The organism is Vagococcus intermedius, assembly GCF_029144185.1.
Taxonomy (GTDB): Bacteria; Bacillota; Bacilli; order Lactobacillales; family Vagococcaceae; genus Vagococcus_D; species Vagococcus_D intermedius.
Window position 1 is genome coordinate 461,373 of sequence record NZ_CP110232.1, and the last position, 115,343, is coordinate 576,715.

The window sequence follows — 115,343 nt, forward strand, 5'->3', positions numbered from 1 at the left end:
GTCCCGTCACCTCCCACAACGACTAGTAAGGGAAAAGGAGTTGTTTTATCACTGGATTCATTCTTCCAAGGAAGTAAGGTGTCAGTTAAGAGTTTTTTGGTAATAGCCATCGCATGACCTTGATAGTCAGTTGTATAAGTGTGATATATGATATTTAATTGTTTTAATCGTGTGGTAATTTTTTTCGAAATTTTTAGACCGTTCCCACTTCCGGCTTTTTTATTTAAAATAAGGTGCAAGTGTAAGTCAATCATAGCGACTCCTTTCATCTTATAAAGTATATCAAAAAAGACTTTAGAAAGGGAGTCTGATAAGTATTAAGACGTAATCTTATTGCAACTATAGGTATTTTGGACTATAATCCAAGAGGGTCATATACGTCAGAGCCTGTAAATTCAGTTAGCTAATGGTATGCTCCACACGCGGTTCATCTACCATCCCGCGTCATCAAAACTAGGAGGAGGAAAATAAGATGGCGACAAGTAAAAAAACAAAGGTATTAGTTTTGAACGGTATTATCGCAGCAATGTATGTTGCGCTGTCACTAGTATCACCCTTTTCACAAGGGATTATTCAGTTTAGGATATCAGAAAGTTTAAACCATTTAGTTGTATTTAATAAGAAACTAATGTGGGGAGTTGTAGGAGGGGTAGTCCTTTACAATTTATTATTCTCAGAATTAGTGTGGTTAGATGTTTTATTTGGTGGTGGGCAAACTTTTCTTGCATTAGGTCTAACAGCACTATTAACACGTTACGTACCCAATGTTAAAATCCGTTTAGCTATGAACACCCTATTCTTTACTATTAGCATGGTATTGATTGCTTGGATGATTGTGATTACAACAGAAGTCCCTATTCCATTTTGGGCAACCTATGGTAGTCTAGCTTTAAGTGAGTTGATTATTATGACCCTATCAGCACCAATAATGTATTACGTTAATAAAAAAATTGATTTTTCTAAATAAAAAAAAGCAACCTCTAATATAACAGAGGTTGCTTTTTTATTACATCTCTTCAGGTGCTTCTAAACCTAATAGACGTAAATCTTCTTTTAAAACAATTTTTACGGCATGAACTAAAGCCAAACGTGAAGATAGGTCACTATCTTCATTTAAGATTTTAACATGTGCATAATATTTATTGAAAGCTTGAGCTAGTTGGATGGCATGTTTAGCGATAATTGATGGTTCGTATTTATCGCCTGCACGAGCAACTGTTGCAGGGAAAGCCTGTAATAACTTAATAACTTCCCAACTTTCAGGATCATTTAGTGAATAGTTAGCGCCGGCTTCCATTTCAAAGTTAGCTTTGCGTAAAATTGAGGCACAACGTGTGTGTGTGTATTGAACGTAAGGTCCTGTTTCACCCTCAAAACGAACAACTTCTTCTAAAGAGAAATCAAAGTTATTTAGACGATCGTTCTTAAGATCGTGGAAGATAACTGCCCCAACACCTACTTGGTGAGCGACTTCTTCTTTGTTGGCTAAATCAGGATTTTTCGCTTCGATTTGAGCTTTAGCTAAGCCGATTGCCTCATTTAAAACTTCTTCTAATAAGACGATTTTACCTTTACGTGTTGACAATTTTTTCCCATCTTTTGTGATTAGACCAAATGGAATGTGGTGAATATCGTTTGCCCATTCAAAACCTAATTCATTAAGAACGGCTTTCAATTGTTTGAAATGACCAGATTGTTCATTTCCTACAACATATAAAGCTTGAGCAAAGTTGTAGTTTTCTTTACGGTATAAAGCTGCTGCCAAATCACGTGTGATATAAAGAGTAGCACCATCAGATTTACGGATTAGGGCAGGGTTCAAGTCATATTTTTCAAGATCTACAATATCTGCACCTTGGCTAGATATAAGTAAGTTTTTCTCTTGTAATAAGTCAATAACAGGTTGCATTTTATCATTATAGAATGCTTCACCGTTATAAGAATCAAAACTAATTTTTAATAAATCATAAACATGTTGGAATTCTTTAAGTGATTCGTCACGGAACCATTCCCATAAAGCAGTGGCTTCTTCATCGCCATCTTCTAGTTTTTTGAACCATGCACGACCTTCAACTTCTAATGTTGCATCAGTTTCAGCATCTTCATGGAATTTAACGTATAAACGTAATAATTCTTGAATCGGTGCTTTTTTAACGGCTTCTTCAGAACCCCATTTTTTATAAGCGACCATTAATTTACCAAATTGTGTTCCCCAATCCCCTAAGTGATTGATGCGAATTGATTGGTAGCCATTTTTGTTCATGATCTCTGCTAAAGAGTTTCCAATAACAGTTGAACGTAAATGACCCATTGACATTGGTTTCGCAATGTTAGGTGATGACATATCGATTGGGACTTGTTGGTTTTGTCCAGTATTATTTTTACCGAAATCAGACCCTTTTTCAGCGATTTCAGTTAATGTCGCATGGCTAACTTGACCTTTGTCTAAGAAGAAGTTGATGTAAGGTCCAACTACCTCAACTTTTTCAAAAGCCTCATCTGGAATATCCGCTACCAAATCAGCGGCGATTGCTTGTGGTGCTTTGCGTAGGACTTTAGCTAGAGAGAAAACCGGAAAAGCAACATCACCATGTTGCGTCGTTTTTGGGTTTTCTAATAGGTTCAAAATTTCTTCAAGTGTTAGATAGTCAGATAAGGCTTGACTAAGAGCTTGTGCAACAACAGTTCTTTCATTCATAATTAGGCCTCCAAATAGTTTGTCTTAATAAGTGAGAGAGTGACTCAATCACTTAATCTTACTTTCAATAAATTATTAAAAGTATAAATGATGATATACTTGAATAATTATACCAAAAAATGAGATGAAATACTATCTAATTAGCTAGGAAGTCTTCTGGTGTGGTGCAACAAATTAGTGGAAAGTAGTAAAAAAAGTAAGTGCTATCAAAGAAAATTTGGTATACTTAGTGAGATAAGAATAGGAGAGGTGAGCTATGAAAAAAAGCAATCGACAAGCAATCATTAAAAGAATTATTCAAGAAAATGAAATTGAAACCCAAGATGATTTGATTCAATGTTTAAAAGCCGAAGGTGTTCAAGCTACCCAAGCAACTATTTCACGTGATGTTAGAGAATTAGGAATTGTTAAAGGTCATACCGAATCAGGGACTGTCAAATATGTTTTAATTGATCAAGGTCAAAATAATACTCGGGAGAGACTTCAAGAAGTAATCGAGGAGTCTGTGGAGAAAGTTAGTCAAGTCCAGTTTATGGTGGTTATTCAGACGTATTTAGGTGCAGCTAATATTTTAGCAGCAATTATTGATGATTTAGAGATGCCAGAAGTCGCTGGGACATTGGCTGGAGCTAACACGTTATCGATTATCACACATTCTAATGAGGAAGCTAAAATAATCAATGATTTTATTTTAGCTTACTTAAAATAAAAAAAACGACCTTATGGTCGTTTTTTTTTATTTACCATAAGCCTGGTTCGGCTTGAACTGTAATCAGCTCTTTAGTAAAGGGATGCTCAAGCTGTAAAGTTTTGGCATGGAGCATCAAGCGCGAGGCTTGCTGTGGTCGAGGGTTATAAAGTGGATCTCCTAAGATAGGATGACCAATACTCTCTAAGTGAACTCTAATTTGATGTGTACGACCTGTCTCTAAGACGCATAGGACGTAAGCTTCATTATTTTCTGATTTTTCAACAGTCACATGAGTGATGGCTTCTTGACCATGAGTAGTTGAAACGATCCGTTTACGTTTGTCGTGGCGATCAGTTGTGATTTTTTTATTGATTGTAAAGCGACCTTCATCCAAATTGCCACTGACAAGAGCTTGGTAGATTCGGGTGATATCTTTAGCTTCTAACATCCGACCTAAAATAGGTAAGATAAAAGGATTTTTAGCAAAGACAATGGCGCCACTGGTATCTTTATCTAAACGATGTACCACATAAGGTAGCTGATCAACTGGTTCAAGATAAGCTGCTACGTGATTGAGTAAGGTATGATTTTCCTCAGGTGTGTTAGGGTGTGTTTTCATACCATAAGGTTTATTAACAATTATAAGATGATCATCTTCGAATAAAACTGTCACGTTTTGGCTAGAACCTAAGGCAATCTCAGGTTGTTTATAGTCGCTATCTTCAAAGGTTAATGTAATAATATCTCCAGCGTTTACCTGTTCATGGAATGGAAGTACTTGGTGATTAACAAGGACATTGCGGCGTGTTCTCAAAAAGTGACGAACTTTTCGGGGGACTAACCAAACATTTTCTAATAAGCTGGCTAGATCCATTGATTCAAAATTTTCTGGTAGTGTTAAGGTATATTCCATTAAGTAAGTTGCTCCTCTAGTATTCTTTAAATTAGTGTAAAAAATGTTAAAAATCAGTAATTCTTATGCATTGTATCACATTTTTTGAATAACTTCATGGTATGATGAAGCACAGAGCTCAAAAGAACATCAGACTTAGGGCCCAGTTTATTAAGTGAAATATATGATAAAATAACTATAGTAATAATCATTTTATGAGTAAATGAAGGATTGTTTGAGGGGTGAGAAGATGGATGAAAAAAAACTAACAGAGCGTATTAAAGCGTCTCTACACAAATTTTGGATGTGGTTAAAGCCTTATCTTATCCAGTTTCACCATTGGCGTAAGCGAGTTTGGAAGAAGTATCAGATTAATAAAATCATTGTATTAGTGACGTTAACAGTGATGTTAGTCACGAGTATTTATTTGTTTTATCTAGCTAAAAGTGCCAATGTAGAAACGTTAAAAGCAGGGCTGTCACAAGTAACAACTGTCTATGATCAAGAGGATCAAGAGGCTGGAACCTTATATGGGCAAAAAGGGACCTTTGTTGAGTTAGATAAAATATCACCTAATTTGGTTGATGCTTTAGTCTCAACTGAAGATCGACGCTTTTATGAACATAAGGGCTTTGATGTTAGAGGAATAGCCAGAGCGGTTGTTGGCGTTTTAACGAGAGGTCATATTACTGGGGGAGGTAGTACGATTACACAACAATTAGCTAAAAATGCCTATTTGACACTAGACCAAACCTTAAATAGAAAAGCGAAAGAATTATTTTTAGCGATTGAAATTGAGAAAAAGTATTCAAAAGATGAAATCATGGAGATGTATCTCAACAATGCTTACTTTGCAAATGGTGTTTGGGGAGTGGAAGATGCCTCGCATAAATATTTTGGTAAAAATGCAGCTAATCTCACGGTAGATGAAGCAGCAGTCATTATTGGGATGTTAAAAGGCCCGACCATTTTTAACCCAATTGACAATTTTGAGGCAGCCAAAGATCGTCGTAATACCGTTTTAGAGGTGATGGCAGAAAATGGTAAGATTGAGCAGGCGTCTTCTGAACAGATGCAAAAAGATGAGTTGTATTTATCAGATGACTATGAAGATAAAAAAGGGTATCAGTATTTAGATTATTTTGACGCTGTTATCAACGAAGCTGAATCTCGTTATAAAATTAAAGATGAGGATTTATTAAATAAAGGGTATAAAATTTATACAGCCTTAGATCAGCAGTATCAGCAAGACATGGATACGACCTTTAAAAACGATGATCTTTTTCCAGAAGATGCAGAAGATGGTGAAAAAGTTCAAGGTGCTTCGATTGCCTTAAACCCAAAAACAGGAGGGGTTCAAGCCGTAGTAGGAGGTCGGGGCGAACATGTGACGCGTGGTCTAAACCGAGCTACTCAGTCTTCTTTATCACCTGGTTCGACGATGAAGCCTTTGGCTGTTTATACACCAGCCTTGGAGTCCGGTTACAAACCAGATGATATGTTAAAAGATGAGAAATTAAGTTTTTATGATGTTGAAAACTACGATAATGTCTATCGGGGTGAAGTGCCGATGTATCAAGCTATTGCAGATAGTTTAAATCCATCTGCAGTATGGTTGTTTAATAAAATTGGCATTGAGGTTGGTGCGAAAAAAGTTGAAAAATTTGGGATTAAACTCGATGAAAAAGATCATTATCCAGGGTTGGCTCTAGGTGGGATGACTAAGGGAACGACTCCTTTAAGAATGGCAAGTGCCTATACAGTATTTGCCAATGAAGGTAAAAAAAGAGACCCTCATTTTATTCGTAAAATAGTTGATGCCACAGGAGCAGTCGTGGTTGACAATGAAGAAGCCAAAGTAAAAAGTGTGACGACCCCAGAGGTTGCTGATAAAATGACAGGTATGTTACAAGGTGTTTTTAGTTCTGGAACAGGGGTAAATGCTAAACCAGATGGGTATCAAATCGCCGGTAAAACAGGGACAACTGAAAGTGTCAATGTTGACTCACAATCAAAAGATCAGTGGATTATTGGGTATACACCTGATGTTGTGATTGCTACATGGATTGGCTTTGATGAAAGCAGTGAGATTCATTATTTGACCGGGACAAGTAGTCAAGGAATCTCTTTGATTTTCAAAGACCAAGCTCAACGGATTTTGAGCCATTCCCCACAGACGCCATTTGAAGTGGCAGATGTGAGTCAATCTCTGAAAGAAGAAGAGGCAAACAACAAAGAAGAGACAGAAAAAATGAAAGCTGAATTCCAAGAAAACTTAGCCAAGTTAGGTGATAAAGTCAAAGAAGGAACTGACTATGTTGGTGAACGTCTGAAAGAAGGTGCGGGTGATTTGGGTGGTCAATTGAAAGAAGGCGCACGTGAATTCCGTGATCAACTAGGTAGTTTATGGAATAAGGTAAACCAATAAAAAGTCTCTCATTTATTTGTTTAAAATCGTTAATTTAAGCTGAAAGGCTAGGAAAAAAGCAGGAAAAATGTTATTCTAGTAAAGATTAGAAATAGAGAGAAAAGGGGTATTTACTATGACAGTTAATATTTATGATAGTGCTAACCAAATTGAGAAAGAAATCCGCGAATTACCAGAATTTGTTGCGTTAAAAGACGCTTTTGCAGCCGTTAAAGCTGATGAGGCATCGTTTGAATTATTTAAAGAATTCCAAACATTGCAAATGGAATTGCAACAAAAACAAATGCAAGGTGGCGAATTCTCAGATGAAGATGCTACTAAAGCTCAAGAACTAGCTGAAAAAGTTCAAGCATCTGATTTAATTAGTGAATTAATGACAAAAGAACAAGGCTTCAGCATGATTGTAAATGATTTGAATCGTATCATTATGAAACCAATTCAAGAATTATATTCAGAAGCTTAAGCGACTAATTTATTTAATAAGAGTCCATCACATTTAGTGATAGACTCTTATTTTCTTATGAGATAAACTTATTTATGTCAGCTGATAGAGTGGATACACTATTAGCGTCAAAAAACTAGGTAGCTAGTTTTAATGAAAGGATGAAGGGATAATGAAAAAATTAAGAGAATTAGCAATTGATGAAGCTTTTGAGATGTTTGTATTAGTTAAGCAAGCTGATGTACGTATGGCTAAAAATGGTAAAAAATTTATAGCCTTTACCTTTCAAGATACATCAGGAAGCATTGATGGAAAATTTTGGGATGCTTCAGAAGAAGAAATTAAGCGTTTTGTAGCGGGCTCTGTTGTTATGTTGGGAGGAAAACGTGAAGTGTATCAAAGTAACCCTCAAATTAAAATTTTACACTTACGACTGGCAACTGAAGAAGAACCAAACTCACCAAGTCTCTATATGGAGAAAGCACCAATCCAGCGTGAGGAGATGATGGAAGAAATTAATCAAACCATTTTTGATATTACGAATGCTAATTGGAATCGGATTGTCCGTCATTTATTGACTCAATATCAAACAGAATTCTTTGAGTTTCCAGCAGCCAAAAGAAATCATCATGCTTTTGCTGGCGGGCTAGCTTATCATACTGTTTCGATGTTACGTATTGCTAAATCAATTTGTAAAGAATACCCTGAGTTAAATCCAGCCCTACTTTATTCAGGTGTTATTTTACATGATTTAGGAAAAGTTATTGAATTATCTGGTCCTATTTCAACCGAGTATACCTTGGCTGGCAATTTAGTTGGACATATTGTTTTAGTGAATGAAGAAATCACGAAAGCCTGTCAAACATTAAAAATTGACGATCATTCAGAAGATGTTTTAGTATTAAAACATGTTATTTTAGCTCACCATGGTTTATTAGAATACGGCTCACCTGTTCGCCCTAAAATTTTAGAAGCAGAGGTTCTTCATCAGATTGATAATTTGGATGCCTCAATTCAGATGATGTTAGGTTCTTTAAAACAAATCGAACCAGGTGACTATACGGAACGTATCTTTGGAATGGACAATCGTAATTTTTATTTACCACGTATGTAAAAAAAGAGTTAACCTAATTACTAGGTTAACTCTTTTTTCTTATAAAATATAATCTTTGGCAATAAAGGCTGTCCCAACGGTTATAGATTCAGGTAATTCTAAAATACCTTTTGCTTTTGGAGCATTTGGAACAGCTAATTCACTAGCTGAACAAATCATCCCAAGACTTTCAACACCACGTAGAGCACCAGGCCAAATCATTAGCCCATCAGGCATCATAGCGCCAGGTTTAGCGACAACAACTTTTAGGCCTTCACGAATGTTTGAGGCACCGCAAACGATTTGTAATACCTCACCATTGTCAACCTCAGTTTGAGTGACAGAGAGGTGATCTGAATCTGGGTGTGGCACACATTCTTTAACAAAACCGACAACAATTTTTGGGCGACCATCGTCTGTTATGGCTTCCGTAAATCCTTGTGTAGTTAGCTCATCGTTTAGAGAAGCTAGTTGTTGGCTAGTTAAGAAAATTTGACCGTTACCAGTTATATCTGGCAATAAGATTGAGGCATCAAAAATATTCCATGCAACCGTCTCATTTGAGTCTTTTAAAAAGACACGTGTAATAGTGCCGCGGCGTTCCATTTCTACTGCTTGTCCATTTGCATTTGCAACGGTTACTAAAAGAGTATCACCGACTGCTTTTTTATTATAACTAAAAATCATTATATTCTCCTTTAAATAAATCTACTATTATTTCTCATCAAGGGTAGGTCTAACTACTAAAACATCACAAGGGGCGTTACGAATGACATAGTCACTGACGCTACCCATCATTAATTTTTCGACGGCACTTAAACCAGATTGCCCGACCATAATCAAATCAGCTTGATATTTTTGAGGTAATTCTTCAGCCATTAATACTTTTGGCGAACCAAAAGCTAAAACTGTCTCAACTTGAGGACATCCTTTTTTTATAGCATGTTGCTTGTACTCTTCTAAGACTTCTTTAGAACGATCAGTTTCCTGTTGTAATAAATCAGCATTTGTTAATGAGTATCCCATATTACCGTATAAACGATTTTCAATAATATGCACGACCACAACTTTAGCTTTGTTACGTTGTGCTACAAATAAAGCTTTGTCAAAGGCATTACGAGCTTGTTCACTACCATCAATTCCAACGAGGATAGTTTGATATTCTTGTGTTTCTACCATAATGTTCACCTTCCTATCGAGGTTTAGTTTAAAGTGTCTGTTACTTCAGTTAGAAAAGTAACGACATCTTCTTTGGTTTTTCGTTCTTTATTCACAAGGCGACCTTGTTCTTTGCCATTAACAGTTACGATAAAACTAGGGATACCAAACACTGCCCAGTCACTGCAGAGATCAATGTAGGCATCACGATCTACTTGGATAAATTTAAAATTGGGAAAAGCAGCCTCAATCTCAGGCATAACTGGTTTAATATAAACACAGTCACCACACCAATCTGCTGTGAAGAAAAAGACACACGAATCATTTTCAACATAACCAGCGAGTTCTTCTAAAGAGCTGGGGATAATCATAAGTGACCTACTTTCCGTAAATGATTTCGTTAACTTTATCGGCATCTAAAGCTAGTAATGATTGAATGACCATCTCTTTAGCTGCATTGTAGTCTTCAATATTAAACATTGTTTGGTGGGTATGGATATAACGACCTGCTACCCCAATCACTGCACTAGGGACACCATTATTCATTAAATGAGCTGCACCGGCATCTGTGCCACCTTTAGAAACAAAATATTGATGCTTAATTTTATTTTCTTCAGCAACATCTAATAAGAAATTACGCATACGTCCAAGCGTAATCATACCTGGATCGAAAATACGAACTAAGAAGCCTTCACCTAAATGGCCAAAAGTATCTTTTTTACCATTTAAATCATTGGCTGGAGAACAGTCAACCGCAAAGAATAGATCTGGTTGGAATTTGTGTGTTGAAGGGCGTGCTCCACGTAACCCAACTTCTTCTTGGACATTAGCTCCAGCAATTAAAGTAAATGGCAGGTCCATATCTTTTAGTTCTTCCAATACTTCAATTACAAGGGTACAACCATAACGGTTATCCCAAGCTTTACTAATGATATTTTTACCATTAGCTGTTTTAATTGTCTCTGAAACAGGGACGATGCTATCGCCTGGACGAACACCGTAGCTTTCAGCTTCTTCTTTTGAATCAAAACCAGCATCAAATAAAATATCTGATACTTCAAATTTTGCTTGTCCATCAGTGCCACGTAATAAATGCGGCGGTACTGATGAAGAGATAACTGGATAGTTTCCTTTACGAGTCTTTAAAGTGAAACGTTGAGCTGAGACAACATATGGGTTCCAGCCACCTAGTGGGACAACACGGAACATCCCATTGTCTTGAATTTGTGAGAGCATAAAACCTACTTCATCCATATGGGCTGCTAACATAATTTTAGGCGCATTTTCAACTTTACTCTTACGAATACCAAAAACACCGCCTAAGCCATCATAGTCAATTTTATCGACAAAAGGTGCGATTTCTTTAGTCATTACCTCGCGTACATCGTCTTCAAAACCACTTGTACCTTGAATTTCTGTCATTTTTTTAATTAATTGAAAAGTTTTATCTTCCATAATTGTCACCTCTGCAAGTTGCAGAGCTCACCTCACTTTCGTGTAATATCTATATTATAACGCATAGAGGCTAATATTTCATTGCTTTATCTGTTTAAATTAAAGGCTATGTTATAATAATCAAAGAAGATATAGTTGTGTTTTGAGGAGGAGAGGTAGTGCCTGATTATTTAGACAGTATAAAACATTTTAGACCAACAACTCAACAAGAAAAAGTAGACCAACACCAAATTTTGATCTATGAATCGCTCTTTTCAAATTTATTGGAACGTCAAAATACTATAGCGCATTATACTAGTTCATTATTTATTGTTAATAAAGAGCGGACTAAAGTCTTATTTATTTATCATAAATTATATGACGCGTGGTGTTGGGTAGGAGGGCACGCTGATGGTGAGAAAAATTTAGCTAAAGTTGCTTTGAAAGAAGCTCAAGAAGAAACCGGGCTAGTTGATGTTAGCTTAATCTCTAAAGAAATTGTTAGTTTAGATATTTTACCGGTGGCCGGGCATTTTAAAAAAGGGAAGTGGGTTAGTGCCCATCAACATTTATCAGTAGCTTTTTTGGGTGAGGCAGATGACACTCTACCATTGAAAGTCAATCAAGAAGAGACAAAAGCGGTCTCTTGGTTGCCTATTGAGCAGCTTGAAGTGAAGTCAGGTGAGGCTCACATGTTACCAATCTATCAAAAAATAGTGGCTAAAATTTGATAGATAACTCATTAAATTGTCATAAAACCCATAATTGTTATTAATAAAAGCTAGCTTTCATGCAAAATGTGATAAAATAAACAATAATAATGATTCGATTAAGAAAAAGGGGCTTTGATATGAGTAAAAAAATGACGGAGTATTTAGGTATAGGGCTAGGAATTGGTGTAGTAGTAGGTGTAGCCGCTTCCATTTGGTATAGAAAAAAAGCGACAGTCGATGCTAATTTAGTATTAGAAAAAGTAAAAAAATCATTTCTTGAAGAGGGGCCAATTGAAGGTGCATGGATTCAATATCATCAAGAACCCTTACAAAAATTTGCTTTAAAGACCAAAGTCTATCTAGGTGGGATTACCCGACTAGAAGATGATGAGATGATTCAATATGAGTTTGTGGCAGATGCCTATACGGGAAGTGTTTTAGACATCTACCGCTTAGAAAATTAAAAAAAGACCTCCTAATTAGGAGGTCTTTTTTTGTTATTTAGGAAAGTAAGCTTCTACTCGGTAGATACGTTGACCACGGCTTGAGAATTTTTCTTCATATTCAGTCATAATATTACCTTCATAAGAGCTTGTATGTAAGTCTAGCCAAACTTGTTTGATAATCATGCCGTACTGTGAAAAGCTACCTAGTGAGTATTCAAAAAGACCTTGATTATCAGTTTTAAAGTGAATCTCTCCATTATCTGGCAAGATTTTTTCAAATGTCGCTAGAAACGTTTTATAAGTCAAACGACGTTTAGCATGTTTTGTTTTAGGCCAAGGATCAGAAAAGTTGAGATATAACAGGCTGATTTCCCCTTTTTCAAAGTAATCAGTTAGATCACGACCGTCTGCATGGAGTAATTGAAGGTTTGGCAACTCTTCAGCGATTAATTTATCTAGAGCAACAACTAGGACGCTCATTTCAATTTCAATCCCAATATAGTTAATATCAGGATTAGCTTTGGCCATTTCAGTGATAAATTGCCCTTTTCCTGTTCCAACTTCGATATGGATAGGTTGTTCTTGTTTAAACCGTTGTTGCCAACGACCTTTCCAATTTTCTGGATCAGATACAACATATTGTGGGTATTCTAAGATACGATCTTTAGCCCATGGTTTATTTCTTACGCGCATAATAATTCTCCTCTTTTTTTACAATTAAAAACTCTCTGATATTATATCAGAGAGAGTGGTAGTTAATAAACATAAAGTTCTTTTAAAAGTGTCATTTCCTGATTTAATTGCTTTGTATCTTGACGGATATGACAATTTTTAATTCTTATAAGAAAATCAATTCCTGCGTACCAGAAGATACGATCGATATTTTCTTGTGTATCAGGTAAACCATAGCGTTCTAACCAGGTACCCCATTCGCGATAAGGAAGATAACGACCTAAGATAGTTCCTAGGTCTGTCGCAGGATCAGCTAACATGCTTGACTCCCAATCAACTAAATATAGTTTTCCAGTCTCAGATAATAACCAATTTTTATGGATTGGATCACCATGGCAAGCAGAGAAACCACTTTCTTTAGGAATATTATCTTCAAGATAATGTAAAACCTCTCCTAAGTAGTCGTCTTTCTTCAGCTCAAAAGGTAACTCTTCAGCATAGTAACTGATAAAATCAAGTGGTGTTCGTTTATTTCCACCAACGCGACCCAACATATTTTTTAAAGACTCAGATTCGTGTAAATGTTTTAGAACAGTCACGACATCGTCGTTATGTCCTAATTCTTGAGGTCTTAATAAATTACCATCTAACCATTCTTGTGCTGTTAAAACAGCACCGTCACTGGTTCGTTTAGTCCAGACTAGTTTTGGTGCGATTTCTTCACGTGAAAGGGCCGCTAAAAAAGGAGAAGCGTTGCGCTTTATAAATACTTTTTCAGAGTCAGACATCCCCATATATGCTTGACCAGTATCTCCTTTTATCGGTTGGAGCAACCATTTTTTATCAAATTGAAAATCAGTAGTCATTTTTGCTCCACCTTTAACATTGTTTACTCTATTCGTACCCTCCATTGTAAGATTATGTTTGTTCTTCGTCAAGAGTGTTTTTAGTTTATTTTAGCTGATAAGAAAATAATTTAAAAACTATTTTTTAAAATCGATCCATTTTTTTGAGACGACTCGGAATATAAAAGAAAGTTAATAGGACAATTTCACTTACCAAGGCACTAATCAAGCCAAGGCTTTCTTTGAGAGTCTGTAAGTTAAAGACACTAACAATTGTAAAAATCAAGCCACTTACCAAGATAACTTGGCTGATAAGATTCGTAATGGCCTGCTTTTGTTGTGAGTGACTAACTGGATAGAGTTGGGTCATCAGCATATAGTCAAATTGTTTATAGAGAGGAATTAACTGGAATCCGATTAAATAAATGAAAACCATGGCAACCAAGATAATTAAAATAAAATCATCTAAAAAAGCTAGAATGATTGAACCAATTAGCACTAAGCGTAGAGCTAATCCACTAAATGTTGTGCTACGTAAGAAGCTATGTAAAAATAAATAGTAATAAGTGTTAGCTTGTACAGGTTTTATCAAGGTGAAAAGTGGGTCTAGCCATTTACGACGTTTAGTTTTAGTTGTGATACCTGGAACGTCAGTGAACAAGTTAATAAATTGATAAATTACTTTTAAGCGTTGTTGCTCTGTTTCAATCAAATACTCCCAAGCAATTGTCCGACTGGCAATAATTTTTTTCGCTTGGCTTAAAAAATAAAGAGTCATGATGGTAGCGAGTAAGAGAGCAATGATTGGAAAATCAAAAGCAATCAAGCTTGAGGTAATAAATGCTGTTATTAGCCAAAAGCTGAAAAGTTTTTTGATTTGTTTATCAGTATCTACAAAATGTTTACTTAACAAAATAGCTAGATGACTTGCTTTAAGCCCCCATAAGCTAGCAATGATTATGATAAATGAGACTAGGTCAGTGCGATTAAGTGCAATCATTAGAGGCATTAACATACCAGTTATCAGTGCAATAGCAATAAAAGGCAAAGAAAGAGAATGCCTGTAGGCCTGCTTTAAATAAAGAGTCATTTCTTTTTCTTTAGGTAAAAGAAAAAGAAAATCCGCCTCCTTAGCCAGAGTGGCTAGTTTGCCAATAAATAAACTGCTAAATAAAATTAGAAGACTGATTAATTGACCTGGAAGCCAACCTTTAGAAAGTGTCTTGACAAAATCAGCATAATAAAAGCCAAATCCTCCTAATAAGAAGGTTGAGACTAACACAATATGATCATTAAAAACATATTTTAAATAACGCATCAGTTTATTTTGATGTTGGTTCAGTCGCTTTTTATAAAAAGTGTCCATCAGCTTGTAACTCCTTCTTCTTTTGTTAGAGTGAGGTAAATATCATCTAATGAAGAATGAGGTAAATCGAATTCCTCTCTTAACTCATTTAAGGTACCAACGGCTCTAACTTGCCCTTCATGTAACACGATAAAGCGATCACAGTATTTTTCTGCCGTGGCCAGGATGTGAGTAGACATAAGAATCGCCGCGCCTTGATCACGCATCGCTAGCATCAATTCTAATAAAGAATGGATCGCTAAAGGATCAAGACCTAAGAAAGGTTCGTCGATAATATATAGACTAGGTTCTACTAAAAAAGCACATAGTACCATGACTTTTTGTTTCATTCCTTTGGAAAAATTAGCAGGAAACCAGTCTAGTTTATTTTCTAGGCGAAAAGTTTGTAAAAGAACATTTGCTCGTTGCCAGACAACTTCTTGTGGGATATCATACGCCATGGCAGTAATCTCGATATGTTCTTTTAAAGTTAATTCATCGTATAAGATAGGTGTTTCGGGAATGTAACCAATTTTTTTACGATAATTATTAGGATCAGCTTGGAGCGTCTGATTGTCAATCATGATTTTTCCTTTGTGAGGAGTGAGGAGACCAATAATATTTTTAATAGTCGTACTTTTTCCTGCTCCATTTAACCCGATTAACCCTACTAGTTCCCCTTTTTTTATTTCAAAATTAATATCTTTTAAGACTGGTACGGGACCATACCCACCAGTTAAGTGCTCGATTATTAAACTCATGTTAATTCCTCCGATAAATTGTGTGTGCTTAATTATATCATAATCATTTTTACAAGTAGAGAATAGCTTTGACTTTTAGGTTAACTATCACGTATCATGAAGCATATAAGAAATTAAAAGGAGTTAGTGATTATGGAAAATTGTATCTTTTGTAAAATAGTTAAAGGAGATATTCCCAGCTATAAAGTCTATGAAGATGAAGCGGTCTATGCTTTTCTTGATATTACGCAAGTAACAGAAGGTCATACATTAGTTATTCCTAAGAAACATGTTAAAGATATTTTTGAATATGATGAAGACTTGGCAAGTAATCTATTTGCTCGTGTTCCTAAGATTGCTCGAGCTTTAGAAAAAACCTTCCCAGAGATGGCAGGTCTAAATTTAGTTAATAATAATAAAGAATTAGCGTATCAATCCGTTTTTCACTCCCATCTTCATTTAATTCCACGTTATAGTAAGCAAGATCAATTCAGCCTCACTTTTGGTGAGACTACTAAAAAGTATACAACTGAGGAGATGGCAGAGATGGCACAAGCAATTAATGAACAGGTGATGGCCAATGATTAAACGATTTGCCAAAGGGATCTTAGTTGGGAGTGTGTTAGGTGGTGTTTTAGGGACGTTACTTGCTCCTCGTAGTGGTAAAGAAACTAAACAAAAACTAGCGGCTGATATGGATGAAGCAACGGCTGTGACGACTGAGTTAAATGATAGTTTAGCCAAATTTAAAGTCTCGCTAACTGAACTAAAAAAAACAGCAGATGATTTGATTCCTAAAACAAAAGCTGAAACAGAAGAACGAATTCAACATTTTAAATATCAGGCTGAACCACGTTTAAATGAAATAAATAAACAAGTCGATAAAATAAAATCACGTTTGGATCAAGAAAATAAGTCATAAAGTTAGAAGAGTTTATGCCTAAGTTGAAGTAAACAGTTAAAAAATCACTTTTTTTGTGAATTTTATTAGATTTTGCTTTAAAAATTACAAAGACTTATCTTGTTTCTAAGAGTCAGTATGGTATAGTTATTTAGTAAATATTTTGTTACACCAACTTTAAATAAAAATTGAAATGAAATGGAAGTGTAAGTAATTGAAGAAGAAAAAATTAGCCTTAGCAGTGGTCAGCCTATTTAGCGTGATGACACTAGCAGCCTGTTCAAGTAATTCAAGTAAAGACCTTGTGACAATGAAGGGCGACACGATTACGATGGAAGAATTTTTTGATGAAATTAAGACAGATCAACAAGTCCAAGGTAAATTGCAAAATTCAATCATTTTTAAAGTAGCTGAAAATGGTTATGGCGATAAAGTTGAGAAAAAAGAAATTGATAAAATGTTCAATGAACAAAAAGAACAATTTGGGGATCAATTTGAGTCACAACTAGCCGCAGCTGGTATGACAGAAGCTAAGTATAAAGAAACAATCAAACAAAGCCTTGCTTTCAAAAAAATGCAAGAATCACATGTCAAAATTACAGACAAAGACCTAAAAGCTGTTTGGGAAAGTTTCCATCCAGAAGTTGAGGTAGACCTAATTGGCATGACTGATGAAAAAGAAGCTAAAAAAGTGTTAGATAAAGTAAAAGATGGCGAAGATTTTGCTAAATTAGCGAAAAAATATTCAGAAGACCCATCAAAAGATGAAAAAGGTCGTGTGATGTTTGATTCAACTTCAACTGCTGTTCCAGGAGAAGTTCAAGCCGCTGCTTACAAATTAAAAGATGGTAAAACATCAGATTTAATAGAAGTAACTCAAACGGGACAAGATGGTTCAGAAAGTAAAGGTTACTATATTGTTAAAATGGTTAAAAATCAAGAAAAAGGTAACGATATGAAACCTTTCAAGAAAAAATTAACTAAATTAGCTACGGATCAAAAAATGGCAGATTCTGAATTTATTCAAAGCGTTATTTCTAAAGAATTGAAAAAAGCGAATGTTAAAATCAAAGATAATAGCTTAAAAGGTGTGTTAGCAGGGTTTGTTGAAGAAGAACCAGCTAAAAAAGAAGACAAGAAAGCTGATGACAAATCAGAGTCTAAAAAAGATAAAAAGTCTGACGATAAAAGCTCAGAAGGAAAATCTGAAACTACTGTAGACAAAAAATAAAGTTTAATTTAACAATTAAGTGTGAATCAAGTGGTGCCACTGCATCACTTGATTCTTTTTGTTAATCAGGATTTAATTAAAAGATATTATTTGTGATTTAGTCATTTTTCTTGTAGAATATATAGTAAGCTCATAAATGAAAAGTGAAAGAGACGAGGTGGGGACAAATGGCATTTGATGAAACAACTCAATTTAAGTTTGACGATTTTTCAGAACAAGAAGTCAGTGAAACTTTAGTAATGATTTATCAAGCATTAGAAGAAAAAGGTTATAACCCAATCAATCAAATTGTTGGTTATTTATTATCTGGAGACCCTGCGTACATTCCACGTTATAAAGATGCTAGAAATATTATTCGCCGTCATGAACGTGACGAGATTATGGAAGAACTAGTTAGAAGCTATTTAACTGGTCATGGTACTGAGATTAAATGAGAACAATGGGATTAGATGTGGGCTCAAAAACAGTTGGTGTTGCTATTAGTGACCCACTTGGTTGGACAGCTCAAGGGATTGAAATTATTCGTATTAATGAAAATGAAGGAAATTTTGGTTACGATCGTGTGAAAGAACTTGTTGATGAGTATAAAGTAACACAGTTAGTTATCGGCCTACCGAAAAATATGAATAATAGTATTGGCCCCCGTGCTGAGGCTTCTATGGCATACGGTACAGAGATTGGAACTATTTGCCAACTACCAGTAGCTTATCAAGATGAGCGTTTGACAACTGTTGAGGCGGAAAGAATGTTAGTCGAACAAGGAAATGTCTCACGGGGTAAGCGTAAAAAAGTGATTGATAAATTAGCAGCAGTTATGATTTTACAAAACTATTTAGATAAACATGCTAAGTCATTATTTTAGTTTGTGAATAGAAGATAATTTTAATATTAAGAAAAGAGGAATGTATTATGTCACATGATCACAATCATGATCACGATCACGAACACGATTTTATTACATTAGTAGATGATGAAGGAAATGAAGGGTTATTTGAAATTCTATTAACCATTGATGGTGAAGATGAATTTGCCAACAAACAATATGTCTTATTATTTCCAGCAGGTGTTGAGGAAGATGATAGCCAAACAGATGTTGAGTTATTAGCTTATCAATATATTGAGGCTGAAGATGGTCAAGAAGGCGAATTACGTAATATTGAAACAGATACTGAATGGGATATGATTGAAGAAGTCTTCAACGCTTTTGTTGAAGAAGAAGAAGCATAAACCAATTTAAATCAAAAAGAGAGTGGAAACGTCTGTTTCTACTCTCTTTTTTTTATTTTTATTAGAAAACTAAATACTAAATATGTCTTTATTATGTTTTTAAAAAAAATTAATAACAAGTTTAAAACTAAACAAGCAAAAAATTTCTTTGTGAATATTTATTATTAAAGAGCAATAAAAAAACAATGATATAACATATTTTTATTGTTATATAAGTATTATATTGTTATTTAAATCAAAAAGTAAATTTCACTAATGTATGCGCTTGCATAAATGAATAAGTTGTTTATAAATAAAACGACACTTTTTAAGTTATTAGGTGTCATTTTATGTTTTTTTATATAACGTTATATGTGTTTCATTTTGCTAATACTTATATATGTCTAATAAGTAACTTTCCATTTTAACCTAACGCCTATCTAATTAAATGTTAATTAACTTAAGATTAAAATTTACTGTAAATTAATATAAAAAAATTTAATCTATGATAATTTAGAGACAAGGAAATGTTGAAAGCGTTTTCTTTTGCGGAGTCAAAATTTAATAGATAGTTAAGAGGAGGAAGTTTTTATGTTATTTGAAGAAATGATTAGTAAAGATTATGAGCAAGTGGTTTTTTGTCACGATAAGAGTTCAGGGTTAAAAGCAATTATTGCCATTCATGATACAACGCTAGGACCTGCCCTAGGTGGTTGTCGTATGTGGCCATATGAGACTGAAGAAGAAGCATTGACAGATGTACTAAGACTTTCAAGAGGAATGACATATAAAAACGCTGCAGCTGGTTTAAATATCGGCGGTGCTAAAACTGTTATTATTGGAGACCCTAAAAAAGATAAAAGTGAAGCGATGTTCCGAGCTTTAGGTCGTTATATTGAAGGCTTAAATGGTCGTTATATTATCGCAGAAGACGTGAATACAACTGTACAAGATATGAACTATATGTATGAAGAAACAAACTATGTAACAGGTAGTACCAGCTCAGCTAATGGCTCTGGTAATCCAAGTCCTAAAACAGCTTTAGGTGTCTATTATGCGATGAAACGTACAGCCAAAGAAGTATTTGGCTCAGATTCGTTAAAAGGTAAGACTATTTCTGTTCAAGGTGTTGGAAATGTGTCATACAGTTTATGTGAAATGTTACATGAAGAAGGTGCTAATTTAATCGTGACAGATATCTTCCAAGAGTCAATTGATCGTGCGGTTAATAACCTAGGCGCAACTGCTGTTGGACCAGATGAAATTTATGGCGTTGATGCAGATATTTTTGCACCATGTGCCTTAGGTGGCATTTTAAATGATGAGACTATTCCACAATTAAAAGTTAAAGCAGTTTGTGGTAGCTCAAATAATCAATTATTAGACATCGATAAACATGGCAAAATGATTGAGGAAGCGGGCATCGTTTATGCTCCAGATTACATTGCTAATTCAGGTGGCGTAATCAACGTAGCAGAAGAACTTACAGGCTATAACGAAGCTAAAGCGGATGAAAAAATTAAAGAAGTCTATACACAAATCGGTAAAGTGTTTGAAATTGCTAAACGTGAGAAGATAACTACAGCAGCAGCTGCTGATCATTTAGCAGAAGAAAGAATCAATGACATGATGAATGTTCGTAGTAGTTTTTTACAAACAGAAAAATCATTGATTACGAAACGTTAAATTAGTAATCAAAATTAAGAGTAAGAGAGTTGGCTTGTTTAAAACTTTTGACAAATGAAAAGAACTATCTTCATCAAGTCTCCCAATACTTTTGGGGATAGTTCTTTTATATATAAGAAATAAAATGTGTTAGTGAGGTGTTAAGTATGACTGAATTAGCAACCGTAGCAGTGGCAGGGGCAACTCAAAGTATGATTGAGCATGTCATAGTACCTGCAGTGAAAGCAAAAATGTGTCGTTTTATTTTGTTTAGTTCTGACGCTTTATCCTGTGAGAGTCAAGAAGTTGAATGTCGTCAAAGTAGCAATCCAGAAAGTGTTGTAAGTGACACGGTTCAGGCAATTGTTAATAAGGAAGCGTCTGTTTTAATGAAAGGATCTATTCATACCTCAGCTATTTTAAGAGAAGTATTGAAAAAAGAAAATGGGTTACGAAAAGAAAAAGTGTTATCACAAGTATCTGTTATCACTTTGGATGATTCTGGACGTCAATTTATTATGACCGATCCGGCTCTTAACATTCAGCCAGATGTTAGTCAAAAAATTGCGATTACTAAAAACGCGATTGAGGTTGCGCATAAACTTGGGATTACCCAACCAAAGGCAGCGATTCTCAGTTCAGTAGAAGAAGTTAATCCTAAGATGCCATCCTCAGTTGAAGCAGCGGAAGTTGCTAAGTATTTTGAGAAAAATCCCTTAGAGGCAACTGTAGAAGGGCCAATTTCAATGGATATTGCCACAGATAAGTCAGCAGCGATGATTAAAAATTATCAAGGGGCAATTAAAGGGGATGCTGATATTTTAGTAGTGCCAGGAATTGATGCAGGCAACTTGTTATATAAAGCCTTTACTCATTTTATTCCATCAACTGTTAGTGGGGCGATTGTTGGTGCAGCAGTGCCGGTCGCATTATCTTCACGGAGTGATAATGCCGCAACCAAATTAGCGTCATTAAAGTTAGCAATTCAAAGTAGGTAGTAGTGAAAAGAACGGAGGACCATAATGGCTTTTGAAACATTAGTAATTAATCCAGGCTCAACTTCTACAAAAGTAGCAGTCTATGGTGGCCAAGATCAACTTTTTCAAGATGAAATTAGTCATTCAGTTTCAGAATTAAAGCAATACGATACCATTATTGATCAGTTTAATTATCGTTTAGAGGCAATTTTATCATGCTTAGAAACACACCATTATCCGCTAGAGAACCTAGCTGCCGTAGTTGGCCGAGGAGGGTTACTACGTCCAATAGAAAGTGGCACATATCTTGTCACAGAAGCGTTAAAAAATGATTTAAGAGTAGGTGTATCAGGTCAACATGCCTCAAATTTAGGCGGTTTAATCGCAGATGATATTGCCAAAAGGCAAGGTCTGTCTGCATATATTGTGGACCCGGTAGTAGTCGATGAATTACAGGATACGGCACGTTACTCTGGATCTAAAGACTTTGAAAGAAAAAGCATATTTCATGCTTTAAATCATAAAGCGGTGGGAAGGATTGCCGCAAAAGGCTTACGTAAAGAGTATCAGGATGCCAATTTTGTGATTGCCCATTTAGGTGGGGGAGTCTCTGTTGGGGCCCATGCTCTAGGTAAAGTAATTGATGTTAACAATGCCTTAGATGGTGAGGGACCATTTAGCCCAGAACGGTCGGGCAATCTCCCTCTTTGGGAATTTACACGTAAAATGCAAGAAGTCCCAGCCTCTGAGGTCTATAGTCAGATTGTTGGGAAAGGTGGCCTTGTTTCTTATTTAGGAACGAATGATTTAAGAGAAGTCCAAAGAATGATGGATGAGGGAAATGAAGTAGCCAGTCAAGTGTTTGAAGCCATGGCTTACCAAATCGCTAAGGAAATCGGGGCTTATGCAACTGTGCTAAAAGGTCAAGTTGACGGTATTGTTTTAACAGGTGGACTGGCAAGAAGTCCTTTATTTATCGAAAAAATTCAACAATATATTGATTGGATTGCACCAATTATCGTAGTACCAGGAGAAGATGAGATGGGCGCTTTAAACGAAGGAGCTCAGCGTGTATTAGATGGTACTGAGGAAGCAAAACATTATTAAATAGGAGGGAACTAGTGTGGCTCAAGAATATGATGTAGTAGTTCTAGGAGGCGGAACTGGTGGCTATGTAGCAGCTATCCAAGCTGCTAAAAAAGGTAAAACAGTTGCGGTAGTCGAAAAATCAAAAATAGGTGGGACCTGTCTACATAGAGGATGTATCCCAAGTAAAGCCTTACTTCGTTCGGCTGAAGTGTATCAAACAGTCAAAAAAGCAGCCGAGTTTGGTGTGGAAGTTGAAGGCAAGGCCGGCATTAATTTCTTGAAAGCACAAGAGCGCAAACAAGAAATTATTAATCAATTAGAAACAGGGATTCACCAACTTTTCAAAAAAGGCAAGATTGATTTGTATGAGGGAACAGGGACCATCTTAGGTCCGTCTATCTTTTCGCCAACAGCCGGAACAGTTTCCGTAACATTTAATGATGGTTCTGAGAATGAAATGTTGATTCCAAAAAGTTTAATTATTTCAACTGGTTCACGTCCACGCCCCTTACCAAATTTACCTTTTGATGAGGAGACGGTCTATTCGTCGGATGGCGCTTTAGCCATGGAAAAATTACCTAAATCAATTGTGATTGTTGGTGGTGGTGTGATTGGGATGGAATGGGCATCACTTTTAAGTGATTTTGGTGTAGAGGTAACCGTTTTGGAGTTTGCTGATCGAATTATTGCCATGGAAGACAAAGAGATTTCAAAAGAATTAACGCGTCTTTATAAGAACAAAGTTAATATTGTGACAAGTGCTGAAGTCTTGCCTGATAGTTATAAAAAAGAGAAACAAGGTATGACGATTGAGGCAATGGTCAAAGGCGAGAAGCAAAGTTTTGCCGCTGAAAAAATGTTAGTTTCAGTTGGGCGTCAAGCCAATATTGAAAATATAGGGTTGGAAAACACTGATATTAAAACTGAAAAAGGGTTTATTAAAGTAAATGACAACTTCCAAACAAAAGAAAGTCATATTTTTGCTATAGGAGACTGTATTCCAACCTTACAATTAGCTCATGTTGCCATGCATGAAGCAACTCTAGCAGTGAACGTTATTGCAGGTGAAACTATCGAGCCACTTAATTATACTTTAGTTCCTCGCTGTATCTACACAGCGCCAGAAATCGCTTGTGTTGGTATGACAGAGGATCAGGCAAAAGAAGCAGGTCATAAAGTGAAAAAAGGCAAATTTGTGTTTAAAGGAATCGGTAAGGCATTAGTCTTTGGTGAGTCAGAAGGATTTGTCAAAGTGATTGCAGATAAAGAAACAGATGATTTATTAGGGGTTGCCATGATTGGCCCTCATGTTACAGATATGATTAGTGAAGCTGCGTTGGCACAAGTTTTAGATGCAACGCCATGGGAGATTGGAGAAACAATTCATCCCCATCCAACACTATCAGAAGCCTTAGCAGAGGCGTCATTAGCAGTAGACAATAATCAGATTCACGGCTAATTAGTCGGAATCACAAATTCAGGAGGGAAAGAGATGTCTTTAAAAGCGACAGGATTATCAAAAGAAGAGTTACAAACTATTTATAAAACGGCTCTACTAACAAGAAGATTAGATGAGCGTATCTGGTTGTTAAACCGTTCAGGTAAAATTCCATTTCATATCTCAGGACAAGGCCAAGAAATTGCCCAAGTTGGAGCAGCGTATGCGTTTAACTTAGATAAAGATTATTGTTTACCGTATTATCGTGATTTAGCAGTAGTCTTATCATTTGGTATGACGGCTAAAGATATTATGTTATCTGTTTTTGCTAAAGCCGAAGATCCCAATTCAGGTGGACGTCAAATGCCGTCGCACTACGGTCAAAAGAAAAATAGAATCGTGACACAAAGTTCACCTGTTACAACACAATTTCCACATGCAGCAGGAATTGGTTTAGCGATTAAGATGGATAAAGATGATGCCGTTGCTTATGCTTCAGTTGGTGAAGGCTCATCAAACCAAGGTGACTTCCATGAAGGAATTAACTTTGCAAGTGTCCATAAATTACCAGTTGTTTATGTGATTCACAATAATGGATACGCTATCAGTGTTCCGGCTGATAAACAATTTGCCGCTAAAAAATTGTCAGATCGTGCGATTGGTTATGGTATGCCTGGCGTTCAAGTTGATGGTCATAACTTTGCTGAAGTTTACCTGGCATTTAAAGAAGCAACTGAGCGTGCTAAAAAAGGTGAAGGTCCAACTTTAATTGAAACAATTTCTTACCGTTTCACACCACACTCATCAGATGATGACGATCGTGCCTACCGTTCACGTGACGAAGTCACTGAAGCAAAAGAAAAAGATCCAATCGAACTTTTCAAAACAGAATTAATTAAAGAAAAATTCATGACAGAAGCTGATGTTAAGAAGATGGAAGATGATATTCTTAAAGAAATCAATGAAGCAACTGAGTATGCTGAAAATGCACCATACGCTGAACCTGAATCAGCTTTAAAATATGTTTACGAAAATAGTGGGGAGGAATAATTTCATGGCAATCATTTCATATATTGACGCGATTAAGATGGCTCTACGAGAAGAGATGGAAAGAGATGACAAAGTTTTTGTATTAGGTGAAGACGTAGGTAAAAAAGGTGGCGTATTTAAAGCCACAGAAGGCCTATATGATCAATTTGGAGAAGATCGCGTATTAGATACTCCTTTAGCAGAATCAGCAATCGCTGGTGTGGGGATTGGAGCAGCTATGTATGGCTACCGTCCAATTGCAGAAATGCAATTTGCTGATTTTATCATGCCAGCTGTTAATCAAATTATTTCAGAGGCTTCACGTATTCGTTACCGTTCTAATAATGATTGGACCTGTCCAATGGTTATTCGTGCTCCTTTTGGTGGGGGTGTTCATGGTGGATTGTATCACTCACAATCAGTTGAAAAAGTTTTCTTTGGCCAACCAGGGTTAAAAATTGTAGTACCGTCAAATCCATATGATGCTAAAGGCTTATTAAAAGCAGCTATTCGTGATAATGATCCAGTGATGTTCTTTGAACATAAACGCGCTTATCGTTTATTGAAAGAAGAAGTACCAGAGACTGATTATATCGTTCCAATTGGCGAAGCAAATGTCGTTCGTGAAGGGTCTGATATTACGGTGATTACTTATGGACTAGCTGTTCAATTTGCTAAAGAAGCAGCAGAAAATTTAGCTAAAGAGGGGATTGAGGCTCATATCTTAGATTTGAGAACTATTTATCCTTTAGATAAAGAAAGTATCATTGAAGCCGCTAAGAAGACAGGTAAAGTCTTACTTGTGACCGAAGATAATTTAGAAGGTAGTATCATTGGTGAGGTGAGTGCGATTATTTCTGAAAACTGTCTGTTTGATTTAGATGCCCCAATTGCAAGACTAGCAGGACCGGATATACCAGCAATGGCCTTTGCACCGACCATGGAAAAATATTTCATGATTGATTCGGATAAAGTTGAAGAGTCAATGCGTGAATTAGCTGAGTATTAATGAGTCGTTAAATTAAAAAATAAGAGCTAGCTTATTTTGTTCGATGCTGATATGAGATAGGGCTGATTGAGCTAGCTGATTAGTTTGAGAATCTTAATGAAGGAGTGAATGGTAGTGACACTTGAAAATATAACAATGCCAAAACTAGGTGAGAGTGTAACAGAAGGTAGTATTAGCTCTTGGTTAGTTAAACCTGGTCAAAAAGTTGAAAAATATGAGGCTATTGCTGAAGTATTGACAGATAAGGTTGTCGCAGAAATCCCCTCATCATTTACAGGGGTCATCAAAGAAATCATTGCAGAAGAAGATGAGGCAATCGAAGTAGGTGGTTTAATCTGTACAATTGAAACAGAAGGAGGCGGCGGTTCAACTGAAACTAAAGAAGAACCGAAAACAGAAAGTGCCCCACCAAAACCTGAAAAACCAGCTAAAGCGCCAGTTGCCAAACAGGCAACAGGAGCGCCACGCTATTCACCAGCTGTATTACGAATGGCAGGAGAACATGGTCTTGACTTGGAGCAAATCACTGGAACTGGTTCAGGTGGTCGGATTACCCGTAAAGATGTTTTAGCTTATATTGAAGAAGGCGCACCTGTCACAAAAGCCGAAACAGCGCCAGTTGTTGAAGCAACACATAACGTTCAAGCAAGCGCATCACCAGCAGAACAACCTAAAGCTTCAGTGCCGGCGGCTGGCAGCAATGATGTTGAAATTCCAGTAAGCGGCGTGCGTAAAGCCATTGCCAAACATATGGTAGAAAGTAAGCACGAAATTCCACATGCTTGGATGATGAACGAAGTGGATGCGACTAACTTAGTGAACTATCGTGACAGTATTAAAGAAAACTTTAAAAAAGAAGAAGGCTTCAACCTTACTTATTTCGCGTTCTTTGTTAAAGCTGTTGCACAAGCCCTGAAGAAATACCCATTATTAAATAGCACATGGGCAGATGATAAGATTATCCAACATAAAGATATTAATATTTCGATTGCGATTGCTGCCAATGATGTTTTATTTGTCCCAGTTATTAAAAATGCTGATGAAAAATCAATCAAAGGGATTGCCAGAGAAATTAGTGAATTAGCTGGCAAAGCAAAAGCTGGAAAATTATCACCAGCAGATATGGCTGGCGGTACATTTACAGTCAACAGCACAGGCTCATTTGGTTCTGTTCAATCAATGGGAATTATCAACCACCCACAAGCGGGTATTTTGCAAGTTGAAGCGATTGTCAAACGACCAGTTGTATTAGATAGCATGATTGCTGTCCGTGATATGGTAAATCTATGTTTATCAATTGATCATCGTGTACTAGATGGTTACATGGCAGGCTCATTCTTAAAAGAAGTTAAAGCTAATGTTGAAAAAATAACAAAAGATAACACGTCAATTTATTAATTTGAAATATTAGATAGAGAAAGAGGGAAATTTCCTCTTTCTTTTTTTTCTAAAATAACGTAAACTGCTAATATCTATTTTGTAATAGACACGAAATGATTGTTTAGTCAATCTTAGGGGGAATTTTATATGTCAAATGTATCGAAAAAAATACCAACTTCTTATGTGTTTGTATTAGGTCTCATGTTGTTCGCCATGTATTTCGGAGCAGGTAATTTGATTTTTCCAGCCATTATCGGACAAAAAGCAGGAACAAATGTTGTCACGTCAATGCTTGGTTTCTTTTTAACGGGGGTGGGGTTACCGTTACTTAGTTTTCTAACCTTGGTACATACAGGAAAAGATAACATTCAAGATTTGGCTAGTCGTGTAACACCATGGTTTGGTGTCACGTTTGCTGTTATCTTATACTTAGCAATTGGCCCTTTTTTTGCAATTCCACGTGCCGGAACTGTTGCGTTTGAAATTGGAATCAAACCTTTTAGTGGGGCGTTAGGTGAATCTAGTACGTTATTCATTTTTTCGGTTATCTTCTTTGGGATTGCTTGCTTGATGTCGGTTTTTCCAGGTAAAGTCGTCGATATCGTCGGTAAATATTTGACACCATTAAAAATTGGTTTGATTGCGGTTTTAATCATAGCAGCTGTTTCAGCTCCTATGGGACCCATCCAAGGGCCAAGTAAGGAATTTATTGAAACACCATTTATCAATGGGTTTAAAGAAGGTTATTTAACCCTTGATGCCATGGCATCATTTGCTTTTGGGATTATTATTATTGATGCTGTTAGAGTAAAAGGGGCAACAGCTAAAAAAGATATTATGTCAGCTTCATTAAAGGCGATTTTAATTGCAGCCACGTTGTTAGTAGTGATGTATTCAGCTTTAGCCTATATGAGTGCAACAAGTGTGACTAAAATTGGAATGCAGACAAATGGTGGGGAAGTCCTAGCTAAAGTATCTAACTATTACTTTGGAACATATGGTAATATTTTATTAGGCTTCATGATTTCAGTTGCGTGTATGACAACCTGTGTAGGCTTATTGTCCTCATGTTCATCATACTTTAACCGCTTATATCCAAAAATTAGTTATCAAAAATATGTAATCCTATTTTCTGTATTTAGTTTGCTTGTTTCAAACCTAGGGTTAACAGGTCTTATCAAATTTTCAGAACCCATCTTAAATACAATTTATCCATTAGCAATTTGTTTAGTATTCTTATTATTAATGGACAAATTCTTTAAAGGGCATCGCCGTGTTTATCAAATGGTCATTTTGTTTGCTTTTGTGATTAGTCTATTTGATGGGTTGAAAACAGCTAACATTGAAGTTCCAGGAATCTCAGCAGCGTTAGAAAATTATCTACCTTTGTATACAACTGGTCTAGGTTGGGTGATTCCCGCTATTATTGGTTGTCTCGTTGGGTTGGTTTGGGCAAAATTTGAACCTGATCCAGTATCAGCTAAACGTGTATCTGAGGAGCATCCTACAACACAAACAAACTAAAAAAATCCCCAGACATTTTCGTCTGGGGTATTTTTATAATTTTTTTTGAGCTTTTTGGGTATTAGCAAAGTGTAGTTTGGCATACTCACCTAAGAGAGGTAGTCCACCGCGTTTTAAGATTTTAGCAGCGACCAAATCAGACTTACTGCCGGCTCCTGAAGGGATAGTCATCCCTAATTCTTTAGTGGCCTCATCCAGGGCATCTAAAAAACTAGCACGACAGATAATTGAAGAGGCGGCTACCGCTAAATGATGATGCTCTCCTTTGGTTGCAAAATATAAATTATCAGTGACTTGATTTTTTTCTTGTGCCAGATATTTACGATAGTTACTTTCTGGCGTAAACTGATCGATTAAAATACCTTCTGGTTTTATGGGACTAAGATCTGCTAACAAAAGAGCAATCGCTTGGTTGTGTAGGGCAACTTTCATCCGATTAACATTGTAATCTGGTTGGATTTGATTATATTTTTTAGGTGTGACAACTAATTCTTTATAGGGAATGACCAATTTAATATCTTTAGCTATTGCCCTAATCTGTGTATCGTTGAGTTCTTTTGAGTCTCGAACTCCTAGCTCTTTTAATAAGGCATGTTGGGACTTTTCAACGTAAGAGGCACAGACCACGACGGGTCCAAAGTAACTCCCATTTCCAACCTCATCACTGCCGACTGCTGACCACTGTGCAAAGTTTTTTGGTAATTGATTAGCAGCGGGTTCTTTTTTCTTAGAAGTAGTACTTGGACTAGCATCTTTTTGCCATTTTTGGGCTTCTGAAACCGCTTGGGCTCCTTGGAACATTATTTTACCTGAGTTGTAAGCCGTAATGGTTGTCCCGTTTATTTTTGCTGAAAATTTAGCATAGGGAGGCGTTTTGCCTAAAAGGTTTGCTTGGTAATGCTCTTTAATCTGACTCATGATGGTGTCTGTTACTTTTATAACGCAAGAATTTGCCATAGAAAAGACCTCCAGTATATTTTTAATTAAGAATAGTTTAACATAGAACTAACTCCATTAGAGAATATTGATTAACATTTGTAAATTGAAATAAACTACTTTATAATAGAAATGATTTAGTCAAGTGGATATAGGGGTTTTGTACGATAAGTTATGAGTGGTTAAAAGTGCTAAATAGTAAGGAGTAAAGACATGACAGAAAATAAAAATCGTTATAAAGTGAAAATTGGCGATAAAACATATACTATTATCGGTAAAGAGAGCAAATATCACATGGATATTGTGACAGAAGTTGCCAACGAACAATTAACACAAATTATGTCACTATCACCTAATATTGATTTAGAGCAAGCTTCCGTTTTATTAGCAATCAATGCGGTGTCAGATCAATTAAACAAAGAAGAAAAAGCGATCATTATGGAAAAAGAGCTAAAAGAATTACGTGAAAAAGTTAAGCGTGTGGCAGAATTAGAGTCGCGCTTGAAACGATATGATGAGATGGAGCGAGATGCCAAAAAGACCTTGGTCTCAAGCGGTAAGATTACCGAAGCGATGTCACCTAGTGAAGTGCAACGTTTGAAGAATCAACAAGTTATTGAAAAAATACAAAAAAATGCAGATAAAGCAGACAAATTGGATAAAGAAGAGTCTAAAGAAACTGAAGAGACTGGTAAAAAAGTAAAAAAAGTGACTAAGAAATCTAAAACAAAGTCATAGAAAGAATAGGTTGAAAGAGTATGTTAACAATAGTCTTAATGTTTATTTTAGCTATCGCTTTTTATACAGGAGCCCGTCGTGGTTTGGTACTTCAAGTCGTATTAACAGTCGGGTATTTAATCACGCTTGTAGAGGCTAAAAAATATTACTTAGTATTAGCTAAAAAAATCGAGTTATTAATTCCTTACCCCTCGCCTACAGTTGAGAGTCGGTTAGTTTTTTTTAAGGGAGAAACATTATTTAAACTAGATGAAGCCTTTTATGCCGGTGTCGCTTTTCTGATGATTTTATTTGTTGGTTGGTTAGTGACTCGTTTTATTGGGATATTATGCCACAAGTTGACCTTTTTCCCGTTGATTAAAGAGTTGAACCTTATAGGTGGAGGTATATTAGGATTTTCTGTTGTTTATGTGGGAATCTTTTTTATCTTAATTGTTTTAACAATGGTTCCACTGGACTTGATTCAAAACCTATTTAGGGAAAGTGGTTTTGCTCGATTTATTGTAGAGAAAACACCTTATTTTTCAACTAAAGCAGTTGAATGGTTAGTAGCAGCAGTTTCTAACTCATAATAGTCAAAAAGCTGGGCGGTTGACGTTCAGCTTTTTATTAAATAATTAAGCTGGTAAGCCAGCAATTTGCCCAATTAGGGGAAATTTAAGCAAATGGAAGTGACAAAATGAATCAAAAAATATTACAAACCTTAGAGTTTGCCAAGATAAAACAGTTATTACAAGAACAAGTTGTTACCAGTATGGGACAAGAAGAAATTACAAAATTAACACCAATTAGTGAGGCAGAAGTCTTAAACAATTGGTTGGCTGAAACAGAAGATGGTTTAAAAGTTTTACGTTTACGAGGTGGGATTCCCATGCCAAAATTGGAAAATATCCGCCCGCATATGAAAAGGATAGAGATCGATGCTAATCTAAATGGTTTGGAACTTGCTCAGGTAGGGCGTGTCTTACAGACAACCTCTGAATTAACCCGTTTCTTTGATGATTTAAAAGATGCCGAAATCGAATTATCGCGTCTTTATTGGTGGGCAGATCAACTTGTTACCATTCCTAGTTTGTCACAACGTATTCGTGAATCGGTTGAAGAAGATGGTCGTATCACAGATGAGGCATCACCAGAATTAAAAACAATTCGTTCGCAAATTCGTCGTAGTGAGCAAACAATTCGTGAACAATTAGATGGTTTAATCCGTGGGAAAAATGCAAAATATTTAAGTGATGCTTTAGTAACGATGCGTAACGACCGTTATGTTATTCCCGTAAAGCATGAATATCGAAGTGTTTTTGGTGGGGTTGTTCATGACCAAAGTTCATCAGGTCAGACATTATTTATTGAACCTAAACAAGTCGTCGAGTTAAATAATAAATTACGTCAACAACAAATTGCTGAACGTCAAGAAATTGAACGTATATTGGCTGAGTTATCTGCTGAGTTAGCGCCTTATCGCTTAGATATCTTGCAAAATGCTTATTTATTAGGGAAACTAGATTTTATTGCGGCTAAAGCTTCTTTTGGTAAGCAGCTAAAAGGAGTTGTACCAAGTATTAGTGAAGAAAATCATGTTGTATTAAAAGGAGCAAGACACCCACTCATTGATGCGGACAAAGTAGTTGCTAATGATATCCGTTTAGGGGAAGACTACCAAGCTATATTGATTACCGGCCCCAATACGGGTGGGAAAACAATCACTCTTAAAACTTTAGGGTTGTTACAATTAATGGGTCAATCTGGTTTACCTGTTATGGCAGAAGAAGGTAGTCAGATTGGGTTATTTACAGAATTATTCGCGGATATTGGAGATGAACAATCAATTGAGCAGAGCTTGAGTACCTTCTCCTCTCATATGACAAATATTGTAGATATTATGTCAAAAGTGGATGAGCAAAGTTTAGTTCTTTTTGATGAATTGGGTGCAGGGACTGATCCTCAAGAAGGAGCAGCCCTAGCAATTTCCATTTTAGATCATGTTGGTGCTAAGGGTGCCTACGTGATGGCGACAACACATTATCCTGAGTTAAAGGTTTATGGTTATAATCGTTCTGGTACCATCAATGCTAGTATGGAGTTTGATGTTGATACCTTAAGCCCAACTTATAAATTGTTAATTGGTGTACCTGGTCGAAGCAATGCCTTTGAAATATCCAAACGTCTAGGCTTAGATGAGACAGTTATTGAGGAAGCTAAACAAATTATTGATGGTGAAAGTCAAGATTTAAATGATATGATTGCAGACTTAGAAAATCGTCGTAAGATGGCAGAAACCGAATATCATGAGGTCAGACATCATGTAGATGAAGCTGAAAGATTACATCGAGAGTTAGAAAATGCCTATGGTTACTTCTTTGAAGAGCAAGAAAAAGAATTGGCAAAAGCTAAACAAGAAGCCAATGCTTTGGTAAAAGAGGCAGAGGAAGAGGCTGAAAAAATCATTGCAGATATCCGGAAAAAGCAATTATTAAGTGGCCAACAAGGTGGCGTTAAAGAACATGAATTGATTGATGCCAAGAGTAAGATGACTCGTTTGTATCACGAAGAAACGCAATTGAAAAAAAATAAAGTCTTGCAAAAAGCTAAAGAACAAAAACAATTCAAATCTGGTGACGATGTCAAAGTCGAGTCTTTTGGGCAACGTGGAACTTTACTTAAAAAAATGGGTGAGGGTCAATGGCAAGTTCAAATGGGAATTTTGAAAATGGTCATAGACGAAGATGATTTAACTTTATTAAAACCCGAAAAAGTTGAACCCAAACGAATGATCTCTACTGTTAAAAGTAGTGGCGCAAGTCGAGTTACTAATCAATTAGATTTACGAGGCAAACGTTATGAAGATGCTCTAGCTGAGGTTGATCGTTATTTAGATGCAGCTATTTTAGCGGGACATAGTCAAGTGACCATTGTTCATGGTAAAGGAACAGGGGTTTTACGAAAAGCTATTGCTAATTATTTGAAAAATCATCGTAATGTTCAAAGTTATGAACTAGCTCCAGCTAATCAAGGTGGAAGTGGCGCTACGATTGTTCAATTTAAGTAAGACTTAGTAAGAGATACTTGTGATGGAAACTAATTATTAGTGAAATAATTTTACCTCTGTTATAATACTAATTGTAAAGAACATAGACGTATTATTAGGAGGAAATATAATGGTTAAACATGTAACTGACAGTAATTTCGTAGAAGAAACAAATGAAGGCGTAACATTAGTTGATTTTTGGGCACCGTGGTGTGGTCCTTGTCGTATACAAGGTCCAATTATAGATGAGATGGCAGAAGAAATGACAGATGTCACATTTGCAAAAATGGATGTTGATGAGAATCCGGCAACAGCTACACAATTCGGGATTCAAAGTATTCCAACCTTATTAATTAAAAAAGATGGTGAAGTTGTCGAAACATTGATGGGTGTTCATCGTAAAGAGCAATTGGCAACTGTTTTAAATAAGTACCTTTAATATCAAAAAAACAAGCCTTAGTGAGCGTAGATCTTACTAAGGCTTGTTTTTTTATTTGCAATAATTATGTTTTATTTGACTATTAGCCTACTTTGATGGTAAGGTTAAACCTAAAGTTAGGCGTACCTAAAAAGATTATTAAGAGGTGTTAGAAATGGAAAGAGTTGTTTATATGAGTGATGTACATGCTACATCTAGAGATAAAAGTAAGGCAATCGCAGTAGAAGATTTAACGGTTAGTTATCAAGGGAAAACAGCATTATCTGATATTAACTTGATGATTCAACCGGGGGCTATCACTGGTATTATTGGACCAAATGGAGCAGGTAAGTCGACCTTATTAAAAGGAATGATGGGTTTAATTAAAACTGATTCGGGAAAAGTCTCGATTGGCAATCAAGAGCTACAAAAACGCCAACGAGATATTGCTTACGTGGAACAACGGAGTGAGATTGACTTGAATTTTCCAATTACTGTTGAAGAAGTGGTTTTATTAGGGAGTTATCCTAAGTTAGGGCTCTTTAAGAGACCTAAAGAAAAAGAGAAGGAGCTTGTGACAGAATGTTTGAAACTTGTTAAAATGGTAGAATTTCGTACACGTCAAATAGGTGAACTTTCAGGTGGGCAACTTCAGCGGGTTTTCATCGCGCGTGCGTTAGCACAAGAAGCGGACATTATTTTTTTAGATGAGCCGTTTGTCGGAATTGATATGAGTAGTGAACAAGTAATTATTGATATTTTGAAACAGTTAAAAGCGCAAGGAAAAACAATTTTGATTGTTCATCACGATTTGCATAAGGTAACTGATTATTTTGACGATGTCATTATTCTGAAAAAACAATTGATCGCTTATGGACCTGTTGAGCATATCTTTACAAGTGAAACGTTAGAAAAGGCTTATGGCCAAACTTTAGGAGCTATTCAAATTAAAGGAGTTGATGGAGAATGATTAGCAATTTTATTGATGGATTAATTCAATATGAATTTTTACAAAATGCCTTAATTACCTGTTTGATTGTCGGATTGGTTTCAGGGATCATAGGATGCTTTATTGTATTGAGAGGAATGTCGTTAATGGGTGACGCTATTTCTCATGCAGTGTTACCAGGCGTGGCGATGTCTTATATGCTAGGTGTTAATTATATTATCGGTGCGTCACTTTTCGGAATCGCCTCAGCTGGTTTGATTGGACTTGTTACTCAGAAAAGTAAGTTGAAAAATGATACAGCAATAGGCATTGTGTTTAGCTCGTTCTTTGCCTTAGGAGTTATTATGATAAGCTTCGCTCAAAGTTCTACTGATTTATATCATATTCTTTTTGGAAATGTTTTAGCAGTAAGACAGAGCGATATTATTATGACAGGTGTTGTAGCAATTGTTGTTTTATTAGGAATCTTGTTATTTTATAAGGAATTATTAGTGAGCTCTTTTGATCCAACAATGGCTAAAGCTTACGGTTTAAATACGCAATTAATTCATTATGCTTTAATGTTTGGTTTGACGCTTGTTGCAGTAACAGCTTTACAAACAATTGGGACTATTTTGGTAGTAGCGTTATTAGTAACCCCCGCTGCAACTGCTTTTTTATTAACAAATAAATTGAAGCATATGATTTTTCTATCTGCGTTTATCAGTATAGTCAGTTCAGTTATTGGGTTATTCTTTAGTTATAGTTACAATTTAGCTTCAGGAGCAGCAATTGTATTAACAGCAGTAGTCTTTTTTATAGCTGCCTTTTTATTTTCACCGAAGCAAGGAATTATAATCAAGCGTAGAGAGGAAGTTTTAATAAAATGAAACACTTTAAATTAGTACTTATTAGTTTACTAGCAGTGGGTATTTTGGGAGGCTGTGCTCAGTCTAACCAAAAGGATCAAGCTAAGGAGGATCAGGAATTAAAAATTGTTGCAACCAATTCAATTCTCGCTGATATGGTTGAAACCGTGGGACAGGAACATGTCAAGGTTCATAGTATCGTTCCTGTAGGAACTGATCCTCACGAATATGAACCATTGCCAGAAGATATAGCCAAGGCTACTGAATCTGATATTATTTTTTACAACGGCTTAAATCTTGAAACTGGTGGCAATGGCTGGTTTTTAAAATTAATGGAAACAAGTCATAAAGAACCTGAAAAAGATTATTTTGCAACGAGTAAAGGGGTTGATCCTATCTATTTGACAAGTAAAGGACAGGAAAGTGATCAAGATCCCCATGCTTGGTTATCTCTTGAAAATGGACAACATTATGTAAAAAATATTACCAAAACTTTGATTGAAAAAGATCCGAAACATGAAGCAAGTTACAAAAAAAATAGTGAAAACTATTTAAAAAAGTTAGAAGAATTAGATATTAAAGGTAAAAAAGAGATGGCAAAAATTCCAAAAGAGCAAGCATTATTAGTAACAAGTGAAGGTGCCTTTAAATATTTTTCAAAAGCTTATGGTTTAGAAGCAGCCTATATTTGGGAAATCAACACTGATGATCAGGGAACACCGGATCAAATGTCCATAATTATTGATAAGATACGTGAATCCCATGTTCCCTCAGTCTTTGTAGAAACCAGTGTGGATCCACGTAGCATGGAAAGTGTCTCAAGAGAAACCAACGTTCCTATTTATGAGAAAATTTTTACAGATTCTTTAGCTAAAAAAGGAGAAGTTGGCGATACTTATTATGATATGATGGTATATAATTTAGACACAATTTCTAAAGGATTAACTAAAAAATAAATTATTATAGTTATTTAATTAGAATAATTCTAATCTAGGTAGTTATTAATTGCATATTTTGATAAAAAGATTTACCATAGTGTTATAGAGAAAAAGGGAGGAATTTATTTATGAGTTATGAAAAAACACAAGGCATTTTAAACCAATTAGTTGCAGATTTGAGTCAGTTTTCAACAGTCATCCATCAAGCACACTGGTATATGCGTGGTGCAGAATTCCTAAACCTACATCCAAAAATGGATGAATACATGGATGGTATTAATGAACAGTTGGATGAAGTAGCAGAACGTTTAATCACGATTGGTGGTGCGCCATATTCAACATTAAAAGAATTTGCTGACAATACTAAAATTGAAGATAAACCCGCTAGTTATGATACACCAATGACAGAGCGTTTAGAAACATTAGTCGCAGGTTATCGCTATTTAGTGTCTGTCTATGCTGCAGGGATTGACGTAGCTGGTGAAGAAGGCGACAATGTAACCGAAGATCTATTTATTGACTTTAAAGGCCAAACAGAAAAAATTATCTGGATGTTGACAGCAACATTAGGACAAAAACCAGGTATTTAATAAAAAAAAAACTAGGAGATTTTCTCCTAGTTTTTTTTTGTCTAAAAGGCAGGTACTAAAGTATCGCTATGTTCTTTTTCTAAGAAATTTTTAACAGCAGGGCTAGTCATCGCTTTTTTGAGAGCAACAATTTTTTTACTTTTTTTATTATCTTCTCTGGCGACTAAGGAAATAGCAAAGCGCTCATCTATATTTTTTTCACTGATAAGAGCATCCTTGGGACTTAAACCAATTTTGGCAATGTAGGTAGGATAATCATAAACCATAGCCACATCTTTTTCGTAATAAGCTTCAGCTAAATTAAGAAGATCAATCGATAACCATTCTAATTTTTTAGGATTGTCAATGATATCTTTAAGCGTGCCATCAAAACCGACACCGTCTTTTAATTTGATCAATCCGGCATCTGCTAAGATAGCTAAAGCTCGCCCTTCATTAGAAACATCACTTGGTAAGGCAACTTTTGCACCTTCTGGAATATCTTCGATAGTCTTGGCATCTTTAGCATAAAAGCCAACTTTAGCATTATATATTTTTTGTATGGCAACAAGGTTACCTTTCTTTTCACTATTATATTTCATCATAAAAGGTTCATGCTGAGCAAAGTTTGCATCAATTTCTTTGTTATTTAGCAATTCATTGTATTGAATATTATCATTGACTTGGACTAATTCTAACTCATAGCCCTCTTTTTTTAGTTCTTTCCCAGCGATTTCCACCACATCAGTCATTGGGGTCATGTGTGAGGCAACTTTAATAATCTCCGGTTTTTTAGGGGTCTCTTTTGTTTCTGAAACATTTTTTCCACAGGCTACAGTTAAGGTAGTTAAACCAACTAAAATCGCTGCTAATAGTAATTTTTTCTTCATTTTTCACACTCCTAATTTTTTCGTTTATCTATTTTTTTTGCTAAGGTTGTTCCTACAAATTGGCAAAACATTACAAAAAGAATCATAATAATAATTGTTGTATACATAATATCGTACTCATACCGTTGATAGCCGTAGCGAATCGCAAAATCACCAATACCGCCCCCACCAATCATTCCCATGACAGTTGAATAAGATACCATACTGATCATAACGGAGGTAAAACTCAAAACTAGTCCAGATCGTGCTTCAACTAATAAAAAATAACGGACAAATTGCCAAGTGCTACTTCCTAAACTTTCAGCTAATTCGTAAACAGTTAAAGGAACATCTAACAAGACCTGTTCAACTAGACGGCTATATAAGGCAATAGCTACTAGACTTAACGGAAACGAGGCAGGATAAGTACCAAAAGCTGAACCTAGTAGCAATCTTGTTAAAGGAATCAGGGCGATCACAAATAATAAAAAAGGAAAGGAGCGCACGATATTGATGTAACTATTAATCAAGGTGACGCGCCGTTTATTTTGATAGGTCCCAGGTAATTGTGCTAAGTATAAAATGACACCTAACGGTAGCCCAATTAACAAAGCAGCTAACATTGCAATTGTCAGCATAATGCTTGTTTGTGTAATAGCTGTAGTAATTTCTGGAGCGTAATAGTTTAGACGTTCAACGTAGTGGCTCATGATTGCAACCTCGCTAAAGCTTGTTGATAATAGGTTCTATCTCCAATAGTTTTATCAAGTGAGGGCTTTATTTTAATAGTATCTAATAACTTGCCGTGATCCAAAATAGCAACTCGTTGACAGAGTGATTTCACTACATCTAATTCATGACTGACAAAAATAATAGTGGTACCAAAACTTTGGTGGATATTTTTTAGTAATTGGATAATTTCTTGACTATGCGTTTCATCTAAAGCTGATGTCGGTTCATCGCATAATAAAACAGCTGGCTCTAAAATAAGTGATCGGGCAATGGCCACTCGCTGTTTTTCCCCACCACTCAATTCATTAGGATAGTGATTGGCTTTATCCTTTAAATTGACGAAAGTTAATAAATTATCAACTTTTTCCTCTGATTTGTTATGTTGCAAGGTTAAAGGTAGGGAAATATTTTGACGGACAGTTTGATTTTCTAAAAGATTGAAATGTTGAAAAATCATGCCAATTTCTTGACGATGTTTCCTTAATGCCGTTCGATTTAACTTATTAAGATCTCGGTCATTAACGATGATAGTGCCAGTGTCAGGAAATTCTAAGCCATTGATTAGGCGCAATAAAGTTGATTTACCTGAACCACTTTGACCAACAATGCCAACTATTTCTTCTTTATGAATGGATAAGGATAGATTTTTTAAAGCATGTGACTGGCTGCCTTGACTGACAAATGATTTTGAAATATCAGTTAATGTAATCATTGTTGTATAGTGATAACCTCCTTGTAAATAAAATAATGACTAAAGTAAGTCTAGCTGTTTGCTATCAAACAACCTCATTGTCATTGATAGAAGGAATAAGAGCAACTTAAGTTGCTTAACCAGTGAGAGATAGAAAATATTGGACGTTTTATGTAGTGGAAAATAAGAGAGTCTTTTAGCAGTCTCTCAGAGGGAAGAACTTGTAAAATTAGCTTAGTTAACAGGCTTATTTTAAAATTGTTGAGATATTACGTTGACCAAAAAAGAAAATGAACATAAAGACATTTTTGTTTTTATGTAATTAGACTAATTTAGTATTGCTCAATCATAATCCTTTTGAGGAGCTGACTATGTAGTAAAAAAAGGAAGGGTTACTTAGCTGATAATTATGAGAGTATGCTGTATCGACTAGTAGTTTGAAGTAGTATCTGTTTAATTCTTGTAGTTTTTTTTAAAGAAACTAAAAAATAATCATCAGTTAGACGTTAATTATTTTTGATGGTTAAGCTGTTTTAAGTATAAAAATAAACACCATAGAGGAAGGGGTGTTTATAAACGGTAAGGCATATTATTAGTGAGTGGTAACTATTTTTATAAATGAGGTAGTGTATGAGTCCTTGTTAGAAAATCAGTCAGTTTTTGACAGATCTTTTAATTCTTGTGTAAGAAGAAAGAGGAGGTGATGTTGGTTACGTCTTCTTCTTCTTTTAACTGATACCTTAAGTTAAAAAGGCAACCAATTAGTTTGGCTGCCTTTTTAATAACAAATTTAATAGCTGGATTTCATTTTTTAATTACTTAATTCTTGATCGCGTTTAATGGTAGCATCTAAGCCTTTGATGACAGTAGACATAAACCCTTCATCTTCTAAAGTCACCAAACCGGCCACGGTTGTACCACCAGGTGAGCAGACCTTATCAATCAAATCCCATGGTGTTTCAACTGATTGTAACAGTAGTTCGGCACTACCTAAGACGGCCTCAGCTGCTACTTTAGTTGCCAATTCTTTTGGCAGACCATTTTTTACCCCAGCTCGTGACATGGCATCAATATAAAGATAAGTATAGGCAGGGGAACAGCCGGCTAGCGAAGTGAAATTTCTAAAATCTTTTTCTTCGATAATATAAGCAGAGCCAACCGCTCTAAATAAATCAGCAACCGTTTCTACTTCAGCTGCAGAGACAGATTCGCTTGAACAGATTGCTGAAACACTTCGCCCAATCGTCACATTCATATTTGGCATGACACGCACTAATTTTGCCTTAAGATCACTTTTTATATTTTCTTGAAGTTGTCCTAGAGTTAGGCCAGCGGCAATTGAAATAATAAGTGGCTTTTTTTTAGCAAGTAAACTATCTAGTTCTTTTAGGATAGTCGGGATGTGATGCGGTTTGACAGCTAACACTACAATGTCAACTAAAGCAAGTAATTCTGCATTTGATTTGACACCAATCACACCTAATTCCTTAGCTTTGGCTAGGCTACGCTGGCTAGTTGAGGCAGTGATAAGAATATCTTTTGCTAGTACTTTTTCATTTTTTAACAACCCTTTAATAATCCCTGTTGCCATATTTCCAGAACCAATAAATCCAATTTTCATGAGACAACCCTCTTTCCTCTTTTATTATGTGACTAATGATACTCTTTCTTTAAATCAAGCGCAATGATTTGACTGAGAATAGTGGAAATATCAGATAGAATAGGCTAACATAGAAAACGTATATATAACTGATGACTAACGATTGATCCGGGGCTATTATTTAAAAAACTAGCCTGAATTTTCAAAATGTAAAAAAGTTTAAGTGTAGAAAGAGTGGTTGTGTGAAAGAGACAATAAAACATCTTGGAGGCTGGCTTAAAAAATATAGTAGTTTATTAAAAATTCTATTTTTATTTTCAGTGCTCTTATTTGTGATTAATCAAATGACAGGTATTTTACAAGGAATGACCTGGCACGAGTTAAAAGAAATATTATTGGCACAGCGTAAACGGACCTTATTGCTTATGACCTTAGTTGGACTGGTTGGTGTTCTGCCTATGATGATGTACGATTGGGTGACCGTTGAAATTTTAGAAGAACAAGGAAAGCCCCATTTGCCAAGAAAGTATTTATTACTATCAGCTTGGACAACGAATACTATCAATAATTTAGCTGGTTTTGGGGGGGTTATTGGGGCAACCTTACGAGCTAGATTTTATGGCGCAGGTATCGAGACTAAAAAGGTAGTAGGGACTGTTTCGAAGGTTGCTATCTTTATGTTGTCTGGTTTATCCTTATTATGTTTGATTAGTTTAGTAGATATTTTTTTAATTCGTGGGACAAATCCCTACCGTAGTTATTGGATTTGGTTACTGGGAGGGAGTTTATTTGCACCAAGTTTGGCTATTTTTATTAAGTTAAATCATGACCGTTTGTTTAAAGAATTTCCAGTCAAGCGTGTCCTTAAACTATATCTTGGCTCGCTTGGACAGTGGACAGGGGCGTTAGTGACGTTCCTAACTGTAGGGCAGTTACTAGGCGTATCTGTCTCATCTTACGAGGTTTATCCATTGTTTGTTGTTGCCACCTTTATCGGAATGATTTCAATGGTACCAGGAGGGATGGGGACTTTTGATGTTTTGATGATTATGGGGCTTGGAGAGGTAGGAATTGCAAAAGAACTAGCGGTTGCATGGTTGCTATACTATCGTATTTTTTATTATATAGTCCCTTTTTTAACGGGTCTCTATGCTTTTATTCACCAAACTGGGGCAAAAGTTAATGAGTTTTTTGATGATCTTCCAAAATTAGTGGCACAAAAAGTAGCTCATTTTATTTTAGTTGGAATGGTCTATTTTGCAGGTATCATGATGATTTTGTTATCGATGGTTCCTAATTTATCCAATATAAGTTGGCTTGTTCAAAAATTATTGCCATTTTCTTTTAATTTTTTGGATCAAACCCTAAATATGTTAATTGGTTTTTTATTATTAGGTTTAGCCAGAGGCGTTGCTAATCGTGTTAAAAAAGCTTACTTACCGACGGTATTTGTCTTAATATTTTGTATTATGAATACCATTTCACGAACTTTTTCATGGAAGTTATTAATTTTTTATGCCTTATTAATAGGTTGTTTATATCTAGCACGCCATGAATTTTATCGAAGTCAATTGGTTTTTAGCTGGGAGTCGATCTTGTGTGATGGCATCTTGTACGGCAGCTTATTTATCTTGTATTCTGTTGTGGGGTATTATTCAATTGATCGGATCAATCATGGACCAACACCGGCAAAATTTTTATTATTTCCTTCAGAAGATGTTTGGCTTCAAGGTTTTTTAGGGATTTTACTCGCAGCAGCAACCTTAGTTTTATTATATGACTACTTAAGTAATACCGAGCGTCCGGGAATTTATTTTGATGAGCAACGGGTCAGAAAGATGTTGGCTAATTATCCTGGTACAGATTATAGTCAATTAATCTTTTTAAAAGATAAGCGTAATAATTTTTATCAAGTAAATGAGCAAGATAAAGTGATGTTTACTTTTGAAATAAAGGGAAGTAAAGTTTTTGTCTTGGGAGATCCAGTTGGCGATGTTAGTTATTTTGAAGAAGCGACCTTAGCTTTTATTACAAAAGTTGATCGCAGCGGTTATCAAGTAATTTTTTATGGTGTTACCGATACCTATGCGTTAGTGTTACATGATATTGGTTTTGATTTTATCAAATTAGGTGAGACGGGAAGTCTGTTACTAAGTGAGGTAGAGTTAGAAGAAATTGACTTACTACTACCGGTCGAGGAATCGCTCTGTGCATCAGAAAGAGAGTTAAGTTTTTCTTGGTTGCAGCCCCCATATTCTTTGGAGATTTTAGAAAAACTGGAGGAGGTTTCAAATGATTGGTTGAATAATCATCCAGAACAATATTTTTCTCAGAGTCGTTTTGCTAGAACTTACCTAAATCAAGCACCTTTAGGAGTGGCTTATGATCAAGAGGGTGAGATGCTAGGCTTTATTTCAACTCGTTACATAGCCAATCATCAAACCTTATCCTATGATATGATTCGTTATGTTGAGCAAGCACCAGATTATATTGGCTTATATTTGGTAGACAGTCTGATTAACTCTTGTCAAACTCATAATATTGAGCGTTTGGATATTGGTTTGGCTCCCTTGTCTAATGTGGGAGAAGCGCCAAGCGCCTTTTTGAAAGAACGTTTATTCAATATCGTGTATAAATATAGTAAGCCTGCTCATGGGTTTAAAGCAATTCGTTTATTCAAAGAAAATATCGCAACAAATTGGGAGCCTAGATATTTGTCGTATCAAAAAGAAACAAACAGCTTCTTTTTATTAATTCAGCTTTATTTATTAGTCGTTAGAGGGCACCGTTTATCTCCAATGGATATGGTCTTTTTTGACAAAGAGACAACTAAAGAACACAAGCATATCTAGTCCTGATAACAAGAAAAAGAAGGAGCTTATTCATAAGCTCCTTCTTTTTTGTTTAAACTTTCTTTGATACCAATAAAATAAACTTGAGCAGAGGAATAATAAAGCTAGACCCAGTTTGAAACCAGCTGGTAAAAATTTGAAGGTAAGGACATGCCTCCCTTTAGGAACCTTGACAGTAATTAAGGCTTTTTGATAAGCCTTAATAGGGATTTTTTGCCCATCAAGATAGGCATGCCACCCTTTATCGTAAGGAATTGTGGTAAATAGTAACTGATCCTCTTTAGCATGGATGTCTGCTGTAGCGCTACGTCCTTTTACTTGAAAAGGGACTTGTTTTTTAGCGAGAGCGGTAAACGCTTTTTGGTAGGTGTCAGTGTCCAATAAAACAACGGGTGGTTGGATCACCGTAATCTGATCTGCTCCGCTAAAACTCACTGAAAATGTAAGGGGTGTTTGTTTAGGATAAAAGCCTAAATCCAAATACTGACCGGTAGTTTTTAAGGGCGTTTGTCGTGTGTTCCCATTTATTGTTAGTTCTACGCTAGCATTCTTTAACTGATATAAATCGGTTGGAAACAAGCTGAAGTAAACCTGTTTATGGGCAGGAACTGTGAGAGTCCATGTAATTACTTGAGGTTTATCAACTGATTTGGCTTTAAAAGTTGTTTTTCCACTATCTGTTGTGACAAGGCTATTGGTAGTTGCAGATAGTGTTGGTAAAGTAAACTCATAAAAATGATCATCTCGTTGGCTTAATTGGTTGGTAAGATTTTGTTGAGCTGTGAGATTGTCATTTTTGGGCAAGTCTGTTTGAAATAGATTAGAATCAGTCAAGATCCCCAGAGACAAAGCATATCTGTTATGCCACATTTGGTAGGAGTTATTTTGACTACTTTTTTCAAAGCCAAATTTAGTGATCGGTTGCTGACTATGGTTATAGGTGATACCAAACAAACTATCCATCAATAGCGTATTATTTTGATAACGGATATTCAAATTAGTTCCTCGGGAACGAAATCCCAAGGTATTCAATAAGCTTGAACTTGGACGGTTACGAATAGATGAAAATTGACTGATGCCACTATAGCCATAATTAATTGAGTCGTTAGCAGAAATAGGATCAAGCGTTTCAATCCGATAAAATTCGTTCGACTTAGTAGTATAAGTTTGTTCAATTATTTTTTGATAATCAGGATGCGTATCACTATAAAGGCTCCTTGAAGCATAATGCCAATCATCTTTGATTCCATTTAAAGTCCCGTGAGTATTCACCGTAGCTTCTGCTATTATAGTGAGCAACAACATGATGGCTAATGACTTGGGAATACTAATCCATTTTTTTTGTTCAGGTTTTGTTGGGAAAATCTGAAAAAAAATAAGGCTAAAAAGATAAAGACCTAAAAATAAGAGGGTCATTACTAAATGTTGACTTGTTAAGTAAGTATAGTGATCAAAAGGATGAATTGTATAAGCTAAAATAAAGGCTAAATTTAATATTAAGCCGCTTAAAAGGAGTTTTGGTGTTTCTTCTTTGGTAAAAATTACTAAGCTTTTACCTGCTAGCATAATAATAGTGAAAGAGAAAGTAAAACTATAGCGGAATAAAAACATGTTTGGTGAGTGGAAACCATGCCAAAATAAGTTAAGTGGTTCAAAGTAAAAGCTAAGTGAAATGACCCCAAATAAGATCAAGAAAGCGAGTTTTTGTTTTTTATCAACTTTAGTACTTAAAAAGAAAAAGAGACAAAATAACAATGGCAGAAGACCAATGTAAATAAAAGGAATAGAATCATATTTGGTTGTATCATATACTCCAACCATATTTTTAATAACAATGTCCCAAAAGCCTGTGGCAGCAGTTTTTAAATTTGTCAGTTCGTTTAACTCTTCACCATTACTTCGCAAATCTAAAATGGTGGGTAAAATCATCACCATTGATGCGCCACCAGCTAGTAAGGACGTTATCATGTAATGACTAATCGTTTTTTTTGTCTCCTGCCAAGTGCTAATCACCTGAATAGCATAATAGAGAAAAGAATAGACCCCGATGATAAAGCCAAAATAAAAATTTGAAACAAAAAGTAAAAAATAACTGACAAAAAGTAACACAGGGGACTGCTTAGCTAATAGTCGATCTATACCTAAAATAATTAAAGGGAGATAAATAAATGCATCTAACCACATAATAAGTTCTGAGTGTGCCGTAATAAAAGACATTAGGCTATAACTAATCGCTAAACCAACTTGTAAGAGCGGTTGAATGTTAAAACGCTTGAGAGCGTAGTACCAAAATGCTAAACTGGCACTTCCAATTTTTAGAAGTGTTAATAAGTAGAGGGCATCAGGGATATTAGTATTGTCAAAAAAGAAGACCAAGGGCGTAAAAATACCACCCAAATAATAAGAAATTAAAGCATAGTAGTTTAAACCTAAAGAAGAATTCCAAGTATAGAATAGACTTTGTTTGCCATGAAGCATGTTATTAAAGCTAGCGTGAAAATTAGAAAATTGTGCATAAGAATCACTAGCCAAGATACTACGCTCACTTCCCCAATAGATTCCAAGACTAGCATAAGTTATCATCATAATGCTGATAGGAAGAAGGAAGGCCATCAAACCATACATGAAAGTTGGAGTAACGGCTTGTTTTAGTCGGGTTATCATAAAAAATCGCTCCTTAGTAATTGAGAATCGTTATTTTAGTCGCTTAAAAGACTCGAGCTAATTTTAACATATGTTATCTAAAAAAACTGGTTGTCTCATTAAGATAAAAATGAAATATATCAGACAAATAAAAAATTTTAGTCGGTTTTATATTATTCGAAAAAATCGCTGAAATAGCCAGTAGGATATAAATAAAACAAAATGTGAATAAAATAGTTTGAAATGGTTAGTAATGAAAAAAAACACAAAAAAACTTAAGTTTTTTTTGTGTTTTTAAGGACTAAATATAACTTTTAAATGCTTATATATCAATGTTTCTTCTCGTTTTTGTTTGAAATGAAAAAGAGAATGAAAAAATATAAAAAAAATAATGAAAAATTGGATTGACTTTCGATTTTAAAGGAATATAATAAGCTACATCGGTCAAACGATTCGTAAGAAAAATCATAGGGGAGTAGCTGACATAGATAGACTTTATGGCGTATTTTGTCTTAAAGTTTTCTGTGTTTTTAGATCAACTATTTAGTACAAATCGTACTGGTCTAAAATGAAATAGCAAGACCTGTGTATTGGAGAGCCTATTCCAATATGCAGGTCCCTTTTTATGGCGCAAAATTTTGGAGGCACAGGAGGAAAGTAGAGATGAAAAAAGAGCAACAACACCACCAAATTGACAAATTTAAAATAGGTGGTGCCTTAGTCGCAATGGGAGTTGTGTACGGGGATATCGGAACAAGCCCATTGTATGTAATGAAGGCTATTATTGAGGGGAATGGTGGGTTAGCCCATATTTCTGAAGATTTCATTATCGGGGCTGTCTCGTTAATTGTTTGGACATTAACTCTTTTAACAACAGTTAAATATGTCATGATTGCTTTAAAAGCAGACAACCATGGTGAGGGAGGGATTTTTTCGCTCTATACCTTGGTGAGAAAAGCCAGTCCTTACTTAATTATTCCGGCAATGATCGGAGGAGCGGCTTTATTAGCAGATGGTGTATTAACACCAGCCGTAACCATTACTACTGCTATTGAAGGGTTACGGGGTATCCCAACTTTCTATGATGCTTTTGGGAATGATCAAGGTGTCATTATGATTATTACTATAGCAATTATCTGTGTTTTATTTATGATTCAACGTTTTGGAACGGAAAAAGTAGGGAAGGCATTTGGACCAGTTATGCTGGCCTGGTTTACTTTTTTAGGGGCAGTTGGTATTTATAATTTTATGGGAAACCCTGAAGTCATTCGTGCCTTAAACCCTTACTATGCAGTCCGTTTATTAGTGAGTCCTGAAAATAAAGCAGGATTGTTTATTTTAGGAAGTGTCTTTTTGGCCACAACAGGAGCAGAAGCTTTGTATTCTGATATGGGACATGTTGGGCGTAAAAATATTTTAGGTAGTTGGCCATATATTAAAATTTGTTTATTATGTAACTATTTTGGTCAAGCCGCTTGGATTATTGCGATTAAAGATAGTCCGTATTATCAAAAAGTAGAGTTATTAAATCCATTTTTCCGGATGATGCCAGAAAATATCTCTGTTTTAGGGGTTGTTTTCGCAACAGTTGCGGCGGTAATTGCCTCACAAGCTTTAATTTCAGGTTCTTATACCTTAGTATCAGAGGCAGTAAAATTAAAATTATTACCACGATTTAAAATTATTTATCCAACAAATAAAAAAGGTCAATTATATATACCAGTTGTTAATACCATTTTATTGGTGACATGTATTGCGATTGTATTGTTCTTTAAAACCTCAGCTAAGATGGAAGCAGCTTATGGTTTAGCTATTACTGTTACTATGTTAATGACAACTGTCTTATTACTATTTTATTTATTAGAAAGAAAAATACCAAAAGTGATTTCATTTGGCGTTTTTATTTTCTTCGCAGCTATTGAGTCAATTTTCTTTATCTCAAGTGCGACTAAATTTTTCCATGGTGGTTTTGTAGCGGTATTTATTGCCTTAGCGATTCTTTTAGTCATGATTATTTGGGAAAAAGGTTCTCATATTCAGGAAAGTCAAAATCAACGCGTGTCATTATATGATTATCGTCAACAACTGAGTGATTTAAGTCATGATGAAAGCATTGCCTTGTATCAAACCAACGTTGTCTTTTTAACAAATAATCTAAAAGGGCATAAAATTGGGCGTGAAATCATGTATTCTATTTTGGATAAAAAACCAAAACGTGCCAAAGTTTATTGGTTTGTTAATGTCTTTGTAACAGATGAACCCTTTACTAAAGAATATCATGTTGACATGATGGACACGGATCATATTGTCAATATTCAACTACGCTTAGGTTTCCGTGTTAATCAAGATGTTAACTTATATTTACGCCGGATTGTACATGATTTAATGGAAGAGGGGAAATTACCAAAACAACCTCAAAAATACACAATCTATCCTGGTCGAGAAGTAGGGGATTTCTGTTTTGTTTTAATCAAAGAAGAGCTGTCAAGAAAGTCAGATTTAACTAACTTTGAACGCTTGATTATGCAAGCTAAATTAAGTATTAAATCGATCACTACGTCACCAGCTCGGTGGTTTGGTTTACAGTTTAGTGATGTTATTACAGAGAGTGTTCCTTTGAATATTCCCGGCTACAATCAACATTTAAAATGTGATCAATTGAAACAAGTTCAGGTTGATGATTTTTCTTCTGAAGAAGATGAAGAAGAGGATGACGAGTATAATTTAACTCGTGTTTAAACATACTAAAAAAGCTATTCCTTTTGGAATAGCTTTTTTTGTTCGAACTAGGCTTGTTCACCAGGTTCAGAAGCAATCAATTGCATGTCACCTTCTAAACGCCAAGACTTAATTTGATTGGGTAAGATAAAGTGTGAGCCTTTAGCTAAGTCGTAAGAGTATTCCTCTTTACCATCTGTTAAGACAAGGTGTCCAGCACCTTCTAAGACGCTAACAAGAGTATAATTTGCTTGTTGTTTGAAAGTAGTTACGCCTGAAATTAACCACTCATATACATTAAAGAAGGGAGTGCGCACATATTCAGTAATACTTGAGTTTCCAAGATTGGTTTGTTTGATGGCAAGTTTTGGATCATGGTGAGGGACAGTTGTCACATCAACTGATTGTTTGATATGTAACTCACGAGTTTGTCCGTCATCACCTTTTCGATCATAATCATAAACACGGTAGGTGGTATCACTACTTTGTTGTGTTTCTAAAATCATAATACCGGCACCAATGGCATGAATTGTTCCACTAGGTACATGGAAAAAATCACCTTTTTTAACTTTGATACGGCGTAATAAATCATCCCAACGACCTTCTTCAATCATTTGAGAAAGCTCTTCACGTGAAGTAGCATGATGACCATAAATAATTTCAGCACCCTCTTCAGCATCTATAACATACCAACATTCTGTTTTGCCAAGTTCCCCTTCGTGTTTTAAACCATAGCTATCATCAGGATGAACTTGGACAGATAAATCGTCATTAGCATCTAAAATTTTTGTTAAGAGTGGGAAAACATCCCCTTCGGCATTGCCGAAAAGTTCGCGGTTATTTGCCCATAATTCATCTAATTTTTTGCCTTTGTAAGGTCCATTTTCAACATGACATGTGCCATTTTTATGGGCACTGATTGCCCAGCATTCACCAATTTTACCCTCTGGTAGGTCATATCCAAAGACGGTATTTAGTTTGTCTCCACCCCAGATCTTTTCTTGAAAGACAGGTGCTAAAAATAAAGGTTGTTCCATTTTTTTAAATCCTCCTTATGTGTGATTAATCACGTGTTATATTATAGCAGATTTTTAAGGATGTTTCTCATTTAGATAAACGTTTAATAAGTGATCCCTTTTTTGTACATACTCCTCACGATGATCAATTGGATGAACTCTGTTTGATAAAAAGACAAAACATTCATTTTGCTCCGGATCTATGACTAAAAAAGTTCCTGTGTAGCCGGTATGAAAAAGGAGTGGGCTCTCGGAGTCTGCACGGTATTTTAAGTCCCAACCAAGAGAGCGTCCTAAATCACCTTGGGGGGTCCAGTCACGATAAAGCTGTTGGACTGTCTGGGGCTTTAAAAAACGTGTGCCATTTGGGGCGGTGCCACCATTTAAAAGCATTTGGCAGTAGATTAAACAATCGTCTAGAGTTGAGAAAAGACCAGCACTGCCACACTGTTCACCTAGAACAAAGGCTTTCGGATCGTGGACAGTTCCCCGGATAAGTCCTCGTTTTTGATGGTATTCAGTGGCTGCAATAGAGGAGTGCATATTGGATACGTTAAAGGCACTATTGGTCATGCTAAGAGGCTCTAAGACGTCTGTTGCGATGACGTCTTGTACGGGACGTTGGTAAAAATAATCAATTAAAAAACCTAGTAAGAGTGTACCAGTATCGGTATAGGCAACTTTTTTTCCACGCTGCTCTCCACTTTTGAGGTTTAAAAGCGCCTGTTTTAGTTCTCTTTCATTTAGTTGGTCACGATTTTCAATAAAAGGATTGATATCAGATGTATGAGTTAAGAGATCACGTGAAGTGACCACCCCATCTTGAAAGTCAGGTAAATAATTTTGAACAGGGGCATCTAAATCTAATTGCCCCTCTTCCCATAATTTTAAAATTAAAGAGTTAGTTCCAATCATTTTTGTCAAAGAAGCGATATCAAATAACGTTTCTCTTGTCATTTTTTGAGGGTGGGGTAGTAAGGTGGCACAGCCATAGGAATAGGCTTCAACCTGTCCATTTTTATAGAAGGCAAAATTAACACCAGGAAAGACCCCTTCTGCCAAATAAGATTTAATCAATGCGTGCGTGGTTGGATACATCCAAATCATCTCTACTTTCTATAGTTAGTAAGACTAGTATAGCAAAAAGTAAGGTTAAAATCAGTTGAGATAGGAGGAATAAATTAGGAAGGAAAGAAAAGAGATATCAGTCTTAAGGGCGATGCCTTTTTAGGAAGGAGGATTTAAAATAGAAGGGAGGCTAAAATAAAAATTGTTCTGAGAGGTAGAAAAAATGAGGTATATCTATTTAGTTCATACGGCAACTGATTCTTTATTAGGTCGTGCCATTGGCACCTATACTAAAAATCCTTACAACCATGTTTCTCTTGCTTTAGATGAGGAGCTGACTTTGGTTTATAGTTTTGGGCGCAAACAACCTCATAATCCATTCTTAGGTGGTTTTGTACGAGAAAATTTGACGAGTGGTTTATTTGAAAAAGCTAGTTGCTGTATTTACCGCTTGCCAATAGCTGATAAAGATTATGAAAGATTACGACAGATTATTATGACATTCGATGCGACGAAGGCAGCTTTACACTATAATTTATTGGGCTTAATTTTCCTCGCGTGTCGCCTTAATATTACAAGAGAAAACCATTTTTTTTGTTCGCAATTTGTGGCTCAAGTGTTACACGAAAGTGTCATAATTGAATTAGATAAAGCCTATCATTTAACAACACCTCAAGATTTAACTAAGATTAAAGGGTTAGAGCGGGTATTTCAAGGTGATTTATCACAATATTTTTTTAAAATAACAGGTGGCAGTTGCTTGGTCTGAAGTGGTGTGATAAGATAAAAAAATCAGGATATTTCAAAATTGAGATGACTGAAAAATAAATAGTAAAACTGATTAAAGTACGAATGTGTTTAATAGTCAACGTTTATTAAACAATTTTTCGTGCTTTAAGTTTATCTAAAAACAAAAAATGATGATTTTTTGCATCAGCGAAAGGAGTTAATGTATTAGATGAAAACAAAAGAAACAAAGAGAATGTTATTGATTGTCATTTCCAACTTATTTATGGTCTTTTTAGGGATTGGTTTAGTTATCCCAGTGATGCCAACTTTTATGCATCAAATGTCTCTATCAGGGCAAACTATGGGTTATTTAGTTGCGGCTTATGCCATGGCACAATTAGTATTCTCACCAATAGCAGGTCGTTTATCAGATTTATTTGGTCGTAAACGAATGATTGTCATAGGGATGGTTATTTTTGCCCTTTCCGAATTTATTTTCGGGATTGGTCATGTCGTCTCTCTGTTATATTTATCACGTATCTTAGGTGGTCTAAGTGCGGCGTTAATCTTCCCATCAGTCATGGCATTTGTGGCTGATATTACGACTCTAGAAGAACGTCCCAAGGCAATGGGGTGGGTCTCAGGAGCCGTAAGTGGTGGTTTTATTATTGGACCAGGAATTGGTGGCTTTTTGGGAGATATCTCAACGCGCCTTCCTTTCTATGTAGCAGCTATTTTAGGATTAGTAGGGTTTATTTTTGCGTTTATTTTCTTAAAAGAACCGGAGCATGAGGAAGCCAGTGAAGAAGTTGCTAAGACTAGTCTTAAGGAAGTCATCTTGACGCCAGCCTTAACTTTTCCATTTTTGATTATTTTAATTAATGCGTTTGGCTTAGCTGCCTTTGAATCAATCTATAGCATTTATGTGGATTTGAACTTTGGCTTTTCAGTTAAGGATATTGCAGTAGTTATTACTGCCAGTGGTGTTTTTGCACTTATTGCTCAATTAATCTTTTTTGATCCAATTGTAAGAAAAATTGGTGAAGTTGGTTTGATTAGACTATGTTTGTTAGCAAGTTCTGTTTTTGTTTTGGCAATGATTTTTGCTCAAGGCTACTGGAGCGTATTGATTTGTACGTTTGTTATTTTCTTAGCTTTTGATTTAATTCGACCGGCAATTACAACTTTTCTTTCGAAACATGCTGGTAGTAATCAAGGATCAGTTAGTGGTATCAATTCGGCACTGACAAGCGTCGGAAATATCGTTGGTCCAATTTTATCAGGAACCTTATTAGATATGAATACTCATTATCCTTATTATGTGGTGGTGGTTATTCTAGCTATAAGTTTTGTATTAACTTTAATGTGGAAAGTGGCACCAACTAAAACTTATTAGACAAAAAGTGTTATTTACTAAGGTAGATAACACTTTTTTATTTTTAATTAAAATATAACAGGTTAGTTTGTTATTTTAAGCTTTAATTGCCAGATTTTATAACAGTTTCCTTGGAATAAGAAACAGACTATTTCACATTTTAAGGAAAACATGGTTTAATGGAATAGTCTAAGAGAATTGTGTTTAAACACGCTGATTAGTTTGTGAAAATGTATGCACTTTTTTGAAAATGGTTTAGGAGGAATTGAAAAATGAGCAAGAAAAAAATGGTAGTATTAGGTGCTGGATATGCTGGATTACGTACAATTAAAGGGTTACAAAAAAAGAATATGGATTTGGATATTACATTAATTAATAAAAATTCATATCATTATGAAGCAACACAATTACACGAAGTTGCAGCAGGAACTAACCCAGGAGAAAAGATTTCGTTTGAAGTTAAAGACGTTATTGATGCCAACAAGGTTAACTTTATCCAAGATGAAGTAACAAAAATTAATCATGAAGCGAATGAAGTGTCACTAAAAAGTGGTAAAACGGTTTCTTATGATTACTTAGTCGTAGCGTTAGGCTTTGAGTCAGAGTCATTTGGTATTAAGGGTGTAGATGAGTTTGGTTGGCCACTAGTTGACATTAAAACAGCAGAGGCTGCCAAAGAGCAGTTAGATAAAAACTTGAAAAATTATCAACTTTCAAAAGATCCAAAAGATTTAAGTGTTGTAGTATGTGGCGCTGGTTTTACAAGTATTGAATATTTAGGTGAAATCACTAACCGGTTACCAAAATTAGCAGATAAGTTTAATTTCCCAGCTAATGAAGTTAAAATTACATGTATTGAGGCGATGCCAAAATTATTGCCAATGTTCTCAGAAAACTTGGCTGATTATGGGGTAGATGTTCTGAAAAAACGTGGAGTAGACTTTATTGTTGGAACACCGATTAAAGAAATCAAAGAATCATCTGTTGTCTATGAACAAGAGGGTGAATTAAAAGAAATCGAAGCAAGTACGATTGTTTGGACAACAGGGGTTCGCGGAAGTAGCGTAATTGGCGAATCAGGTTTTGAAGAGCGTCGTGGACGTGTGATGGTAGAATCAGACTTAACAGTTCCTGGTCAACCGAACGTCTTCATGATCGGGGATGTTAGCGCGGTCATGGATGAAGAATCAGGTCGTCCTTATCCAACAACTGCTCAAATTGCCATGGCTCAAGCAGACCATGTGGTTGATACAATGGAACGTAAATTGGCTGGACAAGAGCCAACAGCATTTAAATATAATTCATTAGGAACGGTTGCTTCTTTAGGTAATAATGACGCAATTGGCCATACAATGAACAAAGATTTTAAAGGCTATATTGCTTCAGTGATGAAAAAAGGGATTGCGGATAAATCATTGTTACAAGTTGGGACACCTTCTGTATTACTTAAAAAAGGTCGTTTTGATTTTTACCATTAAGCAATTAAAAACACCTAAGGACTTATTTAGTCCTTAGGTGTTTTTTTATAGGGTAAAAGATTGTAAATTTGGTCATTGGCTTCATCATAAAAATGAGTAACACCATCTAAGTGATAGTAAAAAGTTAAGTGATAGCCATACAGATCCTGTAAGATTAGTTTGTCTTGGGAAAGAGCTATTATTGTGACTTGAAAGGGTGTATTGTTGACCTTTAGATTTAAGTTGTCTGTTATTTCAATAATGTATTCTAGCTCATTGTTAGGATCGGAAAATTGCCATTTTCCTAAGTAAAGTTTCTTTAAGTTTTGTTTGTTAGGAGTGATTTTTTTTTCTTTAGTCGTTATTTTTTTTAATAGGCGCTTGCTAACTAGACCTAAGGCTAGCGAACAGCCAACTAAAAAACGTAGTCGCGTTCGAGACATATCTTACCAGTCCTTTTTAATATTGTTTATTATCAATCTATAATGAACAATGTTAGGTTATTTGTGTTGGAAACGCAAGGGATAACTGTAGCAAACATAGTCTTTAATGTAGGCTATTGGTAGAAAAGACAGCAGGACATGTAGAGAAGTTAGCTTAAAAAAACAGTGTTATGACACTAAATAGTGTATAATAAATACAGTTTTAAAATATGAAAGATAAAGGAGGCGCATCCTTATTGGCTAGCTATTCAGATGTGGTAGTAGCTAAGTTTGTTGAGCGGGACAATCGCTTTATCGCACGCTGTCTTTTACCAAAAAATAATGAAGAAGTCATCGTCCACGTTAAAAATACAGGACGCTGCCGGGAATTGTTAATACCAGGCGTCTCTGTTGCCATTAATTATCAACCAGCTAAAAGTCGTAAGACAGATTATGATCTGATTGCGGTCAAAAAAGATGATCGTTGGATTAATATAGACAGTCAAGTTCCAAATAGTTTAGCCGAGGATGCTTTAGCAAGTAGTCAAATTCACTTGCCGTATTTATCTGGTGAAATTATTAAAATTGAGCGGGAAGTAACTTTTGGCAATTCTCGTTTTGATCTCTATTTAGAGACAGCAACAGGTCAAAGAGTAATAGTTGAAGTTAAAGGAATGACGTTAGCCAATCAAAGTCTGGCAGCTTTTCCAGATGCACCTAGTGAAAGAGCTTTAAAGCATGTCAAGGAGCTAACAATCTTGCAAGCAGAAGGGTATCAGACCTATGTTTTATTTATTGTTCAACTAGCAGGTATTAAGCAAACAACGCTTTATGAAAAGCGCCAACCAGCTTTAGTTAAAGCCTTTAAACAGGCTATGGCGCAAGGACTAAAAGTGATTGCTTATCAATGTCAAGTGACAAAGGATACGATTGATATTATGGGGGAAGTCCCCTTTCAAATAGAGACTAACTTTAATGAGGAAGAAGGAAATTAACATGATAAAACTTGGAGTAATTGGAACCAACTGGATTTCAACACAATTTGTAGAAGCGGCTCTAGCATCAGGGAATTATGAACTGACAGCTGTTTATTCTAGAAAATTAGCTACAGCAGAAGCTTTTGCGATCGGGCATGAAAAAGTTGCTTTATTTGATGAGTTAGAAGCTTTTTTTGCTTCAAAAGAATTTGAGGTGATTTATATAGCCTCACCCAACAGCTTACATTATGAGCAAGCAAAAGCTGCCATGTTACATGGTAAGCATGTCATTATTGAAAAACCGGCTGTTTCTAAAGCACTAGAATTTAAAGAGTTAGTCGCCGTAGCTGAAAAACAAAATTGTTTAATGTTTGAAGCAGCTCGAAATATTCATGAAGAGAGTTTTAAAGAAGTAACAAAATTATTACCGTCCCACGACGACATTATTGGAGCAAATTTAAGTTTTATGAAATACTCATCTCGTTTTGATAATGTTTTAGCTGGAGAAGAACCTAATATATTTTCTCCAGAATTTTCTGGAGGGGCTTTGATGGATTTAGGTGTGTACTTACTCTATGCCGCCGTGTCTTGGTTTGGTCGCCCTGAGAGTGTTCATTATTTTGCTAGACGTGTGCCAACAGGAGTCGATGGCATTGGAACAATCATATTACGTTATGAGACATTTGATGTTAACTTATTAACAGGGAAAATTGCTGATAGCTTTTTACCTTCTGAAATTTATAGTTTGGAGAAAACGATTAGTTTGAATGCTGTCAATAGTATTGAAGCGATTACGATCCATGATCGTAAGGCTAAGGTAGTTAAGGATCATCCGTGTCATAAAGAGGCCAATCCAATGATTGAAGAAGCTCGAGCGTTTGCAAAAGTGATAAAAGCACCTCTGGCCGAAGATAATCAAGTTGATTATCGTCAGTGGTTAGCCATTGGGTTAGTTGTTCATGAGATCATGGAAGAGTTACGTTTATCTGAAGGAATTACCTTTGCAGCAGACAACAAATAGACGTAGTGAAATAGTGAGTAGACCTTGAAGAGCGAACGCAATTAATAGTATGATAAAAGGTGCGTATGACCTGTTGCTACTATATAAATAAAGATAGTGGCAGAAACTGTGCAAAATAAGAGGATATAGGAGCAACAAATATGGATTTTAAAACAAAATTACCAGAAAAATGGCAAACACATTGGGATGAATTAGGCTATACAGAAGCCTCATTGATTCAAAAAGAAACGTATGAGCCATTATTAAATAAAGAAAGTCTAGTAGGCGTATCACCAACTGGAACAGGTAAAACTTTAGCGTACTTGTTCCCCCTACTTCAGGCTATTAAACCAGGTGAAGGCAATCAATTGTTGATCTTACTACCATCGCAAGAGTTGGCCGTACAAGTTGCCAATGTGGCGAGAGAATGGGCAACACTTTTAGAATTAAACGTTCAATCGTTGATTGGAGGGGCTAATGTCAAACGCCAAATTGATAAGTTGAAAAGTAAGCCCGAAGTCTTAGTTGGGACGCCTGGTCGAGTGGTTGAGTTATGTAAAAATAAAAAGGTCAAAGCTCACTTGTTACAAACGGTTGTCTTGGATGAAGCTGATCAATTAGTAGAGACAAATGAGTTGAATGCTACCATGACGATTCTTAAAATGCTAGATAAGCAAGCTCAATTAGTTTGTGTTTCTGCTACAGCGATTGATGTTCAAGCTCAATTAGGTGATCATGGTCAACGTGAAATGACAACGATTGATGTTAGCCAGAAGGATCAATCAAAAGGAATTGTCACACATGGCTATATTAAAACACCGCCTAGAAAACGTGCAGAACTACTAAAAAAATTGGCTTATGTCAAAGATTTTAAAGCAATTGTCTTTTTTAATGAAGTACAAGAAATGGGGCTTGTAGCGGATAAGTTATCTTATCAAGGTGTACCAAATGCCACGCTTGCTTCAGATCAAAATAAGTTAGAACGACGTTTGGCTCTATCAGCTTTTGCTGATGATAAGGTTTCACTATTATTAACCACAGATATTGCAGCGCGTGGCTTAGACTTTGTTGATTTGCCGTTTGTTATTCATTATGATGTGCCTTATGTAGTTGAAAATTACGTGCATCGTTCAGGTAGAACAGGCCGTATGGGTAAAGATGGTACGGTAATGTCACTGGTGGGTGATTATGAATTGAAAGATTTGAAAAAAATGGCAAGACAACACCCTGCTATGGGAGACTTAGTCGAGTGGTATGTGCACAGCAGTCAAATTTTACCCATTTCAGAACGTGTCAACAGCCAAGAAGATCAAAGTGAGGTGCCTCACGACAAACATGATTTGGCTAAAGGCGTCAAGACACGCTCTTCAGAACTAAGTCAAGGTGGTTTTTCTGGCGAATTAAAAGCTAAAAAGAAGAAGGTAAGTAAAAAGAAAGTCAAAGCTAAAACTAAAAATAAAAAAGCAAAAATAAAGAAAAAGCAGGACTAGTTAGCTAGTCCTGATTAAATACGGAGGTTGAAATAGTCGATGTCTAATAGAAAAGAGCAAATTATTAAACTGTTAGAAAAACACCCAAAGGGTTTGGCAGCTGCTGAAGTAGCGGAAGAGATGTCTTTGGATCGAACTAATGTTAGCCGGTATTTGAATGACTTGGCCAAGGAAGAACGTGTTTTACGTTCTTCTGGAAGACCAGTCATTTTTACCTTAACAGGGGAAATGACAGATAAAGAAGGGCTACTTAAAGAAGGAAATAGGAGTGAGTCTTTTGAGGTCAGTTTTGATAACTTAGTGGGAGCAAAAGACTCATTAAAAATGGTAATCCAACAAGCAAAAGCCGCTATTTTATACCCGCCTCGCGGCTTACATACGATTATTTTTGGCCAAACAGGGACAGGTAAGTCGTTGTTTGCTGAATGTATGTATCGTTTTGCGATTACTTCTGAATCTTTAGAAAAAGGCGCCCCCTTTGTCTCTTTTAACTGTGCTGATTACGCTCAAAACCCCCAACTTTTATTCGCTCATATTTTTGGTGTGAAAAAAGGCGCTTATACTGGAGCAAATGAAGACCGAGAGGGGCTAATGGCAAAGGCTAATGGCGGGATTTTATTTTTAGATGAGATTCATCGTCTGCCTCCAGAAGGCCAGGAAATGTTATTTACCTTTATTGATAAAGGCGTTTATCGTCCCTTAGGCGAAAGTACTAAAACTTATGAAGCCTCTGTCCAAATTATTGGAGCGACAACTGAGTCTTCTGCAACCTTTTTAAGTACCTTTACTCGTCGTATACCTATGTCTGTGACGTTACCTAGTTTAAAAGATCGGACGATTGATGAGCGTTATGAGATCGTGACACGCTTTATTAAAGAGGAAGCGAATCGCTTAAAGCAACGCATTATTGTGGAGCGAGATGTCGTGCTGGCTTATATGTTATATAATGCAGAAGGCAATATTGGGCAAGTTAAACGTGATTTGAAGCTTGTCTGTGCCAAAGCTTTTTTGCATTATCGTACCCATGAAGAAGAACATTTAACCATTAGACAACAAGAATTACCTTTAAATGTTCAAAAAGGTTTGTTGAAAATTAAAGAGTTACCAGAGAGAATTGATCGTTTCATTGACAAAAATAGTCACTACTTAACCTTTGATCCAGGCGCTAAAGATGTGGTTTGGTCACTTGATCCAGCACGGGATATGGCTGTTTACAATGCTATTGAAGAGCGTGTCTCTAATTTATCTCAAAGTTCTGATTTGGATAATACCGATCTAGCAGAGTTGATTGAATTGGATGTGGACAAATATTTTGAAACCTATGTCGATGAATTGGCACGCAACGATGTTCATCGTGAGCTGATTTCAGATGAGTTATGGGATCTGACTGATCGCTTATATGATATTGCGGAAGAACGTCTTGAACGTAGTTATAATCAAAAAGCTAGGTTTACCTTTGCTCTGCACCTACAAGGCACGTTAGAACGAATTAGAAAAGAGCGTAGTATCATTCATCCTAACCTTAATGAAATCAGAATTAATTACAAAAAAGAATTTCAAATAGCCCTAGATCTATCATCTTTAATAGAAGAAGAGTTTGCTATTGAGATTCCTTTTGATGAAATTGGCTTTATTACAATGTTCTTGTCTTTAGATATTAGTGAGCGTCAGTCTGCTCCTGAAAGCCAAGTTTCGGTTGTTGTTTTGATGCATGGCAAGTCAACTGCTTCCAGTATGTTAGAAGCAGTGCAAGAGTTGTTAGGAACAGAAACAGGTCACGCTTTTAATATGCCACTTACGATGGAAGTTCAAGACATGTATGACGAATTGAAAAATTATGTACTGGCTCATCGTGATGAGATGACTAGTGGCATGTTATTACTAACGGATATGGGTTCTTTAAATACTTTTGGAAATATGATTTTTGAAGAAACGGGTGTCAGAACAAAAGCAATTTCCATGGTTAGTACTATGATTGTACTTGAAGCTGTAAGGATGGCGAGTATTGGACGAAGCTTGGAAGATATTTATCAAAATATTCAGATGTCTTTAGAAAATATTGTGAGAAATGAATTTAGACCCCCTAGAGATTTACAAAAAGCGATTATTGTGACGTGCTTTACAGGAGAAGGTGTGGCTAAAAAGTTGTATGAACGAATAGTGCCGGTCGTAAATACTCAGGTAGTTGAAATTATTCAATTACAATTTTTAGAGCGAGAATCCTTTAAACAGCATATTGATGAGTTAATCAAAGAATATGAAATTATGGCAATTGTTGGGACTGTGGAGATTGAATATCAAAATATTCCTTTCTTTACAGCTTTTGATATTTTTGATAATGATAAGTTAAATATCTTAAAACGCATTGTAGCAGAAGAAGTCCCTATGGAGCAGATGGTCTCATCTTTAGAAGGAACAATTAGGAGTGTCCCATCAGTTGAAGAATTACTAACGGTGCTCCAAAAAATGGTGAGCCAAATCCAAACGGATTTAAAAATTGTAGTTGAACCAGGAGTGGACGCAGGAATGCTGATTCACTTGGCTTTTTTAGTTGAAGCATTAAAAACGAAGCAAGAACCGCGTAAGTTTCCAGATATTGAAGAGTTTAAAGCGAGTCATCGAATTGAAATGACCACTGTCCGTTCTAATTTAATGGCACTAGAGAAACAATATGATTTACTTTTACCGGAAAGCGAGATAGCTTATCTTACTCAGATGATGATTGAAAATCGGATTGACAAAGAGTTTATAAATACACACTAAAGGTAGTGTGTAAGGTTATAATCTTTAGTGTAAAGGTTATATTGTATGTTTATATAAGGAACGTAAAGCTTGATGCGACGCTATTATATTTTAAAAAAACCGTGCCATAAAAGTTGGCACGGTTTTTGCATTATATATAAGTGTAAAAACAAATCGAAGGAGTGACGATAAAATGTCAAAAAAAACAATTATGTTAGTATGTTCAGCAGGAATGAGTACAAGTTTATTGGTAACTAAGATGCAAAAAGCAGCAGAAGAGCAAGGGTTAGAAACAGATATCTTTGCAGTGTCAGCCTCAGATGCCGATCCAAGCTTAGCAAATAAAGACGTTGATGTTTTATTATTAGGACCTCAAGTTCGTTTTATGAAAGCACAATTCGAGAAAAAATTAGAACCAATGGGTATTCCATGTGCAGTAATTGAAATGAAAGATTACGGTATGATGAACGGGGAAAACGTTCTTAAAGCAGCTTTAGAATTAATGAACTAAAAATAAGGATGACAAACATTTTCAAATGTTGTAGGAGGAATTTTCATGGATGAAGCAAATTTAGAATCAATTATGGGTTTAATTATGAACGCAGGAAATGCTAAAAGTGACGCAATGGAAGCGATTCAAGCAGCTAAAGAAGGCAAGTTTGAAGAAGCTGCTGAAAAAATCAAGAGTGCAGAAGCATCGTTAGTAGAAGCGCATCATTCACAAACAGGACTTTTAACTAAAGAAGCTCAAGGGGATCATATGACAGTCACATTATTAACAGTTCATAGCCAAGACCACTTGATGACAGCCATTGCTTTCACTGATCTAGCAAAAGAAATTATTGAATTACACCAAAAAATGTCAGAAAACTAGATAATTCTGAACGGCCAAGTAGTCTAAACTATTTGGTCGTAACCTATTGATAGGGGTTTCAAACTTCTAATAGAAGTTTTTAATTAAATTTTATTTTACAGGAGGTAGGAAATAATGAACGCATTAACAGCGTGGTTAGAGAAGTATATTTTACCAATCGCAACAAAAATGGGCTCACAAAAACACTTAGTTGCCCTAAGAGATGCCTTTATCGGAACAATGCCAGCTACAATGGCAGGTTCGATTGCCGTAATGATTAACGCCATTATTCGTGATTTACCAGCACAATTTATTGAAGGATATGACGGTGCATCGATTCCAGTCATTAGAGAAATCATTGCCGTTAACGGCTTTGTATGGAATGGTACAATTGCCATTGCCGGTCTAGTTTTCGCCTTTTCATGGGGGTATAACTTAGCAAAAGCTTATAATGTTAACAACTTAGCAGGGGGGATTGTCTCACTTGCTGCTTTGATCCAAGGTATTAGTTTTGGACCAAGCGAAACAGCAGACTTAGGTATGAAAGTACCTGCTAACATTGCCACAGCCATTACTGATTCAGGAATTGGCGCAACAGTGACACCAGGAGGCGAGTTAAGTGTTGGATTATGGGGTTGGTTAAACCTTAATCACTTAAACGGAAATGCCTTCTTTACAGCTATGATTATTGGTGCTGTATCTGTTATTATCTTTGCGAAATTAATGCAAAAAAATATTACAATTAAATTACCAGAATCAGTTCCACCGGCAGTATCAAATGCCTTTGCAGCAATTATTCCAGCAACAGCAGCGTTGTATATCATCGCTATTTTTAACTTCGCCTTTGGTGAAATGACAGGTATGTTATTTATTGATTGGGTACAAGAAACAATTGCTAAACCATTGATGGGATTCTCTCAAGGTTTAGGTGCCGTTTTAGTTATTCAATTAGCTATTCAAATTTTCTGGTTCTTCGGAATCCATGGAACAAATGTTATGGCGCCAGTTTTAGAAGGTATCTTCGGACAAGCGCAATTAATTAATATTGATGTTTTCCAAAAAGGATACGATGGTTTAACAGGTACGAAAGCTGTTCTTGCAGCGATTGAAGACGGAAAAGCTTATATGTGGGTACGTGGATCATTTGACGCTTACTCAATGTTTGGTGGGTCAGGTGGTACGATTACCTTAATTCTTGCCATCTTAATTTTCTCTAAACGTGCTGATTACTTAACAATGGGTAAATTAGCCTTAGGACCTGGTATTTTCAATATCAACGAGCCGATCATGTTTGGTCTACCAATCGTTTTAAATGCGATTATGTTTATTCCATTCATCGTGGCACCAGTCGTTGCCACAGCGATTGGTTACTTAGCAACTTCATGGGGCTTAGTAGCACCAGTATCACAAGCAGTAACATGGGTAGTCCCACCAGTCTTATTATCATTCTTGGCAACAGGAGCTGACTGGAGAGCACCACTTGTTACAATCGTATGTATGCTTGTAACATTTGCAATTTGGGCACCATTCGTTATTGCAGCGAACAAGATGGACCCTTCATTAGAAGAAAACAACTAAAAAATAATTAACATTGATTGCCAGAAAAGAGTTACTGACGCTTCCAAAGAGGTGGAAGTAACTCTTTTCCCGTAGTTGATGCAAAGGAGAGTATTAAGATGATTGAAGTAATGGCACCAGTACAACAAGATAAAATTATTGAATTAATTGATGGTTTAGATAAAGAGGGCGTGACTTTTTCTTACGTCGAGAAAAAAGGCATGAAGATGTATTTTGACACAAATGCAGAAGATGTTGCAGCGGCAGCTAAAACACTAAAAGCAGAAGTTAAAGCGCAACCTTGGGGTTCTGTGTTATACTTCCAAGTAGCAGCGGTTTAAGAATAAGTAAAGAGATTGGACGGGGTAATCATGAATAAAGGCGGCTTATTTTTATGTAGTATCGGCTTATTAATTATTATGTTTAGTGCAAATCAAAATACAGGAACGTATAACATACTGAACTTAATTACAGGTTCGACACTCTTAATTGTAGGTGTGATCTTATATGTTCGTGCTAATAAAAGTCAAAAAAAGAATAAGAAATCAAAGAAAAAAGAGGTGAGGTAGAATGCAAATCGTAAAAAAATTAAATGTGCCAGCACCATTTTTATATGATAAAATCATTGATTCTGTGTTATTTGATATTCGCAAGCAAACGGGAAAATCAGTGACACGTAAACAACTAAATAACTATGAATATGTCAAAGAATTTTCAAAGACTAGTCGTGCTAAAATTAAGATTGAAAAACATATTGAAAATGAGGCATATCATTTTAGAACTTCTACTACTCGCAATGATTTCTTGGTAAAATATGACATTCGTCCACTTGATGATAAGAGTTGTGAAGTCGTGTATGAAGAAGAGATGAAATCTTTTGGTGTGATGCAGAAAATGAATGATGTAGTGGTTGGACTATTAGTTGGTTTTTTGAAGAAACGTCAGTTTAAAAAAATGCTTGAAATGATTGAAACTTCTTACTAAAAAAGTCTCCTATTAGGAGACTTTTTTATGTCTCAATGACTAGACAAAAGGAGTTAAGCATGCGAAAATAAAAGTAGGAATCACTTTAGTTTCTGTAGCTCAGTAGGATAGAGCGATCGCCTCCTAAGCGATAGGTCGCTGGTTCGATCCCAGTCAGAAACGTTTTTAAGAGAAGGTCTTTGTTGAAGTAACTAAGATAGTCGTAGGCACACTTTTAAAAGCGATAAGAAAAAAAGAAGTCCCTCCAAAGAGGAACTTCTTTTTTTGTAGTTAAGCCCAGTCACCATTTCGGAATAAAGGAACTCTTGAGCCGTCATGACGAATACCGTCAATAGCCATTTTATCTGAACCAATCATAAAATCAACATGAGTGGTACTTTGATTTAATCCAGCGGCGAGTAAGTCCTCTTGAGACATCTCAGTCCCACCTTTAATATTAAAGGCATAAGCAGAACCTAGAGCCACATGGTTTGAGGCATTTTCGTCAAATAAGGTATTGAAGAAAGTGATGCCTGATTGTGAAATTGGTGAAGGGTCTGGCACTAAAGCGACTTCACCAAGACGACTAGCCCCTTCATCCGTTGCGATTAATTTTTTCAAGACATCTTCGCCTTTTTCTGCAGAACAGTCAACGACTTTCCCATCTTTAAAAGTAAAGGTCATCCCCGTAATAGTAGTGCCAGCATAACTTAAAGGTTTGGTACTGGTTACCACACCGTCTACGCGTTGACAATCCGGTGCAGTGAACACTTCTTCCGTCGGCATGTTTGCCATAAATTTTTCACCACGAGCATTGGTACTGCCAGCACCTTCCCAATGATGGTTTTTAGGTAAGCCGATTATCAAGTCAGTCCCGGGTGCAGTATAGTGTAAGGCATCAAACTGTTCAGCATTCAATTCATTGGCCTTAGCCCATAATTTTTCATCATGTTCGGCCCAAGCCTTAGTTGGATCTGCTTGGTCGATACGAGTTGTTTTAAAGATTTGTTCCCAAAGTGCGGCAACTTGTTCCTCAGTTTTTTTCAAATGAGGAAAAACTTTAGCCGCCCAAGCGCTACCAGCAGCAGCAACAACCGTCCAACTAATTTTATTGGCTTGTGAGGCCTCTCTTAGAGGAGCCATGGCTTTTCCAGTAGCAGTTTGGTAAGAGGCAACACGATCTGGATTAGTTCCAGCTAAAGCATCAGGGTCTCTTGAAACAACACTAATGCGGCTAGCCCCTTGGTCGACCCAGGCTTGCATTTCTTCAACTTTGTAAGCCGGTACCGTATTGATAATTTCATCTGCAGCGTGTAAAAAAAATTCTTTTTGGATATGATCATCTTGCCATTGAACAATGACTTGTTTAGCACCTAGTGCATAAGCTTCCTTTACAATAAGACGAGCAAGTTCTGCTTGTTCGACATCAATGGCTAAAACAACAGTCTGTCCTTCTTGAACATTGACGCCTGTTTCTACAATTAATTTAGCGTATTTTTTCATATTTTCTTTGATACTTAGTTGTGTCATTTTATTTCCCCCTAAATAACAATTAAAGACAGGCTAACGTCTATCTCTTTGGAGCATATCATAGCATAAAGTTAACACTGTCTCAATTAATAGAGTATAGAGTAAGGAATAGTGATATAAATAAACAGCAAAAGGTTATAGCCTTGGTCATTCCCAGAAATAGTGATAGCGTGTAAAATAATTACAAAATAACTACCTTTTTTAATGGATAAAACCATGCTACAATGTTACCAGAATGATAAACAGATGTTATTCATTGGACGATTTACCGTATCTGTTTTTTTAGCAATAGATCTGACGATTACAAAAATCACCACCTGTTGAAAGAGGGGAGCTATGTATGGCTAGAAAAAAAACAATTACAAAAGAACAAATTTTAGATGCTACGTATGATATCATTATGACTGAGGGGTTTGCTGGTTTTACAGCAAGAAATATCGCCACTAAAATGAAATGTTCGACGCAACCAATATACCTAGAATTTAAGAACATGAATGATTTGAAAATAGAGCTATTTAAAAAAATTGAAGAGTATTTATACGAAAAAGTTTTTGATAAAGTGGTGACAGGACATCCTTTTATCGATACTAACCTTAATTATATTCATTTTGCTTGCGAGCAAAGTACACTATATCGTGCCCTTTATTTAGAGGGGCATTCAGGCAATGATATTTTAAATCAATTTAGTAGGAAAGTTTTTATGGAGGGGATGGAAAAAGAACCCTCACTTCAGAATTTATCTGAGGGGCAAAAAGAAGCGGTTTTTTCTGGTACATGGATTGTGGCTACTGGGATTGCTACTTTATCAGTGGGATCCCTCATCCAACCAACGGATGAAGAGATTATGAAACTATTAAATGATGTCATTAAAAGTGTAGTGGCGAATGATTTCAATCAAATTTTGACTTATGTTATCTAAAAAAAGATGAGACCTGATGGTCTCATCTTTTTTTAATTTGAACTTGCGATTTCTTTAGCAAAGGCCTCTAACTTGATAATATCTTCTTCTTCAGCGGCTAAGTCTATTTTCACAGAGTTAGCCCCTTTAGTTGCGCCTGCTTTAACAAAAGCTTCTTCAAAATCATCAACTGATTTGCAGTAAAATTCGTAGAAAGTATCACCTGATCCTACTACACCGAATTTTTTACCAGCTAAGTTGACTTCTTGCAATTCTTCGTAAAAATCAACGATTTCATCAGGTAAATCGCCCTCACCATAAGTATAGGTTGCTACGATACAAATATCAGCCTCAGCAAAGTCTTCAGCCTCTACTTGGGTACATTCTTCTTGTTCCACTTCGATATCTAAGTTTTCTAAGGCTTCAGCCACGATGTCTGCGATTTCTTCAGTGTTACCAGTTAAACTTGCATAAACAATTTTTGCTAATGTCATGATGTTTTTCCTCCCAAACAGTATTGGTTAAATTATAACAGAAAAAATCAGTTTTGAAACTAGCTCTAAGGTGATTTTCTTCCGATATTTGGCGTAACTCTCTCTATATGATAAAATATAATGTGCTAAAACTAATTATTCTTAATTAGTTAGTGACAAAGAATAAAGGTTAGAGAAGCGAAAGGGAGAGTAAAAAGAATGATAACAATCAAATCAGCACGAGAAATTGAAAAAATGGCAGAGTCAGGAGCATTACTTGCTGACGTACACCACCAATTAAGAACGTTTATTAAACCAGGTGTGACGAGCTGGGATATTGAAAAATTTGTCCATGAGTACATTGTGAAAAATGGCGGAATTCCTGCTCAAATCGGCTTTGAAGGATACGAATATGCCACGTGTTGCAGTATTAATGATGAAATCTGTCATGGGTTTCCAAGAAAAGAAAAATTAAAATCAGGTGATTTGATTAAGGTTGATATGTGTATTGATTTAAACGGTGCGATGTCAGATTCATGTTGGTCATACGTTGTTGGTGAGTCAACACCAGAGATTGACAAGCTAATGGAAGTGACTAAAAAGGCAATGTATTTAGGGATTGAACAAGCACAAGTCGGTAACCGAATTGGTGATATTGGTCACGCTATTGAGACTTATGTTGAAGGTGAAAACTTAGGCGTTGTTCGCGATTTTATTGGCCATGGTATTGGTCCAACGATTCATGAAGAACCAATGGTTCCTCATTATGGCGAAGCCGGTAAAGGATTACGTTTAAAAGAAGGCATGGTTATCACGATTGAACCGATGGTTAATACCGGTACTTGGAAAATGAAGATGGATGATAATGGTTGGACTGCTCGTACAAAAGATGGTGGCTTGAGCTGTCAATATGAGCACACTATTGCAATTACAAAAGAAGGCCCTCAAATTTTAACGTCTCAAGGAGATCAATAATTTACAAACTGTAAATTACTGTGAGGTTGTTGAGTTGTAGGTGTTATAAGGAGCATTATGAGTTTATTAAATAAGGTTGTTAAAAATGAACGACAGCGTTTGTTCATTCAAACAAGTATGAATCGATTTAAAAGTGCTGAAATTGGACCATCAGCAGCGGCAATAGCTTATTATTTGTTATTGTCATTGTTTCCGTTGTTGATTGCAATTGGCAATATGTTGCCATATTTAAATATGGATCCTGATAAAATTTTGCCTTATATCGAATCAATGGTGCCACCTAATATCTTTAGTATGTTAAAAGGGACAATTCGTAGTTTATTAAGTAGTTCAAGTGGTGGTTTGTTGTCGGTATCAGCTATTGCAACTTTATGGGCGAGTAGTCGTAGTATTAACGCCTTGCAAAATTCGTTAAATAAGGTTTTTGGTGTGGAACGCCGGGCAAATATGTTTTTAACACGAATTTTTTCTTTTGGAGTTATTTCATTATTTATGTTGACCGTGATGATTTTAGCGGTTGTTTTCAGTTTTGGACAGGCTGTGTTAGACTACATTTTACCACTTTTAAATGTATCAAATAGTGTGGTATTAGATATTACTGATTTATTTGGAACGTTGAAATGGCCTGTAACAGTAGCAATGTTATTTTTAACAATGTGTTTGATTTACAGTGCCTTACCAAATGCTCGTGTTAGTTGGCGCTCAGTTGTGCCAGGCGCTATTTTAACCACAATCGGTTGGATGGTACTCACACAATTTTTTGGTTTATATACAAAGTACTTTTCAAGTAGTTTGGTGAGTTACGGTATTATTGGTGGGTTTGTGGTGTTTATGCTATGGCTTGATTTTGCCGCAACCCTGATTTTATTAGGTGGTGTGATTAATGCAATTTGTGAGGAGTTTATTCACGGAACAATTGAGACACGCCAAAGTAAGTTTCAAAAAGTTATGCTAAAGTGGCGTAGAAAAACAAATAAAAAGCAGAAAGATTAATCTTTCTGCTTTTTATTTGTTTTTTTTTCATGGTATTCATGAATCGTTTTATCACGAAAGGCTTTATTTCCAATAAATTTTAGAATATTCATAAGTGGTTGGCGCTCACTACCAGTTAATCCGATTAACTCAACAAAGAGTTGCAAGCCAAAGATGACGGCAATCGTCATGATGATATTAGCAAGTGTGCTAGAAAAGATGTAGAGAATAGCGATAAAAGAAAAAATTAAGGCTAGGCAATAAATCATCAAAACAGCACCACGGTGGGTAAACCCAATTGAAAGCAAACGGTGATGTAAGTGCATATGATCAGCACTAGAGATCGGTTGTTTGTTGAGCCAACGTCGAATAATCGCAAAAATAGTATCGGTAATAGGGACTCCAAGAATAACTAAAGGAATAATCAAGGAAACCAAAGTGGCATTTTTGAGACCTTGTAAGGATAAGGTTGAAATCATAAAACCTAAAAATAAGGCTCCGGTATCACCAAGATAAATCTTTGCAGGGTGAAAATTGTAAGGTAAAAAGCCACCAATACAAGCCACAAGTAGAAAAATCATAATTGGCACTTGTATTAAAACAGCTGCAGGTGATAAGTAACCAACAAGTCCGATCGCAGTCAATGCGATAATGGACACACCGGAAGCCAGACCGTCTAAGCCGTCAATCAAGTTAATCGCATTTGTTAATGCGACAATCCAAATAATAGTGAAAGGTAAGCTTAGAAAACCTAAGTTGATATGGGCAAAAGAAAAGATATTGACTGTGTCCATACGAATATCAGCGATAAAATAGGCTGCTAAGGCTGCTAAGACAATCCCGAATAATTTTTGTTTAGGTGATAGTTCATAAATGTCATCTAAGAGACCAGTTATAACGACAATGCCACTAACTAAGATCATTTTTAAGGCAAACTTAAAAGGGATCACATCAGGGAAGATAAGCAGAGACGCTAGACAAAAAATTAGATAAATCCCTAATCCACCAGCGGAGGGCATAGAGACTTTGTTTAAGCGTCGCTCATTTGGCACGTCTACTGCGTTTAATTTACAAGATAATCTTTTTATTAAGGGAGTCACTGAATAACTAATAATAGCCGTTACGATCAAACGTAAAATTAAGCTATAAATGAAACTCATATGTTCTACCTACTTTCATAATCCTTTTTCATTATACAGCAGAAAGGAACGACTGCCAACTCTAATTCTTTAAACTTTAGAAGTTATGGAAATCTTAAATTATTAAAAGCTAGTTTGAGAAACAAGTCACTTATGCTATAATAAATTGATTAATTACAGTATATAAAGGAAGCACATAAATGACAAAAGAAAATAAAAATGAAAAAAGTGTCAGAGGTACTCGTCTTACAGCAATGAAGCGCGAAGCAAAAGGCCGTTATGTGAAGTGGGGCAAGCTTGTCATTATTTTAGCCTTAGCTGCTATTTTAGGTGTATTACTGTATGGCGTGAAATTATTAAATGATACGGACAATTTTTTAAATGAGGCCTATCAACCAGTAAAAAGAGAAACGTCGATAAATGACAACATAGATCCAATAAAGGACCCCATTGCTATTTTGATTTTGGGGATTGATAATAATGATGAACGTAATTTAGAATCAACGCGAACAGATGCGATGTTATTAGCTACTGTCAGTCCTGTAACCAAAGAAATTAATTTGGTAAGTATTCCACGAGATACCTATACTAAAATTAAGTCACCAGAATTTTTAGGGATGGATAAGATCAATGCGGCTTATGCTTATGGTGAGATTGAATCAACCATGGATGCCGTTGAAAACTTGATGAACGTGCCAATTAATTACTATATTACCGTTGATTTTAAAGCTTTTGAAGATATTGTCGATGCTTTTGATGGTGTGGAAGTTGATGTTCCATTTAATTTTGTTGAGCAAAATGCTAAATCAGAATTTACTGTTAAGTTGAAAAAAGGCAAGCATACCTTAGATGGGGAGCAAGCCTTGGCGTTCGCAAGAACCCGTAAGATTGACAATGATGTTATGCGAGGAAGTCGTCAACAAGAAATTATGCAAGCTGTTTTGAAAAAAGCGATGAGTGCCGGTTCAATTACTAAATTTGAAGAGGTTATGCGTGCCTTATCTGGCCATTTTTGGACAGATATGGATATGGGGACAATGTTAAAAATTGTCCAATCAGGTTTGGCAACTGATTATGATTTTGAGTCTTATATTTTCTCATGGATGAGTTTTGATTACTATGGTGTCAGCATGGTCGGTTTACATGATGATAGTCTCGAGTACATTAGCCATAAGATGCGTGTGTCACTTGGTTTAGATAAACCAGATAAACGTGACAAAAAAGGCTATAAGTTAAAAACTGATGGTGAGGTTTCACCAAGGACTTTCCCAAATGATGGTATGGCAGTTATTAATTAAACTTGCAAGAAAGGGCAATTGTATAACAGCAATTGTCCTTTTTACTATTATATTTTGAAGGAAAGTAAGGAAAAGATTAAGTAACTATCATAATTTTGAAAAAGATAGAGGAATAGTGTAAAATTCTAATGAGTCTTAACAAAATCATGATACAAAAATAAGTAAGGTGGCGTAAGCAAGTGACAACAGATAAAAATGTAAAAGTTCGGATGCAGATGATTACTAAAGAGTATGATTTGTATAAAAAGAAGTCAGATAAAGTCAAAGCTCTTTTTAAATTTTCAGACGCAGATATCCCACATTTTTGGGCGTTAAAAGGGGTCGACATGGAAGTTTATGCTGGTGAATCAATTGGTTTGATTGGGATTAATGGTTCTGGAAAATCGACATTATCTAATATTTTAGCAGGTATTATTCCACAAACAACGGGTCAGTTAGAAATAAATGGTGAAACCTCTATCATCGCTATTGGAGCAGGCTTAAAAGGACAGTTGACTGGCTTAGAAAATATTCGTTTGAAGTGTTTGATGTCTGGCTTAACGAATGCCGAAGTGGATGATATTCAAGAAGATATTATCGCCTTTGCTGATTTGGGTGCGTTTATTGACCAGCCTGTTAAAAATTATTCGAGTGGGATGAAATCACGTTTAGGCTTTGCCGTAGCAGTCCATAATAATCCTGATATCCTAATCATAGATGAGGCATTGTCCGTTGGAGATGATACCTTTTACCAAAAATGTGTGGAGCGAATCGAGCAATTTAAAGCAGAAGGGAAAACAATCTTCTTCGTGAGCCATTCTTTAGGGCAAATTGAAAAGCTTTGTAATCGAGTGTTGTGGATGCATTATGGTGAAGTAAAAATGTTTGATGAAACAGCTAAAGTCGTGTCAGAATATAAAGAGTTCACTGCTTGGTTTAGAAAACAATCAGCAGAAGATAAAAAAAGCTATCAACAAGGCTTTAAAGACCAACAAACCGCTTTTAATGAAGAAGAGTTGGCGAAAAAGGTTGACGAAAAAAATCAAGACCCAGAGGTAATCAAAGGACCTCCAATCGGTAAGATGTCACTGCTGACAAAATGGAGCTTGGTGCTGATGTTAGTAGCCATTGTCTTTTTATCTGCAGTTAATTTAAATGGTCGTGCTCTAACAGAAATCATCAAACAGCCAGGTTTGTTATTTGAAAAACCTAAGCCAATTAAACCTGCCGTCCCAATCAAAGCAAACAAAACGAAAGCAGCGGAACTTTCACAACATATTATATATGAGTTGATTTAATGATAAATTGAGAGGCTATTATAATGAAAGTTAAAGAGTACATCGTACAAGAATTAAAAAAAGGTTATATGGGGTTTGTGAGACTTGCTTCAAGTAAAGCAGTCGCACAAGGAACGAGTGATGAAATTGCTTATTTGATGAGTTTTCCTGGCAATGATCAAGGTTTCTTAAAAACATTGAACAAGGCTTTTCCAGAGCGAAAGGTAGTTATTTATTATACGGAGGCTTGTCGCTTAGAAGCTGAAGGACTGTCTGATGTTGGTTTTGTCATTGAATCACTTGCAGCATCAGTTGATTTTTTCAAAAAAGTGATCCCTCGTCTGGCTAGTTCAGCCTTGATTCTGTGTGATAATTATTTTGCTTTTTTAGGTGAGTTGACCTTACCTAAGACGACCCAAGTTATTCAACTTTGGCATGCCAATGGGGCTGTCAAACGTTTTGGTTGGGGGGATCCTAAGACAAGTCAGCGAACTTTAGAAGACCAACAACGTTTTCAGAAGGTTTACAACCGTTTTGACCGAATTGTGGTCAGTTCAGATCGGATGGCTCAAATCTTCAAAGCTAGCTTTCACTTAGCTGAAAAGCGCATGTTAAAAATAGGCTCGCCTAGAATCGACAATTATTTTAAGGAAGATTACCGTGAGAAAGCTATTGCAAAGTTTCAACAGCAATTTCCAGAAGCACGTGATAAAAAAGTCATACTATATGCCCCAACTTATCGTGATGCTCCACTTGAGGAGCCGGTCTGGTGGAAATGGTTACGACGTTTAGATGAAGAGACAGTATTAATTTATAAACGTCACCCCCATTTGGAGGCTCAAATTGCGACAAGTGAGTTGACGGACAATCCCCGTGTGATGACAGATATGCGCGGCTTGAATTTACAAGAACTATTAATTTCCGTTGATTGTTTGATAGGAGATTATACCTCAATTCCCTTTGAGTATTCTCTGGCTAATCCAGAAGGACAGTTAGTTTTTTATTGTCCAGATATTGCTAATTATCACAAAAGTGTTGGGTTACAAGAAGACTTTGTCAAGTGGTCCAACGAGGCTTGTGCGACTAACTTGGAAGAATTATTAGAATTAATTAATCGTCAAGAAAGTGTCTCTTTAGACACTATCAATGAGGTTTGGAATCAGTATAATGATGGTCAAGCAACCGAACGTTTGCTGAGTTATTTAAAAGAAGAAGCTTTAGGTTAAAGGAGGCTTGTGATGAAAACAGAATATATTTTAGGAATTCCTGTTGATGTCATCACCCTATCAGACATAATGGCAGAACTTCCAAAACGTTTAGCTGGACAAGAGAAGACGCTTTATCTGAGTATTAACCCTCAAATTGCGCTACATGCCTCAAACTACCCCGAGGTAATGTCATTAATCGAAACAGCCAGTCATAGAATCCCAGACGGTATTGGTATGGTCAAAGCCTCGCAACAACAATGTGGGGCAATCAAAGAGCGGGTGACAGGGATTGAGCTGATGTATCAATTACTTGAATATGCTGATGAAAAGAGTGACAGTCTCTTTCTATATGGAGCCAAACCAGAAGTTATTGCTGATACGGTCAAGGTTATTGGAAATGACTATCCTAATATCAAGATAGCCGGTTGGATTGATGGGTATACTGACTTGAGCGAAGAGGAAATTGTAGAGAGTATCAATCAAGTCAAGCCGACCTTCGTATTTGTTGCTTTAGGTTTTCCTAGACAAGAACAATGGCTAGCACGTCACTATCAGGCGATAGAGGCGCGGGTTTTTCAAGATGTGGGAGGAAGTTTTGATGTCATTAGTGGTCATGTCAAACGCTCGCCGAATATTTTTATTAAATTACATCTTGAGTGGTTATATCGCTCATTAAGTAATCCGAAAAGAATGTATCGTTTACTAGAAGTGCCACTATTTATGTACCGCTCTAAAAAATGGTATCAAAAAAATAAAAAACATTAGTTTAGTATAAATAGTTAGCCACTCGTGTGATGAGCGACTACAGGCTAGTATGCTGAGTGTCGTTATAAAGGAGTAAGAAAAGATGAATGATGTAAAGTTAGTGTTACAAGAGCAACTGAATAATCTAGGGATTATTCGTCGTATTTCAAAATATGAAGAAAAAGCAACGTATCAAAGTCATTATTTAGGACTAGTTTGGCAGTTTTTAAATCCAGCTATTCAAATTGGCATTTATTATTTAGTATTTGGTTTAGGTGTCAATCAAGGGAAGCAAGTAGATGGTGTCCCTTTTATTATCTGGATGTTGATTGGGATTATTGCATGGTTCTTTATTAGTAGTTCGATATTAGGCTGTTCAAACAGTATTTATCGACAAGTCGGCATGGTCTCCAAAATGAAATTTCCAGTAAGTATCCTGCCCTCAGTTAATATTACGAGTAATTTTGTTAGTTATCGTGCCATGATGGCACTGTTAATTGTGGCGATGTTCTTCGGTGGTGTCACACCAAGTCTTTATTGGTTACAGTATTTTTATTATTTTCTGTGTATGATCGCCTTCCTTTTTGCTTTTGGGATTTTGAATGCAACGATTACCGTTTTGGTTCGTGATTATCACATTATGTTACAATCAATTTTACGTCTCTTATTTTACGTTTCTGGGCCCATCTGGAATATGAAAACAATGGCACAGTTTCAAGGGAAAGATACTATTGTGCGTATCTTAGAACTCAATCCAATTTATTATATTATTGATGGTTTTAGAGATTCCTTTTTATCAAAGGCATGGTTTTGGGAAAAAGGCTCACAAACCTTGTTGTTTTGGTTGATTGTCGGCTTTTTATTGATCGTCGGCTCCCACTTACATATGAAATTTAGAGCCCGTTTTGTTGATTTTATTTAAATAGAAAACGTCTGAGTGCTTTCTCAGATGTTTTTTAGTTTATTATTATTAGATAGAAGTTAAATTCGATTAAAAACAAGGAAGATAAGTTGAAATGTGGCGCCTGTTGCCTTACTATAAAGGAATGAAGATTTACACTCTGTAAATAAAAAATAAAATTGTTTCTAATTAGGAACGAAGTGAGGTAGAAAAATGAGAAAAGTAATAACTTATGGGACCTTTGACTTGCTACATAAAGGTCATGTCAACATTTTGAGACGTGCTAAAGAACAGGGCGATCATCTAACAGTTGTTTTATCATCTGATGAGTTCAATGCGCTAAAAGGTAAGAAAGCTTATACGTCTTATGAAGATCGCAAATTTATTTTAGAAGCGATTCGCTATGTGGACCAAGTGATCCCTGAGACGACGTGGGAACAAAAAATTTCTGACGTGGTGGATAATGAGATTGATATTTTCGTCATGGGTCATGATTGGGAAGGGAAGTTTGACTTCTTAAAAGAATATTGTGAAGTATTGTATCTACCAAGAACAGAAGGCATCTCAACGACGAAAATCAAAGAAGATTTAAAAGAAGAGTTGAAGTTGGAGAGTAAGTAAATTAAACTATTAATATATCATGGAAAATAGCCTCTTACTTAAGAGGCTATTTTTGGAATAAAAAGTATAGGGTAGTAATAAAAAGGAGAGTATAGATGTCTAAATATTTAATTACCGGTGGGGCGGGCTTTATAGGATCGACTTTAGCTAACCACCTAAGTTCTGACCATGAAGTAATGGTTATTGATGATTTATCTATGGGAGATGTTAGTAATTTAGTAGATAGAGTTAATTTAACTTTTGTCGAGGCAGATGTTACAAATAAAGAATTGATGAGTGAGGTACTTGAAAATAATGAATTTGATTATATTTATCACTTAGCAGCGATTGCGAGTGTGGCGGATTCAGTTGAGCGTCCTATTGAGACACATCAAATTAATTTTGAAAGTGTATTACTTTTATTAGAACTAATCAAAAGTAAACAGCCTGATTTAAAAAGATTAGTCTTTTCGTCATCAGCAGCAGTTTACGGCGATGAACCAACCCTGCCGAAGGAAGAAGAGTCTGTTATTCGTCCCTTAACAGCCTATGCTATTGATAAGTTTGCAGCAGAAAAATACGTACTGGCATATAGTCATTTGTATAACGTTCCGACTAGTGCGGTAAGATTTTTCAATGTCTATGGACCAAATCAAAATCCTAGTTCACCCTATTCAGGAGTTATTTCAATTTTAGTAGATCGATTAGAGCGGCACTTGCGAGGTGAAGAGGTTGATTTTACAGTCTTTGGTGATGGATCTCAATCACGTGATTTTGTCTATGTTAAAGATGTTATAGCAGCCTTACTTCTTGTCGGTGAGTCAAAGAAATCATTAGGAGAAGTATACAACGTAGGGACAGGGCAAGCCACTTCGTTAAATCGTTTGATTGAATTGGCTAAAACTAATGTTAAGTCAGAGCTTCCAATAAATTATCAAGAGGGACGCCAAGGTGATATCCCTCATTCTTATGCTAATATTTCAAAATTAAAAGCTTTGGGTTTTAGTGGTCACTATACAATCGAAGAAGGCCTGGAAGAATATCTTAAAAATATGTTTAATCAACCCTAAAAATAGTAATTAAAAGTAAAGCAGTTTTGCCATTACATAGGTAAGACTGCTTTTTTATTTTTCTAGTTAAAATATAATACATTTTCCCATGTAGCTTATTTATTGTTAAAAAGTAAAATAAGAATGATTCTAAATAGAAAAACAGATTTTATATTGTAATAAGATAAAAATATTATATAATAGAAAGAGTTATTAGAATGTCAAGTTCTAAAAATTCGCTTAAATAGAAAAAATAGAGAATATTAAGATAGTGGAGGAGTAAGATGGAAGAAACAATTAGTTTACAGGAAATTTTTAATATTTTAAAGAAACGCTTAGTTTTGATATTAAGTAGTATGTTTGTTGGGATTGGGATTGCAGCGATCTTAACTTTCTTAATCATTACGCCAAAATATGCAAGTAATACGCAGTTAATCGTAAAGATGCCCAAAACCGAAGAAGGTAGTGCAAATGCCGCGGATGTAAATGCGACGTTGATGATGATCAATACGTACAAAGATATTATCAAATCAAGTGTTGTGGTTGAAAAGGCTCATGAGCGTTTAGTAGAAAAAAATCAGTTTACAGGTGAAGCTAACCAAATTCAAAGCATGTTAACTGTTAGTCAAGAACAAAATTCACAAATGTTTACGATTAAAGCGATTGGGACTAGTCCTAAAGAAGCCCAAGCAGTAGCTGGGACAGTGGCGGAAGTCTTCCAAGAGAAAGCGAAAGAAATCATTGATGTTGATAAGATTTCTATTATTGCCAAAGCGTCGCTAAATGAAAAACCAGTCTCACCTAATAATAAATTAAACTTAATTATTGGAGCCATTTTAGGGATAGTTGTTGGATTAGGTTTTAGTTTACTAGCTGAGTTACTAGATAAGACAGTCAAAGATGACAGCTTTATACGCGACACTTTAGGATTTCCAATCTTAGGCTCAGTACCACAAATGAGTGAAAAAGATCTGACACAAGCAATGGGAAGTCAAGGAGTAGTTCAAAATATAGATGAGTCAAGTATGACAACAAATAGTCGTCGTAGTCGCTCAGCAGAAAGGTAGGGAGCAGATGTTTAAAAAGAAAAATGAACTTAAAAATATAATGCCTAAAGGCGTTAGCTTAATTACTTTGAAAAATAAAAATTCACCAGTGTCCGAACAATATCGGACGATCAGAACCAATATCCAGTTTGCGATGGCTGAGAGTTCACTTAAAACAATAGTCGTGACATCGTCAGGTCCTAGCGAAGGAAAATCAACAACCTCAGCCAATTTAGCGGTGGTCTTTGCTAACTCTGGCTTACGTGTTTTATTGGTAGATGCAGACTTACGAAAACCGACTGTTGCGAAGACTTTTAATCTGAAAAATGAGCGTGGGTTGAGTAATTTATTAGGGATGCATGAAATAGCAGTAACGGACGTTGCGCAACAAACCTTAGTTGAAAATCTAATGGTTTTACCAAGTGGACCGAAACCTTCTAATCCATCGGAAATGTTAAGTTCACCCAAAATGAACCATGTGATTAGCCAAATGGAGCAGTATTTTGATTTGGTTATTTTTGACATGCCACCGGTAGTCGCGGTAACGGATGCCCAAATCATGTCAGCTAAAGTTGATGGCACGATTTTAGTCGTTCGTGAGGGTATTTCGAATAAAAATGCTTTATTAAAAGCGAAGCATTTATTGGAAATGGTGGATGCTAATATCCTAGGAGCAGTTTACAACGGATCACAACAAAGTGCCGATCAAGGTTATTATTACTACGGAAGTTAGAAAGGAGACTATTATGATTGATTTACATTGCCATCTCTTACCAGGAGTAGATGATGGTGCGCAAACAATTGATGACTCACTAGCTTTGGCTAAAAAGGCAGTTTCTCAAGGTATTAGCCACATTCTTTGCACTCCTCATCACAATAATCATCGCTATGACAATCCCAGTGCTAAAGTAATCTCAGCAGTAGCTGAGTTACAAGCAGTCTTGGATCAAGAGAATATTCCTCTGACTGTTTACGAAGGTCAAGAAGTTCATCTGACAGGTGAATTACTAGAAGACTTTGATGCGGGAAATTTATTATGTGCTGACTTATCAAATCGTTATCTATTGGTTGAGTTTCCTAGTCAAGATGTCCCTGCCTATACAGAAATGGTCTTCTTGGGCCTTCTCACAAGAAAGGTTACCCCGATTATCGTTCATCCGGAACGTAATCGGGTTTTTATGGAGGAACCGAATAAATTATTACCATTTCTAGAGATGGGCTGTCTGACACAATTAACTGCCCCAAGCTATGTAGGAGTCTTTGGTAAAAAAATCCAAAAAGTGGCGAAGCAGATGGTGAAGCATAATTTAGTTCAGATGGTCGCAAGTGATGCTCATAATTTAAAAACACGGACTTTTTATTTAAAAGAAGCCTATGAGCAGATTGAAAAAGATTTTGGAAAAGAAAAGTTAGAAGCATTAAAAAAAGTGACACGGCACGTCATCAATGGGGATGAGGCCGTCGTCGCTGAACCAAGGGAAGTAAAAAAAAGTTTTTTAGGGTTGTAGTAGTTGGAAAGGGAGTTTGGGTAAGTGTCTAGAAAAGTAAAAATCAGTATTTTGATCAGTGTCGATCTATTTTTAATAAGTGTTGCCAATATTTTTTCGTATTTGTTTTTAATCCCTTTTGTAGGGGTGACAGATCACTTAATGTTTAAAACCTTAGGGATACAAATTATTTTGTATTTGATTTTAGGGTTTATGTTTAATATTTTTACACGAGTCAATCGTTATACTAATTTAAATGAAATTGTTTCAATATTAGCTGCAACAACGTTGGCTTATTTAATAGAAGCGATAGTTTTTTTTATACGTGGGATTAGTCATAGTCAACGTTATTTATTATTAACTTATTTATTGACGACCTTTTTTATTATTGCTAGTCGCATTAGTTGGAAAGTATTCATCGAACATCGCAATAAACGAGTGGAGCCAAAGTATCCATGTAAACCAACGCTAGTAATTGGAGCAGGTGCTGGTGGAGCAGTCCTGATTTCAACCTTAGAGCGTCAAAATTCAAAATTTAATATTATGGGATTGATTGATGATGATCCTAATAAAGCGAATACAGTGTTCTGTGGGAAGAAAGTTAGAGGAACAACAAAAAACTTACAAGAAATTGTCCAAAAATATGATGTTGAACAAGTTATTATTGCTATCCCGTCTTTGAAAGCCAAAGGGTTTGAAAGAATTTTAAAAGAATTAGATCAAACAAATGTAAAGGTCAGCTCAATGCCTTCGATCGAAGAAATAGTCAATGGTGATGTTAGTGTGACCAAATTACGTGAAATTGATGTGGTTGATTTATTAGGGCGAGAAGAAGTGAAGTTAGATACAGAAGTCCTAGCAACACAACTAACCAATCAAACGATTATGGTCACAGGAGCTGGCGGTTCGATTGGTTCAGAGATTTGTCGCCAGGTAATGCGCTTTACCCCTAAAAAAATTATTTTAGTCGGTCATGGTGAAAATTCGATTTATTTAATTGATAAGGAATTACGCCAAACATTTAAAGAGAAACAAACAGAAATTGTCCCAGTGATTGCCGATATCCAAGATCGTGAGCGCATTTTTGATGTAGTTAAAACTCACCAACCAGCGATTATCTATCACGCAGCGGCTCATAAACATGTGCCAATGATGGAGTATAATCCAACGGAAGCTGTAAAAAATAATGTCTATGGAACTAAAAATGTAGCGGAAGCGGCTAAGGCTAATCATGTTACTTCCTTTGTGATGGTGTCAACGGATAAAGCGAATAATCCTCCAAATGTAATGGGATCAACAAAACGGATTGCTGAAATGATTGTGACAGGTTTAAATGAAGCAGGTGGCACAAAATTTTCAGCAGTTCGTTTTGGAAATGTTTTAGGAAGCCGAGGGAGTGTCGTACCACTTTTTAAAGAGCAATTATCTAAAGGTGGTCCTCTAACAGTAACCGATATGCGGATGACGCGTTACTTTATGACGATCCCTGAGGCAAGTCGGTTAGTCTTACAATCAGGAGCGTTAGCTAAAGGTGGCGAAGTGTTCGTTTTAGATATGGGTGACCCTGTTAAGATTAGTCATTTGGCAGAGCAAGTCATCAAGTTGAGTGGCATGTCGACGGATGAAATTAAAATTGTTGAAACCGGTATTCGACCAGGTGAAAAACTGTATGAAGAGTTATTGGTAGATAAAGAATTAGCACCAGAGCAAATCTATGACAAAATTTTCGTAGGAAATGTGACTGGTTTCCCAGTTGAAGAGGTCTTGGATTTTGTTGAAACATTACCAGAAGAAGAAGACGCCTTAGCTAAAGAGCTTGTTAGCTATGCGAATCAATCAAGTAAAGGATAGAGGCTATGTACGATAGAGGTATAAAGAGAAGTATTGATTTCATCCTTGCGTTAGTAGGATTAATTATTTTGTCCCCCATTTTTTTGATTATTATTTTAGCGATAAAGTTAGATACACCAGGACCTGTGATTTTCATGCAAAAAAGGGTTGGACTAAATAAAAGTCATTTCAATATTTATAAGTTTCGAACAATGCGTATTGATACACCAAAAGAGATGCCAACTCATTTATTAGATAATCCAGATTATTTTATTACTAAGGTAGGAGCATTTCTAAGAAAAACTAGTTTGGACGAAATTCCCCAAATTATTAATATTTTAAAAGGTGAAATGGCAATTATTGGTCCACGACCAGCTTTGTGGAATCAGTATGATTTAATAGCTGAGCGAGATAAGTATGGTGCCAATAACATCAGACCAGGACTAACTGGTTGGGCACAAATTAATGGTCGTGATGAGTTAGAAATCCCTTTAAAAGCTAAACTTGACGGTGAGTATGTCACAAAAGAAAGCTTTTTGATGGATGTTAAGTGCTTCTTAGGTACAATTATTTCAGTTTTTAAATCCGAAGGTGTTGTAGAAGGTAAGTCTGAAAAAAGTAAAGAAGGTCATTAACGATGAAAAAAATTTTAATTACGGGTGAAAATAGTTATATCGGAATGGCCTTGGTAAAGTGGCTAGAAGACTATCCTAAAAAATTTGATGTTACTTCTATTAGTGTCAAGGGAAGTGAGTGGCAAAAGAAAGATTTTTCGAAATACGATACTATCATCCATGTAGCGGGTTTAGCCCATAAGAAGGAAACTGAAGATAATAAGTTTTTATATGATGAAGTAAATCATCAATTAGTTCGCCATGTCAGTGATAAAGCTGAATCGGAAGGTGTTAAGCACTTTGTATTTTTAAGTTCTATGAGTGTTTATGGTGATGTGAGGGGGAAAGTTGATGAGACGACTCCGTTATCACCAAATACCTACTATGGAAAATCAAAACTAAAAGCTGAAAATTATCTTCAAAATATTTGTTCAGATACCATGAAAATTGCAATCATTCGTCCGCCTATGGTTTATGGAAGTGGATGTAAAGGCAACTATGTATCTTTGGCTAAGTTGGCTAGAAAAACGCCAATATTTCCTAATATCACTAATCAACGAAGTATGATTTTTATAGATAATCTATGCTTATATATAGAAATGATTATTGAAAATGTTTTAGAAGGTGTATTTTATCCTCAAAATCTTGAATTAGTTAACACTTCAGACTTAGTAAAACTTATAGCTAGTAATAATAAACATCAAATTTATTTTACTAAACTGAGTAATCCTTTATTGAGGTTTTTATTAAATAGACAAACTGTTATTTCCAAAGTTTTTGGTTCACTGTATTATGATCCAAAAATGAGTCTTTTAAAAGTAGAGGAACTAGATACAGAGCTTGTGAAAAGAATGAAATTTTTTACAGAAACGGTATTGTTGACAGAGGAGAAGATATAATTTATGAAAAAAGATGTTTTGTTTTTATGCCAATATTTTTATCCTGAATATATTTCCTCTGCTACTTTACCTAGAGACGTAGCATTATCTTTAAAAAAATCAGGAATGAGTGTTGATGTTTTAACAGGTTTCCCATATGAGTATAATGATGGAGAAAAAGTTGAGAAAAAAGAAAGCTATAAAGGAATTAATATTCAACGAGTAAAGTACTTAAAATTAAAGAGAAGTAATTTTATTGGTCGTTTAGTCAATTTTTTCTCTTTTTTTTGTTCTATGTCATTTAAACTTTTAAAATTAAGGCATTATAAAATTATAATTGTTTATTCTAATCCACCTATTTTGCCGTTATTGGCTATTTGGGCTAATAAATTATTTAAAACTAAAATTATTTTTGTTGGTTTTGATATTTATCCTGAGATAGCAATTAATACACGTTCTTTAAAAAAGAATAGTGTAATAGATAAAGTTATGACATACATTAATAACAAGTTATTTAATTCAGTAGATCGGGTAGTTGCTCTATCAAATGATATGAAGGATTTTTTGATTAATAATAGAAACATTGAGGAACATAAAATTAAAGTTATACCAAATTGGTATGAAATCGAAAATATGGAGACGATAGTTTATGATTTTCCAACTCTAGATACGTTTATTGAAAATTCAGATTTAGTTGTTTCTTATTTTGGTAATATGGGAATATGTCAAGATATGCAGACCATTTTAGATGCCATGTTACTTTTAAAAAAACAACCACGTATTAAATTTTTATTAGCAGGTCACGGTGTGAAAAAAGATGAGATAAAAATATTTATAGAGGAAAATAATTTAAGTAATGCTGTTGTCTTTGATTTTTTACAAGGTCAGGATTACAAATATGCTTTGTCACGTAGTGATTGTTTTGTTGTAAGTTTGGAAGATTCAGTTGAAGGGTTAGCTGTTCCAAGTAAAACATACAGCTATATGATGGCTGGGAAAACCATTGTAAGTATCATGAATGATGAGACAGATATAGCTAAAGAAGTGGTGGGTAATAATCTAGGGGTACATGTTTCTAATGGCTGTAGTAAAGAATTGGCAGAAAAATTAATGTTTTTAGCTAACAATAATGATTTTCTATTGGAAAGTGGAAAAAATGCAAGAGAACGATTTTTAAGTAAATATACAACAGAGAAATGTACTAAGCAGTATCTTGAGATGATAGAGGAGATGTTATAAATGGAAAAAGAAAATATGTTTAGTTGTAAAACGTTATTAATTACAGGTGGGACAGGATCTTTTGGTAATGCGGTTATGGAAAGATTTTTAGATACAGATATTAAAGAGATTCGTATTTTTTCTCGTGATGAAAAAAAACAAGACGATATGCGTAAAGTTTATAAAAATGATAAATTAAAATTTTATATAGGTGATGTTCGCGATTTACAAAGTGTGAAAAATGCCATGCATGATGTCGATTATGTTTTCCATGCGGCAGCATTAAAACAAGTTCCATCATGTGAATTTTTCCCATTAGAAGCGGTTAAAACAAATGTGGTTGGAACTGAAAATGTTTTAACTGCAGCAATAGATGAGGGTGTAAAAAAGGTAATTTGTTTATCTACTGATAAAGCTGCTTATCCAATCAATGCAATGGGAATTTCTAAAGCAATGATGGAAAAAGTATTTGTTGCTAAGTCAAGAACAGTTAGTCCTGATAAAACATTAATCTGTGGAACACGTTATGGAAATGTTATGGCATCACGTGGTTCTGTTATTCCATTATTTATTGATCAAATTAAGAATGGTGAACAATTGACCGTAACAGATCCCAATATGACTCGTTTCCTTATGAGTCTAGAGGAAGCGGTGGAGTTAGTAGTCTTTGCTTTCCAAAATGCTGAAGCAGGAGATATTATGGTTCAAAAATCACCAGCTTCAACTATCCGAGATTTGGCACAAGCGTTACAAGAGTTATTTAATTATGATAAAGAAATTAAAGTTATTGGGACGCGTCATGGAGAAAAATTGTATGAAACGTTATTAACAAAAGAAGAATATATCAAAGCAGATGATTTAGAAGGGTTTTATCGTGTGCCGGCCGATAATCGTGATTTGAATTATGATAAATTCTTTAATGATGGTAGCGAGGAGTTAACAGAACAAAATGAATATAACTCACATAACACACACCGTCTTTCAATTGATGAGATTAAAGAAAAATTGATGGAATTAGATTATGTTAGAAGTGAAGTAGAAAGCTGGAATAATTAATGAAAATAATGATTACAGGGGCTAAGGGTTTTATCGGTCAAAATCTAACAGCTGAACTTAGAAATCAAGGGTATCAAGATTTATTTTTAGTAGACCGTGATACTTCTGAAGAGGAGTTAAAAAGGTATGCTCACCAAGCAGAATTTGTTTATCATTTAGCCGGAGTGAATCGTCCAGAAAGAGTGGAAGAATTTACAGAGGGAAATGTTGATTTTTCAGATACATTGTTAGCCTTACTTAGACAATCTGATAATAAAGCACCAATCATTGTCTCATCATCTATTCAAGCAGAGTTAGATAATCCATATGGTAAAAGTAAGCGTGTAGGTGAAGAGCTAGTTTTTAATTATGGTAAAGAAACAGATACGAAAGTTATGGTCTATCGCTTTCCAAATGTTTTTGGTAAGTGGTGTCGTCCAAATTATAATAGTGCCATCGCTACTTTTTGTCACAATATTGCTAATGGCATGCCTATTACAGTCAATGATCCAAATGTTATTTTAAATTTAGTTTATATTGACGATGTAGTTAAAGAATTAATTAGAGCCTTAGATGGTAATGAGTTTAATACTGGAAAATATTGTGAGGTACCTGTTACTTATAAACAAAAATTAGGTTGGGTAGCTGAAACAATTGAATCGTTTAGAGAAAGTCGTCAGAATCGATATGTCCCTCTTATGAGTGATGAGCTGACTAAAAAATTATATAGTACCTATTTGAGTTACTTAGCAACTGATAATTTTTCTTATGAACTAAAAATGAATGTTGATGAAAGAGGATCTTTTACAGAGTTTCTGAAGAGTGAAGATGCTGGTCAAGTATCAGTCAATATTTCAAAGCCAGGTATTACTAAAGGCCAGCATTGGCATCATACAAAAAATGAGAAGTTTTTAGTAGTAAGTGGTGAGGGGATTATTAGATTTAGAAAAGTAAATGATACGCAAGTAGTCGAGTATCCTGTTAGTGCTCAAAAACTTGAAGTCGTTGATATTCCAGTTGGATATACACATAATATTGAAAATACCGGAACAGAAGATATGGTAACTGTTATGTGGGTCAATGAAATATTTGATCCGGAAAATCCAGATACAATATTCTTGGAGGTCTAGAAATTGAGTCAAGGTGAGAAGGTAGTTGAATTAAGAGAGATACAATTAGTTCAGCTTGAAATATTAAAAGAAATAGATACACTTTGTAAAAGAAATAATATTCAATATTTTTTAGTTGGAGGGAGTCTTTTAGGAGCGGTCAGACATGGGGGGTTTATTCCATGGGATGATGATCTAGACATAGGGATGACGAGAGATAACTATATAAAGTTTGTAGCTATTTGTAAAAAAGAGATAGATGATAAATATTTTTTACAAAATGTTGAGACAGATCCAAATTATGGTTTGATTTTTTCTAAAGTCAGAAAAAATAATACGTTATACACCGAGGAATCAGCTCAGTATACTCAGGCAAAAGATGGTGTGTTTATCGATGTTTTTTGTTACTCTGATCTACCTAGTAATAATAGTAATAAATATGAAAAATCTATTTATTTATTGAAGCGATTATTGCTGTTAAAAAAAGATTATATTTTTTGGAATGATAGCAATTTTAAAAAGAAGATTATATATAGGATGTTACTAGCCATCAGTAAATTATGTTCTAGTAAAAAACTAATAAATAAAATAAATAAAATAATCTTTTTTAAAGATGCTAATGCAACTAAAGTTGTCAATTATGGTGGGTCGTATAGTTTTAGAAAAGAATCAATGGATAAAATTGATACCATTAATTTGACTGAAATAGAATTTGAAAATCAATTATTTCCAGTTCCTAAAAATTATAAGAAGATTTTGACGCATGTTTATGGGGATTATCTTAAATTACCACCCGAAGAAAAAAGAAATAATCGACATGGTATTATAAATATAAAACTGTAAGCTTAGGAGAAGATATTATGAAAAAATTAAAAGTAATGACAGTTGTGGGAACGCGTCCCGAAATTATTCGTTTATCAGCAGTAATCAATAAGTTAGAAGCGTCAGAAGCAATTGAACATATTTTAGTTCATACGGGACAAAATTATGATTATGAATTAAATGAAGTGTTTTTTGAAGATTTTAAGTTAAGAAAGCCAGATTATTTCTTAAATGCAGCAGTTGGTACTGCGATTGAGACAGTGGGAAATATTTTAATCAAGATTGATCCTATTTTAGAAGAAGTTAATCCAGATGCCTTTTTAGTATTAGGAGATACAAATAGTTGTCTTTGTGCAATTGCCGCTAAACGTCGTCATATTCCTATTTTTCATATGGAAGCGGGTAATCGTTGTTTTGACCAACGTGTACCTGAAGAAACAAATCGTAAAATCGTAGACCATACTGCGGATATTAACTTAACTTATAGTGATATTGCACGTGAATATTTACTTAGAGAAGGTTTACCAGCTGATCGTATTATTAAAACAGGTAGTCCAATGTTTGAGGTACTTAATTCACGTAAAGAAGACATTGAAAAGTCATCAATTTTAGATAAATTAAATTTAAAAGAAGACAATTATTTTGTAGTATCAGCACACCGTGAAGAAAATATTAGTTCAGAAGATAACTTCCTAAACCTTGTAGATAGCTTAAATCAAGTAGCTGAAAAATATCAAATGCCAGTTATCATTAGTACTCATCCACGTACAATGAAAATGATTGAAGCCAAAGGTGTTAAATTCCATGAGTTAGTTCAAACAATGAAACCAATGGGATTCAACGACTATAATAAATTACAGATTAATTCTAAAGCTGTGTTGAGTGATAGTGGTACAATCAGTGAAGAATCATCTATTTTAGGATTTAGAGCGTTAAATATTCGTCAAGCACATGAAAGACCAGAAGCGATGGAAGAAGCAAGTGTCATGATGACTGGGTTAAGAGCAGAACGAATTTTAGAAGCGCTAGTTATTTTAGAAACGCAAGAGAGAGAGACTTTACGTCAAGTAGCAGATTATTCAATGCCTAATGTTTCTGACAAAATATTACGAATCATTCTTTCTTATACAGATTATATTAATCGCGTGGTTTGGAGTAAATAATATGAAAATTTTAATTGTAAATACTGTATGTGGTGTTGGAAGTACGGGGAGAATTTGTACAGATTTATATGATAGATTGACTAAAAATAAGAACATTAGTTGTTGTATAGCATATGGCAGGGGCTCTGCTGATGAGAAATATAATACATATAAAATAGGTGGAAAAACGAATGTAATATCTCATGTTTTAGAAACAAGATTATTGGATAATCATGGGTTATCTTCACGAAAAGCAACTAAAAATTTTATAGAATTTATTAGAAGTTATAATCCAGATGTTATTCATTTACATAATTTACATGGTTATTATTTAAATGTAAAGATACTCTTCTCATTTTTAAAAGAAAGTGGCATAAAAATAATTTGGACACTCCATGATACGTGGGGCTTTTCAGGTCATAGTGCTACATTAGGAATAAAAAGTAATGGTTTTATAGAATATGATACTGAATTTAAATATGAGGGCAAAGAATACCCCGAAACATACTGTTTTGATAGGAGGCAAAGAAATTTAAAAATGAAACAGTCTATTTTTATAAATGTTCCCAATTTAGTAATTGTAACACCTTCTAAGTGGCTTGAACGTGGGGTTAAGAATTCATTTTTATCTATCTATAATACTCAAGTAATCTATAATGGCATTAATAAAAATCTTTTAAAACCACCTTTAAATAGAAAGGATAATGAACGTATTAGAGTTTTAGGTGTAGCAAATATTTGGGTACCAAGTAAGGGTTTAAATTATTTTAATGAATTAGCAGATTTTGATAATAATAGGACATATGAATTTGTAGTTGTAGGAGATATATTGGATCAAAAAATTAATAAAAATATAAAACATATAAAAAAAGTTGAAAGTCTAAAAATATTATCAGAGTTATATGGTAGTGCCGATGTTTTTTTTAATCCGACCACTAAAGATAATTTTCCGACGACAAATATTGAAGCATTATCATGTGGAACACCCGTACTAACGTTTGATACAGGCGGAAGTCCAGAAGCAATTGATTCAAATACTGGGATGATTATAAACAATTATTCTATAAAAAATATAAGTGATAAAATTATCGAATGTGCTAATCTCGATAGAAGTGAATGTGTGAAAAGGTCTAACAAATTTAGAAGGGAAGAAATGGTAGAACAGTATAGTGAATTATATAATTCTTAAAATAAATTATATGATTTTAGGAGGTTATGTATGGGTATAAATCAACAGACATTTTTAGTCAAGTTATTTATCTTTTTAATATCTATTATTTCATTATCAATTGGTATATGTGTACTTTATTTTGAAGGATTAAACGCTTTTAAAATAATCAGTTATTTATTATTAATTAACTCTGTATCTTTAATTTACCTGTATAGAAAAAATATTCCTATTATGTTAGTTTGGGGATTTATCACCTATTCTAATTATAGTATTGTTATGGGAGAAGTTTTCAGTCCGAATAGTAGAAGCTTATTCTCATCGTTAAAAGAGGATGCTAGTAATATAATAGGTTTAATGTGCTTATTATTATTTACAATTGTGATTATAATACTGACATTATTCTTGTATGATAACAGAGAATTGGATTTTATAACATATACTAGAAATGAAAATAATATAATAGCTTCATGTATAATTGTTATTTTATTTTTGATTTTTATATTTGGTTTTCAACGTCCAGATGCTTTAGGAGAAAGAGGGACGCCGTCAGCTTTATATGAATATTCAAGTATTTTTTTTATAATAGGTATTTATTACACTCGAAAAAAGAGTATTTTTGAAAAAATTTATATAATTATAGCTATATTATTTTGCATACAAAATTTTAAATTTGGTGGAAGAATCATTGGGTTACAAATCATATTTATTTTATTCTTAATGCTTTATCAAAAAAAATTGAATATAGCAAAATTTTTTTTGATATCAATAACGGGTATTATATTTATGACGGGTCTAGGAATTATGCGTGATAAATATATTCAAAATGATTCTATAGTAAACTTGCTTTTAGAAAGGAAATTTTCTTTAGATACAGCTATAGCAGCGTATTTCACGTCTCAAACTTTTATTTTATATAAAGCTATGACTACTACTCAAGAACAGTTAACATTGTTGTATAATTTTATTATAAGTTTGTTTACAGGGGGGGATAGAGGTGTTAGTTCGAATTTATCTTTGATTACTAGGGAAATATTTATCCACCAATTTGGGGGGGTTTTTCCGATATGGTTTTATTATTGGTTAGGGTATTTGGGAGTGATTTTAGCAGGTGTTGTTACATATTTATTTACTGTAGTAATACAAATTAAGAATAGTAACTTTGCTAAACTATTGGCTATATTTATATTTTCTACTACTCCTAGATGGTATTTGTATTCACCAACAAACTTATTCCGAAGTTCTATGTTATTTTTAATAGTGTACATTTTTGTAAAATTTATACATTATTTAACACAAAAAAATATTAGAAAGAGTAGAAGTTAGTATGACAAATAGAAGAACAAAAAAATTACTTTTTTTTAACATAGTATATAGCGGATTATACCAAATTTTAGTCCTGATTGTTCCACTCTTAACAACTCCATATGTGACTAGAATTTTTAATGTAGAACAAATGGGAAGTTATGGAGCATCATTAGCATTGGCTAATCTATTTTCATATGCTGCAAAAATGGGGATGGGATACTATGGAAATAGAAAAATAGCACAGGCAGACAGTAAAGAAGAATATTCGGCAGATTTTTTCAGCTTATTTAAGATACAGTTTATTTCTTCAATTGTATTTTTCTTCATTTTTATAGTTATTACAGTTCCTTTTGGGAAGAGGTCTGAGCTATATCTGATCCAATCACTTTTTATACTATTTGGCTTTTTCGATGTATCTTGGTTTTTTATAGGAATGGAAGATATGAAAAAAGTGGTTGTTAGAAATATGTTAACTAAAATCCTGACAACAATTGCAATATTTATATTTGTAAAAAAATCAACTGATTTAACTTTATATGCGTTTATAGTTGTATTAGGAATTTTGTTAGGTAATTTATTTATGTGGTATAGGATAAATACTTATATTGATTTTTCATATCGTAAAGAGAAGATAAAAAAGAACCATATAGGTGGTTCTTTCAGATTAATGGTCCCCTTTTTCTTAAATAATATGTATACAACAGTGGATAGAAACTATCTATTGTGGTTATCAAATTCGTTTGGAAGTGTTGGAGTATATGATCAGGGACGTAAAATAATTAATATTTTACAAACTTTCTGTAATGCTAGTATTGATGCAGTAATGCCAAGAATGGCATTTATGAGCAAGGAAAAAAATTCAAAGGACTATATTGATTTTATTCAAAAAGGGTTGAAAATATGTATTATAATCTCAATCCTTTTAGTATCAGGTATTTTAACGTGTTCTGAATACTTTGTTCCTTTATTTTTTGGGCCAGGATATGGCGATGTTAGATATGTTATGGAAATTAGTAGTTTAGCTTTTATAATTTTTCCAACAAGTATATTTTTATCTAATGGGGTGATGGTGTCCTCATCAAAAGATAAAAATTTTTTGGCTATTAGCATAGTTATGATTTTATCCTCTGCTCTCTTTAACATCGTTTTGGATAGTAAATATTTATTTATTGGAGCAAGTATTGCTTATATTTTCACTGAAATTATAGGTTTTTGTATGAAAATAAATGTTTTAAAAGAAATTATTTCAATAAGGAGTATTTTTATAAATGTTGTTATCATAATGATAGGTTCATTTTTTTCTATAGTAATGATCAAATTGATTAATAGATATATTGATTTAGACTCAAGTATATCTAATTTAGCACTTAATATTCTTTTGAATTTAGTTATTTTATTTATATTACTGTTAATTATATCAATGAAAAAAATTAAAACCAGGATTTTAAAATAACTAATCATATAGTAATCTCGTTAATTCCTAAACATTCTCTAAAGTTACCTTAATATCTTTGCCTAGTGATTGGTTAGTATGGTTTAATAACTGTAGTTATTAAAATAAAGAAGGTGCATGATAGTTATGTTGAAAAAAATAGTTAAAACCATTTCGATTTTACTGCTAGTGATCATCTTAGCAGGTGTGGGCTACGGAGCCAAAGTTTACTTTGATGTCAGAAATACAGCTAAAGGAATTAATACACCGGTTGAGCGTCAGTCTAACTTACGTGATAAAAATGTGGACATTGATTCAGGACAGCCATTTTCAGTCTTATTATTAGGACTAGATACTGGTGACAAGGGACGAACGGATCAAGGGCGTTCTGATACCATGCTATTAGCGACTGTCAATCCTAAACAAAATCAGACAACTTTAGTTAGTCTACCGCGTGATACCTATACAGAAATCATTGGACACGAGGGAAATACCAAAGATAAGTTAAACCATGCTTATGCGTTTGGTGGTGCTGCGATGGCGATGGATACCGTTGAAAATCTTTTCCAAACCCCAGTTGATCACTATGTGACAATCAACATGAAAGGGTTACAAGATTTAGTTGATGCCGTTGGTGGGATTACGGTTGACAATCAGTTAGAGTTTAGTCAAGATGGGTTTGATTTCCCAGTTGGAACAATTAAGCTCAATGGCGAATCAGCTTTATCCTATTCTCGAATGCGTTACGAAGATCCAAATGGTGACTACGGGCGTCAAGAACGTCAACGTAAGATCATCCAATCAGTTGTAGATCAAGCTATGAGTGTTTCCTCGGTAACAGGTTATACTGATATTTTACGAGCTATTTCTGATAATATGAAAACAGATTTATCTTGGGATGATATGATTGATATTTCAACTAAGTATCGTTCAGCTTTTGGAACAGTTCAAGATGATGGACTGAAAGGTGACGGTGTGATGCTTGATGGTGTATCTTATCAGGAAGTTTCTGATAGTGAACTAGCACGTGTCAAAGACCTATTAAATAGTCAATTAAAATAAAAAAAACTAGGTACCGACTATCAAACAGTCGGCACCTAGTTTTTTTCTTAGGAAGATTTCTTCTAATTATTATTAGGGTAATAGTTAGAAGATGGAATAATGTATCGAAAAAAGAATGATACCAGATAAAAATAAAATAAAAGCATTGATAAGATAGTTAGGATTTTGATTATCAAGATAGCGTGCGAGTAAAAAGGCTGCTATACCAAATAATAATAAGGTAGGCAGTTCAAATGAAGGGACTCCCACTACCCAATGGATAATACTAAAAATAAGTAGGATAACAAAGTAAAAACATCCCATCATCGCTAACGGAAAATAATAATTTTTCATCATAACACGTCCTTAGCTCCAATTTAGTCCTTTGTCTCAAAGAAGTCAAAGTCAATTATTTCAAGCAAATGTAACAAAAAAGAATGAGTGAGAAAAAGGGTTCGCGAAATGATGAGGTTACTTAGGGACTGTCTTAACTTGAGTTACTAAGCATAGGTAGAGTTGTTAAATCATCTATTGGAATTACGATATAGGTAAGCCTTATCTAAGGTTACTTGATAGGGACTTTATTATAAACTAAATGGCACCTTAGAGAATGTCGACCTACATTCTCTAAGTGGAAATTAGTCGGAAGGTGAGTGACTATTCCAAATGCCACCGTCAATGTAACATCTCTTTTAAAAAATGTAAACGATTTATTCTTTATTTTTTTTAATGAATAAGGCTAAAATAGCAATAATTTAAAAATAAAAAGAATGAATGCCTAGTATCCTGTGTTTTTTATTAGTTTCTGCGACAAGATTTTGAATTTCTTTATTTTTTTATCCTTCAACTAAGAGGTGTAACAAATTAGAAAAGACCTTAGGTTTTAGCTTATAGAAAGAGAAATTAGCATGCCAGTACAATCTGTAGCGAGAATAGTCAAAGCATAATGAGTTAGACAGGTAAAAACATCTACTATTGAGGAATATTTCCCAAAATAGTAGATGTTTTTTTACAGCTTTTTAAATAACTTTTCAGCAAGTTTTGATCCAGTGACATTGTAACTATTTTGTAATAGAACAACCGCGTTTTTACCATTATTTGAAATAAAGAGTGACGACTCATAATTTCTAAATAAACCATGACCTTTTTTAAAGCCGTCACGGTGGTAAAGACCACTGGCATAAGTATAGGCATAGTTTTGAGGAGCATTTGTCCACAAAGCATCCAAACTAGTCCGAGCAATTAACTTGCCATCCATTAGAGCATGAAGATAGGTCAATAAGTCTTTTGTGGAAGCATACAAATTACCTGTTCCAAGTTCAGCCGAGTAGTTATGTTCGGCAATGGTGACTGGCTTGCCTTTTTCATCATAAGATAAGGTATGTTCAGGATCGTTAGTAAACTCTTTATAAAAACCAGTATGAGTTAGATTTAAGGGAGCTATAATTTTTTTAGTCAGATAATCTTGGTAGCTTTCGCCAGTTATCTGTCTAATAATAGCTGCTAGGAGCATATAGTTAACGGAAGAATAGTTCCATTTGTCAATCTGTTTGTAGGTGACATTTTTTAATACATAGGCGATGGTATCTTCTTCAGACTTTCCTTTAGGATCATTTCCTTCTAAGAACAAGCCACTAGACATATCTAAGAGATTCCGAATCGTAATCGTCTCACTGTAAGGAACTTCCGGATAAAACTCAGATAACAAGGTATTAAAAGTTAATTTTTTATCTTGAATTAACATCATAATTAAAGTTGCTGTATAGGATTTTTGAATAGAAGCTAGCATAAATTCCGTATCAGGCTGATTTTTGATTTCTTTTTCTTTATTAGCATCGCCATAACCTTTATTTAAGATGACCTGATTATCTTTTATGACTAGGGCAGAACCTTGGAAGGTTGTTTCGTTAATTTGTTGATTAAGAGAAGCACTTAAGGTTTTATCTGAATTGATAGCTTTATTGTAGTCAATTCTAGAAAATGATTGTGACGATTTCTCTTGAAGGTTGTCTAATCGTGAGGTTAATTTTTTGTTTTTTTTAGTGAGTTTTATCTCAGATTTCTTAAAGCTATGCTCTAATTCTGATACTTGTTGTGTCAAATATAGTGTTGCAAGGCTTGCTGATAGTAATACTCCAATTAAAAAAGTAATGACACAGGTGCGAAGTCTGACGTATTTGTGTTTGGTATGTTTCAATGGGAAGGCTCCTTTAAAATTAAATAATATTGAGATGAAAAATCAAATTTTTTTAGTTGTTATCTAAAAAAAATTGTGATAAAAAGTAGTTAAAAATTTGCTAAAAGCATGCTATCGTTAACCTAGTTAAAATAAGTCTGTTGTTAATGTTTCAATGTATTTGGCACTAGCTATCTGACTATATTTAAGAACACTGTTACGTTCAAATAATTCCAATTGAATAAGTTGCTCCATAAAGTATTTGACTTGTTCGGCTGACAAGCTTGAATCAGCAAGTCTTGGTGTGAGAGTGACAGGTTTACCTGCCGCATCTAAAAAATTTAAGGATAGTTTTTTCATAATTAGTGGTCTCCTTTTTAGTAATCAAGCGTATAGCGGGTACGATCAATTGTTACGATTGAATCTAAGCTATAGCTATCTGGGGTAATAGTATTAAGCAATTGGCTAAAGGCAATCAGTTGTGCTTCACTGGCATTGGTTACAACATTATTAAATTGTTCGTGAAGGGCTATTTCACTCGTCGGTTGGTTAAAATAAACATCTACCTTGGTACTTTCTAGAATTTTCATTTAAACACTCCTCATTGGCTGATAGTGTAAGGTCGCGACGTCTTACACTAATAATAACGAAAAACAAGGTGAAAGTGTCTTACTTTTTTTTTAATTTTTATGAATTAACGCTAAAAACTTTTTTTGAATATTTTTGCGATAGCGATAGACACTACTTCGAGGGAGTTGATTTTTCTTTGCATAATCATTTAAAGAAGTCGGGTGATGAATAAGGGTTAGTAAAAGTAGGCGTTCTGCTGATGTTAAAAGGGGGAGAAGTTCTAAGAGTATTTCTTTAGCGTTCAGGGTTTCACTAAAATCAATCTGAGGGTTAAGGAGAGGAGACTCTAAGTCAAGAGCAACGTCACGAGGTTCTATTTTGGTTTTATAGCGTAAATAACGTCGTTGTTCGTCACGCAAACGCCAATACAGTTGTTGGTAGATATAAGATGGTCGTTTGGCAAGCGGTAGGTTATCTAAGGATAGCACTGCGGTTTTTTCAAGTATTTGTAAGAAAAGTAGACGACCTATCTGAACAAAATCTTCATAGTCAGGAGAGTAAGGATAGATGTGACAGCGTTTTAAAATACTATGAATCATCTTTTGATTTTCAGTGAAAAATGAAAGTTCTTTTTTATTTAATTTCATATTTATCTTCCTTATCAAATAAAATCGTCGGCCGACGTTAGGGTTACTATACACAATAATATGAAGCTAGGTGGGATGGAAACCTGACTAAATCAATTGAATATAGCACTTGTTTTTGAGAGAGAAAGAGTCTAGTCTAACTAAGGAAGTGACTAAAGATGGTATATAAAATCAATAAAGATAAGTCAACCTCAGTCCTTGATGTCAATGAGGCAACTTCTTTTTTAGGAGGGTGTCAAGTAGTTAAGTTTGCTAAGATTACTAACCAAACATTATTTTTGATGGATTTAAGTGAAATTGCATCACACTATCATAATAAAACGTTGTTGATCAATTATTTAAATGTCCCACTCATTGTGAGCCGTTCGGTAAATGAGCTGATTGGTGAGTTGAACCAGGAATTATTGATTGATTTAGTTCAGCAAAAAAAAGTTATGACCCAGGAGTTTGGCAAGCGCTATCGTTTACCTATATTAAGTGGACGAGGTGTTTTTGTTCCATTTAGTCAAGGTCAGTGGTACAATTTGTTTTTTATTGAAGGTCTTCTCAAGTCTCAAGTAGCCAATTGTTTAGGTGAAAATTGTCGAGTTATTTTTAGTGGTAAATGTGACATTATTTTTCCCAAAACCTATCGCTCTTTTTTGACTAACTTACAAAAAGACTTGTGTCTAAGTTATTATTTAGCCAATTATTTTTCAGAGTTAGCTTTGCGTCAAGTAGGGTGTAAAAAAAATTATTCAAAAAAAATAAAACAATTATTGATCAGATTTAAAGTCCCTGTCCCTCAAGATTTGAATGAGGCACAATTAAAAGAGTTACATTTTTTTTTAGCCCGTTGTCAGGTGGAGGCATACCTAATGGCTGACACTAAGTGGGGGTTGTCTGAAATAGAGGAATTAATTCAGATTAGTTAAAAAAAGTTAGCCCTCATATCGTCTATCACCTTTTTCAAGGTCATTCGGTATAAGGGCTAGCCTTTTCAATTATTTTAAAACTAAACGAGCAACCACTTCAGCTCTAGCTGTCTGTGGGAACATATCAACGGATTGTAAATAATCAACACGGTATTTTTTTGTTAACTTGACTAAATCACGAGCCATTGTAGAAGGGTTACAAGAGACGTAGACCAATGTTTGACTTGGATAGTCTAAAAGGGCTGTAATTAGGGTATCATCTAAACCTGTTCGTGGTGGATCAACCACAATCCCAGTTGGTTTAAAACCGTCTTTTAGCCATTTTGGTAGTAAGTCTTCGGCTGTACCGACTTCATAATGGCTGTTAGTAATCCCAAGACGGTTAGCATTATGTTTGGCATCAGAAATTGCTGCAGGGATTGTGTCCATCCCACGAACTTCTTTCACCTTTTTCGCTACACTAAGACCAATCGTCCCAACCCCACAATAAGCATCCACAATCGTATCATCAGTTTTCGCTTTAAGAGCTTTACGGGCTTCATCATATAAGACGGCAGTTTGTTGAGGATTAAGTTGGAAGAAGGCTCTAGGAGATAGATCAAAAACTAACTCTTCTAAGTGCTCCTCAATACTTTCTTTCCCCCACAAGTGCAAGGTCTCATCTCCCATAACTAAAGAAGTTTTTTTATTTTGAACATTTTGCATGATAGAAACTACCTCAGGCAGTTGTTCGTTAATCTCGGCAATCAAAGCTTGTTTTTTTGGTAGCTTCGGACTGTTGGTGATGAAAACAACTTGAACTTCACCTGTAGCAATACCGACACGAACCATGAGTGTTTTAACAATCCCACTATTAGTTTTTTCGTTATAAATTGGTACTTGATGTTTTTCTAATAGGCTGGCAACCTGGTTTACAGTCTTCATAGTGGCAGGTTCTTGAACCAAACAGTCATCAATTGCGACCAAATCATGAGAATCAGATTGGTATAAACCTGTCGTCACTTGCTCCTTATCGTTTAATCGAACTTGAAATTGTAATTTATTGCGGTAATGCCAAGGGGTTTCCATCCCGATAGTGTCAGGCATCGTATAATGCTGATAGCCTTGGGGTTTATATTTGGCTAAGGATTGTTTGACGACATCACGTTTGAAGTCTAGTTGTGAGTCATAAGCAAGATGCTGTAATTGACAACCACCACATTCTTCATAGACGTGACAAGGAGGCTCAACGCGATCTTTAGCAGCCTTATTAATTTTCATTAATTTTGCTTCAACAAAACGTGGTGCAACAGATGTTACTTTAGCAGTGACAGTCTCATTTGGTAAAGCGCCAGGAATAAAGACGATCGTTTTTTTAAAATAGCCAAGACCTTCACCATTGATACCTAAGCGTTTGATTGGTAGGGTTATTGTTTGTCCCAATTTGATTTTATGTTTCGTTTCCATGATTTCACCTTTTCTCTCTAAATAAGTGCCGTTATCTGACTGAGATATGCTTTTTTAGTTTAGCATAACCAGTGATTAAAGCCTAGTTGTCTTTGCTTAAAACCCTCAAAATTCCTTTTTTATAAGCAAAGGATAAATAGTTAGTCATTTGAGTATGTTATAGTGAAGAGGCCGATAAAAAATGTTAAGAAAGTAGGGATCAAGTTGGAACAAGTTAAGCGTTTAGAAAAAGTCAAAGCCAATTATTATAAAGTCTTTTTAGAATCAGGCGAAACCTTCCATATCTCAGAAGATGTTTTAGTTCGCTATCGCTTGTTAAAAGGGACCGAATTAAATTCAGAACAAATCGCTGAGATTACCTTACAAACCCAGTTAGACCATGGTTATCAGTTAGCTTTAAATTATTTGAGTTATCAATTACGGACTAAGAAAGAGATACGTGATTATTTATCCAAAAAAGAAATCACAGCTGAAAATATACCAGCTATAATGAAGCGACTAGTGGACTTGAAATTAGTTGATGATCTTGTTTATGGTCAAAGCTATGTTAGGACGCAAGCCCGTCTAGGGGATAAAGGGCCACGGGTGATTCGTGAAAAATTGATGCAAAAAGGAGTGTCTGAGTTGATTATTGACGAATCGTTAGAAGAGTATCCATTTGAGAGCCAATTAGCAGTTGCAAAAAAAGTTGCTGAAAAAGCGGAACGTAAGTATGAGCGTCATAGTCATACTGAAAAACAACGTAAAATAAAACAATATTTAATGAGTAAGGGATTTAGTGGAGATGTTATAACAGAAAGCCTGCAAGCCTTAGCTTTAGAAAAAGATGAAGAAGTCGAAGAGGATTTATTGTCTCTTCAAGGAGACAAGTTGTGGCGTAAAAATCAACGATTTGATGCTAAAAAACGCAAACAAAAAGTCACACAATCCCTCTATCAAAAAGGGTTTAGTTTTGATTTGATTAATGACTATATTAGAAATAAAGAGATGGAAGAGGAAGACGGAGTAAATGACTAAAGAAGATTTATCAGGGATCTTGGCTCAGTGGAGTCCGGAAAAAATCCAAAAATTTCAAACTGATTTTTTAAACTGGTATGAAAAAGAGCGACGAGATTTACCGTGGCGTGAAAATCAAGATCCTTACCGCATATGGGTGTCAGAAATCATGCTGCAGCAAACACAAGTCGTAACAGTTATTCCTTATTTTTACCGTTTTATGGAATGGTTTGAAACGATTGCTGATCTAGCTGAAGCACCAGAGGATAAACTGTTAAAAGCTTGGGAAGGCTTGGGTTATTATTCTCGTGTTCGTAATATGCAAGTAGCTGCTCAACAAATGATGACAGATTTTGATGGCCAGATGCCTCAAACGGTCGAAGAAATTAGTAGTTTGAAAGGGATAGGTCCTTATACTGCCGGAGCTATCGCAAGTATTGCTTTTGATCTACCAGAACCAGCCATTGATGGTAATGTTATGAGAGTCTTTAGTCGTCTCTTTGAATTAGAGGCAGATATTGCCAAACCTAGTTCAAGAAAAGTCTTTGACTACGTGGTACGACAAGTGATGCCACACCATGATCCAAGTAGTTTCAATCAAGGGATTATGGATCTTGGATCAGGTATTTGTACGCCCAACTCACCTAACTGTTACGAGTGTCCCTTACAGGAATATTGTCAAAGTTTTGCTAAAGGGACGATGCTTAACTATCCTGTTAAAAGTAAAAAAGTTAAAAGTCGTCCGGTTTATTATTTGGCTCAAGTGATAAAGAATTCGAAAAATGAATATTTATTGACACAACGGTCAAGTGAGGGACTGTTAGCAAATATGTGGACCTTTCCCTTAGTGGAAATTTCTAAGGAGGAGTACCAAAACTTAAAGACTGATTGGCAGAGCTTTGTTGCAGCTGACAATCAGCAACAATCGTTGGAACAACTGACATTAGATAACGTAGCTGAACCATTTAGTGAGTATGAAGCAAGTTATTTAAAACAGCAGACGGGTCGTTATGCCAAGGTAGTCTGGCAAAAACAGCCCTTAGCTGAAGTGACACATATTTTTAGCCATTTAAAGTGGCATATTCTTGTAATACCGGGGTTTCTTAACGAAGACACTGAGTTCGTTAAAGAAAGTAGAGAGACTTTTGCTGCACCTAAGACTTTCAATAAGTATCCATTCCCTAAACCTCAACAAAAAATTGTGACGACTTTGGAGAATTCAGGTTATTTAATTGCGGAAGAATAATCGTGAAAATAAATGGACGGTTTATTCATTTTAATATCTATTTTAGCGTGCAGGTGAAACTTTTTGTGCTATAATATGGAGGATGCCGGTGTCATGTACACCCTTAAAGAAATGGCTGATTCATTTCATAGAAAGTAGGGTCCCTATGCGTGTTCCTAGAGAAGGGGAATTCATAACCATTCAAAGCTATAAACACGATGGCAATTTACACAGAACCTGGCGTGATACCATGGTACTAAAGACTAGTGAGCACTCACTTATTGGCGTAAATGATCATACGCTAGTCACTGAGTCAGATGGTCGAAGATGGGTAACAAGAGAGCCTGCGATTGTTTATTTCCATAATAAATATTGGTTTAACGTTATCGCAATGATCCGTGAAAAAGGGGTATCTTACTATTGTAATTTGGCCTCTCCTTATTTGTTAGACGGTGAAGCTCTTAAGTACATTGACTATGATTTAGATATCAAAGTCTTTCCCGATGGTGAAAAACGTTTGTTGGATGTTGATGAGTATGAGGAACATCGTCAACAAATGAATTATCCGTCTGAAATTGATTTCATTTTAAAAGAAAATGTTAAAATTTTAGTTGACTGGATTAATAATCAAGAGGGACCATTCTCACCAGAATACGTTGAACTTTGGTATGAACGCTATCAGCAATTGTCACGCAAAGAATAGCAGTCTGATGAGTTTCTTATTTAAGTAAAAAAACACTCTTCTAAGATGAAGAGTGTTTTTTTAAAACCCTTTTTACATTTTTTATTAATAGTTATTCCCTTAGTATTACGGTATAATGATAGAAACTAAAGAATTATAAAGAGTAGCTAACTGTTGGAATAAAAATGCCGACAGTTATTTATTTAAGGAGGATAAGAGATGTTTGATAAGATGAAAAATTCCAAACTGATGTTTTGGTCAGTTGAATTACTTGTAATTGCGTTACTAATTTTTGTTTCATCACAGATTAGCTTTGTATTTCAACCTATTGCGACCTTTTTTTCAACATTATTTGCACCAGTCTTAATTGCTGGATTTTTATATTATATGTTAAATCCACTGGTTAACTTTATCATGAAAAAATTAAAGGTTAAAAAAAATCTTGCTGTTGGACTAGTCTTGGTCTTACTAATTGCTATCATTGCCTTTTTGATGAGTACAGTTATTCCAAACTTGGCCAAACAAGTTACTCAATTGGCAAGCAACCTGCCAGAGTTTGTTAAGAGTACGGAGCAATGGGTTAATCAATTACTGGCGCACCCAATGGTTAAAGATTTGGATTATCAGCAATACTTGGATCAAGTTGATTTATCATTTGGTGACATTATGAAAAATGTTGTTAATAGCTTATCAAATGGTATTGGTTCAGTTATTTCATCAATTGCGAGTACAACGATGTTGATCGTCACAGTACCGTTCATTCTATTTTATATGTTAAAAGATGGTGATCGTTTTGTGCCTTCTATTGAACGCTACTTACCACGTAATCACAAGGAAGAGATTATTGAGTTATTGTCAAAAATGAGTCAAACCATTTCATCTTATATTAGTGGTCAAACGTTGGAATGCTTGTTTGTAGCAGTGGCGACTTTTGTTGGCTACCAACTAATTGGGATTCAATATGCCTTTTTATTTGGGTGTATTGCTGGAGCAACGAATATGATTCCTTACTTAGGACCTTACATTGGTTTAGCACCAGCTGTGATGGTGACGATTTTCACATCACCGATGCAAGCAGTTTTAGCCTGTGTGGTTGTTTTGATTGTCCAACAAATTGATGGTAACATTATCTATCCAATGGTAATCGGTAAAAGTTTGGATATCCATCCGTTAACGATCATCTTGATTTTGTTAGTAGCAGGTAATCTTGCAGGCTTATTAGGGATGATATTAGGAGTGCCGTTCTATGCTGTCTGTAAGACTATATTTATTCATATTTTTGACATCATTCAATTAAATCGTCAAAAAAATGCAAAAGGCACGAAGATTATCGAGGATTAGTTAGTCAAAATATTGTCAAAATAAGTTAACTATGATACGATTTTCCTATAAAATTAAATGAACTGTATGAAGCCCTTTATTGATTAAAATACTGCTTAGTTGTAAGTATTTTAGTTAGTAAGGCTTTCCTACATTATAAGGGGAGAAAAAAGTATGAATGCTGACCCAGAGAGTCAGTCCTTAGTGGGCCAACTAGTTATTTTGGTGGTCTTAACATTGTTAAATGCGTTTTTTGCTGCAGCCGAGATTGCGGTTGTTTCATTAAACAAAAATCGAATCGAACAAAAAGCTGAACAAGGTGATAAAAAAGCGTTGCGACTGTTTGCTTTACTAAGTAATTCGAGCCATTTTTTATCGACGATCCAAGTCGGGATTACTTTAGTAAATATTTTAGCCGGAGCGTCGCTTGCTGATGCATTTGCTAAAAAATTAGCACCATTATTTGGTGATGCTACTTGGGCAATGCAGCTTTCTAAAATTTCTGTATTAGTGTTATTAACTTATATTTCAATTGTCTTTGGCGAGCTATATCCTAAAAGAATCGCTTTGAATAAGTCGGAAGAGGTTGCTCGCTTTGCAATTGGTCCAATCAGTGCGATCGGTGTTATTGCCAAACCTTTTGTCTGGTTATTATCAGCTTCGACAGATCTTTTAAGTAAACTAACACCTATGAAATTCGATGATGTTGACAACAAAATGACACGAGATGAAATGCGCTACATGTTGGAAAAAGAGGGCGTCTTAGAATCAGAAGAATTAGAGATGGTTCAAGGTGTTTTTTCACTTGATACAACAGTAGCCAGAGAAGTCATGGTTCCAAGAACAGATGCGTTCATGGTTGATTTAAACGACCCGATAGAAGAAAATCTAGCATTAGTTTTAGATAATAGTTTTTCAAGAATCCCTGTTTATGATAATGACAAAGATAAAGTGATAGGGGTCTTGCATTTGAAACGCTTATTAAAAGAAGCGTATTCTAAAGGTTTTGATAAAATTGATTTATTATCAATTTTACAAGAACCACTCTTTGTTCCAGAAACTATTTTCACTGATGATTTGCTATATGAGTTAAAACGCACCCAAAATGCGATGGCTATCTTATTAGATGAGTATGGTGGCATGGTAGGGATTGTGACTTTGGAAGATTTGTTAGAAGAGATTGTTGGTGACATTGAAGATGAATCTGATGAAGTTGAAAAATTATATTCACAAATAGAAGAGAATGTTTACTACGTCCAAGGTCGAATGCCAATTGATGATTTTAATGAGTTATTTGATAAAAATTTAGACATGAAAGACGTCGATACGATGGCAGGTTATCTGATTACTGCTCTTGGAACAATCCCAGATGAAGATGAAAAGCTTGCCTATGAGGTAGAAGATATGGAACTAGTCTCAGAAGAAATGGAAGGGTCAAGAGTACTTTTAATTAAAGTAACCTTTAACACGCCAAATCCCGAAGACTCTTCAGAACCAGAAGAAAAAGAAACAAAAAAAGAAGACAAAAAATTCTTCGGGAAAGATAGTCGCGATTAACTCCCGTTTTACTTTGAGAAATTAAAAGAAAGCCCCTAACTCAAAAAAAGAGTAATGGGCTTTTTAATTTCCGAAAAGTAGGGAGTAATAGCCCTAAAGATAGTCGCGATTAACTCCCGTTTTAATTTGAGAAATTAAATGAAAGCCCCTAACTCAAAAAAGAGTAACGGGCTTTTTAATTTCCGAGAAGTAGGGAGTAATAGCCCTAAAGATAGTCGCGATTAACTCCCGTTTTACTTTGAGAAATTAAATGAAAGCCCCTAACTCAAAAAAAGAGTAACGGGCTTTTTAATTTCTGAGAAGTAGGGGTAAGTAATCCTCATAATAAAAAAACTTTCCTAATTTAGGAAAGTTTTTTTTATGCTTGTTCTGCGATATAGTCTGTGATTAGTTCCAAGAAGTCTTCGCCATATTTTGCTAATTTAGCTTCCCCAACACCATTGATTTTAGTCAATTCAGAGGCGGTTGTTGGTAAATTAGTTGTCATTTCACGCAAAGTTGCATCGGTAAAGACAATATAGGCAGGGACTTTTTGTTGATCTGCAAAATTGCGACGTAATACTTGTAATTTTGCAAATAGTGCTGGATTTTTGATATCGTCGTTTGCCAACCTTTTTTTCTTTTTAGGGGCTTCTTCCTTGACTAAGTTCATCATTAAAGTGGCATTAGGTTTAAGTAGTTCTATTGCTCTAAACCCTAATTTTAGAGTAGGATATTGACCATCAACTTGTTCTAAGTAGCATTCAGCTAGCATGAACTCAATCATTTGACGCAGTTGTTTTTCACTAGTCTCTTTCATTAAACCGTAAGTGGATAGTTTATCAAGGTGCAAGCTTTTGATACGTTGTTGCTCACTTCCACGTAAGACATCGATAACGAGACGTATGCCGTAGTTTTCACGGAGACGTTTGACACAGGAGATGATTTTTTGGGCTGAAATCGTCACATCTATTTTTTCAGTATTGGCTAAGCAAGTGCTACAGTTTCCGCAATAGTGAGGACTTCGTTCACCAAAGTACATCAAAATATAGTGACGTAAGCAATCTTGTGTGAAGCAATAAAATGACATTCTTTTAAGGCGTTCTTGCTCGTGTTTTTTAAATTGGTCACGTTCTTCTTCGGACAATTGATCGTTTTCAGCGTTATTATCAATAAAGTATTGGTTTGTTACCACGTCACGCCCACTATAAAGTAAGACACATTCAGCTGTCGACCCATCACGTCCAGCGCGGCCCGCTTCTTGGTAATAACTTTCCATATTTTTGGGCATATTGTAGTGGATGACAAAGGAGACGTTTGATTTATCAATTCCCATACCAAAAGCATTAGTTGCAATCATAATTTTAGCTTGATCTGTCACAAAAAGTTCTTGGTTTAGTTTTCGTTCAGCATCTTCTAAACCAGCATGATAGCGGGTAGCACTGTAGCCCATCTCGTTTAGTCGTTCGGTTACTTCTTCAACATTTTTTCGTGAGTTACAGTAGATAACCCCGTTCAGTTCTTCGTGATTATCTACATATTTAGCAACAAAATCAAATTTATCTTTTGGTTTTGCAACAGTAAAAGTTAAATTTTTACGATCAAAGCCAGTTGTAATAGTATAAGGATCTTTAAGTTTTAAAAGTTGTGTAATATCTTCTTTGACAAGAGGGGTAGCAGTGGCGGTAAAAGCACCAACGACTGGCCGGATAGGTAACTGATTGATATAGTCATTTATTTGTAAATAACCGGGTCTAAAATCTTGTCCCCATTGGGAAACGCAGTGGGCTTCATCTACGCTAATGAAATCAATCTTTAAGTGACGTGATAGCTCTAAAAAACGATTGGTTGTCAGTTGTTCAGGCGCTATGTAGATTAGTTTATAACGACCTTGTCGTGTGTTCATCAACATTTTATTTTGTTGAGTAGGTGTTAGAGAACTATTTAAATAAGCGGCAGGGACACCGACTTGCTTGAGCGCAGAAACTTGATCCTTCATTAGAGAAATCAACGGTGAGATGACGAGTGTAATACCATCGAACACCAAAGCAGGGATTTGATAGCAGAGCGATTTTCCAGCACCAGTAGGCATAATACCTAACACATCTTGTCGTTGCAGTAAAGCGTCAATAATTTCTTCTTGGCCCTCACGAAATTCTGAATAACCAAAATAAGTTTGTAAAATTTGATGTTTTGTTTGAGTCATAGGGTGTGTCGACTCCTTTCCTACACGTTGTAATTTATCTATTATAGCATAAGTTATTTATAAAGATGATAGGTGATGAGATGAGAAATGAAAAGACAACGATTAACTATTAATCGTTGTCTTTTTTTAGTATTATTTTATTTTTTTATGTAGATCTGCATAATTAGACATATCAACGCCAGTTAAGTTGTTAATATCAGCACCATAAGACAAGCCAATCCCTCGTGTATCGTCAAAGCCGATTCCACTGTAGAAGACGTAATACTTACCATTTTCTTTGATGAAGCAGCTACGATAAATTCCACGTCCGTCCCATGCTTCTTTTTTTTGTGAGGGATAGATGATAGGGGTTAAATCAGTCCATTGTTTTCCATCTGGTGAAGATGAGTGATAGAGATTCATAACATGACGCTCTTCAAGGTCAGGTTTTTCACCTTCTTGTTTTGAACCAACTAAAATCATTTCATATTTTCCTTCAATTTTTTGAACATCTAAATGCCAGTGATGCATGTTAGCTGTTTTATTTTCGTAAGGAACGTTTACTTCAACAGGTTTTGTCCAAGTTTGACCATCCTGACTTTCGCGATACCAAATACGGTAACCGTTAGCAACATACCAAACTTTATAACCACTCTCGTCTTTTACAAAGGCAGGAGATACCCAATCATCGGTTTTACGAGGGCCACGATTGGTAATTTTTTTATCGCTCCAAGTTTTGCCATCAAGTGTATCTGCACGATAAATGATTGCTTCTTGCTTAATATCATCAACATAACGCCAGAAGACTTCTAGACGATCTTTTTCTTTGTTATAAACAATATGAGTATCTGAATCGTATTGTTTTGGGTTGTTATCTTGATCAAATTCTTTAGATTTTGGTTCATCCAAAGGATTTTTCAAGTCATTTGCGGCTTCCCAAGTTACCAAGTCATTGCTACCAAAAATATGTGGATTCTCTTTAGCGGCATCTCCTTTAGGATAAGAAGTCACAGCCATCCAATATTTATAGCCGTGCCATTTTTCAGGAAAAGCGACGACAGAAGGATGAGTTGTTTCAACAGTATTATAAGCAGTAGGTAGAACTAAGCGTTCTTTAGCATTTGCTTTCGTTGTAATTTTTTCTCCAGTAGTATTGTCAATCAATTGCTCTGCTTGTCTTTCGTGACGTGCTAGGTATTTGGTTTGGACAAAGTTATAAGTCATGTAACTGAAGCCACTTAAGCCAATCAAAGCTAATAAGGTCATAAAAATAGTAAAAGGTTTTCGGTTCTTTTTCCCAGAGTTTGTTGCCTTAGCATAGAAAAAGCTAGTTAAAGCAAAGGTCAATAGGATTAGACCAAGTGTGCCAATAATAAAAAATCTTAATCTCATAATTACCTCCATTTTTAATAAAAATATTTAATCCGTCCATATTATACCGTAAAGTATTCCTAATAGTAATAGCCTGCATGTGCAATATTCTTAATAAATTACTAAAATCAGAAAAGTCAGTGACTCTCTTAATGGTTTATGTTTTTAAATAGGTGAGTGGAAAATAAAGTGGGATAATTAATTTTTTGAAGCTGAGTTGGGTCAGACTCTAAAGGATAAGCGCTATGAGTTAGGCTTTATTCTAAAACCTCTTCATGATATACTATCAAGGAATGACAACTTTTTTGTCTTTTTTTGACTTATAGAGGTGAAAAAATGTAAACAACGTTGATTCTTATATAAAAAAGCAAGTAGTGTGTTAATGATAGAAATCAATGATAATTTAAGGAGTGGACTAATGAGCAATAAATTAAGAGATGCAGTTGATAGTCGCCGTACATTTGCGATTATTTCCCATCCGGATGCTGGTAAAACAACAATTACTGAACAGTTATTACTTTTTGGTGGAGCAATTCGTCAAGCTGGAACAGTTAAAGGTAAAAAAACAGGTAATTTTGCAAAATCTGACTGGATGGAAATTGAAAAACAAAGAGGGATTTCAGTTACTAGTTCTGTTATGCAATTTGATTTTGATGGCAAGCGTGTCAATATTTTAGATACACCTGGACATGAGGATTTTTCTGAGGATACGTATCGAACATTGATGGCAGTAGATGCTGCTGTCATGGTAGTTGATAGTGCTAAAGGGATTGAAGCGCAAACAAAAAAACTATTTAAAGTTTGTCGTATGCGTGGCATTCCTATTTTTACTTTTATGAATAAATTGGATCGTGATGGTCGGGAACCACTAGATTTATTATCTGAATTGGAAGAGGTCTTAGAAATTGAATCTTATCCAATGAATTGGCCGATTGGTATGGGGAAAGGGTTAGAAGGACTTTACGACGTTTACAATAAGCGTGTTGAATTACATCGCCCTGAAAAATATGGAACAGAGCGTTTTATTTCATTAAATGATGCAGGAGATATTCCAGCAGATCATCCCTTACACCAAGATTCAGTTTATAATCAAGCGTTGGAAGATATTGAATTGTTAGTCGAAGCGGGTAATGAGTTTTCAGAAGAACGCATTGCTTCAGGCGAGTTAACACCTGTCTTCTTTGGTTCGGCTTTAACTAATTTTGGAGTAGAGACATTTTTAGAAACTTTCTTAAAATTTGCACCAAGTCCTTCTGCCCATACAACTGTCGCAGAAGAAGAAGTCAGTCCTTATGAAGAAGAATTTTCAGGTTTTGTGTTTAAAATCCAAGCCAACATGAACCCAGCTCATCGCGACCGGATTGCATTTATTCGCGTATGTTCAGGAGAGTTTGAGCGTGGGATGGATGTTTTCTTAGAGCGTACTGGGAAAAAATTCAAGTTGACGAATTCAACTCAATTTATGGCTGATAGTCGTGAAACTGTCGAAAGTGCTGTAGCAGGCGATATTATTGGTTTATATGATACTGGTAACTATCAAATCGGGGATACCTTATATTCAGGAAAGTTAAAAGTAGCTTATGAGGAATTACCACAATTTACGCCTGAACTATTTATGAAAGTAACAGCTAAAAATGTGATGAAACAAAAATCATTCCATAAAGGAATGAGTCAGTTAGTCCAAGAAGGGGCTATCCAATTATATAAAACCGTTGTGACAGAAGATTATATTATTGGGGCTGTTGGACAGCTTCAATTTGAAGTTTTCCAACACCGTATGCTAAATGAATATAATACGGAAGTTGTCTTAACACCAATGGGAACTAAGACGGCTCGTTGGATTGATGAAGAAGATTTAGATGAGCGTATGAGTTCAAGTCGTAACATCTTAGTGAAAGATCGTTTTGAGCAACCGTTATTCTTATTTGAAAATCAATTTGCAATGCGTTGGTTTGCTGATAAGTACCCAGATATTGAATTAAAATCGTTACTATAATGAAAAAAAGAAGTCAACTCCAATTGGGAGCTGGCTTCTTTTTTTATATTATTGAGAAACACTGATACTTTCCTCTTCTAACTCCTGTGTGACGGGGATTGAAATTTCGACAATACCGTCCATTTGCAGCATATTTAAGGTATGTTCTTCTTGTTCTGTTTTAATAAGGCGACGCATTACCGCTTGAATCTCATCTTGTTTAATATTACGTTGTTTGTTTGTAATCAAAATTTCTTTGTGTGTTGGAGCTTCTGTATAAATAACTGAAGATTTACCTAGAGTAAACACGCGGATAAAAGTGGCATCAGTACTATCCAACTGTTGACTGACTAAATCTGGATAACTATTAGTAACATCTATTAATTTCATTTATCTCACCCCACAAAATGTTTTCAAACCTAGTTAAAAATAATGCTCATTAGGTTTGTTTCTATAGTTCAAGTATAACGCTTTTATTAAAAAAATTCAAAGATATCTACTTGATAAAGGAGATAAAAATAACGTTCAGAGGCCTCTGAACGTTATTGCTTTATTAATTAGGTTTAAACAACCTTTTATAGAGGTCGTTGTTCAATTTTAATGGTCTGGTCAGCTGTTAACCGAGCATTAAACTTGTCAGTATCTGGATTTTCTAAATAGTACTCTGCTAGATTATCACCAATCTGTTCTTGAATCACACGACGTAAGGGACGAGCTCCCATTTTTGAATCAAAGCCTAATTCTACAAGTTGCTGTTTGACAGCATCATCGACGACTAAATCAAGTGCTTGTTTGGCAAGTAGTTGATTTAAGTCTAATAACATTAAATCAACAATTTGCAATAAATCATTTTTACTTAGGGACTGGAATTCGATAATACCGTCAAAACGGTTTAAGAACTCTGGTTTGAAAAACTGATCCAACTGATTTAGGACGGAGTGTGTCAGTCCATCACGACTAGCGCCAAATCCAACGCTTGCCTCAACGGAACCAGTACCGGCATTACTTGTCATAATAATCAAGGTGTCTTTAAAGCTAATGGTGCGTCCTTTAGAGTCAGTAAGACGACCATCTTCTAGTAGTTGTAAAAATAAGTGTAAAACATCGGGATGAGCTTTTTCTACCTCATCTAGTAAAATTAAACTATAAGGCTGACGACGTACCCGTTCTGTTAGTTGACCTGCTTCTTCATAACCAACATAACCGGGCGGGGAGCCAATGAGTTTAGCAACACTATGTTTTTCCATAAATTCACTCATGTCGAAACGGATCATATTATCTTTGGAACCAAATAATTCGTAAGCCAATTGTTTGGCTAGTTCTGTTTTCCCAACTCCTGTTGGTCCGACAAATAAGAAAGAACCAATCGGTCTATTTTTTTGGTTTAGTCCGATTCGATTACGACGAATAGCCTTAGCTACTTTATCAACAGCTTCATCTTGCCCAATTACTTTTTGACGTAAATCATCTGCTAGTGTTTTTAAGTGTTGTTGTTCTTTTTCTTGAAGAGCGCCAACCGGGATATTTGTTTGCTGTTCTACAATCTTTTCCATATCCTTTTCAGTGATTTCAGGTCGGTCTTCATCTAAAATTTCTTTTTCTTTTAAGGTCATCAATTTAGTTAGTTGATCACGGTAATAAGCAGCTTTTTCAAAGTCTTCTTCTATAGAAGCGGTGTGTTTAAGCTGTTCATTTTCTTTGATGCGTTTTTCTAGTAAATCAGGATTAATGGTTTGAATCGTCAAGTTCTTTTTAGACCCCGCCTCATCAAGCAAATCAATTGCCTTGTCAGGCAGATGACGATCTGCAATGTAACGACTAGATAAGCTAACAGCACTAGCTAAGGCTTTTTCACTATAAGTCACATGATGATAATCTTCGTAACGTGTTTTAATTCCTTTTAGGATAGCCAAGGTTTCTTCTTGGGTGGGTTCATTTATTTGAACAGGTTGTAAGCGACGTTCTAAGGCAGCATCTTTTTCAATGATACGGTATTCATTTAATGTCGTAGCGCCTAACATTTGGATTTCACCACGAGCCAAAGCTGGCTTCAGGATGTTGCCAGCGTCTAAATTAGCCTCGCCGACACTCCCAGCACCAACTAATTCATGAACCTCATCAATAAATAAAATAATACGGTCATCATTTTGTACTTCTTGTAACAGTTGTTGCATACGTTCTTCAAATTGCCCACGTACTCCGGTTCCTTGGACTAAGGCAACCACATCGAGTTGAATTACCTCTTTATTGGCTAGTTTTTGGGGCACTTTTTCATTGGCAATCATTAAAGCAAGACCTTCAGCAACGGCAGTTTTCCCAACCCCAGGTTCCCCGATGAGAACGGGATTATTTTTAGTACGTCTATTTAAGATTTCAATCACTCGCATGGTTTCTTTGTCACGTCCAATAACCGGATCTATCTTACCTTGTCGAGCGGCTTCTGTTAAATTTAAGCCATATTCAGTCAATAAAGAACTCTCTCTATTAGTGTGTGGCGGTTGGTTGTTAGTGCCATTATGATTTCCTGCCTGAGTTTTAGGAGGAGTAGAATTTTGTTGATTTAATTGTTTAGATAGGGAACGGAACCAATCATCGATTGCTCCTAGCCCATAAGGATCTTGTTGTTGTGACAACTGTTTTTCATGTTGTTGTTTTAAAGATTTATAACAAGATTGGCAATAATCTAACTGTTTACGCTCATTCCCAACAGTGGCGTAAAGGTGAATAGTTGCTTCATTTTGTTGACAATTTTGGCATTTCATATCAATCACATCCTTTAATTGACTAGGCAAAATCGGTCGTAATATAATAATTGACCTTTTTTGACCTTTGATTTAATTATAGCATCTTTAAATTATCAATCAAGAATATTGATTAGTGATTTAAATTATTTTTAACAAAGTTATTTGTTATGTTAAACTAGACAAAAAAGGAGGGGAAGTTGATGGAAGAACGTGACTATAATAAGTTATTAACACAACTTGTAGCAGGCGAAATTGACGAGTTGATCATTGAGCAACCAGAGTTTTTATTGTTTAGGGAAAGTTGGAATACTCATCCTAAACGTAAGGAAATTGTAGGAGAAGCGGGTTTAGGTGGTAAAATTGTGTACCGTTTTCAACCATAATTTGTGAAAAGAACATGAAAAAAGTAATAGAGATTCAGAAAGTTTGCTAGAAAGTATAAAACTGTTGTAAGTATTCTAAAAAAATGGTACTCTTTATTGGAGAAAGGGCTTATATCTTATTAAAATATAAATTTATTTTTTATAAAAAATAAGTACCTTGCTTCATCAAAAAAAACATACTCAAAGGAGAACGATTACTATGGAAACAAAAAACTTTCACATTATTGCTGATACAGGAATTCATGCACGTCCTGCGACTTTATTAGTCCAAACTGCAAGCAAATTTAACTCTGATATTAACTTAGAGTATAAAGGTAAATCAGTAAACTTAAAATCAATCATGGGTGTTATGTCATTAGGTGTTGGCCAAGGTGCTGATGTTGTAATTTCAATCGATGGAGCTGACGAAGCAGATGCTATGGCAGCAATCGTTGAAACAATGACTAAAGAAGGTTTATCAGAATAATGGCAGAAATGTTAAAAGGTATTGGGGCAAGTGATGGCGTAGCGGTTGCTAAAGCTTATTTGCTAGTACAACCAGATCTATCATTTGAGAAGAAAACAGTTGAAGATTCAGAAGGCGAAATTGCACGCTTACAAAGCGCTTTAGCAAAATCAACAGAAGAATTACAAGCTATCAGAGACAAAGCAGCAGACTCTCTTGGAGAAGCTGAAGCACAAGTTTTTGATGCACATTTAATGGTTCTTTCAGATCCAGAAATGATTGGTAGTATTGAAAGCAATATCAAAGATAACAAAACTAATGCTGAATCAGG

Annotated in this window: 112 protein-coding genes and 1 tRNA gene (2 of these 113 cut by a window edge); 80 read left to right on the forward strand and 33 right to left on the reverse strand. The window is 35.3% G+C overall.

What is annotated here, in order from left to right; all coding sequences use genetic code 11:
- Window positions 1-254: the 5' end (the start) of a diacylglycerol/lipid kinase family protein gene (locus OL234_RS02035; protein ID WP_275469511.1), read on the reverse strand. 712 nt of this gene lie to the left of the window's left edge; 254 of the gene's 966 nt are visible here — the first part of the coding sequence; the start codon lies at window positions 252-254; its stop codon lies beyond the left edge, outside the window.
- Window positions 255-472: 218 nt separating this feature from the next.
- On the opposite strand from OL234_RS02035, the gene OL234_RS02040 reads away from it, so the two are divergent.
- Complete coding sequence (locus tag OL234_RS02040; RefSeq protein WP_275469512.1) at window positions 473-967, forward strand: QueT transporter family protein; 495 nt, start codon at window positions 473-475, stop codon at window positions 965-967.
- Between the two features lie 39 nt (window positions 968-1,006).
- On the opposite strand, the gene argS is transcribed toward OL234_RS02040, so the two are convergent.
- Window positions 1,007-2,698, reverse strand: a complete 1,692-nt coding sequence (gene argS / locus OL234_RS02045) for an arginine--tRNA ligase (RefSeq protein ID WP_275469513.1) — start codon at window positions 2,696-2,698, stop codon at window positions 1,007-1,009.
- Between the two features lie 256 nt (window positions 2,699-2,954).
- Here argS and argR point away from each other — a divergent pair, with 256 nt between their 5' ends.
- Entirely contained in the window at window positions 2,955-3,407 is a 453-nt protein-coding gene (gene argR / locus OL234_RS02050) for an arginine repressor (protein WP_275469514.1), read from the forward strand.
- A 31-nt stretch (window positions 3,408-3,438) separates the two neighbouring features.
- Here argR and OL234_RS02055 read toward each other — a convergent pair whose 3' ends face one another.
- Window positions 3,439-4,302: an RluA family pseudouridine synthase gene (locus OL234_RS02055; RefSeq protein WP_275469515.1), complete on the reverse strand. Its 864-nt coding sequence runs from the start codon at window positions 4,300-4,302 to the stop codon at window positions 3,439-3,441.
- Window positions 4,303-4,531: 229 nt separating this feature from the next.
- On the opposite strand from OL234_RS02055, the gene OL234_RS02060 reads away from it, so the two are divergent.
- The 3 genes from OL234_RS02060 (at window position 4,532) to OL234_RS02070 (ending at window position 8,265) form a co-directional block, all read left to right on the forward strand.
- Window positions 4,532-6,709, forward strand: coding sequence for a transglycosylase domain-containing protein (locus OL234_RS02060; protein ID WP_275469516.1), 2,178 nt, complete (start codon window positions 4,532-4,534; stop codon window positions 6,707-6,709).
- Between the two features lie 115 nt (window positions 6,710-6,824).
- Window positions 6,825-7,172 (forward strand): YlbF/YmcA family competence regulator, encoded by a 348-nt coding sequence (locus OL234_RS02065; protein ID WP_275469517.1) that lies wholly within the window; start codon window positions 6,825-6,827, stop codon window positions 7,170-7,172.
- Between the two features lie 151 nt (window positions 7,173-7,323).
- Window positions 7,324-8,265, forward strand: a complete 942-nt coding sequence (locus OL234_RS02070) for a 3'-5' exoribonuclease YhaM family protein (protein WP_275469518.1) — start codon at window positions 7,324-7,326, stop codon at window positions 8,263-8,265.
- Between the two features lie 39 nt (window positions 8,266-8,304).
- Here the strand turns inward: OL234_RS02070 and ytpR are convergent, their stop codons facing one another.
- The 4 genes from ytpR to pepA are packed head-to-tail and all read right to left on the reverse strand — an operon-like array spanning window position 8,305 to window position 10,857.
- Window positions 8,305-8,931 carry a YtpR family tRNA-binding protein gene (ytpR, locus tag OL234_RS02075; protein WP_275469519.1) on the reverse strand — a complete coding sequence of 209 codons (627 nt, stop codon included), beginning with the start codon at window positions 8,929-8,931 and terminating at the stop codon, window positions 8,305-8,307.
- Between the two features lie 27 nt (window positions 8,932-8,958).
- Window positions 8,959-9,423, reverse strand: coding sequence for a universal stress protein (locus tag OL234_RS02080; protein WP_275469520.1), 465 nt, complete (start codon window positions 9,421-9,423; stop codon window positions 8,959-8,961).
- Between the two features lie 23 nt (window positions 9,424-9,446).
- Window positions 9,447-9,773, reverse strand: coding sequence for a thioredoxin family protein (locus OL234_RS02085; RefSeq protein WP_275469521.1), 327 nt, complete (start codon window positions 9,771-9,773; stop codon window positions 9,447-9,449).
- A 7-nt stretch (window positions 9,774-9,780) separates the two neighbouring features.
- Window positions 9,781-10,857 carry a glutamyl aminopeptidase gene (pepA, locus tag OL234_RS02090; protein ID WP_275469522.1) on the reverse strand — a complete coding sequence of 359 codons (1,077 nt, stop codon included), beginning with the start codon at window positions 10,855-10,857 and terminating at the stop codon, window positions 9,781-9,783.
- 158 nt (window positions 10,858-11,015) lie between these two features.
- Here pepA and OL234_RS02095 point away from each other — a divergent pair, with 158 nt between their 5' ends.
- Both OL234_RS02095 and OL234_RS02100 read left to right on the forward strand, forming a co-directional pair.
- Window positions 11,016-11,567: an NUDIX hydrolase gene (locus OL234_RS02095; protein ID WP_275469523.1), complete on the forward strand. Its 552-nt coding sequence runs from the start codon at window positions 11,016-11,018 to the stop codon at window positions 11,565-11,567.
- A 119-nt stretch (window positions 11,568-11,686) separates the two neighbouring features.
- Window positions 11,687-12,013 carry a PepSY domain-containing protein gene (locus OL234_RS02100; protein ID WP_275469524.1) on the forward strand — a complete coding sequence of 109 codons (327 nt, stop codon included), beginning with the start codon at window positions 11,687-11,689 and terminating at the stop codon, window positions 12,011-12,013.
- A 33-nt stretch (window positions 12,014-12,046) separates the two neighbouring features.
- Here the strand turns inward: OL234_RS02100 and trmB are convergent, their stop codons facing one another.
- The 4 genes from trmB to OL234_RS02120 form a co-directional block, all read right to left on the reverse strand.
- Window positions 12,047-12,688, reverse strand: a complete 642-nt coding sequence (gene trmB / locus OL234_RS02105; RefSeq protein ID WP_275469525.1) for a tRNA (guanosine(46)-N7)-methyltransferase TrmB — start codon at window positions 12,686-12,688, stop codon at window positions 12,047-12,049.
- 62 nt (window positions 12,689-12,750) lie between these two features.
- Window positions 12,751-13,533 (reverse strand): phosphotransferase family protein, encoded by a 783-nt coding sequence (locus OL234_RS02110; protein ID WP_275469526.1) that lies wholly within the window; start codon window positions 13,531-13,533, stop codon window positions 12,751-12,753.
- Window positions 13,534-13,657: 124 nt separating this feature from the next.
- Window positions 13,658-14,878: an ABC transporter permease gene (locus OL234_RS02115; RefSeq protein ID WP_275469527.1), complete on the reverse strand. Its 1,221-nt coding sequence runs from the start codon at window positions 14,876-14,878 to the stop codon at window positions 13,658-13,660.
- Window positions 14,878-15,618: an ABC transporter ATP-binding protein gene (locus OL234_RS02120; protein ID WP_275469528.1), complete on the reverse strand. Its 741-nt coding sequence runs from the start codon at window positions 15,616-15,618 to the stop codon at window positions 14,878-14,880. The genes OL234_RS02115 and OL234_RS02120 overlap by 1 nt, the downstream gene beginning before the upstream one ends.
- Window positions 15,619-15,750: 132 nt before the next feature.
- Between OL234_RS02120 and OL234_RS02125 the strand changes: the two genes are divergently transcribed.
- From OL234_RS02125 to brnQ, 14 genes are all read left to right on the forward strand, one after another.
- Complete coding sequence (locus tag OL234_RS02125) at window positions 15,751-16,185, forward strand: HIT family protein (protein ID WP_275469529.1); 435 nt, start codon at window positions 15,751-15,753, stop codon at window positions 16,183-16,185.
- Window positions 16,178-16,519 carry a YtxH domain-containing protein gene (locus OL234_RS02130; RefSeq protein WP_275469530.1) on the forward strand — a complete coding sequence of 114 codons (342 nt, stop codon included), beginning with the start codon at window positions 16,178-16,180 and terminating at the stop codon, window positions 16,517-16,519. The genes OL234_RS02125 and OL234_RS02130 overlap by 8 nt, the downstream gene beginning before the upstream one ends.
- Window positions 16,520-16,712: 193 nt before the next feature.
- Entirely contained in the window at window positions 16,713-17,729 is a 1,017-nt protein-coding gene (locus OL234_RS02135) for a peptidylprolyl isomerase (protein WP_275469531.1), read from the forward strand.
- Between the two features lie 167 nt (window positions 17,730-17,896).
- Window positions 17,897-18,163 carry an IreB family regulatory phosphoprotein gene (locus tag OL234_RS02140; protein ID WP_275469532.1) on the forward strand — a complete coding sequence of 89 codons (267 nt, stop codon included), beginning with the start codon at window positions 17,897-17,899 and terminating at the stop codon, window positions 18,161-18,163.
- Entirely contained in the window at window positions 18,160-18,591 is a 432-nt protein-coding gene (ruvX, locus tag OL234_RS02145) for a Holliday junction resolvase RuvX (protein WP_275469533.1), read from the forward strand. Before OL234_RS02140 ends, ruvX begins: the two co-directional genes overlap by 4 nt.
- Window positions 18,592-18,638: 47 nt before the next feature.
- Entirely contained in the window at window positions 18,639-18,956 is a 318-nt protein-coding gene (locus OL234_RS02150; protein WP_275469534.1) for a DUF1292 domain-containing protein, read from the forward strand.
- Window positions 18,957-19,526: 570 nt separating this feature from the next.
- The gene (locus OL234_RS02155) at window positions 19,527-20,621 is read left to right on the forward strand and encodes a Glu/Leu/Phe/Val dehydrogenase dimerization domain-containing protein (protein ID WP_275469535.1); all 1,095 of its coding nucleotides are present in this window, start codon (window positions 19,527-19,529) and stop codon (window positions 20,619-20,621) included.
- Between the two features lie 146 nt (window positions 20,622-20,767).
- The gene (locus OL234_RS02160) at window positions 20,768-21,598 is read left to right on the forward strand and encodes a phosphate acyltransferase (protein WP_275469536.1); all 831 of its coding nucleotides are present in this window, start codon (window positions 20,768-20,770) and stop codon (window positions 21,596-21,598) included.
- 24 nt (window positions 21,599-21,622) lie between these two features.
- A complete protein-coding gene (gene buk, locus OL234_RS02165) occupies window positions 21,623-22,684 on the forward strand; it encodes a butyrate kinase (protein ID WP_275469537.1) in 1,062 nt (353 codons plus the stop codon).
- Window positions 22,685-22,700: 16 nt separating this feature from the next.
- Window positions 22,701-24,125 (forward strand): dihydrolipoyl dehydrogenase, encoded by a 1,425-nt coding sequence (gene lpdA / locus OL234_RS02170; RefSeq protein WP_275469538.1) that lies wholly within the window; start codon window positions 22,701-22,703, stop codon window positions 24,123-24,125.
- A gap of 33 nt (window positions 24,126-24,158) precedes the next feature.
- Window positions 24,159-25,154, forward strand: a complete 996-nt coding sequence (locus OL234_RS02175) for a thiamine pyrophosphate-dependent dehydrogenase E1 component subunit alpha (protein ID WP_275469539.1) — start codon at window positions 24,159-24,161, stop codon at window positions 25,152-25,154.
- 4 nt (window positions 25,155-25,158) lie between these two features.
- Window positions 25,159-26,142, forward strand: coding sequence for an alpha-ketoacid dehydrogenase subunit beta (locus OL234_RS02180; protein WP_275469540.1), 984 nt, complete (start codon window positions 25,159-25,161; stop codon window positions 26,140-26,142).
- Between the two features lie 114 nt (window positions 26,143-26,256).
- Entirely contained in the window at window positions 26,257-27,540 is a 1,284-nt protein-coding gene (locus tag OL234_RS02185; protein ID WP_275469541.1) for a dihydrolipoamide acetyltransferase family protein, read from the forward strand.
- Window positions 27,541-27,669: 129 nt separating this feature from the next.
- Window positions 27,670-29,046 carry a branched-chain amino acid transport system II carrier protein gene (brnQ, locus tag OL234_RS02190; protein ID WP_275469542.1) on the forward strand — a complete coding sequence of 459 codons (1,377 nt, stop codon included), beginning with the start codon at window positions 27,670-27,672 and terminating at the stop codon, window positions 29,044-29,046.
- A 33-nt stretch (window positions 29,047-29,079) separates the two neighbouring features.
- Here the strand turns inward: brnQ and rnhC are convergent, their stop codons facing one another.
- The gene (gene rnhC / locus OL234_RS02195) at window positions 29,080-30,003 is read right to left on the reverse strand and encodes a ribonuclease HIII (protein ID WP_275469543.1); all 924 of its coding nucleotides are present in this window, start codon (window positions 30,001-30,003) and stop codon (window positions 29,080-29,082) included.
- Between the two features lie 192 nt (window positions 30,004-30,195).
- Here rnhC and zapA point away from each other — a divergent pair, with 192 nt between their 5' ends.
- The 8 genes from zapA (at window position 30,196) to OL234_RS02235 (ending at window position 37,491) form a co-directional block, all read left to right on the forward strand.
- Window positions 30,196-30,720 carry a cell division protein ZapA gene (gene zapA, locus OL234_RS02200; RefSeq protein ID WP_275469544.1) on the forward strand — a complete coding sequence of 175 codons (525 nt, stop codon included), beginning with the start codon at window positions 30,196-30,198 and terminating at the stop codon, window positions 30,718-30,720.
- Between the two features lie 20 nt (window positions 30,721-30,740).
- On the forward strand, window positions 30,741-31,292 hold the full coding sequence (locus tag OL234_RS02205) for a CvpA family protein (RefSeq protein WP_275469545.1): 552 nt from the start codon (window positions 30,741-30,743) through the stop codon (window positions 31,290-31,292).
- Between the two features lie 107 nt (window positions 31,293-31,399).
- Entirely contained in the window at window positions 31,400-33,769 is a 2,370-nt protein-coding gene (locus OL234_RS02210) for an endonuclease MutS2 (RefSeq protein ID WP_275469546.1), read from the forward strand.
- A gap of 109 nt (window positions 33,770-33,878) precedes the next feature.
- Window positions 33,879-34,187 carry a thioredoxin gene (trxA, locus tag OL234_RS02215; RefSeq protein ID WP_275469547.1) on the forward strand — a complete coding sequence of 103 codons (309 nt, stop codon included), beginning with the start codon at window positions 33,879-33,881 and terminating at the stop codon, window positions 34,185-34,187.
- A gap of 154 nt (window positions 34,188-34,341) precedes the next feature.
- Window positions 34,342-35,136, forward strand: a complete 795-nt coding sequence (locus tag OL234_RS02220) for a metal ABC transporter ATP-binding protein (protein ID WP_275469548.1) — start codon at window positions 34,342-34,344, stop codon at window positions 35,134-35,136.
- On the forward strand, window positions 35,133-35,984 hold the full coding sequence (locus OL234_RS02225; RefSeq protein ID WP_275469549.1) for a metal ABC transporter permease: 852 nt from the start codon (window positions 35,133-35,135) through the stop codon (window positions 35,982-35,984). Before OL234_RS02220 ends, OL234_RS02225 begins: the two co-directional genes overlap by 4 nt.
- The gene (gene efaA, locus OL234_RS02230) at window positions 35,981-36,919 is read left to right on the forward strand and encodes an Mn/Fe ABC transporter substrate-binding lipoprotein EfaA (RefSeq protein ID WP_275469550.1); all 939 of its coding nucleotides are present in this window, start codon (window positions 35,981-35,983) and stop codon (window positions 36,917-36,919) included. Before OL234_RS02225 ends, efaA begins: the two co-directional genes overlap by 4 nt.
- Before the next feature lie 110 nt (window positions 36,920-37,029).
- Window positions 37,030-37,491, forward strand: a complete 462-nt coding sequence (locus tag OL234_RS02235) for a Dps family protein (RefSeq protein WP_275469551.1) — start codon at window positions 37,030-37,032, stop codon at window positions 37,489-37,491.
- A gap of 41 nt (window positions 37,492-37,532) precedes the next feature.
- Here the strand turns inward: OL234_RS02235 and OL234_RS02240 are convergent, their stop codons facing one another.
- From OL234_RS02240 to proC, 4 genes are all read right to left on the reverse strand, one after another.
- The gene (locus tag OL234_RS02240; RefSeq protein WP_275469552.1) at window positions 37,533-38,360 is read right to left on the reverse strand and encodes a MetQ/NlpA family ABC transporter substrate-binding protein; all 828 of its coding nucleotides are present in this window, start codon (window positions 38,358-38,360) and stop codon (window positions 37,533-37,535) included.
- A gap of 11 nt (window positions 38,361-38,371) precedes the next feature.
- Window positions 38,372-39,049 (reverse strand): methionine ABC transporter permease, encoded by a 678-nt coding sequence (locus OL234_RS02245; RefSeq protein WP_275469553.1) that lies wholly within the window; start codon window positions 39,047-39,049, stop codon window positions 38,372-38,374.
- On the reverse strand, window positions 39,046-39,783 hold the full coding sequence (locus tag OL234_RS02250; protein ID WP_275469554.1) for a methionine ABC transporter ATP-binding protein: 738 nt from the start codon (window positions 39,781-39,783) through the stop codon (window positions 39,046-39,048). The genes OL234_RS02245 and OL234_RS02250 overlap by 4 nt, the downstream gene beginning before the upstream one ends.
- Window positions 39,784-40,573: 790 nt before the next feature.
- On the reverse strand, window positions 40,574-41,383 hold the full coding sequence (proC, locus tag OL234_RS02255) for a pyrroline-5-carboxylate reductase (protein WP_275469555.1): 810 nt from the start codon (window positions 41,381-41,383) through the stop codon (window positions 40,574-40,576).
- A 221-nt stretch (window positions 41,384-41,604) separates the two neighbouring features.
- Here proC and mprF point away from each other — a divergent pair, with 221 nt between their 5' ends.
- Window positions 41,605-44,214 carry a bifunctional lysylphosphatidylglycerol flippase/synthetase MprF gene (gene mprF / locus OL234_RS02260; protein WP_275469556.1) on the forward strand — a complete coding sequence of 870 codons (2,610 nt, stop codon included), beginning with the start codon at window positions 41,605-41,607 and terminating at the stop codon, window positions 44,212-44,214.
- Window positions 44,215-44,244: 30 nt separating this feature from the next.
- Here the strand turns inward: mprF and OL234_RS02265 are convergent, their stop codons facing one another.
- The gene (locus OL234_RS02265) at window positions 44,245-46,878 is read right to left on the reverse strand and encodes a YfhO family protein (protein ID WP_275469557.1); all 2,634 of its coding nucleotides are present in this window, start codon (window positions 46,876-46,878) and stop codon (window positions 44,245-44,247) included.
- A 642-nt stretch (window positions 46,879-47,520) separates the two neighbouring features.
- Here OL234_RS02265 and OL234_RS02270 point away from each other — a divergent pair.
- On the forward strand, window positions 47,521-49,596 hold the full coding sequence (locus OL234_RS02270; RefSeq protein ID WP_275469558.1) for a KUP/HAK/KT family potassium transporter: 2,076 nt from the start codon (window positions 47,521-47,523) through the stop codon (window positions 49,594-49,596).
- 47 nt (window positions 49,597-49,643) lie between these two features.
- On the opposite strand, the gene manA is transcribed toward OL234_RS02270, so the two are convergent.
- Both manA and OL234_RS02280 read right to left on the reverse strand, forming a co-directional pair.
- Window positions 49,644-50,612 (reverse strand): mannose-6-phosphate isomerase, class I, encoded by a 969-nt coding sequence (manA, locus tag OL234_RS02275; protein WP_275469559.1) that lies wholly within the window; start codon window positions 50,610-50,612, stop codon window positions 49,644-49,646.
- Between the two features lie 54 nt (window positions 50,613-50,666).
- Window positions 50,667-51,689, reverse strand: coding sequence for a serine hydrolase domain-containing protein (locus tag OL234_RS02280; protein ID WP_275469560.1), 1,023 nt, complete (start codon window positions 51,687-51,689; stop codon window positions 50,667-50,669).
- 193 nt (window positions 51,690-51,882) lie between these two features.
- On the opposite strand from OL234_RS02280, the gene OL234_RS02285 reads away from it, so the two are divergent.
- The 3 genes from OL234_RS02285 to OL234_RS02295 all read left to right on the forward strand — a co-directional run bounded on the left by OL234_RS02285 (window position 51,883) and on the right by OL234_RS02295 (window position 55,241).
- Window positions 51,883-52,428 carry a hypothetical protein gene (locus tag OL234_RS02285; protein WP_275469561.1) on the forward strand — a complete coding sequence of 182 codons (546 nt, stop codon included), beginning with the start codon at window positions 51,883-51,885 and terminating at the stop codon, window positions 52,426-52,428.
- A gap of 189 nt (window positions 52,429-52,617) precedes the next feature.
- The gene (locus OL234_RS02290) at window positions 52,618-53,784 is read left to right on the forward strand and encodes an MFS transporter (protein ID WP_275469562.1); all 1,167 of its coding nucleotides are present in this window, start codon (window positions 52,618-52,620) and stop codon (window positions 53,782-53,784) included.
- A 251-nt stretch (window positions 53,785-54,035) separates the two neighbouring features.
- Window positions 54,036-55,241 carry an NAD(P)/FAD-dependent oxidoreductase gene (locus OL234_RS02295; RefSeq protein ID WP_275469563.1) on the forward strand — a complete coding sequence of 402 codons (1,206 nt, stop codon included), beginning with the start codon at window positions 54,036-54,038 and terminating at the stop codon, window positions 55,239-55,241.
- A gap of 26 nt (window positions 55,242-55,267) precedes the next feature.
- Here OL234_RS02295 and OL234_RS02300 read toward each other — a convergent pair whose 3' ends face one another.
- Window positions 55,268-55,663 (reverse strand): DUF4828 domain-containing protein, encoded by a 396-nt coding sequence (locus tag OL234_RS02300; RefSeq protein ID WP_275469564.1) that lies wholly within the window; start codon window positions 55,661-55,663, stop codon window positions 55,268-55,270.
- Window positions 55,664-55,872: 209 nt separating this feature from the next.
- Between OL234_RS02300 and sfsA the strand changes: the two genes are divergently transcribed.
- The 11 genes from sfsA to OL234_RS02355 all read left to right on the forward strand — a co-directional run bounded on the left by sfsA (window position 55,873) and on the right by OL234_RS02355 (window position 65,407).
- Window positions 55,873-56,637: a DNA/RNA nuclease SfsA gene (gene sfsA / locus OL234_RS02305; RefSeq protein WP_275469565.1), complete on the forward strand. Its 765-nt coding sequence runs from the start codon at window positions 55,873-55,875 to the stop codon at window positions 56,635-56,637.
- Between the two features lies 1 nt (window position 56,638).
- Complete coding sequence (locus OL234_RS02310; protein WP_275469566.1) at window positions 56,639-57,640, forward strand: Gfo/Idh/MocA family protein; 1,002 nt, start codon at window positions 56,639-56,641, stop codon at window positions 57,638-57,640.
- A 140-nt stretch (window positions 57,641-57,780) separates the two neighbouring features.
- Window positions 57,781-59,109 carry a DEAD/DEAH box helicase gene (locus OL234_RS02315; protein WP_275469567.1) on the forward strand — a complete coding sequence of 443 codons (1,329 nt, stop codon included), beginning with the start codon at window positions 57,781-57,783 and terminating at the stop codon, window positions 59,107-59,109.
- 39 nt (window positions 59,110-59,148) lie between these two features.
- The gene (locus OL234_RS02320; protein ID WP_275469568.1) at window positions 59,149-61,872 is read left to right on the forward strand and encodes a sigma-54-dependent transcriptional regulator; all 2,724 of its coding nucleotides are present in this window, start codon (window positions 59,149-59,151) and stop codon (window positions 61,870-61,872) included.
- A 172-nt stretch (window positions 61,873-62,044) separates the two neighbouring features.
- Window positions 62,045-62,362 (forward strand): PTS sugar transporter subunit IIB, encoded by a 318-nt coding sequence (locus OL234_RS02325; RefSeq protein WP_275469569.1) that lies wholly within the window; start codon window positions 62,045-62,047, stop codon window positions 62,360-62,362.
- Between the two features lie 45 nt (window positions 62,363-62,407).
- The gene (locus tag OL234_RS02330; RefSeq protein WP_275469570.1) at window positions 62,408-62,725 is read left to right on the forward strand and encodes a PTS lactose/cellobiose transporter subunit IIA; all 318 of its coding nucleotides are present in this window, start codon (window positions 62,408-62,410) and stop codon (window positions 62,723-62,725) included.
- A 114-nt stretch (window positions 62,726-62,839) separates the two neighbouring features.
- Window positions 62,840-64,282, forward strand: coding sequence for a PTS sugar transporter subunit IIC (locus tag OL234_RS02335; protein ID WP_275469571.1), 1,443 nt, complete (start codon window positions 62,840-62,842; stop codon window positions 64,280-64,282).
- A 98-nt stretch (window positions 64,283-64,380) separates the two neighbouring features.
- Window positions 64,381-64,602: a hypothetical protein gene (locus tag OL234_RS02340; RefSeq protein WP_275469572.1), complete on the forward strand. Its 222-nt coding sequence runs from the start codon at window positions 64,381-64,383 to the stop codon at window positions 64,600-64,602.
- A gap of 30 nt (window positions 64,603-64,632) precedes the next feature.
- Entirely contained in the window at window positions 64,633-64,830 is a 198-nt protein-coding gene (locus tag OL234_RS02345) for a DUF3188 domain-containing protein (protein WP_275469573.1), read from the forward strand.
- 1 nt (window position 64,831) lies between these two features.
- Window positions 64,832-65,245: a DUF3284 domain-containing protein gene (locus OL234_RS02350; RefSeq protein WP_275469574.1), complete on the forward strand. Its 414-nt coding sequence runs from the start codon at window positions 64,832-64,834 to the stop codon at window positions 65,243-65,245.
- Window positions 65,246-65,333: 88 nt separating this feature from the next.
- Window positions 65,334-65,407: transfer RNA gene (locus OL234_RS02355), tRNA-Arg, on the forward strand.
- A 108-nt stretch (window positions 65,408-65,515) separates the two neighbouring features.
- Here the strand turns inward: OL234_RS02355 and OL234_RS02360 are convergent.
- Complete coding sequence (locus tag OL234_RS02360; RefSeq protein ID WP_275469575.1) at window positions 65,516-66,754, reverse strand: aminopeptidase; 1,239 nt, start codon at window positions 66,752-66,754, stop codon at window positions 65,516-65,518.
- A gap of 340 nt (window positions 66,755-67,094) precedes the next feature.
- Here OL234_RS02360 and OL234_RS02365 point away from each other — a divergent pair, with 340 nt between their 5' ends.
- Window positions 67,095-67,673 carry a TetR/AcrR family transcriptional regulator gene (locus tag OL234_RS02365; protein WP_275469576.1) on the forward strand — a complete coding sequence of 193 codons (579 nt, stop codon included), beginning with the start codon at window positions 67,095-67,097 and terminating at the stop codon, window positions 67,671-67,673.
- A 32-nt stretch (window positions 67,674-67,705) separates the two neighbouring features.
- On the opposite strand, the gene OL234_RS02370 is transcribed toward OL234_RS02365, so the two are convergent.
- Complete coding sequence (locus tag OL234_RS02370; RefSeq protein ID WP_275469577.1) at window positions 67,706-68,146, reverse strand: flavodoxin; 441 nt, start codon at window positions 68,144-68,146, stop codon at window positions 67,706-67,708.
- Between the two features lie 198 nt (window positions 68,147-68,344).
- On the opposite strand from OL234_RS02370, the gene map reads away from it, so the two are divergent.
- Together map and OL234_RS02380 are read left to right on the forward strand one after the other, a co-directional pair.
- Window positions 68,345-69,100 (forward strand): type I methionyl aminopeptidase, encoded by a 756-nt coding sequence (gene map, locus OL234_RS02375; RefSeq protein ID WP_275469578.1) that lies wholly within the window; start codon window positions 68,345-68,347, stop codon window positions 69,098-69,100.
- A 57-nt stretch (window positions 69,101-69,157) separates the two neighbouring features.
- A complete protein-coding gene (locus OL234_RS02380) occupies window positions 69,158-70,093 on the forward strand; it encodes a YihY/virulence factor BrkB family protein (RefSeq protein ID WP_275469579.1) in 936 nt (311 codons plus the stop codon).
- Here the strand turns inward: OL234_RS02380 and OL234_RS02385 are convergent.
- Entirely contained in the window at window positions 70,090-71,232 is a 1,143-nt protein-coding gene (locus tag OL234_RS02385; RefSeq protein ID WP_275469580.1) for a glycosyltransferase family 4 protein, read from the reverse strand. The two genes, OL234_RS02380 and OL234_RS02385, sit on opposite strands and share 4 nt — an antisense overlap.
- Before the next feature lie 179 nt (window positions 71,233-71,411).
- Between OL234_RS02385 and OL234_RS02390 the strand changes: the two genes are divergently transcribed.
- From OL234_RS02390 to OL234_RS02495, 22 genes are all read left to right on the forward strand, one after another.
- A complete protein-coding gene (locus tag OL234_RS02390) occupies window positions 71,412-72,509 on the forward strand; it encodes an LCP family protein (RefSeq protein WP_275469581.1) in 1,098 nt (365 codons plus the stop codon).
- A gap of 209 nt (window positions 72,510-72,718) precedes the next feature.
- The gene (locus OL234_RS02395) at window positions 72,719-73,786 is read left to right on the forward strand and encodes an ABC transporter ATP-binding protein (RefSeq protein ID WP_275470097.1); all 1,068 of its coding nucleotides are present in this window, start codon (window positions 72,719-72,721) and stop codon (window positions 73,784-73,786) included.
- Between the two features lie 23 nt (window positions 73,787-73,809).
- The gene (locus tag OL234_RS02400; RefSeq protein ID WP_275469582.1) at window positions 73,810-74,991 is read left to right on the forward strand and encodes a CDP-glycerol glycerophosphotransferase family protein; all 1,182 of its coding nucleotides are present in this window, start codon (window positions 73,810-73,812) and stop codon (window positions 74,989-74,991) included.
- A gap of 12 nt (window positions 74,992-75,003) precedes the next feature.
- Window positions 75,004-75,738 (forward strand): WecB/TagA/CpsF family glycosyltransferase, encoded by a 735-nt coding sequence (locus OL234_RS02405; RefSeq protein WP_275469583.1) that lies wholly within the window; start codon window positions 75,004-75,006, stop codon window positions 75,736-75,738.
- Between the two features lie 82 nt (window positions 75,739-75,820).
- On the forward strand, window positions 75,821-76,639 hold the full coding sequence (locus OL234_RS02410; protein WP_275469584.1) for an ABC transporter permease: 819 nt from the start codon (window positions 75,821-75,823) through the stop codon (window positions 76,637-76,639).
- Between the two features lie 192 nt (window positions 76,640-76,831).
- Window positions 76,832-77,239 carry a glycerol-3-phosphate cytidylyltransferase gene (gene tagD / locus OL234_RS02415; protein ID WP_275469585.1) on the forward strand — a complete coding sequence of 136 codons (408 nt, stop codon included), beginning with the start codon at window positions 76,832-76,834 and terminating at the stop codon, window positions 77,237-77,239.
- Window positions 77,240-77,334: 95 nt separating this feature from the next.
- A complete protein-coding gene (locus OL234_RS02420; protein WP_275469586.1) occupies window positions 77,335-78,288 on the forward strand; it encodes an NAD-dependent epimerase/dehydratase family protein in 954 nt (317 codons plus the stop codon).
- Between the two features lie 263 nt (window positions 78,289-78,551).
- A complete protein-coding gene (locus OL234_RS02425; protein ID WP_275469587.1) occupies window positions 78,552-79,334 on the forward strand; it encodes a YveK family protein in 783 nt (260 codons plus the stop codon).
- 7 nt (window positions 79,335-79,341) lie between these two features.
- Window positions 79,342-80,046 (forward strand): CpsD/CapB family tyrosine-protein kinase, encoded by a 705-nt coding sequence (locus tag OL234_RS02430; RefSeq protein ID WP_275469588.1) that lies wholly within the window; start codon window positions 79,342-79,344, stop codon window positions 80,044-80,046.
- A gap of 13 nt (window positions 80,047-80,059) precedes the next feature.
- The gene (locus OL234_RS02435; protein ID WP_275469589.1) at window positions 80,060-80,821 is read left to right on the forward strand and encodes a tyrosine-protein phosphatase; all 762 of its coding nucleotides are present in this window, start codon (window positions 80,060-80,062) and stop codon (window positions 80,819-80,821) included.
- A 24-nt stretch (window positions 80,822-80,845) separates the two neighbouring features.
- A complete protein-coding gene (locus tag OL234_RS02440; RefSeq protein WP_275469590.1) occupies window positions 80,846-82,651 on the forward strand; it encodes a polysaccharide biosynthesis protein in 1,806 nt (601 codons plus the stop codon).
- A 5-nt stretch (window positions 82,652-82,656) separates the two neighbouring features.
- A complete protein-coding gene (locus OL234_RS02445) occupies window positions 82,657-83,265 on the forward strand; it encodes a sugar transferase (protein WP_275469591.1) in 609 nt (202 codons plus the stop codon).
- 2 nt (window positions 83,266-83,267) lie between these two features.
- Entirely contained in the window at window positions 83,268-84,143 is an 876-nt protein-coding gene (locus OL234_RS02450; protein WP_275469592.1) for an NAD-dependent epimerase/dehydratase family protein, read from the forward strand.
- 3 nt (window positions 84,144-84,146) lie between these two features.
- Entirely contained in the window at window positions 84,147-85,361 is a 1,215-nt protein-coding gene (locus OL234_RS02455; protein WP_275469593.1) for a glycosyltransferase family 4 protein, read from the forward strand.
- Between the two features lie 15 nt (window positions 85,362-85,376).
- The gene (locus tag OL234_RS02460) at window positions 85,377-86,396 is read left to right on the forward strand and encodes a nucleoside-diphosphate sugar epimerase/dehydratase (RefSeq protein ID WP_275470098.1); all 1,020 of its coding nucleotides are present in this window, start codon (window positions 85,377-85,379) and stop codon (window positions 86,394-86,396) included.
- Entirely contained in the window at window positions 86,396-87,505 is a 1,110-nt protein-coding gene (locus OL234_RS02465; protein ID WP_275469594.1) for a capsular polysaccharide biosynthesis protein CapF, read from the forward strand. Before OL234_RS02460 ends, OL234_RS02465 begins: the two co-directional genes overlap by 1 nt.
- Window positions 87,506-87,508: 3 nt before the next feature.
- Entirely contained in the window at window positions 87,509-88,327 is an 819-nt protein-coding gene (locus tag OL234_RS02470) for a LicD family protein (protein WP_275469595.1), read from the forward strand.
- A 17-nt stretch (window positions 88,328-88,344) separates the two neighbouring features.
- Window positions 88,345-89,469 (forward strand): non-hydrolyzing UDP-N-acetylglucosamine 2-epimerase, encoded by a 1,125-nt coding sequence (gene wecB / locus OL234_RS02475; protein WP_275469596.1) that lies wholly within the window; start codon window positions 88,345-88,347, stop codon window positions 89,467-89,469.
- Window position 89,470: 1 nt separating this feature from the next.
- On the forward strand, window positions 89,471-90,637 hold the full coding sequence (locus OL234_RS02480; protein ID WP_275469597.1) for a glycosyltransferase: 1,167 nt from the start codon (window positions 89,471-89,473) through the stop codon (window positions 90,635-90,637).
- Window positions 90,638-90,667: 30 nt separating this feature from the next.
- Window positions 90,668-91,942, forward strand: coding sequence for a hypothetical protein (locus OL234_RS02485; protein ID WP_275469598.1), 1,275 nt, complete (start codon window positions 90,668-90,670; stop codon window positions 91,940-91,942).
- A 1-nt stretch (window position 91,943) separates the two neighbouring features.
- Window positions 91,944-93,377, forward strand: coding sequence for an oligosaccharide flippase family protein (locus tag OL234_RS02490; RefSeq protein WP_275469599.1), 1,434 nt, complete (start codon window positions 91,944-91,946; stop codon window positions 93,375-93,377).
- Between the two features lie 126 nt (window positions 93,378-93,503).
- Window positions 93,504-94,418, forward strand: coding sequence for an LCP family glycopolymer transferase (locus tag OL234_RS02495; protein ID WP_275469600.1), 915 nt, complete (start codon window positions 93,504-93,506; stop codon window positions 94,416-94,418).
- A gap of 84 nt (window positions 94,419-94,502) precedes the next feature.
- On the opposite strand, the gene OL234_RS02500 is transcribed toward OL234_RS02495, so the two are convergent.
- The 5 genes from OL234_RS02500 to OL234_RS02520 form a co-directional block, all read right to left on the reverse strand.
- The gene (locus OL234_RS02500) at window positions 94,503-94,751 is read right to left on the reverse strand and encodes a hypothetical protein (protein ID WP_275469601.1); all 249 of its coding nucleotides are present in this window, start codon (window positions 94,749-94,751) and stop codon (window positions 94,503-94,505) included.
- Between the two features lie 655 nt (window positions 94,752-95,406).
- On the reverse strand, window positions 95,407-96,594 hold the full coding sequence (locus OL234_RS02505; protein ID WP_275469602.1) for a serine hydrolase domain-containing protein: 1,188 nt from the start codon (window positions 96,592-96,594) through the stop codon (window positions 95,407-95,409).
- 126 nt (window positions 96,595-96,720) lie between these two features.
- Window positions 96,721-96,933 carry a DUF2922 domain-containing protein gene (locus OL234_RS02510; RefSeq protein ID WP_275469603.1) on the reverse strand — a complete coding sequence of 71 codons (213 nt, stop codon included), beginning with the start codon at window positions 96,931-96,933 and terminating at the stop codon, window positions 96,721-96,723.
- Between the two features lie 17 nt (window positions 96,934-96,950).
- Window positions 96,951-97,163, reverse strand: coding sequence for a hypothetical protein (locus tag OL234_RS02515; protein ID WP_275469604.1), 213 nt, complete (start codon window positions 97,161-97,163; stop codon window positions 96,951-96,953).
- Window positions 97,164-97,253: 90 nt separating this feature from the next.
- Entirely contained in the window at window positions 97,254-97,790 is a 537-nt protein-coding gene (locus OL234_RS02520) for a hypothetical protein (protein WP_275469605.1), read from the reverse strand.
- A gap of 158 nt (window positions 97,791-97,948) precedes the next feature.
- Between OL234_RS02520 and OL234_RS02525 the strand changes: the two genes are divergently transcribed.
- A complete protein-coding gene (locus OL234_RS02525; RefSeq protein WP_275469606.1) occupies window positions 97,949-98,704 on the forward strand; it encodes a hypothetical protein in 756 nt (251 codons plus the stop codon).
- A 69-nt stretch (window positions 98,705-98,773) separates the two neighbouring features.
- Here the strand turns inward: OL234_RS02525 and rlmD are convergent, their stop codons facing one another.
- Entirely contained in the window at window positions 98,774-100,150 is a 1,377-nt protein-coding gene (gene rlmD / locus OL234_RS02530; RefSeq protein ID WP_275469607.1) for a 23S rRNA (uracil(1939)-C(5))-methyltransferase RlmD, read from the reverse strand.
- 204 nt (window positions 100,151-100,354) lie between these two features.
- Between rlmD and recX the strand changes: the two genes are divergently transcribed.
- The 5 genes from recX (at window position 100,355) to OL234_RS02555 (ending at window position 105,930) form a co-directional block, all read left to right on the forward strand.
- Window positions 100,355-101,167 (forward strand): recombination regulator RecX, encoded by an 813-nt coding sequence (gene recX / locus OL234_RS02535; protein ID WP_275469608.1) that lies wholly within the window; start codon window positions 100,355-100,357, stop codon window positions 101,165-101,167.
- Entirely contained in the window at window positions 101,160-102,392 is a 1,233-nt protein-coding gene (mutY, locus tag OL234_RS02540) for an A/G-specific adenine glycosylase (RefSeq protein WP_275469609.1), read from the forward strand. The genes recX and mutY overlap by 8 nt, the downstream gene beginning before the upstream one ends.
- A 145-nt stretch (window positions 102,393-102,537) precedes the next feature.
- Entirely contained in the window at window positions 102,538-103,074 is a 537-nt protein-coding gene (gene ntdP / locus OL234_RS02545; RefSeq protein ID WP_275469610.1) for a nucleoside tri-diphosphate phosphatase, read from the forward strand.
- 198 nt (window positions 103,075-103,272) lie between these two features.
- A complete protein-coding gene (locus tag OL234_RS02550; RefSeq protein WP_275469611.1) occupies window positions 103,273-104,394 on the forward strand; it encodes an AI-2E family transporter in 1,122 nt (373 codons plus the stop codon).
- 153 nt (window positions 104,395-104,547) lie between these two features.
- Window positions 104,548-105,930, forward strand: a complete 1,383-nt coding sequence (locus tag OL234_RS02555; RefSeq protein WP_275469612.1) for a hemolysin family protein — start codon at window positions 104,548-104,550, stop codon at window positions 105,928-105,930.
- A 358-nt stretch (window positions 105,931-106,288) separates the two neighbouring features.
- Here the strand turns inward: OL234_RS02555 and recQ are convergent, their stop codons facing one another.
- Window positions 106,289-108,115 carry a DNA helicase RecQ gene (recQ, locus tag OL234_RS02560; protein WP_275469613.1) on the reverse strand — a complete coding sequence of 609 codons (1,827 nt, stop codon included), beginning with the start codon at window positions 108,113-108,115 and terminating at the stop codon, window positions 106,289-106,291.
- 132 nt (window positions 108,116-108,247) lie between these two features.
- Window positions 108,248-109,486, reverse strand: a complete 1,239-nt coding sequence (locus OL234_RS02565; RefSeq protein WP_275469614.1) for an exo-alpha-sialidase — start codon at window positions 109,484-109,486, stop codon at window positions 108,248-108,250.
- Between the two features lie 397 nt (window positions 109,487-109,883).
- Between OL234_RS02565 and OL234_RS02570 the strand changes: the two genes are divergently transcribed.
- The gene (locus OL234_RS02570; protein ID WP_275469615.1) at window positions 109,884-111,461 is read left to right on the forward strand and encodes a peptide chain release factor 3; all 1,578 of its coding nucleotides are present in this window, start codon (window positions 109,884-109,886) and stop codon (window positions 111,459-111,461) included.
- Window positions 111,462-111,509: 48 nt separating this feature from the next.
- Here the strand turns inward: OL234_RS02570 and OL234_RS02575 are convergent, their stop codons facing one another.
- Complete coding sequence (locus OL234_RS02575) at window positions 111,510-111,830, reverse strand: DUF1827 family protein (protein ID WP_275469616.1); 321 nt, start codon at window positions 111,828-111,830, stop codon at window positions 111,510-111,512.
- A 185-nt stretch (window positions 111,831-112,015) separates the two neighbouring features.
- Window positions 112,016-114,202 carry an ATP-dependent Clp protease ATP-binding subunit gene (locus OL234_RS02580; protein WP_275469617.1) on the reverse strand — a complete coding sequence of 729 codons (2,187 nt, stop codon included), beginning with the start codon at window positions 114,200-114,202 and terminating at the stop codon, window positions 112,016-112,018.
- A gap of 182 nt (window positions 114,203-114,384) precedes the next feature.
- On the opposite strand from OL234_RS02580, the gene ykzS reads away from it, so the two are divergent.
- The 3 genes from ykzS to ptsP form a co-directional block, all read left to right on the forward strand.
- Window positions 114,385-114,567: a protein YkzS gene (gene ykzS / locus OL234_RS02585; protein ID WP_275469618.1), complete on the forward strand. Its 183-nt coding sequence runs from the start codon at window positions 114,385-114,387 to the stop codon at window positions 114,565-114,567.
- Window positions 114,568-114,766: 199 nt separating this feature from the next.
- Window positions 114,767-115,033, forward strand: coding sequence for a phosphocarrier protein HPr (locus OL234_RS02590; protein WP_275469619.1), 267 nt, complete (start codon window positions 114,767-114,769; stop codon window positions 115,031-115,033).
- Window positions 115,033-115,343 carry the 5' portion of a phosphoenolpyruvate--protein phosphotransferase gene (ptsP, locus tag OL234_RS02595; protein WP_275469620.1) on the forward strand. It continues 1,411 nt past the right edge of the window, so only the first 311 of its 1,722 coding nucleotides appear in the window; it begins with the start codon at window positions 115,033-115,035; its stop codon lies beyond the right edge, outside the window. Before OL234_RS02590 ends, ptsP begins: the two co-directional genes overlap by 1 nt.

Coding starts and splice junctions, on each gene's coding strand:
- OL234_RS02040 (WP_275469512.1), top strand. CDS start 473: ATGGCGACAAGTAAAAAAACAAAGGTATTAGTTTTGAACGGTATTATC.
- argS (WP_275469513.1), bottom strand. CDS start 2,698: ATGAATGAAAGAACTGTTGTTGCACAAGCTCTTAGTCAAGCCTTATCT.
- argR (WP_275469514.1), top strand. CDS start 2,955: ATGAAAAAAAGCAATCGACAAGCAATCATTAAAAGAATTATTCAAGAA.
- OL234_RS02055 (WP_275469515.1), bottom strand. CDS start 4,302: ATGGAATATACCTTAACACTACCAGAAAATTTTGAATCAATGGATCTA.
- OL234_RS02060 (WP_275469516.1), top strand. CDS start 4,532: ATGGATGAAAAAAAACTAACAGAGCGTATTAAAGCGTCTCTACACAAA.
- OL234_RS02065 (WP_275469517.1), top strand. CDS start 6,825: ATGACAGTTAATATTTATGATAGTGCTAACCAAATTGAGAAAGAAATC.
- OL234_RS02070 (WP_275469518.1), top strand. CDS start 7,324: ATGAAAAAATTAAGAGAATTAGCAATTGATGAAGCTTTTGAGATGTTT.
- ytpR (WP_275469519.1), bottom strand. CDS start 8,931: ATGATTTTTAGTTATAATAAAAAAGCAGTCGGTGATACTCTTTTAGTA.
- OL234_RS02080 (WP_275469520.1), bottom strand. CDS start 9,423: ATGGTAGAAACACAAGAATATCAAACTATCCTCGTTGGAATTGATGGT.
- OL234_RS02085 (WP_275469521.1), bottom strand. CDS start 9,773: ATGATTATCCCCAGCTCTTTAGAAGAACTCGCTGGTTATGTTGAAAAT.
- pepA (WP_275469522.1), bottom strand. CDS start 10,857: ATGGAAGATAAAACTTTTCAATTAATTAAAAAAATGACAGAAATTCAA.
- OL234_RS02100 (WP_275469524.1), top strand. CDS start 11,687: ATGAGTAAAAAAATGACGGAGTATTTAGGTATAGGGCTAGGAATTGGT.
- trmB (WP_275469525.1), bottom strand. CDS start 12,688: ATGCGCGTAAGAAATAAACCATGGGCTAAAGATCGTATCTTAGAATAC.
- OL234_RS02110 (WP_275469526.1), bottom strand. CDS start 13,533: ATGACTACTGATTTTCAATTTGATAAAAAATGGTTGCTCCAACCGATA.
- OL234_RS02115 (WP_275469527.1), bottom strand. CDS start 14,878: ATGGACACTTTTTATAAAAAGCGACTGAACCAACATCAAAATAAACTG.
- OL234_RS02120 (WP_275469528.1), bottom strand. CDS start 15,618: ATGAGTTTAATAATCGAGCACTTAACTGGTGGGTATGGTCCCGTACCA.
- OL234_RS02125 (WP_275469529.1), top strand. CDS start 15,751: ATGGAAAATTGTATCTTTTGTAAAATAGTTAAAGGAGATATTCCCAGC.
- OL234_RS02130 (WP_275469530.1), top strand. CDS start 16,178: ATGATTAAACGATTTGCCAAAGGGATCTTAGTTGGGAGTGTGTTAGGT.
- OL234_RS02140 (WP_275469532.1), top strand. CDS start 17,897: ATGGCATTTGATGAAACAACTCAATTTAAGTTTGACGATTTTTCAGAA.
- ruvX (WP_275469533.1), top strand. CDS start 18,160: ATGAGAACAATGGGATTAGATGTGGGCTCAAAAACAGTTGGTGTTGCT.
- OL234_RS02150 (WP_275469534.1), top strand. CDS start 18,639: ATGTCACATGATCACAATCATGATCACGATCACGAACACGATTTTATT.
- OL234_RS02155 (WP_275469535.1), top strand. CDS start 19,527: ATGTTATTTGAAGAAATGATTAGTAAAGATTATGAGCAAGTGGTTTTT.
- OL234_RS02160 (WP_275469536.1), top strand. CDS start 20,768: ATGACTGAATTAGCAACCGTAGCAGTGGCAGGGGCAACTCAAAGTATG.
- buk (WP_275469537.1), top strand. CDS start 21,623: ATGGCTTTTGAAACATTAGTAATTAATCCAGGCTCAACTTCTACAAAA.
- OL234_RS02175 (WP_275469539.1), top strand. CDS start 24,159: ATGTCTTTAAAAGCGACAGGATTATCAAAAGAAGAGTTACAAACTATT.
- OL234_RS02180 (WP_275469540.1), top strand. CDS start 25,159: ATGGCAATCATTTCATATATTGACGCGATTAAGATGGCTCTACGAGAA.
- brnQ (WP_275469542.1), top strand. CDS start 27,670: ATGTCAAATGTATCGAAAAAAATACCAACTTCTTATGTGTTTGTATTA.
- rnhC (WP_275469543.1), bottom strand. CDS start 30,003: ATGGCAAATTCTTGCGTTATAAAAGTAACAGACACCATCATGAGTCAG.
- zapA (WP_275469544.1), top strand. CDS start 30,196: ATGACAGAAAATAAAAATCGTTATAAAGTGAAAATTGGCGATAAAACA.
- OL234_RS02205 (WP_275469545.1), top strand. CDS start 30,741: ATGTTAACAATAGTCTTAATGTTTATTTTAGCTATCGCTTTTTATACA.
- OL234_RS02210 (WP_275469546.1), top strand. CDS start 31,400: ATGAATCAAAAAATATTACAAACCTTAGAGTTTGCCAAGATAAAACAG.
- trxA (WP_275469547.1), top strand. CDS start 33,879: ATGGTTAAACATGTAACTGACAGTAATTTCGTAGAAGAAACAAATGAA.
- OL234_RS02220 (WP_275469548.1), top strand. CDS start 34,342: ATGGAAAGAGTTGTTTATATGAGTGATGTACATGCTACATCTAGAGAT.
- OL234_RS02225 (WP_275469549.1), top strand. CDS start 35,133: ATGATTAGCAATTTTATTGATGGATTAATTCAATATGAATTTTTACAA.
- efaA (WP_275469550.1), top strand. CDS start 35,981: ATGAAACACTTTAAATTAGTACTTATTAGTTTACTAGCAGTGGGTATT.
- OL234_RS02235 (WP_275469551.1), top strand. CDS start 37,030: ATGAGTTATGAAAAAACACAAGGCATTTTAAACCAATTAGTTGCAGAT.
- OL234_RS02240 (WP_275469552.1), bottom strand. CDS start 38,360: ATGAAGAAAAAATTACTATTAGCAGCGATTTTAGTTGGTTTAACTACC.
- OL234_RS02245 (WP_275469553.1), bottom strand. CDS start 39,049: ATGAGCCACTACGTTGAACGTCTAAACTATTACGCTCCAGAAATTACT.
- OL234_RS02250 (WP_275469554.1), bottom strand. CDS start 39,783: ATGATTACATTAACTGATATTTCAAAATCATTTGTCAGTCAAGGCAGC.
- proC (WP_275469555.1), bottom strand. CDS start 41,383: ATGAAAATTGGATTTATTGGTTCTGGAAATATGGCAACAGGGATTATT.
- OL234_RS02265 (WP_275469557.1), bottom strand. CDS start 46,878: ATGATAACCCGACTAAAACAAGCCGTTACTCCAACTTTCATGTATGGT.
- OL234_RS02270 (WP_275469558.1), top strand. CDS start 47,521: ATGAAAAAAGAGCAACAACACCACCAAATTGACAAATTTAAAATAGGT.
- manA (WP_275469559.1), bottom strand. CDS start 50,612: ATGGAACAACCTTTATTTTTAGCACCTGTCTTTCAAGAAAAGATCTGG.
- OL234_RS02280 (WP_275469560.1), bottom strand. CDS start 51,689: ATGTATCCAACCACGCACGCATTGATTAAATCTTATTTGGCAGAAGGG.
- OL234_RS02285 (WP_275469561.1), top strand. CDS start 51,883: ATGAGGTATATCTATTTAGTTCATACGGCAACTGATTCTTTATTAGGT.
- OL234_RS02290 (WP_275469562.1), top strand. CDS start 52,618: ATGAAAACAAAAGAAACAAAGAGAATGTTATTGATTGTCATTTCCAAC.
- OL234_RS02295 (WP_275469563.1), top strand. CDS start 54,036: ATGAGCAAGAAAAAAATGGTAGTATTAGGTGCTGGATATGCTGGATTA.
- OL234_RS02300 (WP_275469564.1), bottom strand. CDS start 55,663: ATGTCTCGAACGCGACTACGTTTTTTAGTTGGCTGTTCGCTAGCCTTA.
- sfsA (WP_275469565.1), top strand. CDS start 55,873: ATGAAAGATAAAGGAGGCGCATCCTTATTGGCTAGCTATTCAGATGTG.
- OL234_RS02310 (WP_275469566.1), top strand. CDS start 56,639: ATGATAAAACTTGGAGTAATTGGAACCAACTGGATTTCAACACAATTT.
- OL234_RS02315 (WP_275469567.1), top strand. CDS start 57,781: ATGGATTTTAAAACAAAATTACCAGAAAAATGGCAAACACATTGGGAT.
- OL234_RS02320 (WP_275469568.1), top strand. CDS start 59,149: ATGTCTAATAGAAAAGAGCAAATTATTAAACTGTTAGAAAAACACCCA.
- OL234_RS02325 (WP_275469569.1), top strand. CDS start 62,045: ATGTCAAAAAAAACAATTATGTTAGTATGTTCAGCAGGAATGAGTACA.
- OL234_RS02330 (WP_275469570.1), top strand. CDS start 62,408: ATGGATGAAGCAAATTTAGAATCAATTATGGGTTTAATTATGAACGCA.
- OL234_RS02335 (WP_275469571.1), top strand. CDS start 62,840: ATGAACGCATTAACAGCGTGGTTAGAGAAGTATATTTTACCAATCGCA.
- OL234_RS02340 (WP_275469572.1), top strand. CDS start 64,381: ATGATTGAAGTAATGGCACCAGTACAACAAGATAAAATTATTGAATTA.
- OL234_RS02345 (WP_275469573.1), top strand. CDS start 64,633: ATGAATAAAGGCGGCTTATTTTTATGTAGTATCGGCTTATTAATTATT.
- OL234_RS02350 (WP_275469574.1), top strand. CDS start 64,832: ATGCAAATCGTAAAAAAATTAAATGTGCCAGCACCATTTTTATATGAT.
- OL234_RS02360 (WP_275469575.1), bottom strand. CDS start 66,754: ATGACACAACTAAGTATCAAAGAAAATATGAAAAAATACGCTAAATTA.
- OL234_RS02365 (WP_275469576.1), top strand. CDS start 67,095: ATGGCTAGAAAAAAAACAATTACAAAAGAACAAATTTTAGATGCTACG.
- OL234_RS02370 (WP_275469577.1), bottom strand. CDS start 68,146: ATGACATTAGCAAAAATTGTTTATGCAAGTTTAACTGGTAACACTGAA.
- map (WP_275469578.1), top strand. CDS start 68,345: ATGATAACAATCAAATCAGCACGAGAAATTGAAAAAATGGCAGAGTCA.
- OL234_RS02380 (WP_275469579.1), top strand. CDS start 69,158: ATGAGTTTATTAAATAAGGTTGTTAAAAATGAACGACAGCGTTTGTTC.
- OL234_RS02385 (WP_275469580.1), bottom strand. CDS start 71,232: ATGAGTTTCATTTATAGCTTAATTTTACGTTTGATCGTAACGGCTATT.
- OL234_RS02390 (WP_275469581.1), top strand. CDS start 71,412: ATGACAAAAGAAAATAAAAATGAAAAAAGTGTCAGAGGTACTCGTCTT.
- OL234_RS02395 (WP_275470097.1), top strand. CDS start 72,719: ATGCAGATGATTACTAAAGAGTATGATTTGTATAAAAAGAAGTCAGAT.
- OL234_RS02400 (WP_275469582.1), top strand. CDS start 73,810: ATGAAAGTTAAAGAGTACATCGTACAAGAATTAAAAAAAGGTTATATG.
- OL234_RS02405 (WP_275469583.1), top strand. CDS start 75,004: ATGAAAACAGAATATATTTTAGGAATTCCTGTTGATGTCATCACCCTA.
- OL234_RS02410 (WP_275469584.1), top strand. CDS start 75,821: ATGAATGATGTAAAGTTAGTGTTACAAGAGCAACTGAATAATCTAGGG.
- tagD (WP_275469585.1), top strand. CDS start 76,832: ATGAGAAAAGTAATAACTTATGGGACCTTTGACTTGCTACATAAAGGT.
- OL234_RS02420 (WP_275469586.1), top strand. CDS start 77,335: ATGTCTAAATATTTAATTACCGGTGGGGCGGGCTTTATAGGATCGACT.
- OL234_RS02425 (WP_275469587.1), top strand. CDS start 78,552: ATGGAAGAAACAATTAGTTTACAGGAAATTTTTAATATTTTAAAGAAA.
- OL234_RS02430 (WP_275469588.1), top strand. CDS start 79,342: ATGTTTAAAAAGAAAAATGAACTTAAAAATATAATGCCTAAAGGCGTT.
- OL234_RS02435 (WP_275469589.1), top strand. CDS start 80,060: ATGATTGATTTACATTGCCATCTCTTACCAGGAGTAGATGATGGTGCG.
- OL234_RS02445 (WP_275469591.1), top strand. CDS start 82,657: ATGTACGATAGAGGTATAAAGAGAAGTATTGATTTCATCCTTGCGTTA.
- OL234_RS02450 (WP_275469592.1), top strand. CDS start 83,268: ATGAAAAAAATTTTAATTACGGGTGAAAATAGTTATATCGGAATGGCC.
- OL234_RS02455 (WP_275469593.1), top strand. CDS start 84,147: ATGAAAAAAGATGTTTTGTTTTTATGCCAATATTTTTATCCTGAATAT.
- OL234_RS02460 (WP_275470098.1), top strand. CDS start 85,377: ATGTTTAGTTGTAAAACGTTATTAATTACAGGTGGGACAGGATCTTTT.
- OL234_RS02465 (WP_275469594.1), top strand. CDS start 86,396: ATGAAAATAATGATTACAGGGGCTAAGGGTTTTATCGGTCAAAATCTA.
- wecB (WP_275469596.1), top strand. CDS start 88,345: ATGAAAAAATTAAAAGTAATGACAGTTGTGGGAACGCGTCCCGAAATT.
- OL234_RS02480 (WP_275469597.1), top strand. CDS start 89,471: ATGAAAATTTTAATTGTAAATACTGTATGTGGTGTTGGAAGTACGGGG.
- OL234_RS02485 (WP_275469598.1), top strand. CDS start 90,668: ATGGGTATAAATCAACAGACATTTTTAGTCAAGTTATTTATCTTTTTA.
- OL234_RS02490 (WP_275469599.1), top strand. CDS start 91,944: ATGACAAATAGAAGAACAAAAAAATTACTTTTTTTTAACATAGTATAT.
- OL234_RS02495 (WP_275469600.1), top strand. CDS start 93,504: ATGTTGAAAAAAATAGTTAAAACCATTTCGATTTTACTGCTAGTGATC.
- OL234_RS02500 (WP_275469601.1), bottom strand. CDS start 94,751: ATGAAAAATTATTATTTTCCGTTAGCGATGATGGGATGTTTTTACTTT.
- OL234_RS02510 (WP_275469603.1), bottom strand. CDS start 96,933: ATGAAAAAACTATCCTTAAATTTTTTAGATGCGGCAGGTAAACCTGTC.
- OL234_RS02515 (WP_275469604.1), bottom strand. CDS start 97,163: ATGAAAATTCTAGAAAGTACCAAGGTAGATGTTTATTTTAACCAACCG.
- OL234_RS02520 (WP_275469605.1), bottom strand. CDS start 97,790: ATGAAATTAAATAAAAAAGAACTTTCATTTTTCACTGAAAATCAAAAG.
- OL234_RS02525 (WP_275469606.1), top strand. CDS start 97,949: ATGGTATATAAAATCAATAAAGATAAGTCAACCTCAGTCCTTGATGTC.
- rlmD (WP_275469607.1), bottom strand. CDS start 100,150: ATGGAAACGAAACATAAAATCAAATTGGGACAAACAATAACCCTACCA.
- mutY (WP_275469609.1), top strand. CDS start 101,160: ATGACTAAAGAAGATTTATCAGGGATCTTGGCTCAGTGGAGTCCGGAA.
- ntdP (WP_275469610.1), top strand. CDS start 102,538: ATGCGTGTTCCTAGAGAAGGGGAATTCATAACCATTCAAAGCTATAAA.
- OL234_RS02550 (WP_275469611.1), top strand. CDS start 103,273: ATGTTTGATAAGATGAAAAATTCCAAACTGATGTTTTGGTCAGTTGAA.
- OL234_RS02555 (WP_275469612.1), top strand. CDS start 104,548: ATGAATGCTGACCCAGAGAGTCAGTCCTTAGTGGGCCAACTAGTTATT.
- recQ (WP_275469613.1), bottom strand. CDS start 108,115: ATGACTCAAACAAAACATCAAATTTTACAAACTTATTTTGGTTATTCA.
- OL234_RS02565 (WP_275469614.1), bottom strand. CDS start 109,486: ATGAGATTAAGATTTTTTATTATTGGCACACTTGGTCTAATCCTATTG.
- OL234_RS02570 (WP_275469615.1), top strand. CDS start 109,884: ATGAGCAATAAATTAAGAGATGCAGTTGATAGTCGCCGTACATTTGCG.
- OL234_RS02575 (WP_275469616.1), bottom strand. CDS start 111,830: ATGAAATTAATAGATGTTACTAATAGTTATCCAGATTTAGTCAGTCAA.
- OL234_RS02580 (WP_275469617.1), bottom strand. CDS start 114,202: ATGAAATGCCAAAATTGTCAACAAAATGAAGCAACTATTCACCTTTAC.
- ykzS (WP_275469618.1), top strand. CDS start 114,385: ATGGAAGAACGTGACTATAATAAGTTATTAACACAACTTGTAGCAGGC.
- OL234_RS02590 (WP_275469619.1), top strand. CDS start 114,767: ATGGAAACAAAAAACTTTCACATTATTGCTGATACAGGAATTCATGCA.